Annotated in this window: 77 protein-coding genes, 1 tRNA gene and 1 other RNA gene; 46 read left to right on the plus strand and 33 right to left on the minus strand. The window is 40.4% G+C overall.

The features are described 5' to 3' along the window. Nucleotides 1-248 precede the first annotated feature (248 nt). The 3 genes from nhaA to VK159_RS01125 all read right to left on the minus strand — a co-directional run bounded on the left by nhaA (nt 249) and on the right by VK159_RS01125 (nt 3110). Entirely contained in the window at nt 249-1397 is a 1149-nt protein-coding gene (nhaA, locus tag VK159_RS01115; protein WP_324228296.1) for a Na+/H+ antiporter NhaA, read from the minus strand. 122 nt (nt 1398-1519) lie between these two features. Then, complete coding sequence (locus VK159_RS01120; protein WP_324228297.1) at nt 1520-2197, minus strand: lysoplasmalogenase; 678 nt, start codon at nt 2195-2197, stop codon at nt 1520-1522. 1 nt (nt 2198) lies between these two features. After that, nucleotides 2199-3110: a hypothetical protein gene (locus tag VK159_RS01125; RefSeq protein ID WP_324228298.1), complete on the minus strand. Its 912-nt coding sequence runs from the start codon at nt 3108-3110 to the stop codon at nt 2199-2201. Between the two features lie 178 nt (nt 3111-3288). On the opposite strand from VK159_RS01125, the gene VK159_RS01130 reads away from it, so the two are divergent. The 6 genes from VK159_RS01130 (at nt 3289) to VK159_RS01155 (ending at nt 10342) form a co-directional block, all read left to right on the plus strand. Continuing rightward, a complete protein-coding gene (locus VK159_RS01130) occupies nt 3289-3615 on the plus strand; it encodes a hypothetical protein (protein ID WP_324228299.1) in 327 nt (108 codons plus the stop codon). Between the two features lie 60 nt (nt 3616-3675). Then, nucleotides 3676-4194, plus strand: coding sequence for an FKBP-type peptidyl-prolyl cis-trans isomerase (locus VK159_RS01135; RefSeq protein ID WP_324228300.1), 519 nt, complete (start codon nt 3676-3678; stop codon nt 4192-4194). Between the two features lie 80 nt (nt 4195-4274). Further along, nucleotides 4275-5702 carry an L-serine ammonia-lyase gene (locus VK159_RS01140; protein ID WP_324228301.1) on the plus strand — a complete coding sequence of 476 codons (1428 nt, stop codon included), beginning with the start codon at nt 4275-4277 and terminating at the stop codon, nt 5700-5702. Between the two features lie 135 nt (nt 5703-5837). Then, nucleotides 5838-7535 (plus strand): peptidase domain-containing ABC transporter, encoded by a 1698-nt coding sequence (locus VK159_RS01145; protein ID WP_324228302.1) that lies wholly within the window; start codon nt 5838-5840, stop codon nt 7533-7535. 10 nt (nt 7536-7545) lie between these two features. Continuing rightward, nucleotides 7546-8910 (plus strand): HlyD family secretion protein, encoded by a 1365-nt coding sequence (locus VK159_RS01150; RefSeq protein ID WP_324228303.1) that lies wholly within the window; start codon nt 7546-7548, stop codon nt 8908-8910. Between the two features lie 22 nt (nt 8911-8932). After that, complete coding sequence (locus VK159_RS01155; RefSeq protein WP_324228304.1) at nt 8933-10342, plus strand: TolC family protein; 1410 nt, start codon at nt 8933-8935, stop codon at nt 10340-10342. Nucleotides 10343-10389: 47 nt separating this feature from the next. Here VK159_RS01155 and VK159_RS01160 read toward each other — a convergent pair whose 3' ends face one another. The 5 genes from VK159_RS01160 to VK159_RS01180 all read right to left on the minus strand — a co-directional run bounded on the left by VK159_RS01160 (nt 10390) and on the right by VK159_RS01180 (nt 16207). Further along, the gene (locus VK159_RS01160) at nt 10390-11175 is read right to left on the minus strand and encodes an aminoglycoside 6-adenylyltransferase (protein ID WP_324228305.1); all 786 of its coding nucleotides are present in this window, start codon (nt 11173-11175) and stop codon (nt 10390-10392) included. Between the two features lie 74 nt (nt 11176-11249). After that, a complete protein-coding gene (locus VK159_RS01165; protein ID WP_324228306.1) occupies nt 11250-12143 on the minus strand; it encodes a hypothetical protein in 894 nt (297 codons plus the stop codon). A 144-nt stretch (nt 12144-12287) separates the two neighbouring features. Further along, entirely contained in the window at nt 12288-13103 is an 816-nt protein-coding gene (locus VK159_RS01170) for an alpha/beta hydrolase family protein (RefSeq protein ID WP_324228307.1), read from the minus strand. Nucleotides 13104-13284: 181 nt separating this feature from the next. After that, the gene (locus VK159_RS01175) at nt 13285-15606 is read right to left on the minus strand and encodes a M1 family metallopeptidase (protein ID WP_324228308.1); all 2322 of its coding nucleotides are present in this window, start codon (nt 15604-15606) and stop codon (nt 13285-13287) included. 22 nt (nt 15607-15628) lie between these two features. Beyond that, nucleotides 15629-16207, minus strand: a complete 579-nt coding sequence (locus VK159_RS01180) for a HupE/UreJ family protein (protein ID WP_324228309.1) — start codon at nt 16205-16207, stop codon at nt 15629-15631. Nucleotides 16208-16259: 52 nt separating this feature from the next. On the opposite strand from VK159_RS01180, the gene VK159_RS01185 reads away from it, so the two are divergent. Further along, complete coding sequence (locus tag VK159_RS01185) at nt 16260-16880, plus strand: DUF6702 family protein (RefSeq protein WP_324228310.1); 621 nt, start codon at nt 16260-16262, stop codon at nt 16878-16880. 40 nt (nt 16881-16920) lie between these two features. Here VK159_RS01185 and VK159_RS01190 read toward each other — a convergent pair whose 3' ends face one another. Further along, nucleotides 16921-17235, minus strand: coding sequence for a hypothetical protein (locus tag VK159_RS01190; protein WP_324228311.1), 315 nt, complete (start codon nt 17233-17235; stop codon nt 16921-16923). Nucleotides 17236-17239: 4 nt separating this feature from the next. Beyond that, complete coding sequence (locus VK159_RS01195) at nt 17240-18208, minus strand: DUF2279 domain-containing protein (RefSeq protein ID WP_324228312.1); 969 nt, start codon at nt 18206-18208, stop codon at nt 17240-17242. 68 nt (nt 18209-18276) lie between these two features. On the opposite strand from VK159_RS01195, the gene VK159_RS01200 reads away from it, so the two are divergent. The 3 genes from VK159_RS01200 (at nt 18277) to VK159_RS01210 (ending at nt 24801) form a co-directional block, all read left to right on the plus strand. After that, complete coding sequence (locus tag VK159_RS01200; protein ID WP_324228313.1) at nt 18277-20004, plus strand: phospho-sugar mutase; 1728 nt, start codon at nt 18277-18279, stop codon at nt 20002-20004. A gap of 505 nt (nt 20005-20509) precedes the next feature. Next, nucleotides 20510-21175 (plus strand): protein-L-isoaspartate(D-aspartate) O-methyltransferase, encoded by a 666-nt coding sequence (locus VK159_RS01205; RefSeq protein ID WP_324228314.1) that lies wholly within the window; start codon nt 20510-20512, stop codon nt 21173-21175. Between the two features lie 221 nt (nt 21176-21396). After that, nucleotides 21397-24801: a VCBS repeat-containing protein gene (locus VK159_RS01210; RefSeq protein ID WP_324228315.1), complete on the plus strand. Its 3405-nt coding sequence runs from the start codon at nt 21397-21399 to the stop codon at nt 24799-24801. A 211-nt stretch (nt 24802-25012) separates the two neighbouring features. Here VK159_RS01210 and VK159_RS01215 read toward each other — a convergent pair whose 3' ends face one another. From VK159_RS01215 to VK159_RS01250, 8 genes are all read right to left on the minus strand, one after another. Further along, nucleotides 25013-27550 carry a cellulase N-terminal Ig-like domain-containing protein gene (locus VK159_RS01215; RefSeq protein ID WP_324228316.1) on the minus strand — a complete coding sequence of 846 codons (2538 nt, stop codon included), beginning with the start codon at nt 27548-27550 and terminating at the stop codon, nt 25013-25015. A gap of 213 nt (nt 27551-27763) precedes the next feature. Next, on the minus strand, nt 27764-28213 hold the full coding sequence (locus tag VK159_RS01220) for a nuclear transport factor 2 family protein (RefSeq protein WP_324228317.1): 450 nt from the start codon (nt 28211-28213) through the stop codon (nt 27764-27766). A 299-nt stretch (nt 28214-28512) separates the two neighbouring features. Further along, nucleotides 28513-28962 (minus strand): hypothetical protein, encoded by a 450-nt coding sequence (locus VK159_RS01225; RefSeq protein WP_324228318.1) that lies wholly within the window; start codon nt 28960-28962, stop codon nt 28513-28515. 129 nt (nt 28963-29091) lie between these two features. Next, nucleotides 29092-29784, minus strand: coding sequence for a RibD family protein (locus VK159_RS01230; protein WP_324228319.1), 693 nt, complete (start codon nt 29782-29784; stop codon nt 29092-29094). Nucleotides 29785-29852: 68 nt separating this feature from the next. Continuing rightward, entirely contained in the window at nt 29853-30707 is an 855-nt protein-coding gene (locus tag VK159_RS01235) for an endonuclease/exonuclease/phosphatase family protein (protein ID WP_324228320.1), read from the minus strand. A 9-nt stretch (nt 30708-30716) separates the two neighbouring features. Then, the gene (locus VK159_RS01240) at nt 30717-31394 is read right to left on the minus strand and encodes an NAD-dependent epimerase/dehydratase family protein (protein WP_324228321.1); all 678 of its coding nucleotides are present in this window, start codon (nt 31392-31394) and stop codon (nt 30717-30719) included. A 140-nt stretch (nt 31395-31534) separates the two neighbouring features. Then, nucleotides 31535-34159, minus strand: coding sequence for a TonB-dependent receptor domain-containing protein (locus VK159_RS01245; RefSeq protein WP_324228322.1), 2625 nt, complete (start codon nt 34157-34159; stop codon nt 31535-31537). 136 nt (nt 34160-34295) lie between these two features. Next, nucleotides 34296-34901 carry a DUF445 domain-containing protein gene (locus VK159_RS01250; RefSeq protein ID WP_324228323.1) on the minus strand — a complete coding sequence of 202 codons (606 nt, stop codon included), beginning with the start codon at nt 34899-34901 and terminating at the stop codon, nt 34296-34298. Nucleotides 34902-35000: 99 nt separating this feature from the next. On the opposite strand from VK159_RS01250, the gene VK159_RS01255 reads away from it, so the two are divergent. Beyond that, nucleotides 35001-35074: transfer RNA gene (locus VK159_RS01255), tRNA-His, on the plus strand. Between the two features lie 45 nt (nt 35075-35119). Beyond that, on the plus strand, nt 35120-35368 hold the full coding sequence (locus tag VK159_RS23630; RefSeq protein WP_414672810.1) for a GIY-YIG nuclease family protein: 249 nt from the start codon (nt 35120-35122) through the stop codon (nt 35366-35368). Nucleotides 35369-35541: 173 nt separating this feature from the next. Here the strand turns inward: VK159_RS23630 and VK159_RS01260 are convergent, their stop codons facing one another. The 3 genes from VK159_RS01260 to VK159_RS01270 all read right to left on the minus strand — a co-directional run bounded on the left by VK159_RS01260 (nt 35542) and on the right by VK159_RS01270 (nt 39693). Then, the gene (locus VK159_RS01260) at nt 35542-36543 is read right to left on the minus strand and encodes an AraC family transcriptional regulator (RefSeq protein ID WP_324228324.1); all 1002 of its coding nucleotides are present in this window, start codon (nt 36541-36543) and stop codon (nt 35542-35544) included. Nucleotides 36544-36621: 78 nt separating this feature from the next. Continuing rightward, nucleotides 36622-39219, minus strand: a complete 2598-nt coding sequence (gene mutS / locus VK159_RS01265; protein ID WP_324228325.1) for a DNA mismatch repair protein MutS — start codon at nt 39217-39219, stop codon at nt 36622-36624. A gap of 57 nt (nt 39220-39276) precedes the next feature. Then, nucleotides 39277-39693, minus strand: a complete 417-nt coding sequence (locus VK159_RS01270) for an OsmC family protein (RefSeq protein ID WP_324228326.1) — start codon at nt 39691-39693, stop codon at nt 39277-39279. Between the two features lie 151 nt (nt 39694-39844). Here VK159_RS01270 and rpmB point away from each other — a divergent pair, with 151 nt between their 5' ends. From rpmB to ftsY, 4 genes are all read left to right on the plus strand, one after another. Beyond that, entirely contained in the window at nt 39845-40081 is a 237-nt protein-coding gene (gene rpmB, locus VK159_RS01275) for a 50S ribosomal protein L28 (protein ID WP_182801771.1), read from the plus strand. A gap of 24 nt (nt 40082-40105) precedes the next feature. Further along, nucleotides 40106-40288: a 50S ribosomal protein L33 gene (rpmG, locus tag VK159_RS01280; RefSeq protein ID WP_182801770.1), complete on the plus strand. Its 183-nt coding sequence runs from the start codon at nt 40106-40108 to the stop codon at nt 40286-40288. Between the two features lie 60 nt (nt 40289-40348). Then, nucleotides 40349-40522: a DUF4295 domain-containing protein gene (locus tag VK159_RS01285; RefSeq protein WP_129132649.1), complete on the plus strand. Its 174-nt coding sequence runs from the start codon at nt 40349-40351 to the stop codon at nt 40520-40522. A gap of 114 nt (nt 40523-40636) precedes the next feature. Beyond that, nucleotides 40637-41602 (plus strand): signal recognition particle-docking protein FtsY, encoded by a 966-nt coding sequence (ftsY, locus tag VK159_RS01290; protein WP_324228327.1) that lies wholly within the window; start codon nt 40637-40639, stop codon nt 41600-41602. A gap of 70 nt (nt 41603-41672) precedes the next feature. Here ftsY and VK159_RS01295 read toward each other — a convergent pair whose 3' ends face one another. From VK159_RS01295 to rplU, 3 genes are all read right to left on the minus strand, one after another. Further along, complete coding sequence (locus VK159_RS01295) at nt 41673-41813, minus strand: hypothetical protein (RefSeq protein WP_182801768.1); 141 nt, start codon at nt 41811-41813, stop codon at nt 41673-41675. Nucleotides 41814-41890: 77 nt separating this feature from the next. Beyond that, on the minus strand, nt 41891-42157 hold the full coding sequence (gene rpmA, locus VK159_RS01300) for a 50S ribosomal protein L27 (RefSeq protein WP_324228328.1): 267 nt from the start codon (nt 42155-42157) through the stop codon (nt 41891-41893). 55 nt (nt 42158-42212) lie between these two features. Continuing rightward, nucleotides 42213-42515: a 50S ribosomal protein L21 gene (rplU, locus tag VK159_RS01305; RefSeq protein ID WP_182801766.1), complete on the minus strand. Its 303-nt coding sequence runs from the start codon at nt 42513-42515 to the stop codon at nt 42213-42215. A 139-nt stretch (nt 42516-42654) separates the two neighbouring features. On the opposite strand from rplU, the gene VK159_RS01310 reads away from it, so the two are divergent. The 3 genes from VK159_RS01310 to rseP all read left to right on the plus strand — a co-directional run bounded on the left by VK159_RS01310 (nt 42655) and on the right by rseP (nt 46853). After that, nucleotides 42655-44151, plus strand: a complete 1497-nt coding sequence (locus tag VK159_RS01310; protein ID WP_324228329.1) for a GH3 auxin-responsive promoter family protein — start codon at nt 42655-42657, stop codon at nt 44149-44151. 71 nt (nt 44152-44222) lie between these two features. Further along, nucleotides 44223-45389, plus strand: coding sequence for a 1-deoxy-D-xylulose-5-phosphate reductoisomerase (locus VK159_RS01315; RefSeq protein ID WP_324228330.1), 1167 nt, complete (start codon nt 44223-44225; stop codon nt 45387-45389). 93 nt (nt 45390-45482) lie between these two features. After that, nucleotides 45483-46853, plus strand: a complete 1371-nt coding sequence (rseP, locus tag VK159_RS01320) for an RIP metalloprotease RseP (protein WP_324228331.1) — start codon at nt 45483-45485, stop codon at nt 46851-46853. Nucleotides 46854-47015: 162 nt separating this feature from the next. Here the strand turns inward: rseP and VK159_RS01325 are convergent, their stop codons facing one another. Then, nucleotides 47016-48818 carry a MutS family DNA mismatch repair protein gene (locus VK159_RS01325; RefSeq protein WP_324228332.1) on the minus strand — a complete coding sequence of 601 codons (1803 nt, stop codon included), beginning with the start codon at nt 48816-48818 and terminating at the stop codon, nt 47016-47018. A gap of 120 nt (nt 48819-48938) precedes the next feature. On the opposite strand from VK159_RS01325, the gene ssrA reads away from it, so the two are divergent. Then, nucleotides 48939-49311, plus strand: a transfer-messenger RNA (tmRNA) gene (ssrA, locus tag VK159_RS01330). 62 nt (nt 49312-49373) lie between these two features. Here ssrA and VK159_RS01335 read toward each other — a convergent pair. Continuing rightward, the gene (locus VK159_RS01335) at nt 49374-50393 is read right to left on the minus strand and encodes a LacI family DNA-binding transcriptional regulator (protein WP_324228333.1); all 1020 of its coding nucleotides are present in this window, start codon (nt 50391-50393) and stop codon (nt 49374-49376) included. Nucleotides 50394-50688: 295 nt separating this feature from the next. Here VK159_RS01335 and VK159_RS01340 point away from each other — a divergent pair, with 295 nt between their 5' ends. The 9 genes from VK159_RS01340 to uxuA all read left to right on the plus strand — a co-directional run bounded on the left by VK159_RS01340 (nt 50689) and on the right by uxuA (nt 65763). Further along, nucleotides 50689-51564, plus strand: coding sequence for an inositol oxygenase family protein (locus VK159_RS01340; RefSeq protein ID WP_324228334.1), 876 nt, complete (start codon nt 50689-50691; stop codon nt 51562-51564). Between the two features lie 74 nt (nt 51565-51638). Next, nucleotides 51639-54680: a SusC/RagA family TonB-linked outer membrane protein gene (locus VK159_RS01345; RefSeq protein ID WP_324228335.1), complete on the plus strand. Its 3042-nt coding sequence runs from the start codon at nt 51639-51641 to the stop codon at nt 54678-54680. An 18-nt stretch (nt 54681-54698) separates the two neighbouring features. Beyond that, nucleotides 54699-56372, plus strand: coding sequence for a RagB/SusD family nutrient uptake outer membrane protein (locus tag VK159_RS01350; protein ID WP_324228336.1), 1674 nt, complete (start codon nt 54699-54701; stop codon nt 56370-56372). Nucleotides 56373-56460: 88 nt separating this feature from the next. Continuing rightward, nucleotides 56461-57453 carry a metallophosphoesterase gene (locus VK159_RS01355; protein ID WP_324228337.1) on the plus strand — a complete coding sequence of 331 codons (993 nt, stop codon included), beginning with the start codon at nt 56461-56463 and terminating at the stop codon, nt 57451-57453. 7 nt (nt 57454-57460) lie between these two features. Further along, a complete protein-coding gene (locus VK159_RS01360) occupies nt 57461-58666 on the plus strand; it encodes a DUF5009 domain-containing protein (RefSeq protein ID WP_324228338.1) in 1206 nt (401 codons plus the stop codon). Between the two features lie 36 nt (nt 58667-58702). Next, nucleotides 58703-60334 carry a sodium/sugar symporter gene (locus tag VK159_RS01365; RefSeq protein WP_324228339.1) on the plus strand — a complete coding sequence of 544 codons (1632 nt, stop codon included), beginning with the start codon at nt 58703-58705 and terminating at the stop codon, nt 60332-60334. Between the two features lie 37 nt (nt 60335-60371). Continuing rightward, on the plus strand, nt 60372-62135 hold the full coding sequence (locus VK159_RS01370; RefSeq protein WP_324228340.1) for a hypothetical protein: 1764 nt from the start codon (nt 60372-60374) through the stop codon (nt 62133-62135). Between the two features lie 23 nt (nt 62136-62158). Further along, nucleotides 62159-64462 carry a GH92 family glycosyl hydrolase gene (locus VK159_RS01375; protein WP_324228341.1) on the plus strand — a complete coding sequence of 768 codons (2304 nt, stop codon included), beginning with the start codon at nt 62159-62161 and terminating at the stop codon, nt 64460-64462. A gap of 122 nt (nt 64463-64584) precedes the next feature. Then, nucleotides 64585-65763: a mannonate dehydratase gene (uxuA, locus tag VK159_RS01380; RefSeq protein ID WP_324228342.1), complete on the plus strand. Its 1179-nt coding sequence runs from the start codon at nt 64585-64587 to the stop codon at nt 65761-65763. Nucleotides 65764-65854: 91 nt separating this feature from the next. Here uxuA and VK159_RS01385 read toward each other — a convergent pair whose 3' ends face one another. Together VK159_RS01385 and VK159_RS01390 are read right to left on the minus strand one after the other, a co-directional pair. Continuing rightward, the gene (locus VK159_RS01385) at nt 65855-66643 is read right to left on the minus strand and encodes a GDSL-type esterase/lipase family protein (protein ID WP_324228343.1); all 789 of its coding nucleotides are present in this window, start codon (nt 66641-66643) and stop codon (nt 65855-65857) included. A gap of 199 nt (nt 66644-66842) precedes the next feature. After that, the gene (locus VK159_RS01390; RefSeq protein WP_324228344.1) at nt 66843-70997 is read right to left on the minus strand and encodes a two-component regulator propeller domain-containing protein; all 4155 of its coding nucleotides are present in this window, start codon (nt 70995-70997) and stop codon (nt 66843-66845) included. Nucleotides 70998-71191: 194 nt separating this feature from the next. On the opposite strand from VK159_RS01390, the gene VK159_RS01395 reads away from it, so the two are divergent. The 5 genes from VK159_RS01395 to galA all read left to right on the plus strand — a co-directional run bounded on the left by VK159_RS01395 (nt 71192) and on the right by galA (nt 81609). Beyond that, the gene (locus tag VK159_RS01395; protein WP_324228345.1) at nt 71192-74185 is read left to right on the plus strand and encodes a TonB-dependent receptor; all 2994 of its coding nucleotides are present in this window, start codon (nt 71192-71194) and stop codon (nt 74183-74185) included. A gap of 34 nt (nt 74186-74219) precedes the next feature. Next, a complete protein-coding gene (locus VK159_RS01400; RefSeq protein WP_324228346.1) occupies nt 74220-75830 on the plus strand; it encodes a RagB/SusD family nutrient uptake outer membrane protein in 1611 nt (536 codons plus the stop codon). Nucleotides 75831-75856: 26 nt separating this feature from the next. Then, on the plus strand, nt 75857-76921 hold the full coding sequence (locus VK159_RS01405) for a SusE domain-containing protein (protein ID WP_324228347.1): 1065 nt from the start codon (nt 75857-75859) through the stop codon (nt 76919-76921). Between the two features lie 5 nt (nt 76922-76926). Beyond that, entirely contained in the window at nt 76927-77979 is a 1053-nt protein-coding gene (locus VK159_RS01410) for a glycoside hydrolase family 53 protein (protein WP_324228348.1), read from the plus strand. Between the two features lie 231 nt (nt 77980-78210). Further along, nucleotides 78211-81609 carry a beta-galactosidase GalA gene (gene galA, locus VK159_RS01415; protein ID WP_324228349.1) on the plus strand — a complete coding sequence of 1133 codons (3399 nt, stop codon included), beginning with the start codon at nt 78211-78213 and terminating at the stop codon, nt 81607-81609. Between the two features lie 38 nt (nt 81610-81647). On the opposite strand, the gene VK159_RS01420 is transcribed toward galA, so the two are convergent. Together VK159_RS01420 and VK159_RS01425 are read right to left on the minus strand one after the other, a co-directional pair. After that, nucleotides 81648-82994 carry a GH1 family beta-glucosidase gene (locus tag VK159_RS01420; protein ID WP_324228350.1) on the minus strand — a complete coding sequence of 449 codons (1347 nt, stop codon included), beginning with the start codon at nt 82992-82994 and terminating at the stop codon, nt 81648-81650. A gap of 80 nt (nt 82995-83074) precedes the next feature. Beyond that, nucleotides 83075-83524 (minus strand): YHS domain-containing (seleno)protein, encoded by a 450-nt coding sequence (locus VK159_RS01425; protein ID WP_324228351.1) that lies wholly within the window; start codon nt 83522-83524, stop codon nt 83075-83077. Nucleotides 83525-83691: 167 nt separating this feature from the next. On the opposite strand from VK159_RS01425, the gene VK159_RS01430 reads away from it, so the two are divergent. Together VK159_RS01430 and VK159_RS01435 are read left to right on the plus strand one after the other, a co-directional pair. Then, nucleotides 83692-84417, plus strand: a complete 726-nt coding sequence (locus VK159_RS01430; RefSeq protein WP_324228352.1) for a hypothetical protein — start codon at nt 83692-83694, stop codon at nt 84415-84417. Between the two features lie 10 nt (nt 84418-84427). Then, entirely contained in the window at nt 84428-84850 is a 423-nt protein-coding gene (locus VK159_RS01435; RefSeq protein ID WP_324228353.1) for a DM13 domain-containing protein, read from the plus strand. Nucleotides 84851-84856: 6 nt separating this feature from the next. Here the strand turns inward: VK159_RS01435 and VK159_RS01440 are convergent, their stop codons facing one another. Further along, nucleotides 84857-86197: a HAMP domain-containing sensor histidine kinase gene (locus VK159_RS01440; protein ID WP_324228354.1), complete on the minus strand. Its 1341-nt coding sequence runs from the start codon at nt 86195-86197 to the stop codon at nt 84857-84859. A 59-nt stretch (nt 86198-86256) separates the two neighbouring features. Next, nucleotides 86257-87648 (minus strand): sigma-54 dependent transcriptional regulator, encoded by a 1392-nt coding sequence (locus VK159_RS01445; RefSeq protein ID WP_324228355.1) that lies wholly within the window; start codon nt 87646-87648, stop codon nt 86257-86259. A 302-nt stretch (nt 87649-87950) separates the two neighbouring features. Between VK159_RS01445 and VK159_RS01450 the strand changes: the two genes are divergently transcribed. From VK159_RS01450 to VK159_RS01495, 10 genes are all read left to right on the plus strand, one after another. After that, on the plus strand, nt 87951-89204 hold the full coding sequence (locus VK159_RS01450; protein WP_324228356.1) for an efflux RND transporter periplasmic adaptor subunit: 1254 nt from the start codon (nt 87951-87953) through the stop codon (nt 89202-89204). A 2-nt stretch (nt 89205-89206) separates the two neighbouring features. Continuing rightward, nucleotides 89207-89377 (plus strand): hypothetical protein, encoded by a 171-nt coding sequence (locus tag VK159_RS01455; RefSeq protein WP_324228357.1) that lies wholly within the window; start codon nt 89207-89209, stop codon nt 89375-89377. Nucleotides 89378-89390: 13 nt separating this feature from the next. Next, nucleotides 89391-90068 carry an ABC transporter ATP-binding protein gene (locus VK159_RS01460; RefSeq protein ID WP_324228358.1) on the plus strand — a complete coding sequence of 226 codons (678 nt, stop codon included), beginning with the start codon at nt 89391-89393 and terminating at the stop codon, nt 90066-90068. Between the two features lie 71 nt (nt 90069-90139). Next, nucleotides 90140-92569: an ABC transporter permease gene (locus VK159_RS01465; protein ID WP_324228359.1), complete on the plus strand. Its 2430-nt coding sequence runs from the start codon at nt 90140-90142 to the stop codon at nt 92567-92569. Nucleotides 92570-92581: 12 nt separating this feature from the next. After that, a complete protein-coding gene (locus VK159_RS01470; RefSeq protein WP_324228360.1) occupies nt 92582-94966 on the plus strand; it encodes an ABC transporter permease in 2385 nt (794 codons plus the stop codon). Nucleotides 94967-94975: 9 nt separating this feature from the next. Beyond that, nucleotides 94976-97402, plus strand: coding sequence for an ABC transporter permease (locus tag VK159_RS01475; protein WP_324228361.1), 2427 nt, complete (start codon nt 94976-94978; stop codon nt 97400-97402). Nucleotides 97403-97413: 11 nt separating this feature from the next. After that, entirely contained in the window at nt 97414-99840 is a 2427-nt protein-coding gene (locus tag VK159_RS01480) for an ABC transporter permease (RefSeq protein WP_324228362.1), read from the plus strand. Between the two features lie 9 nt (nt 99841-99849). After that, nucleotides 99850-102204, plus strand: coding sequence for an ABC transporter permease (locus VK159_RS01485; protein ID WP_324228363.1), 2355 nt, complete (start codon nt 99850-99852; stop codon nt 102202-102204). 14 nt (nt 102205-102218) lie between these two features. Further along, on the plus strand, nt 102219-102896 hold the full coding sequence (locus VK159_RS01490; protein WP_324228364.1) for an ABC transporter ATP-binding protein: 678 nt from the start codon (nt 102219-102221) through the stop codon (nt 102894-102896). Nucleotides 102897-102906: 10 nt separating this feature from the next. Continuing rightward, nucleotides 102907-104310 (plus strand): TolC family protein, encoded by a 1404-nt coding sequence (locus VK159_RS01495; RefSeq protein ID WP_324228365.1) that lies wholly within the window; start codon nt 102907-102909, stop codon nt 104308-104310. A gap of 7 nt (nt 104311-104317) precedes the next feature. Here the strand turns inward: VK159_RS01495 and VK159_RS01500 are convergent. Next, nucleotides 104318-107044, minus strand: a 2727-nt coding sequence (locus VK159_RS01500; RefSeq protein ID WP_324228366.1) for an FAD-binding and (Fe-S)-binding domain-containing protein, incomplete at its 5' end; no start/stop codon positions are given.

A 107044-nucleotide genomic window follows, 5' to 3' on the forward strand; every position in this document is an offset into this window, starting at 1 on the left:
AGCAATAAGATAAAAAAAAGAATTTGGTTTCTGCAAGGGCGCTGAAGAAAATAATAGAAGGAGAATGAGTTAATTAAACAAGACTAAGAACTGAGATCAGTAACAGTCATCATCTTTCTTTATCGTGAAGTTCTTGTGATTGACGATGAATTCGCTCTCCGGAAGAGGTTGTGCAATACCTGCAAGTTCGTTGAGATGTTCTTCAGGGGCATCGACGCATATGAGCAACCTTCGCAAGAGAAATGATTTTATAATGATTCAATTTCTTTTTTGAGTGTTAATTTCAACGCAAAGAAGCCGAGTAAACCTGCAGTTAATGAAGACAGCAGTATCACAAGTTTTGAATTATTGATGATCGTTTCATTATCGAAGGCAAGCAGTGTGATGAAGATTGACATGGTGAATCCAATTCCCCCAAGTAGTCCAACTGCAAATATATTTTTCCAGGTAAGATCAGCAGGTAGTTTGCACAGTCCAAATGAAACAGCAGCAAACGTCAAAGCAAATATGCCAAGCGGCTTTCCAACAATTAATCCAAGCGCTATACCAATGCTGTAGTTTTCAGCAAGTGTTTGTGTAATATCTCCACTGATAATAATGGCTGTATTTGCCAAAGCAAAAATGGGCAGAATAATAAACGCAACAGGTTTATGTAAAATGTGCTGTAAAATATAGGAGGTTGATTTTTCGTCACCATTTCCAAACGGAATAGCAAACGCCAGCAGAACACCAGTAATGGTTGCATGCACACCTGAGTGTAACATGAAGTACCACATCGCAACTCCGCCAATTAAGTAGGGAATCAGATTTCGGATCTTTAGCCGATTCATTGCCAGCAACACTATAAATATTCCCAGTGAAATAAACAGGTTTGTCCACAGTAACGTTTTTGTATAAAAAACAGCGATCACTAAAATGGCACATAGGTCATCAATAACTGCGAGGGCCGTTAAGAATACTTTTAACGAGGTAGGTACTTTGTTCCCCAATAATGCGAGAATGCCTAAAGCAAAAGCAATATCCGTTGCCATTGGAATACCTGCGCCGGATTGTGAGGCTGTGCCAAAATTGAACAGCAGGTAAATACCGGCCGGTAATAGCAAACCTCCTAATGCAGCAAAGATCGGCAGCAGGGCATCTTTCACGTTTGAAAGTTCTCCTTTGTATAATTCTCTTTCTAATTCTAGCCCGATGAGGAGAAAGAAAACAGCCATCAAGCCGTCATTCACCCAATGTTCAACAGAAAGACCTGCAAATTTCAATTGCCAGAAATGATGATAACTTTCACCCAAAGCAGAGTTGGCAATCAATAATGAAACAACAGTACAGGCAATTAGTATCAGCCCGCCCGCCTTCTCACTTTCAAAGAAATCTTTAAATAATTTAGTTGGATTCATGCGTTATATGCCATTGAATGGTGAAGGTTAGTTCGTTGAAATACTGATGTGTTTGCAAACGAATCTACTTATTTTTCAATAAACAATAGCTCGAATGAATTGATTGCTGATTGATGTGCAGATCAGGAATTAATCTGCTCATTTGCCAATGCTCCTTTCACAATTAAATATTGAGCAACAGCATAGGTGAGCATCACACATAAACTTAAAGCGAGATGATTCATTGCAAATAAATTTACTGCCAGCAGTGAATCCGAAATTACAAACAGCAATGCACCAATGAAAAATAAAGTGAAAGCAGCATTACTCAGTTTATGTCTTGTATTAATTGCCAGCAGCAACATGATGCCAATCGTAATACCGTAGACAGTCACAGGTATTTTTAATGCATCAAGAAAAGGGTAGAGCAACCAGAGGAAAATAAGAATGTAAACCAATACTGGTATTCCGATTAGCGGTTGTAATTGTAATAATCCTTTTTTGCCTTTTCCTGTTTTACTAAAATAGACGATGTAAAAAACATGAGCCAACAGAAAGGATATCAAACCCGGAATAAACATCCCTTTCATTTGCAGCAATACATCGCCTGCCCATGAAAGAAATAATGCCACTGGTATAAGATAGAATAATGTTCCGCTTCGTTTAGACGATGCAGTATAGAAGCCAAGCATCAATAATGGCATCAGCAATGGCTTGGTAAACCATCGAAACTGCTGTTGATCAAAATAAATGAATAACAATTCAAGCACCAGCACCAATGCATAAACGCCAAAGATGAATTTTGCCTGTGCCTGCTTCATCTTAATTGCCGGGTTTCAGCACTTGCGCTTTAATGCCATAATAGCTGCGGAGAGAATCTTTCACTTTGCTGCTATCTGCAAGAGGTTTCTGCACGAGCAGTATAAGCTGGTAAGTGCTGCTGTCTTTTATGTTGAGTGTAAGTTCCCTGTTTCTTGTTTTATGAAAAGCAATGCGTGCATCGGCCTTGCTTCTTGTAGTTGCGGTTTCAAGAATAAGGCTTAACGAATTTGTATCAACTACCGGTACAGGCACAGCAGGAGCTGCAGAATCTTTCACAACGCTTGCAGTTGTATCTGCCTGTTGAGCAGTTGTGTCAACAGGCGTAACCTGTTCAATTAAATTTGTTTCCGGCTCAGGTGCTTTTTCTTTTTTGGGAATAGCTAAATAAACTGCCCATCCAACGAGTGCCAGTGCCACGATGATGCCAATAATAATGATCGGCTTTTTGGAGCTCTTCCGTTCTTCATGTGAAAAATCAATTTCTTTTTCGCCTTCAGCCAGTACAGTACGATCACGCACATGATCGGTATTGATCGAGTCGATCTTTTCCAATGCAGGACTTCCCTGCTCAAATGTAAACTGGTTATCCTTTGTTTTATTGATAGAACCAATGCCTTTAATAGGGAAAGGTTTGCCTATATTAATCAACTGCATGCCGTTGCTTACATATGATTCAAGATCGCTCATGGCAAGGGGTTTCATTTTACCTGTTTGCTGCATCAGGAACTGAAGTAAACCTTCATCTATAACGGCATTGCGATTGCTGGTAAATGAAATTGTATCGGCCGGCCATCCTTCTTCTTTTAAATCGTAGATATTCACTGAAGGATTAAGATCAAAACGGCCAAGCCCGGGGAGTGTAAGACTTTTCTCCTTATACAGATACTGTGATAATATTTCCTGGATTTTCACGGATAATTTTTTTCAAACATACTTAAAAACCAGCTTTTATCATAGAAATAGAATGGCCTTGCCCTGAATTGAGCCCTTTAATGCTGCAAAGCCGGTGAATTTACTGTTTCTGCAAATCTTCGTTAAAGAAGCCTTAGGGCTGAACGCTCTTGCTTACATTTGCCAAAAAAACAACAGAATGCTTTCTGCAGAGGAAAAAGAGTTTATGGATTGGTGGGAGCAGAACCGCAGCAAGGAAAAAAGACTGTTGAGTCAGCTCACTATTGGTTTACCATTAGGTCTTGCGTTTGGTTTCCCGATTTTGCTGAGCGTAATGTTCAGGGGTTGGTATAAAAATATGCCGTATATATCGGGCTCACAATTAACCATTATCCTCATTGCTGTTTTGCTGGTGATCGTGTTCTATGGTATTTTCAAGATGCGCTTTAAATGGGAGATGAATGAACAACGTTATCTCGAACTGAAGGAAAAAACAGAGACTGAGGCAACGTTAGAAGAAAAATGATTGTCAAAATAAAGCAGGTCTTTATCAATTGAAATTTGAATTAAAACAAAATAACGTAACATGAAGTATGTAGTTGGATTATTGATGGCAGTAGCCATGTTAAGTGCATGTAAGAAAAAAACCACCGATGATGGATGTTCTGCTTCCCCGGGAACAACCGTTGTCTCGGCAGCAGAAGAGGCAATGGTGACAAAATACCTCGACTCAATGGCGATAACAACTGCAGTTGAATTGGAAGGAAGTGGTATGTATTATATTATTGATAACCCGGGTAATACGGAAAGAGCAAAGCAGTGCAGTAATATAACTGTGGAATACAAGGGGTACTACCGGAATGGCCAGGTATTTGATCAAACCAATGGTACTGCCACGAATTTTGGAGGCTATCCATTATCAACATTGTATGAAGGGTGGAGACGTGCAATACCTTTGATTGGCGAAGGAGGGGAGATGCGATTATTTATACCCCCAACAATGGCTGCAGGTGCCGCAGGGCAATATAATCCCAATACCGGGCTTTATACTATTCCGCCAAATGCTGTTATGATTTTTGAAGTTCAATTAGAAGCGATTAATTAATTATTTAATACCAAGGAATAAGCTTCTGTATAACATACAGGAGCTTTTTTGTTTACGTACTTTTGTAAAAACCCAATTACTTGTCATACGAACCTATTTCCGTTTTTGATATGTTTAAGATCGGCGTTGGTCCATCCAGCAGTCATACGCTGGGGCCATGGCGTGCCGCTCAACGTTTTGTGCAATCACTTCAAACAATACAACCATTGGAAGAGGTGGCGGTTGTGCGGGTGTTGCTTTATGGTTCGTTGGCAAAAACAGGGAAAGGACATGGAACCGATGTAGCTATTCAATTAGGTTTGTGTGGTGAAGATCCTGTTACGTTTGATGTAAATGCGATAGATGCCCGCATCAAGGATATTGCTGACATGAATGAACTGCTGTTAGGCGGTAAGCATGAAGTAGCTTTTGATCCAAGAGAAGACATAGAATTCCTGATGACCGAAAGTCTTCCTTTTCATCCAAATGCCGTTACGTTTCTTGCATCTTTTGTTGATGGAACTTCTGTTGCCGAAACGTATTACTCTATAGGCGGCGGTTTTGTAGTAAAGGAGAATGAGCAAACTACCGGCCATGTACAGGTGCAGTTGCCTTTTCCGGTTGATACAGCCGAAGATCTTTTGCACTGGTGTATGAAAACAGGCATGAGCATCAGCGAAGTGGTGATGGAGAATGAAAATGCATGGCGTAATGAAGACGCAACCAAACAAGGGGTGCTCAACATCTGGCGGGTAATGCATGAGTGTATGTTCAAAGGTTGCCATACAGAAGGTTATTTACCCGGAGGTTTAAACGTTAAGCGTCGGGGTGCAGGATTGAATAAAAAATTACTACAGCAGAAGCAATACAATAATTTTCAGGAATGGGTAGAAGCGATCCGCAGCGGCGGCAACGATTTTAAATACACACTCGATTGGGTGAGTTGTTTTGCGTTAGCCGTGAATGAAGAAAATGCATCCTTCGGCAGGGTAGTAACTGCCCCAACTAATGGAGCAGCCGGTGTTATTCCTGCTGTGCTCATGTATTATGTTTGTTTCTGCAATGGCTTTGATGAAGAAAAGATCACCCGGTTTTTATTAACTGCTTCTGAAGTGGGGAGCATCTTCAAAAAAGGTTCTACCATTTCGGCAGCCATGGGCGGCTGCCAGGCGGAGATCGGGGTGTCCAGTGCAATGGCGGCGGCGGCACTCACCGAATGTATGGGCGGTACGCAACGACAGGTATTAATGGCGGCTGAAATTGCCATGGAACATCACCTTGGTTTAACCTGCGATCCTATTGCCGGGCTTGTGCAGGTGCCATGTATTGAACGTAATACAATGGGCGCAATCAAAGCCATCACTGCTTCTCAACTCGCTTTGCAAAGCACACCCGATTATGCCAAGGTTTCATTAGATGGCGTGGTAAAAACCATGTGGGATACGGCAAAAGATATGAACTACAAATACAAAGAAACCGCTGAAGGTGGTTTAGCCGTTAATATCCCCCTCTCTCTCAGTGAGTGTTGATCACCGTTAGTTGTTAAAAAAAACAAAATGAGCAAACAATTTTGGAGAAATACTGTTCTTTTGCAAACGAATTAAAAATCTGTTCAAAGGAGTAGGTTTTAATCGGTAACTTTCTTTAACATAACGGTCAAATTAATGGCAAACAACCAGGCAGCGAAAGACCTGAAACGTCCGCTGCAACGCTTGCTACAGGTATTAAACCTGGAGCGAAAGGAGATAGGTGCAATTTATTTTTATGCAATCCTTGCGGGTGTATTGCAACTGGCTATGCCTTTGGGTATACAGGCCATTATCAATTTTGTGCTTGCCGGCCGTTTATCTACTTCAATTATTGTACTGATTGTGTTGGTGGTGATCAGTGTTTTTTTTACTGGTTTGCTGCAGGTAAATCAAATGAAGATCATTGAGAAAATTCAACAACGGATCTTTACCCGTTATTCTTTTGAATTTGCATGGCGTATTCCACGTCTTGATCTTAAAAAAATTGATCAATACTATCTTCCCGAATTTGTCAACCGCTTTTTTGATACCATCAATCTTGAAAAGAGTCTCAGCCGTTTATTACTCGATATTCCTGCAGCATTGATACAGGTATTATTTGGCTTGATCCTGTTGTCGCTTTATGCCAATGTATTTATCATCTTTAGTTTGCTTGTTTTGCTCATCTTAGTTTTAATTATCCGGATCACGTATGCCAAAGGTCTTTCTACAAGTCTCGACGAAAGTGAATACAAATATGAAGTGGCCGGATGGCTTGAAGAAATTGCACGTGTGTTAAAGTCGTTTCAATTTTCACGTGGCTCTTCATTGCCGGTTGATAAAACCGATCTGCTCGTTACAAAATATCTCCATGCACGTACCAGTCATTTTCGGGTGTTGATGCTCCAATACTGGTCGTTGGTTGGGTTTAAAATTCTGATCACCGCAGGTATGTTAATTGTTGGTGCCTTTCTTCTTGTGAGTAATGAAATTAACGTGGGGCAGTTTGCTGCAGCTGAGATTGTGATACTCTTGGTATTGGCGTCAGTAGAAAAGCTCATCCGCAGTTTAGATAAGATCTATGATATTTTAACTGCTGTAGAAAAATTAGGAAAAGTAATTGATAAACCACTTGAGCCGGAAGGTACGTTGGGTCTTGATGCTGCTTTGCCTGGTGTCTCCATTCAAGTGAATAATGTAAGCTTCAGCTATAACGATCAGCGTCCAATACTCAATAATCTGTCGTTAAAAATAGCAGCAGGTGAAAAGGTATGTATCAGAGGTGGTGAGGGTTCAGGCAAATCAACCTTTTTAAAATTACTAACGGGTGCTTATTCTGACTTTGACGGGAATATTCTAATGAATGATGTACCGCTTGGAAATTACAAACCGGTGTTATTGCGTTCCGAAACGGGTATTCTGTTTAACAGGCTGGAAATTTTTCAGGGAACCTTGTATGAGAATATTACGTTGGGCGATACAAACATCACAACCTCACAAATCAATGCATTGGCGGCAAGACTTGGTATAAGCGAATTTATTGCATCGCTCAAAAAGGGATTTGATACGGAAATTGATGCAGTGGGAAATCGCTTATCCAGTGCCGTTATTCGTAAAGTTTTATTATTACGGGCACTGGTATCGAGTCCGAAATTATTATTGCTGGAAGAACCCTGGCTTGGCCTTGATCCGGAATGCCGTCGGCGAATTGAACAATATCTGCTGCAGGAGATACCGGCAACCACAGTAGTGGTGATCACAAATGATGATTCTTTTGCAAACAGGTGCAACCGTGTTTTTTATATGCACGATGGAAAAGTTGTAAGAGAAGAACAACCCATTTCAAAACAGTAAGCAACAGCCCATGTCGTATCAGATTCTTACACCCGATATACAGGAAAAAGCAGGTAAGCAGTTGAATTCGTTCAACGAAATTTACCGGCAGCATAAGAGCAGCCGTATTCGTAAATACTTCTATTTTATTATCGGAATTGTGATTGTGATTTTGTTTTTACCATGGACACAAAACATCCGAAGCAACGGAACTGTTACCACACTTCGCCAGGAGCAACGCCCTCAGCAAGTGAACAATATTATTGGTGGCCGTATTGTAAAATGGTGGGTAAAAGAAGGTGATTTTGTAAAGAAGGGTGATACCATTGTGCAGTTAGCAGAGATCAAAGATGATTACCTCGATCCGAATCTCTTGCAACGTACCGAACAGCAATTGAGTGCCGAACAAATGACCATTGATTACTATGAAGGAAAAGTAAGTACAACCGGTCAGCAAATTGAAGCACTGGAAAACGAACGGGAATTAAAGTTGAGTTCAATCGATAACAAACTCATACAAACAAAAAGGAAAGTGCAGAGTGACAGCATGAAAGTGAGTGCGGCAATGAATGAAATGAATGTAGCTGATCGACAACTGGAAGGTGCCGTAAAAATGTATGAACAAGGTGTTATTCCCTTAACTGAATTTGAACGCCGGAAAGTGATGCATCAGAATGTGAATGCAAAAATGATCGGTGCACAAAACGATTTCAACAACAGCAAACAGGATCTATTGATTCTGCAATTGGAACGTAGTGCAGCTATTCAGGAGTATGCAGAGAAAATTGCAAAAGCATCAGGTGATCGTTTTCAATCGCAGTCGCAAATTGCAACGGGCCAGGGCAAAGTAGCAAAGCTGCAAAATCAATATGATAATTACAGGATAAGAAACGGGCAATATTTTGTGTTGGCGCCACAAGACGGGCAGGTGATCAAAGCCATGAAAGCAGGTATCAATGAGATGCTGAAAGAAGGCGATATGATCGTTGAAATTGTACCAAAGCAATATCAACTGGCTGTGGAAGTGTGGGTAAAACCAATGGATCTGCAGTTGCTCACCATTGGACAAAAAACTCGTTTTATGTTCGATGGATTTCCGGCAATTATTTTTAGTGGTTGGCCACAGGCATCGTATGGAACATTTGGTGGTGAAATTGTAGCGATCGAATCAAACCTCAGCAGCAATGGTATGTTTCGTGTATTGGTAGCTGAAGATAAAAATGATCGTCCCTGGCCAAGGAACATGAAACTCGGCACAGGTGCCGTAAACTTTACATTGCTGAAAGATGTATCGGTTTGGTATGAATTGTGGCGGCAGATCAATGGTTTCCCTCCGGATTATTATCGTCCGCAAACAACAGTCAACGGCAAAGAGGAAAAAGAAAAAAGCAAGTGATAACAAACGGCCAACATACGTGATGAAGAAAGGAATTTTGAGTTTATTGATTTTGTGTTTGTCAGCATGTAAGGCATTGCATGCCCAGGATACATTGCGTGTGCTGGCAGAAGATGAATTTATTGCGATCGTAAAACAACATCACCCTGTTGCTAAACAGGCCGGGTTATTAGTTGATGCTGCAAGAGCACAACTGCTTTCCATTCGTGGAAATTTTGATCCCGTTGTATTTTTGAACAACGATCAAAAAACATTTGATGGCAAGAACTATTATAATTATACAAATGCAGAGTTGGGAGTTCCTACATGGTTTGGTGTAGAGTTGTATGCAGGTCTTGAAAATAATTTTGGTGATTTTATTAACCCTGAAGTATCGGCAAGCCGTACCAGTTATGCAGGCATCAGTTTGCCGTTGTTAAAAGATCTGGTATTGGATAAACGTCGTGCAGCATTGCAACAGGGCAAACTTTTCACACAACAATCGGAATTTGAACGGCGTACTGTTATTAATGATCTGTTGTTTGATGCATACAAAGCTTACTGGAGCTGGGCAAGAGATTATCAATTGCTGATGGTACTTGATACAACGATTTTTTTAAACGAAGCAAGATATGAGTTGGTGCGTATATCTTTTCAGCAGGGCGATCGTGCAGCAGTTGATACCACCGAAGCACTGGCACAGTTGCAGAACTTTCAACAGCAGCGTGAAGAAGCGTGGTTGAAGTTCAGAAAGTCAACATTGGAACTGTCAACATTTTTATGGCTGCAGGGAAACAAGCCGGTGTATTTAAGCGAACGTGTGGTACCTGATACTGTATGGACCGCCCAATCATTCACAAACTTTAAAGTTGATCAACTCAGTAACTGGCTCACGCAAACAGTAACCAACCATCCGAAGCTGCAACAGATCGATTTTAAATTACAATCACTGGAAGTGGAACGAAGATTGAAGTTTCAGAACCTGTTGCCCAAGCTTGATCTGAAGTATAATTTTCTGCAGAAAGGTTATAATGTAGCAAATTCTTTTAATGCTAATTTTTTTGAAAACAATTACAAGTTTGGCTTGAATGCTATTATTCCGATTCCTAACCGCAGCGGCATTGGTGATTACCGTGCTGCGAGAATTAAGATCAAGTCAACTGAACTTGATCGCAGCTTTACTGAACTGAATCTTGAGAACAAAGTACGTTTTCATTATAATGAAGTGCTGAACCTGCAAAAGCAGATCAGCATTTACGAAAACGCCTATCGTAATTATATGCGACTGTTTGAAGCTGAACAACTGAAATTTTCATTAGGTGAAACAACCTTATTCTTACTCAACTCACGTGAAACAAAAGTGCTGGAAGCCAAACAGAAATTACTTGAACTGAAAGTGAAGTTTTACCAATCATTTGCTGCGTTGAACTGGGCGACCGGTGGTTTGCAATAACATACTCTGTCTGAAACACTCGTCAGGCGGAATACTTCTTTCAATAATCATTGTATTGCTTTCCTAATCTCTTCAAAATATTTCATCACTGCTTCTTCTGTTTGCTGTTGAAGAATTGTATCAGCTGTAAATAATTTATTACGTAATGAACGGTAGAGTAGTACCGACTGATCTAATGCAGCAAGTAATGACTCTTTATTAGTCACTGCCAATGTTTGTTGCAGTTGATTGAAATCTTCAGCAGCAATCGTTGTTTCTACTTTGCGTACACCTCTTGGTAAGTTGTTATTCTTGATATGCAGTAATGGCCCAAATACAACCATGCGTAAGAATGCAAGAAAATCATGCGCTTCCATATACTCACCACGACCGATCTTCAGCAAGGCATAATGCACCCATGTCCAGAAACGGTCTTCGATCCATTGATGATCGGGGTGGGGGAATTGATAAGAAGTTGAATCAATGATCTGCTGTAAACTCCCGTTGCGGTCAAACAGTAAAACAGGATTTTCTACTCTTGTTTTTAATTCATCAGCTGTAATGAATTTAATATCTACATGCAGCAGGGGATTGTTGTACAAACAAATGAGCAAACGTGGTTCACCCACATGCTCACCGGTAAATGCATTCAACAGGTTGCCGAACTTGTTCGCATAAGCCATCATCTTTGCTTTATCGCCGCCCAGTTTTTCATTGCAGATGAGTATAAGATCAAGATCAGAGAATTCATCGAGCTCCTGTGTAAGCCAGGAACCGGCAACTGCTAATCCCTCAATGGAAAGATCATCTTCTGCAATGATGGCTGCATGTGCAGCAAAAGCTTGTTGAAGCATAGGTGATGATTGAGGTATGAAGATAAATTAAAAGGTGTAAGCAAAAAATGTAACACCTGCGTCTGATTGATATTTTATGGTTTAAGAATGCCTCTTTTTTGAAGCTTTGACTTTATGTCTGAGTACAGGCTAGCATTCAAGGGGCTGTGTAATAAGTTTTTCTTAAAATCAAAAAAATAGGCTTCTTCAAATTTATATACGTCTTTATTTTCATTGTCAGATGAGAAACTACCTTGAAAGAAAATTATTGAATTTTCAATTTGTAGAAATTCTTTTTTTATGTCAATATGGGATGTTGAAATAACATCTTGCACAAGAAATTTTCGGTCGTAAAAAATATAGCCGGTATCAATAATATTATAAATAAGGATATTATTTTCCTCTTTGTATGAAAGAATGTAAAATCTAATTTTTATATTATATCTGGTATTGTTACTTGATACTAATTTTATTGCAAGAGCATTTTGGTTATCAAGCGTAGTTAAATACATCGGAGATACTTGCCCTTTCTCTGCAGGAGCTATAAGTATTTGTGGTTTATTTTGAGATTTGATATTGATTTTATTTGTGACACGGTTTAAGGAATCAACTAATTCTAAGTTGTACTTTGCCAAGGCATCATTGGATGCATTGATGCTTTTTGTATAACTGCTATCAAGCCGTTGAATAAAGAATAAAGTCCTAATCGAATCGTTTATCTGATGAAGCGAGTCTCTTTCAGCCAGTTTTTTCCTTAAATCATTTTGATAAACTTCTGCTTGCTTTTCCTTCTCTTTTTCTGAATCTTGCCCAATCAGAAAAATAGCAATTGATAATCCGAATGATAATATTGTAAAAATTATCAAAGTTTTTTCAAGAGTCGAATATTTTACATCTTCCCAAGCAGATTTTGTTCGCTTATCTATTATTGGTATTATCACAGAGAAAATCTGAAATAATAATAGTAATACACTTAGAAATGTAAACATAATTTAACAGAGAATTTTATTTCATAAAGGTGTTTTATCTGTTTCGTCTTAATGTAAAGAATTTTCTAATTGTCATATCATTAAAAATTTTACATTATTTTCGTTATTGTTTCATGGCAGGACTCGAAAATCTTATTTGATATCTCACTTCCTCCCAAACCCCTTCTTAAAAAACAACAAATGATAATCCACCGCACTGCCCCAATAAGCACCGTTATGTCCACCGGGGCGTTCGGTATAATCATGATCTATTTTTAAGTTCATGAGTTTTTGATGCAGGTTGCGGTTCACTTCTAAAAAGAAATCACCCAAGCCACAATCAATGATGAGATTCAGTTCACCTTTCTTCAATGTTTCAATTTGATTAATGACAGTGTAAGTATCCCAGTTTTCTTTGTTGGTAGTAATATCACCCAGCACCTGTTTGATCTGCCAGTTGTTGGGGAACGGACGGATATCCACTCCACCAGCCATTGAACCCGCTTGTGAATACACTTCTTTGTTCCGCACCGAAAGGTAAAGTGCACCATGTCCACCCATGCTCAAACCGGTAATGGCTCTTCCTTTTTTATCAGCAATGGTTTTGTAATGTGTATCGATATAATTCACCAGCTCTTTGCTCACAAATGTTTCATACTTCATCTTGGGGTCAATGGGACTATCGTAGTACCAACTGAAAAAACCACCATCGGCACATACGATCATCATCTGCAATTCATCTGCCCGTTGTGTAAGCTGAGGCGCATCTTTCAACCATCCACGGTAATTGCCACTATATCCATGTAACAGGTACACTACCGGAAAACGTTCCTTACTTTTCTTATAATTCTTTGGTGTGATCACCACGCATTTAATTTCTTTCTGCATGCTGTTGCTGAAAACAGTAACGGTATCAACTTTGGCAGCTAAGAGATGAAAGGAGAGAAAAAAGAAAAAGAGGAGAGTGCTTGATCGTTTCATGTGTTGAAGATAAATATTTCTGCTGTTCAAAAAAGCTGTCATCCCGACGAAGGAGGGAACTGCCAGGCTATTGAATTTCTATTAAACAGATCCCTCCTTCGTCGGGATGACAATAAAAAGGGCACAGAGAAAATTCTCCGTGCCCTTTGAGTTACCTCATTGTTCTCTGTGGTAAAAATATTTAATTCTTCTTCTGCGCTCTCTGCATTGAATTGCCACCTGCACTTGCGCCACGCACAGGACCACCGCCCAGGCGGAACAAGTTAAACTTCGATGGCATTTCTTTCACTGGCCATAAGTTATTGCTTTCATCAATATCAGCAGTTTCACGCATTGGATCAATACGGATCGCTGTTACTTCTTTATCCTTGATGAATACTTTAGTAAACTTCTGTTCATTCAGTTTCCAAACACTAACAGGTACACGATCCACTTCTTTGCTGCCATCTTTAAATGTCCACTCAACAATCACCGGCATTACCATGCCACCCTTGTTGGTGAAACTTAATTCATAAAAATTTTTATTCGCCCATTTGCTTTTGTTCTCTGTGTCAATTGTTATAGCAGCTTCACGTTGCTGTTGAGAAAATTTCGCATCGGCACCGGGATTGAAATAATAATAATCACGCAGACTTGTATCGGCATCTGTTGCATACGTAATGCTCTTGTCGTCTTTGTTGCGGAGTTTGTGCACCGCATCAAATTCTTTTTGCTGGAACGCAGCAGTGTTTGATGCATCATTCATTTTGAACCATCGCACACTGTCGAGTGAAATATCAACAGGCTCAGTTCCATAATACCAACCTCTCCAGAACCAATCAAGATCAACAGCACTTGCATCTTCCATCGTACGGAAAAGATCAGCAGGTGTTGGATGCTTGAATGCCCAGCGGCGTGCATATTCACGGAAAGAGTAATCGAATAATTCACGACCCATTACGGTCTCACGTAAAATATTTAAACCGGTTGCTGCTTTTGCATAGGCGTTGGCACCAACCTGTGTAACGTTATCACCCATGGTCATAATCGGTTCCAGTTGATCTTTCGGCAATTTCATATAATCAGTGATCAAATGCGCAGGACCACGACGTGAAGGATAGTTGTTATCAAACTCACCTTCAGTTAAGAATTGGGTGAAGGTATTCAACCCTTCATCCATCCACCAGTATTGGCGTTCATCGCTGTTAACGATCATCGGGAAAAAGTTATGACCCACTTCATGAATTACCACACCAATCATTCCATACTTGGTTGCTTCGCTGTAAGTACCATCTTTTTCTGTACGGCCATAGTTGAAGGCGATCATTGGATACTCCATACCTTGTGAAGCTTCCACCGAAATGGCAACAGGATAAGGATAAGGGATGGTATGCTTTGAATAGATCTTCAATGTATGTGCTGTTACCTTGGTTGAATACTTACGGTACAGTGCATACGCTTCTTTCGGATAATAACTCATACTCATGATCTTCTTGCCTTCCACATAAGTTGGCATGGCATCCCATACAAATTTGCGGCTGGCACCCCATGCAAAATCACGTACGTTCTCTGCAGAGTAGATCCATGTTTTTTTATCGGTTGATTTATCTTTTTCGTTTGCTGTTGCTTCAGCAAGTGTAACAACCTCCACCACGTCTTTGGCTGATTGGGCTTGCTGCCAACGTTGAAATTGTGCTGCAGTTAAAAGTTGTTTGTAGTTCTGACATTCACCGGTTGCTGCTACAACAAAATCTCCGGGTACAGTCATTTTTACTTTAAAGTTGCCGAAGGTGAGTGCAAACTCTGAACCACCACTGAACTGTGTATTCTGCCAACCCTGGAAATCGCTGTACACTGCCAAACGTGGATAGAACTGGCTCATGGTAAACACTGCATTTCCATCTTCAGGAAACAATTCATAACCACCACGGCTGCCCCACACCAAACGATCGGGTATTTTATAATTCCAATCGATCTTGAAAATAAATTTTTGTCCGGGCTTTAATGCAACCGGCAGATCAATACGCATCATTGTTTGGTTGATGGTATACTTCAATGCATTTCCTGAAGCATCAGTAAGCTTTGTAATTTTTATACCAAGACCCGATTCCTGTGCTGTGCGCCATTTTTCAATGTTCACGAGTTGTGTGTTGCTCATGTTCGCTTCCATACGGTTACGGCCATTGCGCAGGTAATCATGATCAGGATTGTGAATGTTTTCATCTAACTGCATCCACAGGTAAGTCAACTGATCAGGAGAGTTGTTGAAATACGTAATTGTTTCGGTGCCGGTTAAACGAAGATTTGCTTCATCCAATTCAACACTGATGTCGTAATCGGCTTTTTGCTGCCAATACTTTGGACCGGGCGCACCGCTTGCTGTACGGTATTCATTGGGGCTTTGTAATAAGTATCCCAACTGTTCAAAACGGTTACCATGATTACTGCCGGGATTGCTCTGGGGCGGTTGTGCAACACTCACTACAGCGAGTAACAAACAACCAAGTAAAAAACGAATGTGCATAGTTCAGATTTTTTTTTGCTTTTTAAAACGGTAAGCGCTCAAGCGCCATAATAAATGAAATGCCAAAAATGCCGCCGCTGATAAACACTGTCCATTCTCTTTGCTTTATGTTCAGCAGGCGCACAAAGATGAAGGAAACCATCAACACAGCAAGTACAATCAATAACTGACCAAGTTCCAGGCCAATATTGAAAGCCAGTAATTGGGTGATGATGTTTTCGCTTTTACCCATCATACTCCTCAGGTAATTACTGAATCCAAGACCATGGATCAATCCAAACACCAATGCAGCAACGTAACGGAACCGTACATGTTTTGGTTGAGTGTTATTGCGGAATAAATTTTCCAGAGCTGTGATGATGATGGTAATTGGTATCAGGAATTCGATCCATGTACTGGGGATCAGAATTTTATTGAATACACTTAATGCTAATGTAACACTATGGCCAATGGTGAATGCGGTGATCAGGATCAACACCTGTTTCCAGTCTTTCAGAAAGTAAGGGAGACACAGCGCCATCACGAACAGGATATGATCGTAACCTTTCCAATCGGTGATGTGATAAAAACCTTCCCTTAAATAAAACCCAAAATCCCCCATTTTTTGTGTCAGCGGTGGTTGAACTCGGAAAATAAACCAGAAGTTTGTAATCTTGAAAACTAATACGAAGATGGTGGCAGAATTATATGAGCGGCTCGTTAAAGACAAGCCGGTAGTGGATAGTGGTGAGCAGGTAGTGGGAAAAGAGTCCTTAGTGGTTAGTCGTCTGTCGTCTGCGGCCTATCGCCTGGTTTTACTTGCCGCTATCGGATTATGGCTAACGGCTTTCTCCCTTCATCCTTACTACATGAGCGTAACGGAATTTGAATACAAACCTGCGGAGAAAGAAGTGCAGGTTGCATGTAAAATTTTTACTGATGACCTGGAAGAAACATTGAAAAAAGAATACAAGCGAAAAGTTGACATCCTCAATACATCTGCTAAAAAAGAAAATGAACAGTTGCTCAACAGCTACCTGCAACAGCATTTGCGTTTGCAGTTAGATGGCAAACCGGTTGCTTTGAAAATGATCGGGTTTGAACAGGAAGGTGAAGCGGTGTGGATCTATCTTGTTACAAATAATACTGCTGCATTTAAATCGGCTGTTGTGTTTAATGATCTGTTGTACAGTTACAGGGAAGATCAGTTAAACATCATCCACTTCAAAAATAAAGGAGAGCGCAAGAGCCACCGTTTTACATTTCCCAATAAAGAAGTTGCGTTAAGCTGGTAAGTTGTTTTGCTGATGAGTTTTTTTCTTTGCGTGAAATAAATCAAAACGCATCTAAATAAATTTTCGCTGCCAAAAAAAGAATGGAAAACAAGCACGCCCAAATGCCGTAATAGTAAAGTGTTGCTTTCTTTTGAAAGCGTACATGTATTTTATGATCGATACTTCTTGGATTAAGTTTCATTTGCGTAATTGGTTTCAACTGTAACATCTTCTGAACCCATGCACGCATAACTGAGTTATTGTTTCGTTGAATGTGTTTCAGGTTAAGATTGTCATAACCTGCCATCAGCAACGCACGCATCACATACAGAACAAATAACAACGCAAAAGACCCATATAATAAAAGCATCAGCATGCAATCAGAATTGTAGTGGTTTCAATTTTAGTTTGCCATTGGTTTTCCACTCAATGGCTGGTGCAGGTGTTTTAAAATATTGCAGCAGGAATAGAGGTGCATTCAAAGCTTGTACCGAACGTATCCTGTGCAGATCGGCATCGGGTGCCAGGTAAAACTGACGGGTACGTTTAAACGAAGGTATCTCTTTACCGTTAATCTCAGCAGGGTTTTTCAATGCACCGATCATGCCATCGGCACCAATGCCGGCAGCCACATTAAACCACACAGGGAAATTACTTTCTGTTTTCATAAAGGATCGAAGGTTGACCGATAGCCAATAGGTTTGTCCGTTATAATCTTTCATTAAACGTTCGGCCCACTTTTTCCCTAATAATTTCGGATTGTATTGTGCATACGGCGAAAAGCTTGCCGAAAATTTCAATCCCATGCGTTGCTGTCCCCAGCCATACTGTTGCGCAGCAAACAATCCCGCACCTGAAATATTGGCCAGCATATCACCACCGGAGAAACCCCAGTCACGGGAAAAAGCATCCATCATTTCCACAATACTTAAAAAGGCAAGGGATGTTAATGCCCCGCCAACTATTGCCTGTTTTGGTTTTACACCACTCCAGCGTAACAAATCGTGCTGCATCACAGAAACGTTATACGCAGTGGTGGCATGACCCAGCTTATCCATCTGCAGCCATTCTTTGTTATCGTTCAGCAAATGGAATTTACTCTTTGGAAATTTTTTGTACCACAGAAAATACAAACCAACAGATGTTAATACAAACACGGCCGATTCAGTCCACACTACTTTCCGTAAACGATCGGGGCGAAACTGATCACTTGGCGGCAGAAAATACTGCTGTGCACCTGCCTGCTGCACAGTGATGGATGCAATAAAAATCAATAAAACAATCTTGCTGATATAATGCTTACACGCCATAGGCTGCTGCAAAATACGGAAGCTGCAGAAAATATCCATTCTTTCTGAAATTGCTCTTGAAACAAAAGCAAGAGAATCATACATTTGATTTCCTAAAAATTAACTGTATGCAAGCAACGATTCAGGCCAATGTACAAAAGTGGCTCACCGGCAATTTTGAACAATCGGTAAAAGATGAGATAACAGCACTTCAACAAAATAACCCCGATGAACTGGCAGATTCGTTTTACCGTAACCTGGAATTTGGTACAGGTGGCTTGCGTGGCATTATGGGTATTGGCACCAACCGCATGAATAAATACACAGTTGGAATGGCTACGCAGGGCTATGCCAACTATCTCAATAAAAGTTTTGGCGAAGGCAATGTAAAATGTGTGGTTGGTCATGACAGTCGCAATAACAGTCGCCTGTTTGCAGAGATCGTTGCCAATGTAATGGGCGCTAACGGAATTAAAGTGTATTTGTTTGAAGCATTACGCCCAACACCTGAGTTGAGTTTTGCGATTCGTCATCTCGGTTGCCAGGGAGGTGTTGTTTGCACGGCATCGCACAATCCCAAAGAATACAACGGGTACAAGGCCTATTGGAACGATGGCGGACAGTTAGTGCCACCACATGATAAGAACGTTATTATTGAAGTGGATAAAGTTGCAGGTGTTGATGATGTAAAGTGGAGTGGTGGTGAAAGCAACATTACATTGATCGGAAAAGAAATGGATGAAGCATACATGCAAATGATACAAAGTTTGAGCGTGTATCCTGAAGTATGTAAAGCGCAACATGATCTGAAAATTGTGTACACATCCATTCACGGCACAGGTATTACACTCGTGCCACAGGTGTTAGAACGTTTTGGCTTTACCAATGTAACCATTGTGGATGAGCAGAAAGAACCCGACGGAAATTTTCCAACAGTAGTTTATCCAAACCCCGAAGAAGCAGAAGCCATGAATATTGGTTTGAACAAAGCCAAGGCAATGGATGCTGATATTTTATTGGGAACCGATCCTGACAGCGACCGTGTTGGTATTGCTATTAAAGATCATAAAGGCAATTGGGTGCTGATGAACGGAAACCAAACCGCTGTGCTTGCTTTCAATTACATGATCGAAGCACGTAAAGCAAAAGGCATCAATCAACCAAATGATATGGTGGTGAAAACCATTGTAACAACAGAAATGATCGATGCCATTGCAAAGGCAAGCGATATCAAGTGTTACAATGTGCTTACAGGTTTTAAATGGATCGCTGAACTCATTAAAGAAAAAGAAGCAACAGAAAATTATATTGTTGGTGGCGAAGAAAGTTATGGCTTGATGATCGGCAGTCAACTGCGTGATAAAGATGCCATCAGTGCGGTTGCATTGTTGTGCGAAATGGCAGCGTATGAAAAGAACAAAGGCCGCAGTCTTTACCAGAAGATGATTGACTTGTATGTGCAATATGGTTTTTATAAAGAAAGCCTGATCTCCATCACCAAGAAGGGCATGAACGGACAGGCGGAAATTGCAGAGATGATGGAAGGCTATCGTACCAACACACCAACGTCTATCAATGGTTCTGCAGTGGTACAGTTGCTCGATTACCAATTACAGAAAGGAAAGAATATTCAAACAGGTGAGGAATGGACGATCAACTTGCCGAAGTCGAATGTGTTGCAGTTTATTTTAGCTGATGGCAGTAAAATTTCTGCACGACCAAGCGGAACAGAACCAAAGATCAAATTCTACTTTAGTGTAAATACCAAACTTGATAAAGCAGAAAATTTTGATGCAGTACATGAGCAGTTGAATGAAAGGATCGATGGAATTATTAAGGATATGAAGTTGAAGTAAAGAGAAGTACGATGTTGGATGTACGGTGAACGAAGTTCAACTTCACCTGTCATCCCGACGAAGGAGGGATCTGCTCAACTCATGTACAACAGCTCAACAGATCCCTCCTTCGTCGGGATGACAAAAAAAGATAAGGCTGCATCAATGCTGTAATCAAATGAAGACAATAAACGACATCGAAGTAAAAATCCGGAAGCTTAAAAAACGAAAGATTATATACATTATTATAGCCTGTTTTTTGATACTTCTCAACCTGCTTACAGATTTATTGAGTTTTATTGAAGGAAAATTTTCCTCCGACGACATTGGATACAACATCGGTTATATGATCGGCTCTCACTTTTTTTTCATTTTCGGACTGTTTCTTTTCTATCGTGTATTTAGAATAAATCGAAGGATCAATGAACTGAAGCAACATGCGTTAAATACTGTGGTGGATTCTATCGGCAGTGATGTTATAAATGATTAATTCTTCATTATTCAATCCGTATCTTGCACCTGCTTTATGAGACGATTTGAAGATAGTTACAGACACAAAGGATTACGCAAGAAGTTAGTTGATCTGTTGCGTAGTAAAGGCATCACAGATGAACGGGTGCTGGAAGCCATCAATAACATTCCCCGCCATTATTTTTTAGATACAGCTTTCGATGAAATTGCCTACGAAGACAGGGCCTTTCCCATTGGTGAAGGACAAACCATTTCGCAACCATACACCGTTGCTTACCAGACACAGTTACTTGAAATAAAACCCTACGATAAAGTACTGGAGATCGGCACAGGCAGTGCTTACCAGGCTTGTGTACTTGCCGAAATGAATGCACAGGTGTACACGATCGAGCGCCAAAAAAAATTATTCGACTTTAATAAAGCCTCTTTTCCTTTTTTGAAAAAATACCTCAACATTAAATTCTTTTATGGTGACGGGTTTGAGGGCTTACCCACTTATGCGCCCTTTGATAAAGTGATCATTACAGCGGCTGCACCGTTTGTTCCTCCTAAGTTGATTGAACAAATGAAACCGGGTGCAAAAATGGTGATACCGGTTGATGAAGGCGATACGCAACGCATGAAACGTTTAACCAAACATGAAGATGGTTCTTACACCGAAGAGGTTTTCGATTCATTTTCATTTGTACCAATGCTGGGTGGCAAGCAGAATGGAAAGTAAGTTGGTTTATTCTAGTTCGCAGCAATTCATCCAAACAAAAAAACAGCAACTGCATTACTTCTACTTTAAGCGAAACTAACGGTTGCTAAACGTTGCAACAAAACGATGAGATAATGAAATCGTCATCGCCCTATTAAATCTGCCAAAGCGGGGAAAAATAAAGTTTGTAATATTAGCATCAGAATAGGATGTAACCCAGTAAAGTAAACTTCATAAAATTTATGACAAAATCGGGACAGGCACTGACTGCAGAGAGACCAACTCCAGCTGCAATCGTTAATTTTTCAATGCGTCGAATGTTTAGCAGACGTTCAGCAGCAGGCATCGTCGTACTTTTTTTTACAGTTGTAAACCTTTTCTCCTGTACATCTGCCGATAAGACGGACAGCACATCAACATTTCAGGTGTTGGAAAGTAAAACAACAGGCCTCGACTTCAGTAACGATCTCACCTACGATAACGATTTTAATCTTCTGCGATACATTTATTTTTATAATGGCAGTGGTGTGGCAAGCGGAGATTTTAATAACGATGGAAAAATTGATCTCTATTTCGGTGCTAATCAAAAACAAAGCCGGCTTTACCTGAATGAAGGTGAAATGCATTTTAGAAACGTAACGAAGGAAGCAGGCATATCGGACGATAAAGGCTGGACGACCGGCGTATCGGTGGCCGATGTAAATGCAGACGGGCTATTGGATATTTATGTTTGCCGGGTAGGTTACTACGAATCATTGCGCAGCAAGAACCAACTGTTGATTTGTACGGGTATCGATAAAAACGGAGTTCCTCACTATAAAGATGAAGCCTTGCAATACGGACTCGAATTTTCAGGGCTTTCCACACAGGCTGCTTTTTTTGATTACGACCTCGACGGTGATCTTGACATGTTTCTGCTCAACCATTCTGCAAACGGGTACACATCATTACGGACAAGAAAAGATTATTTGAAAATAGAGAACCCCCTGGTTGGTGCCCGGTTGTTCAGGAACGAAGGCACTCGTTTTTCTGATGCAACAAAGGAGAGTGGAATTAATAATTCCATACTCGGTTATGGTTTAGGAATAGCTGTTGCTGATATAAACATGGACGGCTACCCCGATGTGTATATCGGGAATGATTTTTATGAGAATGATTATCTGTACATCAACCAAAAAAACGGAACCTTCAAAGAAGAGAGTGAAAACCAGTTAATGCATACAAGCCATTATTCAATGGGTGTGGATGTAGCCGATGTTAATAATGATGCCTTTCCCGAAGTTATTTCGCTGGATATGTTGCCGTCTGATCCCGCTGTTCTTAAAATGTCGAGCGGCGAAGACGATTACGATTTGTTTAATTCAAAACTGAGAGAAGGGTACTCATTTCAATACAGCAGAAACAATCTTCAGCTAAACAGGCGAAGCAGTCTTTTTAGTGAAACAGGGCTTTACAGCGGCATTGCAGCTTCCGACTGGTCATGGGCTCCTTTATGGCTGGACTTTGACAATGATGGATTGAAAGATCTTTTTATTTCCAATGGTATCCCTAAAAAAATGAATGATATTGATTACATCAATTATTTATCCAATACCGAAGTGCAGATGACGAATCAGGAACGGGAAGCGTTCAATAATGATGTAGCACTCATTAAAAAGCTTCCTGAAGTGGCGACGCCGAACAAATTTTATAAAAACAAAGGCAATCTGGTATTTGAAGATGGGGCCGCAGGAATCGCAAACGATCAGTCAACATTTTCGAACGGTGCCGTATATGCCGATTTTGATAATGATGGTGATCTGGATATTGTAGTAACCAACATCAATGCAAAAGCACTGATTTATCAGAATACACATAGCAAACAGGGCGAACGAACATCATTGACAATTAATTTGGTTGGTGATGTAAAAAACAAACGGGCAATTGGTGCCAAAGTAATTGCGTTTGCAAACGGCGAAATACGAACCTATGAAAAGTTTCCTGTGAAAGGGTTTCTTTCAAGCATGGATGGTCCTTTGTTAATTGGGCTTACAAAGGCAACCATTGATTCGATGCTGTTGATTTGGCCGGATAATTCTTTTCAGAAAATCACTATTCCTTCAAACGGTGCAAGCCTTACTGTTACCTATCAAAAAGGATTGCCCTTGTTCGATTACAGCAGTTTGCAAAAGCTGCATGTAAACAAATCGTTTCCCATTGCTGATATCACTCAAACTACCGGCATCAATTATGTACACCGGGAAAACATGTTTGTTGACTTTAATACGGAACGTTTAATTCCACACATGGTTTCAACCGAGGGTCCTGCACTTGCAGTTGCTGATGTTAACCACGATCGTCTGGATGATGTGTTCATTGGCTCAGCAAAAGACAGTAAAAGTGTTTTATACATTCAACAACCTTCGGGAAAGTTTGTAAAGACGAATCAACCCGCACTTGATAAAGACAGCGCATACGAATCAGTTTCTGCAACCTGGTCCGATATAAATAATGATGGACATCCGGATTTGATTGTTGTGAATGGGGTTGATCAATACTATGATGAAGCAGATTTCGGCACGCCACGTATTTACTTCAATGATGGTAAAGGACTGCTTACAAAAGCAGTTGAATCGTTCAGCAATCTCAATGTGTCAGCATCAACAGTTGAAGCTGCAGATTTTAATAAGGATGGTTTTCCTGATTTGTTTGTGGGTGCAAGATCTGTATCCGGTAACTATGGTAAAATTCCTCAATCTTATTTATTGCAAAATAATGGCAAGGGTAAATTTACAGATGTAACAAAGGCTGTTGCAAAAGAATTAAGTGACATCGGATTTGTAACGCACAGCAGCTGGTTCGATATCGATAAAGATGGGGATCAAGATCTTATTATTTCGCTGGAGTGGGGTGGCATTTATGCGTTTATAAACACGAATGGAAGCTTTCAAAAGCAGGTATTAACCGATAAAAAAGGGTGGTGGAATTTTGTGTTGCCGTATGATTTTGACGGCGACGGTGATATTGATTTAGTGGCCGGAAATTTAGGTGAGAATAGTCGCCTGAAAGCATCGCAACAGGAACCGGTAAAATTGTATTACAATGATTTTGACGGAAACGGAAACAACGAACAGATAATGACTTACTATGTAGCCAATAAGGAAATACTGTTTGCAGGTAAGGGTGATCTTGATCGGCAATTGCCGTTTCTTAAAAAGAAGTTTTTGTATGCGAAAGACTTTGCAAAAGCTTCTGTTACTGATTTGTTTGGGCAAGAGAAGCTTGCTCAATCCACTGTTCTTAGTGCAGATTATTTTTCCAATTCAATATTGATCAATGAGGGCAACTTGAAATTTTCCGTTCAGCGTTTGCCCTGGCAGGCACAGCTTTCGTCGTTGAAAGATGCGGTTGTGTATAATGCAAACAACGATAGCCTTCCGGATATTCTGCTCATTGGAAATTATTACGACAACAACACCGAGCTGGGACGAAACGATGCAGATTTTGGTACCGTTCTCATCAACAACGGGAACAACAATTTTATGTTCGAAACACTCAACGGGGTAGCGATCAAAGGCCAGGCGAGGCGTATAAAAAAGATCAGCACGAATAAAAAAGCAGCGTATATCATTGCAAGAAATTACTACAGTATTTTGGTGATACAATAACGATAAGCCGTGCATTGTTAACATCCATTGTCAATTCCCTAACTAGCGTGTGGCTTTGCAGATGGAATGTTCATTCAATCGTTTTCTACTTTTATATTCTTCAAAAAAATAGCTCAGGTAATGATCATCCAATCAATAGATGTATTACCTGAGCTATCAGTTGAACAGTTTTAAATCAGTAGTTGATTGAAAACTGTTCAATGCAATCTGTTTATTTTACCAAATTCTTAAAGGCCGATCCAAAAATTAAATAACCGGTATTGCCTGCAATGGTTCCTTCATTTTGTCCCCAGAAGAATGGCCAGTCGTCATAGTTTTCAAAGTGATCAGGTTTTCTGAATAAAACACCGGGAGCCACATTGCCCGGAATAAAAGAGAAATCGGCCCTGTTGTTTCCATAAAATGTTGCTTTCGGTCGGGTGGCGCCCACTGTTGCAACAAATGAATAATTATGATACGGATGGCAGCCAAATAACCAGTTGGTAACCTTGTATGCATGACTTGCATCTACAACGTCAGGAAAATATTTATTCGCAAAACAAATGGTAGTTCCAAAACTTGTAATACCTCCATTGCCTGCCCAGTTGCCGAGTCCGATTGGTACACCGTACGGATTATCTTTTTCAAGCCCTTTGATGTAATCATTATACTTCACTACATATGGCCTGAGCTTTTCTTTGTAAGCAGCATCCATATGTGGAATGGCATTTAATGCCGTAAGAAGAATGAAATTAACGTTGCGGTCAAGTGCAGGCCATAAAAGTTGCTGAAATTTATCTGCATATTGTTGCTCCCCGGTTGCGATATACAGTTGAAGATTCGTTGAAATGTTTCCTGCTGTTCCAAATGAACGGCGAGTACTGTCCTGTGGTTGTTTGGCAAGTAATTCTGTTGCCTCTTTCAGCAATCTTTTTGATTGTTGTAATGCTCTTGCTGAAAGAGGATCGTTGTAACCTTTCAATGCACGGCTTACTGCTGCAAACATCGTTGCTGCACTGAGATCGAGACCGGGGTTGCGGCTCGTAAATGCCCACAGATCATCTTTCACGCCACTTGATCGTCCGTCGGGCGCTACTTCATAAGGGCCAAGCTTTGGATTGTACGGCAGGCCATCTGTTAACGATGCTGCATCACCAAGATGATGATAGTTGTCAAGCACTGCATTGGAGAGTGTTTGTGACATATGACCGATTATCTCTGCCTGTGCCACAAGGTTCAATGTTCCGTGTTCAATAAACTGCAATACATCCGGTGTTCCGTCGGGCCGGTGCAGATCAACGTAACGTTGTTTTTGATCAACAAATGTTTGATCCCGCAATGGTTTAAAATATTCCCATGTTTGAACAAAGTTTTGCACCACACTGATGTTTGATCCGGTTTCAATATCAAAATCTCCCGCATCAAAAAAACCACCAATGTTTAATCCGGGAATCAACTCAAGTGCTTTGTACTTCGTGTCGGTTGTTGGGCCTTGTGCATGTAAGTCGAAATGATCGGTGTTTGGCGGAGCCTGCAGATAACCTTCTTTGAAAGGCTCACCATGCCACACCCTGTAACCTTCATTTACAAACATGTGATTCATGTGGATGGGAATCCAGATATCACTGGTGGCATCGGTTATTTTATCGTAAACATTATTTTGTATTAAAAAGTTATTCGTCTTAATGGTTCCGTATTGTATAAAATAAATACCGGGCGTCTTCACTTGTGTAAAGTCGAATTTTACATAATGGTATTTAAAATAATCACCCCACGGTACGATGTTGCCGCTGAATACTTCTTTGGCAGTACCGTCGTTGCCTACTTTATACAATGCCGCTTTTGTAAGCGGTTTATCTTTTTTATCCAATTCAATAACAGCCGTTTTTTGTTGCGAAGGCGTGTAGCCAACTTGTGAGAAACCGATGTTTGGTTCTCTCACCCAACCCTTGATGGCATTTGGTTCAACTGTCCACGTTAGCACCTTGCCTGTTTTTCCTGCGGGCAGCATACTGCGAATTACAAACCAGCCATTCTGTGCCAGCACACGGCCATCAAAAAGCATCAGGTCGGCATCTTGCGAAATGATTTTTAATAAACGTGATGGTTCATCGGGTGCAAAAATTAACGTGCGACCTGTTTCCAGCGGAAGCGGTTCAATAAATTTTCCCGTTCCTCTGTCATCGGAAGTATTGTATCCTTTGTATTGCTTTGGTTTTTCACTGTTGGGTCTTGTGGTGCTGTTACCTACCACATACCTTGGAAAACGGTTAAAACGTTCATCCATCAAATAAGCCTTATTCCAGTATTGCGAGGGTAAAAATTCAAGATTAAATCCCGCTTTCCCTTCCAGTTCTTTGGGAATAGGTTTATCAAGATAAACAGCTATTTCAACGCCCTTACCTTTTGCGGTTACAACCACACGTGAATCAAAATTGTAATCTGCATAGCGTAAGGTGGCTTCAATGGTTTTGCTGGCGGGGTTTACTTTTCGGTTTGAGATGTTGGGAACAAGGTCCCATTGCTCCGGTGTGTGCGAAAGACGCACAGCGCCACCCTGCGCTGTTCTCACACCATGGTGAATCAATTCGATGCCGGCGTTCTTTTCATCGTTGAATCCACCGGTGAAAAGGTTGTTGTACACCAGCACGTTTACGCCCTGTGTTTCGAAATACTCCAGCTTGTTAAGTTTCAATTCCTGGCCCGATGCGTAATGGAATGCGATTACCAGTGGCACTGCAACCAATAAACATTGTAGTTTCTTTTTCATGTTCATGTAAAATAAATAGTCGTTTGCGATTGTCTTGTTGCTAAGTAAGGAAGGTAAATCAAAAAGTTTTAAACAGTGGGGCTAAAATGCAAAACGAAATGCTGAGTCATCTGTTCTTTGACATGTATAAAATGATTGGTTGGCAGTAAGCAAGTTTCAGAACGATTCCTGCTTTGTGTCATTCGTTGCTGAAACCATGGCAGCAACGGTTAATTAGTTGATTGAAATGATGGTGGCCTGCCTTGCAGTTAATTTCCAACTGCCGTTTTCTTTTGTCCAGATATTGGTGAATCGTCTTTTTACCGTTTTGCCTGCATGTTGAGTATCCGCTTGCGGCACAAGTGTTTCTAATCCCATTACAACCGCAATGCTGTTCACAAAGGCAATGTTGTCAATTCTTCGTTCAAAACTGGCGTAGTTAATTTTTCCGGCCCTTACTCTGTTCATGATCTGTTGAAAACCGACGATCGCATTTTCAGGATTTTGCACAACGATATTCTTCGACATTAATTCAGCCAATAGCGTTGTATCACTTTTCAGGATCGCTTCACGTTCTTTGTCTTCGAGTTTTCTGATCAAGTCATCATCCTGTTGTTGTGCGAAAGAGTTTACAAAAAAGAGAAACAGAAAGGCGGTTAACAGTAACAATATTGTACACTTCATAGTAGTTGTTTTATTGGTGATCAGAAAAGGGTAGGGACAACAGGAAGCAATTCATGGTTACACAAGCCATAATATTATACCGGCACGCTTCACTTCATCATCAGTTGTATCAAAGACCGGCAGAAGGAAAAGTAAAAATATGTTGGTTAATGAAACGTACCAACTTACGAAGCTTGTATTTTTTGATCAGCGCAGATGGGCTTTAAGCAGTACGGGAGTTTATTGCACTTCTGTCCCAACTACTAGCTGAAGCAAAATTGAAATTCTTTTGTTGAAAATCTATTCGTCGGCCCGCATTGCTAAAATCTTGTGTTAGCAGCTGTCGTTTCTTTTTTGAGCATCGTTCTATTTCTTATAAGAAAGACAATTAGTCGAACAGATGCGTAGAGAAACGGAGAGGCAAACAGTAAACTTAGTATGTCAGCTTCACCTGGAACAAATCCGAAGGTCAAAACGAGTAAGGCAAAGTATAAGAAGGACAAGCCCAGCCAAGTAAGGTAGAATTTCAATGGCCTACTTATGAATAAAGCAATCAACATGATAGACTGTCCAACCAATGATATTAAAGCACAAGCAGGCAACCTTGTTGAATATCCTCCAAAAAGTGAAAAGCTAGTTTCTCCACTGAGTGTTTCGGTCAGGAACTTTGGCTCAACGAGCACTAAAGGAGCAGCGCCATGTCCAATCCCTACTATGATAAGAAGATTGCAGATCAGTGTAACTAATATAAACTTATTGATTGTTGCCATTCTATAGCTGCTAACACTCTAATTTATGATGTAACATAATACCATGCAAAAGGAGATTATCATACATTTTGTGTTGTTATTAATGTAATTCTTTTTACAGTGTTTTATCGTTAATCTGAAACATAAACCTTACTGCTTGCTACGTTTAGTAACGTAACGCAACCATAAAAAGTCGTTGTAAATCCGCTTCACTGATTTTAAGGTAAAGCGTGTTGCTTTTCGTTTGCCGTACCCCTCTTCTGCTTCAAATACAGTAGGTGCACCAATAGTACCATCAGCCAATGGTGCCAATACCAAACTAAATTCATCAATTAAACCTGCTTTCAGGAACGATCCGTTTACATGTCCGCCACCATCAATACGTACACGCTTAATACCAAAGTGTTTGTTTAGTTTTTTCAGCACCAATGCAAGATCGAGTTCTTTCTTGCCGCCAAAAATGTACGACACATTTTTACTGCGCAGGTGTGCCAGGTAACTGCTGCTTACCTCTTCGCTCAACACTTCAATTACCTGTTCGGTAGAAACCATATTGGTATCCCAAAAACATTTACCCGACGGATCAATGACAATTGCATATTGCCTGGCAACTTTTGCTGCAACAAAATCTTCTTTTGCAATTTTTTCTTTCGGCTTTTCGAGCTTGTGTTTCTTTTTGCTGCAAAATTCCTGCATGGTTTTACGCCCCACGAGCCATGCATCGGCTTTTATTTTCGATGCCGGTTCTTCAAAGTATTTGTGGTGATCTTTCAATCCCCAGATATTTTGTTTAATGCGTCCGTCAACCGAACCCAGCATGTGGCAAATAACGTATGGCTTCATGTGTATCTGTATTAATTTATATGTAAATCAGTTTCGGTTGCCTTCATTGATAGACTAACCAAAAACATTTATTTAAACAGTAATTCAGCTATCACTGAAAAATGATCACTTGCAAAACGACCGCCCCATGTTTGCGAAATAGTTGCATGCGTTAATACCTTCCAGTTCCCTTTCAAAAAAATGTAATCAATCGGTTGATCATTGCGTTCTTTGGTTTGAAAACCGGTAAAAGTACCTGTTGGTCCATAGTGAGGTGTTTGTGAAAGTTCTTTGCTGTCGGTTAAATGCAGCGGATTGTTTTTATCAACGATCACCTGTATTGGTTCATCGCTTGGTTCTGCATTAAAATCACCCGTAATAACAGCAGGAGTGGAGCCGGCAATTTCTTTTACTTTCTGTAATACCAGTTTTGCACTTTCTCTACGTGCAATTTTCCCCATATGATCGAAGTGCGTATTAAAAGCAAAGAAGATCTTCTTTGAACGTTTGTCTTTAAACTTTGCCCATGTTACAATGCGTGTAATGGCTGCATCCCAACCTTTGCTGCCTGTAACGCTGGTCGTTTCACTTAACCAGAACATACTTGCTGAAAGTAATTGCAGTTTTGTTGTGTCATAAAAAATAGCAGAGTATTCGCCTTTTGTTTTTCCATCGTCTCTGCCGCCACCTGTGTATTTGAATTGTGGTAAACGTTGTTGCAGATCCATCATCTGATCATGCAACGCTTCCTGCACACCCAATAATTCAATCTTATGAAATAATATTTGCGAAGCAACTTTGTCTTTACGGTAGGGCCATGCATTTAAACTGTCAGATGGAGTGTTGAGACGGATATTGAACGTCATCACACGCAGGGGAGTTTGTGCATTCAGCAGTTGTACAGTAATGAGAATTGTAAAAATGAAAGAGATGAATTTCTTCATACGGCAATATTAAGATGCAGCAAGTTCCTTAATATCTTTCACTTCCAGTATCTGTTTTTTGTAACCTTTAGTTGCGGCTTTTATCATTGCCTGACCTATCTCCACCAAACTCACCACGGCATTTTTACTGATGCTTTTTACAATCGGAAAGAGCCACATAAAATAGTTATACATTTTAATGGTATTCTTTAAGCCTTTGCCCGGCTCAATAATTCCCGGTCTGAAATTATACACCTGTGCAAATGGAAGTTTCATCAGGTCATTTTCAGTTTTGCCTTTTACTCTTGCCCACATGAGGCGGCCTTTTTCACTGCTGTCGGTACCCGCACCTGAAACATAACAAAAGGTCATGTTGTTGTTTTGTTTTGCCAATGTTTCAGCAACATGCATGGTGAGTGCATAGGTAAGATGGTAAAACTCTTCTTCTTTTTTTCCAACAGATGATACACCTGCACAAAAATAACAGGCATCGAATCCTTTCAATTGATCGGCAACAGGAGAAAGATCATGAAAATTGCTGTGCAGTATTTCTTTCAGCTTTGGATGTGTAACGCCACAAGTTTTACGGCCAAGCACAACTACTTCTTTTACAACATTACTGTTGAGACATTCGTGTAATACACCTTCGCCTACCATTCCGCTGGCTCCTGTCACAATTACACGCATGGGTGTTGTGGCTGTTTGCATATTGAGTGATATTATATCTGTATTCTGAAAAGAAAAACGTTTGCAAAGTGAATTTACTTTAGTTCATTTGAAATTGATGATACAAAAAAATCCCCCTCCGTTTGAATGGAGAGGGATCTGCGTATATCATGGGTAATTTCTTATTGCATCTGCATGTCTTCACCACCACCTTCGCTGCGTGTATTCTTACGTTTGAAAAGTGAAGCATCAAATTTACCAAAGCGGTAGTTGAAGTTAAGACGAACGAACGTAGGATCTCTTCTTCTCCAGCTGTATTGCTCAAGTACCTGCGACTGCGCAAACACATTGTTTCTGCGTGTGCTGAATACGTCGCTCCAGTTCAATGCCAGCGAAGCTGTATTTTTTTTGATCTTGAATTCTTTACGCACACCAAAATCAACATAATAGTTATCATCAATATAGCCTTGTGTAGTGGCAATGTTTCCACCGCCCATCATCCAGCCACCACCACCGCCACGGCCACCACCACCACGTCCGCCACCGCCGCTTGAAACGGGCAGGATAGAACGTGAGTTATAATCGCCACTCAACTGCATGGTCCATCCATTTCCTAAACGGAACGAGTTGTTGAGTTTTATGGTGTAGCTGGTACGCTCGTTTTTAAGATCGGGAGAAATATCGGAGCCATCGATCTTAGAATAATAAACGTTGACATTGTAATTAATTTCCCACCACTTTGCTACTGTGTTACGGAACACGAGTTCAACACCGGCTGCATAACTCCTGTTTGCGTTGATCCACGTGTTGATGTTTGCACTGTCCTGGCTATCACCAAGCTTGTCCCGCACCACGTAACGTGAAATAAGATTATTGGTTTGCTTGCCAAACAAAGTAGCAAGTACGGTATTGTTTTTATCGCCGTATGTTTTTTGATAGGTTAATTCAAGTGAATTAGTGAATTCAGGTTTCAGGTTAGGATTACCTGTTTGGTAGTTAAAGATATCGCTGTAATCGGTGTTTGGTAATAATTGGAAAAAGTTAGGACGGTTGATACGGCGGCTGTAATTGATTTGCATATCCTGTTTTTCAGCGAATGATTTTGACAGGAAAATACTGGGGAACAAGGCAAGAGGGAACTGATTTTGAAAACGTTCTGTTTTACCAGCCTGCTCGCCATCGTAGCTCGAACTTTCTACACGTAAACCAACCTGGTAATTAAGGTTTGCCTTCTTAATTTTTTGTGAGAAGCTGGCGTAAGCGGCATGCACGTAATCAACATACGAAAATTCATTACTGATGAGAGGTTGAGATACGCCATTGATAAAGTTGCGTTGAAAACTTTCAAATAAACGGGTTTGTGAGCGTAAGCCTGCTTCAACTTTAATGTTTTCGTTGATGGGATCGGTATAATCGAGCTGGCCCACAATGAAAGCATTGTTACCTCCTGCATTTACACCTTGTATTTGTCTGGCGTTTGCTAATTGTGTACGGTTTTCATCGAGCCATTTGGTGTAAATGATGTCCTGATTATTTTCACTACGGCTTTTATTATAGTTAATATCTGCTGTTAACTCCCTGCCCGCACGGGGAAAATTATATTTATAACTGATGGTTGCACCGTTATTACGGAAAATGCTTTTTCCATCGGTATTCCTGTCTTCGAATATTGTTTTTGGTGTACTGTAAGCAGTATCGTAACGAATCAGATTTTGATCAGTAATATCAAAGTTACCACCGCCAAAATTACCTTGTAAAGTAAGTGTGTTGCGGTTATCAATCAGGAAGTCGATACCTGCACGTCCAAAACGGAAGAACCCATCGCTTATGTTACGGTTGTCAGTAAACGCTGTGTTAGGAGTTGGATCACCAAAATTATTACGGTCTGTTTCGCCAAAGCTGATACCACGACGTTGATTTAAACCAATATTAGCAAAGAAGTTTAGTTTTCCCTGGCGAATGTTGATATCGCCACCACCATTCAGTCGGGCACGCATATCAATACCTGCACGTACACTTCCGCTATACCCAACACGACGATTCTTCTTTAATACAATATTGATGATGGCCGATTGACCTCCACTTGCATCATACTTTGCTGATGGGTTTGTAATGAGTTCAATACTTTGAATGGCATCTGCAGGAATCTGATCAAGTGTTAATACAGTAGGACGACCATCCACAAAAATTTGTGGGGCACTGTTACGCATGGTGATGTTACCATCAATATCAACATTTACTGTTGGCACATTACGCATTACATCCACACCGGTACCACCTTGTGATACAATATTCTTTTCAACATTAAATATTTTACGGTCGATGCCTAATTGTAATGTTGGCTTATCAGCAGTTACTACTACTTCACTCAACTGTTGCACATCAGTTTCTAATTTAATATTGCCAAGATCTTTATCTAACATGGCCATCATATCCTCTTGTCCGCCGCCGGGTTTTAAACCAAAACTGATGGTTTGCTCAATGGTTTTAAAACCAATGGCTGTTACCAGTAATTTGTAATTACCCATCGGGCTCAATCCTTCAAGACTGAAATCGCCATTGGCTTTTGTTAACTGTCCGTTTACCAGGACTTCTTTCCTTGTTTTTGTAGCTGTATCCATCCTGTTTTGATAGAGCTGAACCGAAGCTGCGTCGATCGGTTTATTTGTTTTGGTGTCTACAATCTTGCCATAAAAACGACCAATATTCATTTGACCGTTGCCGCCACCGGGACGACCACCGCCCGGAACCTGGGCAGTTAATTGTAAACTGAGGAATAAACAGACAAAACCGATGAAGAATCTCATGTTACTTTTTTTAAAATTGAGGCGCAAATTTCCGCGTAATTGATTAATTATGAATTTCATTTAGTATGAATGACTAATTAACCGTTTTAGACGGCAAATGTTCTGCCGTCCCCAATTTGTTTGTGATGAGTGGAAACTATTGCGTAAGAAGGGTGAGTGCAACCTGTAATATACCAATGAGGAAACCAAGAACTCCACCAATGATCTCTACAAACCTGAACTCTTTTGCCATTACCTGGTAAAGGATTTCTTCCAGCTTATCGCCTGAGAACGCTTTTACTTTTTCGGTTACAATATGTTCAAGATCAAGCTGCTGCTTAAGTGTGTTGGTATAATCTTTCATCACTTTCGGAAACAGGATCTCCAGTTCTTCCATAAAAGTGCCTTTCAGTTTTTCAATGGTTTTATCACCAATGAACATGCTGATCATGGGCATACTTTCACTGAGTTTTACCCGCAGAAAATGATCGATATGGGTTTCAACCATTGGTAATACCTTTTTCAGGTTTTCAGGATTACTGATCTTTTCTTCAATATCGGAGAAGGAGAGCAGTTCCCTGCTTACTAATTTTCCCAGCTTTTCAGCAAATTGTTCCTGGCGTTTTGGGAAAATGCCTTGAATACGAATACCAAGCACGTTCACAGGATTGCGTGGATGAAAAAGCATCTTGATTGCTACAAGGTTGGTGACCCATCCAATAAAAGCCGAAATAACAGGAATCAGTAAAAGCCAATAATTCATAAATTTGTAAGTGGCTGCAAAGAACGTTTATTTTTTGATTTCTACAGAAGTGATTTGCTTGGAAAACTGATTTCCATTACTTTTGCTGTCCCAAATACGGAGGTTGTAGCTCAGTTGGTTAGAGCATCAGATTGTGGTTCTGAGGGTCGAGGGTTCGAAACCCTTCAATCTCCCGGTAATCCCTGCACATGTTGTGCGGGGATTTTTTATTTTAGTTGATGCCTTTCTTTGTATACATACTTTATTCAATGACATATGATCGGTTTTATGTTGGTCAAACTCAGGATATTAATGAACGTTTAAAGAGACATAATAATGGGTATGAAGACGCAACGAGCCCATATATTCCCTGGGAGTTGAGATGTTGTATTGAAAAAGAAAACAGGTCAGAAGCAATGATTCTTGAAAGGAAGCTTAAAAATATGAATCGGGAAAAGCTGTGGTTATTTATATCAAAGTATGGATAATGTATTCTTGTGGTTCTGAGGATCGAGGGTCCCGACGTTTCAGTCGGGATGCTGACCGAAGCGTCAGCATTCGAAACCCTTCAATCTCCCGTTAATCCCTGCACATGTCGTGCGGGGATTTTTTATGATTGAACTTTTATAAATGAGAATCTGTAAAAAAAACAAACCCCGCATTACTGCAGGGTTTTGGCTGATTTTTCAAATAACGTTCCGGGTGTAAAACCGTATTCTTTTTTAAACGCTTTGGTAAAGTTTGATACATCGCTGAAGCCAATGGTATAACCTGCTTCTTTAGGTGAAACACCTTGCGTAATTAATTCTCTTGCTTTTTCTAATCGTTGTTTGTTGTAGAATTCATACAAACGATATCCGTAAACCTGCTTAAAGCGTTGCTTTAGTTTCGTGCTGCTCATTTGTGCAATACGTGCAAGTTTAATAATGGAAGGAAATTTTTCTGTTTCTTCATTTACCAGCAGCGCTTCAATATTGCGAAGGCGTGTAATATCTTCATCAGGAATGATCTTTTTGTTTTTGATCACCAGCGATTCATTCAGGTAAGTGCTGAAAAAATATTCAAGCAAAAGAATGATCCTGCTTTTCAATGCAAGTCTGTCGGGTTCACTGCCGAGTTGTGTATCAAAAATGCGATTTAATTTTTCCTGTATTTCCTGGTTAATGGGAAGCTTCTCAATCAATTCAAGTCCCTGGCTGGTTAACAATTCAACCTGGAGTTTTGTATTGGCATCGAAATGATCGGCTATCCATTGGGGTGAAAGATAAATACCCAACCGTTTCAACTTTGAACCGGCACGATAGTTCACTTCCAGTTCTGTATTTGTAGACGAAACAAAAATGTTACTGCGTTTTTTGTTGAGACTGTCAGTAAGCGAATCTTTCTTATGACGAAGGCGTATATAATCGCTGATTTGTGTTTGGTTGAAGAAAATCAGTAACCCCATTTGATTGTTGCTGACACGGTGCAGCGTGCAATCGTCGTTCAGTTCAACATTCATCATCACATAGGAGAATGTGCGGTCAATACTGTCAGCAAAGCAATAGCCGCTACCAATTGTGTCACTTAAGGTAAGCAGATTGTTTTTTGCTTTGATGCCGGTTTCCTGGCTCAGCTCCTGTATCCAGGTTTTAAAATTTTTCTGTTTAAAACGAATATACATCCGCTGCTAAACTACAATAAACATGTGTGATGTTATGTAGAACGGAATATGATAATTAGCACCGTCATTGATTAGTCATCAATTCAGCCGTTGTTTTATTTCCTGCAGTTTCAGTAATGCTTCAACTGGTGTGAGTCGATTGATATCAATACCATCGAGCATGGTTCTAATTTCGTCAAAGGTTTGTGAGTGTATATCAAAAATGTTTAACTGCATTTTTTGCACAGGCAATTGTTTCAGTTGATCTTTAATGTCGCCACTGCTGCGTTGCTCTTCGAGTTGTTTAAGAATTTCATTTGCACGGTTGATCAACGTAACTGGCATGCCAGCCATTTTCGCTACGTGAATACCAAAGCTATGTGTGCTTCCGCCCGGTGCCAGCTTACGTAAAAAAATGACTTTGTTGCCAACTTCCTTGTTGGTGATATGATAGTTTTTGATGCGTGGAAATTTTTCTTCCAACTCATTCAACTCATGGTAGTGTGTTGCAAACAATGTTTTTGGTTGATGCGAAGACTGATGCAGGAATTCTGCAATACTCCAGGCAATAGAAATACCATCATAAGTTGATGTGCCACGACCAATTTCATCGAGCAGGATCAAACTGCGTGATGAAAGATTGTTGATGATGCTGGCCGTTTCATTCATTTCAACCATGAATGTACTTTCGCCTCCGCTTAAATTATCACTGGCACCAACACGGGTGAAAATTTTATCGGTCAAAGGAATGGTTGCGGCTGATGCCGGTACAAAACTTCCCATATGCGCCATCAACACAATCAATCCTGTTTGACGAAGCAAAGCACTCTTACCACTCATGTTCGGACCGGTGAGAATGATGATCTGCTGTTGTTCTTTGTCGAGCACAATATCGTTGGCAATATAACTTTCGCCAACCGGGAGATGACGTTCAATTACAGGATGACGAGCATCTTTCAATGAAAGTGTTGCATCATTCTGCATCTGTGGTCGAACATATTTAAACTGCAATGCATTTTCTGCAAAACAACAGAGGCAATCAAGAATGGCCATTACCTGTCCATTGGTTTGGATAGGGCCGATATATTCCTGCAGCTCGATCAATATTTTTTCAAACAATTCAGATTCGATCTTTAATATTTTCTCCTCTGCACCCGTGATCTTCTCTTCGTATTCTTTTAATTCAGGTGTAATATAACGTTCGGCATTGGCCAGTGTTTGTTTTCTTGTCCACTCAGCCGGTACTTTGTTTTTATGCGTGTTTGTTACTTCTAAATAGTAGCCAAACACATTGTTGAAAGCGATCTTTAAAGAAGGGATACCTGTTGCTTCACTTTCACGTTGCTGTATCTCTATCAGATATTCTTTACCGTGATGAGCAATGCGCCGGAGTTCATCCAGCTCACTGTTAATGCCATCTCTTATAACATCGCCCTTGCTGATCATCACAGGAGGATTATCAACAACTTCTTTCAGAATTTTTTCAGCAATGTAATGGCAGGGATTGATGGTATCACTTAAGCGTTTTAAATAGTTATTAGAAGAGGTTGCACATTGTTCTTTTATCTTCTCAGCAAAACCTAATCCTTTCGCCAAATGAAGAATTTCTCTTGGGTTGATCTTCTTTAGTGGCAGTTTTGCTACCAATCGCTCCACATCACCACTTTGTTTGATAAGCGATTGCAGTTGTTTGCGAAGTTCTGTTTCAAGGATCAATGATTGCACAGCATCTAACCGTTCGTTGATGCGTTCCATATCTTTCAACGGCAGTACCATCCAGCGGCGCATCAATCTTGCACCCATTGGTGAAACAGTATTGTCGAGCACTTTCAGTAAGGAATTACCTCCATCGGCATTACTGCCAAGTATTTCAAGATTGCGGATGGTGAAACGATCCATCCATAAATAATCAGCTTCATCCAAACGTTGAACGGAAGTGATATGATTCAGGTTGGGATGTTCTGTATCTCTCAAATAATGAAGAACAGCACCGGCAGCAATAGTTCCGAGCTTTTGTTCTTCAATACCAAATCCTTTTAATGAATGTGTTTGAAAATGTTTCAGTAATAATTCAGTGGCGTATGCTTCGCTGAAGATCCATTCTTCTAAATGGTAAGTATAGAATTTCGGTCCGAAATTCTCTTTGAATTGTTTTTGTTTGTTGCGTTGAAAAACAACTTCGGCCGGCTTTAAACTCTGCAACAACTTATCAGCATATTCCTTGTTGCCTTCAGCAATAAAAAATTCGCCCGTGCTGATGTCTGTAAAAGCAAGACCATATCGTTCATTCTCTTCATGAATGGCTGCAAGAAAGTTATTGCTGTCGTGCTCCAATAATTTATCGTTGGTAGCTGTGCCGGGGGAGAGGAGTTCAGTTACACCCCGCTTCACAATCCCTTTGGCTTGTTTTGGATCTTCCAGTTGATCGCAAATGGCAACACGATGACCGGCCTTCACTAATTTGTGTAGATAAGTATCTAATGCATGGTGAGGAAAACCGGCCAGTTCATTACTATCAACAGAGCCATTGTTTCTTTTTGTAAGTGTAATGCCAAGTACACGTGAAGTAACAATTGCATCTTCACCAAAGGTTTCATAAAAATCACCTACCCGGAATAATAGAATTGCATCAGGATATCTTGCCTTGATCGCCTTGTGTTGTTGCATCAATGGAGTATCTGCGCCTGCCTTTGCCATGGCGGCAAAAATAAGGAAGCAGATTGTTCAGCAACAGATTAATTGTTCAGACTTTTATCAGAGAAAAAGGATCTCATAATCCATATCAGCAAACTGGCTGAACATGGCGCTTACGCCGCAGTATTTCTCTTTTGAAAGCATTACAGCTTTTTTCACTTTTTCCTGGTCTTCTTCTTTTACCTTAATAATATAGGTGATCTTAACGTCAGTGTAGGTTTTGGGGGATTCGTCGCTCAGGTCGGCTTCAATATCCATGCTGAAATCGCTGAATTCAACCCTCATTTTATTGAGAATGCCCACTACATCAATACCGGTACAGCCGGCAAGTGAAGAGAGCATGAGCTTTTTGGGGCGTGGGCCCATGTTTGTGCCACCGTCGTTTTCAGGGGTATCTATTATAATGGTATGATTATCGACCTGGCTGTTAAACCGCATTCCGCCTTCAAAACGGGTAATTACTCTATGATCTGCCATGAATTTCTGATTTTAAGCCTGCAAACCTATGCAAATATGCCCGAGTTTTGCACAAGTTGGCCTGCGAGCCAAATCCTTGAAAGAAAAAACAGTTTTTATTTCAATTTTTTAGCTGAATTATCCTACCTTTGCCGTCCAAAAAATTTGTATCATGGCTAGAGTTTGTCAGCTTACAGGAAAGGTGCCGGTTGGTGGAAACAAGGTGTCGCACTCAAATATTAAGACAAAGCGTCGTTTTTTGCCTAACCTGCAAACAAAGCGTTTCTTCCTGGCTGAAGAAGATAAGTGGGTAACACTTAAAGTTTCTACTGAAGCTATCCGTACAATCAACAAAAGAGGATTGTACAATGTAGTGAAGGAATTAAGAGCAAGAGGAGAACATATTTAATAAGCATATTTAAATTGAGCTAAAATGGCAAAGAAAGGTAATCGTGTTCAGGTGATCCTCGAATGTACAGAGCACAAGACTTCAGGTCAGGCTGGTACAAGTCGTTATATCACCACCAAGAATAAAAAGAACACACCGGAGCGTCTGGAGTTGAAAAAATTCAACCCAATTCTGAAAAAAGTAACGACGCACAAAGAAATCAAATAATGTGCTTGGTGCACATTTGAATTACTCAAACTGACCCACCGGGTTAAAAATTAAGAAGTCATGGCAAAAGCAGCTTCAAAGAACGCAAAGATTAAAGACGCCAAAGCAGCGGCAGAATCTAAAAACTGGACAAAAGTAATCAGGGCCGTACGCAGTCCTAAATCTGGTGCATATACCTTTAAGGAGCAAATTGTGCACAAGGATAAGGTGAAAGATTACCTGGCTCAAAAATAACTTATACCTGATCAGTATATTACAAAGCTGTTCCAAGTTCTTAAACATGGAGCGGCTTTGTTGTTTTTATACTCTTCGTGGTTCATTGTAATATTGTAATGTAAAACACAAACGATGGGATTTTTTGGTAAGCTATTCGGAAAGAAAGAAAAAGAAAGCCTGGACCAGGGACTTGAAAAGACCAAGGAAGGATTTCTCGGCAAAATTGCAAGGGCAGTTGCAGGTAAGAGTACTGTTGATGCAGAAGTGCTCGATAACCTGGAAGAAGCATTGGTTAGTGCCGATGTGGGTATTGAAACAACTGTAGAGATCATTGAACGTATTGAAGCACGTGTTGCAAAAGATAAATACATCAATACGTCAGAGCTTAACTCCATTCTTCAACAGGAGATTGAAAACATATTGGTTGATGCACCTGCTGATACTACTTACTCCAACTTTGATCTGCCTGCGGGTAAAAGACCATTTGTATTGATGGTAGTTGGAGTGAATGGTGTTGGTAAAACAACAACCATTGGTAAACTTGCGCATCATTTTACACAAGCTGGTAAAAAGGTAATGCTTGGTGCAGCCGATACGTTTCGTGCAGCAGCAGTTGATCAGTTAACGATCTGGAGCGAACGTGCAGGGGTTCCGATTGTAAAACGGGAGATGGGTAGTGATCCTGCATCAGTTGCTTTTGATGCAGTAAGCAGTGCGGTTGCAAAAGATATTGATGTCTTGATCATTGATACAGCAGGTCGTTTGCATACCAAAACTCACCTGATGGAAGAATTGAGTAAGATCAAACGGGTGATACAGAAAGTAATTCCTGATGCGCCGCATGATGTATTGCTGGTGCTTGATGGATCAACCGGGCAGAACGCAATAGAGCAAGCGAAGCATTTTACTGCAGCAACTGATGTAACTGGCCTTGTGATTACCAAACTTGATGGTACGGCCAAGGGTGGAGTAGTATTGGCAATTGCACATCAGTTTAAGATTCCTGTTAAGTTTATTGGTGTGGGAGAGAAAGTGGAAGATCTGTTGGTGTTCGACAAACACGAGTTTGCAGATAGTCTTTTTAATCTAAACAAGTAAAACGTACAAACATCCTTAAATATAAAAACCTCCTGTAAACAGGAGGTTTCTTTTTGGATTCGTTAGAATCTTATTTTTTCTTAGCAGCTTTCTTCTTAGGAGCAGCTTTCTTTTTAGGAGCAGCTTTTTTAGCAGCTTTCTTTTTAGGAGCGGCTTTTTTCGCAGCTTTTTTAGGAGCAGCTTTTTTAGCGGCTTTCTTTTTTGTTGCCATTTTTTTTAGAATTTAATAGTTAGTAAAAAAACTTAACAGGGTAAAAATAAAAAAATTTTTTATTTAAAAAAATTTTTTTAAGCACCTGCCTCAACCGGGGCAACAGAAACGAAAGTCTTATTGTTCTTACCTTTTTTAAATTCTACAACACCATCAGCTATTGCAAAGATGGTAAAGTCCTTACCAACACCAACGTTTTTACCTGGGTGATACACGGTTCCACGCTGACGAATAATGATGTTACCAGCAGCTGCAGGTTGACCACCATAGATCTTTACACCAAGGCGTTTGCTTTGTGAATCACGACCATTCTTTACACTACCTTCACCCTTTTTATGTGCCATTTTATAAGAATTTGAAAATTTTATAATTTGAAAATCTGAAGTTCAACTTCAGATTTTACGCAATACCAGTTACTTTGATGTGTGTATACAACGTACGGTGACCTTTCTTTTTACGGAAACCTTTACGACGTTTCATTTTAAAAGCGATCACTGTTTTGCCTTTTCTCTCAGCAACGATCTCTGCTTTCACTTTCACTTTTGCATCAGCACCAACACTGATCTTTCCATCTGTATCAACATATAATACATCAGAAAACTCAACTTGGTCGCCAGCGTTACCTTCAATATGAGGAACGTACAGGCTCTGACCTTCTGACACTTTAAATTGCTGACCGGCTATTTTAACTACTGCAAACATAACTTTCCAATATTAGGGCTGCAAAGGTAGGGATAAAATTGCTTTGAAAACAAGTTTCAACCTAAAAAATTTGCCCCGATTTTAACGGGATGCTTTGAGCTGGTAAAGCTACATTTGTGTGCTCAAACTGGGTTTCGGAATGAAAATTAAATCAGTGCTTGCTAAGCCATTTGCAGGCTATATCTATAAATCGATCCAAAAAAATAAGCTCACGGCACTTGCCGATCAGGACCAGATCCTGAAACAACTCCTCAAAACCGGCAAAGACACCGAGTATGGAAAGGAGCTGGGCTTGGCGAAAGTAAATGGCTACGATGAATATAAGCAGGCGGTTCCCATCAGGGATTATGAGCAGATCCGGCCATGGATCGACAAGATTATTGAAGGCAAGCATAATGTTTTATGGAAGGGAATGCCCATGTACTTCGCTAAAACCTCGGGCACAACAAGCGGGGTGAAATACATTCCCATCACCAAAGAATCAGTTGGAAATCATTTCGGTACAGCAAGAAACGCAGCTCTTTGTTATGCGGCAGAAACCGGGAACACCCGTTTTTTTGATGGAAAACTTATTTTTTTATCCGGCTCGCCTGAACTGGAACGGGTAGGAAATATTCCAACCGGCCGATTGAGTGGCATTTCAAATCATCTCATTCCTAAATATCTCCGAACCAACCAGCTGCCTTCTTACGAAACCAATTGTATTGAAGATTGGGAAACCAAGTTGGGCAAGATCGTGGATGAAACCGTCAACCAGAACATGACGCTCATAAGCGGTATTCCGCCGTGGATGCAGATGTATTTTGATGAATTGATCCGCAGAACTGGTAAAAAGGTAGGGGATATCTTCCCTAATTTCGATGTGATGATCCAGGGCGGGGTGAATTTCGAACCTTATAAAGCCAGGTTGTTTGAAAGTATCGGACGTAAAGTAGATACAATTGAGGTATTTCCAGCCAGCGAGGGTTTTTTCGCTTTCCAGGATTCGCAGGAAGCTGAAGGTTTATTATTAAATACCAACGATGGTATTTTTTATGAGTTCGTACCTGCTTCCGAAATTCACAACGATAATCCAACCCGTTTGTCGCTTCGTGATGTAAAAGTGGGCGAAAACTATGCTCTTATCATCAACAGCAATGCAGGGCTTTGGTCTTATAATCTTGGTGATACCGTGAAATTTGTTTCCACCAATCCTTACAGGCTTGTCGTTACCGGCCGCACTAAACATTATATCTCTGCTTTTGGCGAACATGTGATTGGTGAAGAAGTTGAGCAAAGCTTAATGAAAGCAGCAACAGAAGAAAACATTCATATTACCGAGTTTACCGTAGCACCCATGATCCAGCAGGGAGAGGGAAAGAGTTACCATGAATGGTTTATTGAGTTTGAACATCAACCACAAAATCTTGAACAGTTTGCCGCCCGGCTCAACAACAATCTCCGTGATAAGAATATTTATTATGATGATCTGATTGTTGGAAATATTTTACAACCTTTAAAGATCACGCCCGTTAAAAAGAATGGTTTTATCGATTACATGAAAAGTATCGGTAAATTGGGCGGACAAAATAAAGTGCCACGTCTCAGCAACGATCGTAAGATCGCCGATGAGTTAATGAAGTGGGTAGATTACTAAAACATACGAAGCCGGATAATTATGTAACTTTTTTTCCAATAGGTTTGCAGCTACCATTCCACTCCCAGATTATGCAGGAACAACAAAAGAAACGCATCGCAATATTTGGTTCAACCGGTTCCATTGGAACGCAGGCGCTTGATGTAATTGAAGCAAATCCCGAACTATTTGAAGTAGAAATTCTCACCGCACATACCAATGATGAACTCCTGGTAAAACAGGCTCTGCAGTTTAATCCCAATGCTGTGGTGATTGTTGATGAAAAGAAATATGAGAAAGTAAAACAGGCATTGGCTTCAACTGATGTAAAAGTTTTTACAGGTGAGCAATCATTGGAAGAAGCTGCAGCTTTTGATACCTATGATATGATGCTTGCTGCCATTGTTGGTTTTGCAGGATTAAAACCTACGCTGAAAGCAATCGAAAATAAAAAAGCAATTGCATTAGCCAATAAAGAAACATTGGTGGTGGCAGGTGATATTGTGATGCAGAAGGCAGTTGAAAACCGTGTGCCCATCATTCCGGTTGATAGTGAGCACTCAGCTATCTTTCAATGCCTGGTAGGTGAGCATCGCAATAAAATTGATAAAGTTATTCTCACTGCAAGTGGCGGTCCTTTCCGTGGACGTAAACCGAACTTCCTGCTCAATGTAAAACGTGATCATGCATTGCAACATCCCAACTGGAGCATGGGGGCCAAGATCACCATCGATTCAGCAACCTTAATGAACAAAGGTTTGGAAATGATCGAAGCGAAATGGTTGTTCAATCTTGCACCCGAGCAGATACAGGTTGTTATTCATCCGCAAAGTATAATTCATAGCATGGTGCAGTTTGAAGACGGAAGCATTAAAGCACAAATGGGATTGCCCGATATGAAGTTGCCTATTCAGTATGCCATGTCGTTTCCACAGCGTCTTGCTAATAATTTTCCACGTTACGATTTTAAAAAGATCAATACACTTTCGTTTGAAGAACCTGATCTTAAAACATTCCGTAACCTGGCGTTGGCCATCGATGCATTGCAAAAAGGCGGCAATCTTCCCTGCATCATGAATGCCGCCAATGAAATTGCGGTATGGGCCTTTTTGAAAAACAGAGTTGGGTTTTTAGATATGACGGACATCATTGAAAAAACAATGAATCATGTTCCGTTCATTGCAAAGCCAACACTTGATGAATATTTTGAAAGTGATGCCGAAGCCCGTAACTATACAGCTTCGCTTATTCAACTCTAACATTCACAAAAAAATCTCAGTAACCTTCCGTTTTTCAGCGATATTTGCTGATTCCATATCAAAAAGTGAAAAACAAGGACTAATTTATTAACTATGTTGTTAGCAATTAACTGGGCCGAATTCGGAATTAAAGCAGCACAATTATTATTGTCTCTTTCTATTCTTATTGTGTTCCATGAATTCGGTCATTACATTACTGCCCGTTGGTTCAAGTGTCGTGTTGAAAAATTCTATCTCTTCTTCGATCCCTGGTTCTCGTTGTTCAAAAAGAAAATTGGCGAAACCGAATACGGCATCGGCTGGTTGCCATTAGGCGGCTATGTAAAAATTTCAGGAATGATCGATGAGAGCATGGATAAAGAAGCCATGAAACTTCCTGCACAGGATTGGGAATTCAGAAGTAAACCGGCCTGGCAACGTTTGATCATTATGATTGGCGGTGTAACGGTGAATGTGTTACTTGCTTTTATCATTTATGCCATGATCTTATTTGTGTGGGGTGAAGACAGAATACCAATGAACAGTATGAGAGATGGTATCTGGACACAGGATAAATTAATGACTGAAATTGGTTTACGCAATGGTGATAAAATTCTGCAGGTAAATGGTCAGCCAATTGACTATCTCGAAAATCTAAATCTGAAAGTACTTACAGGGTCAGGCGGAACAATTTTAGTTGAGCGGAATGGCAAGCCACAAGAAGTAAATATTCCTGTTCGCCTTGTAGGCAAACTGGTTGAAAGTAAAAGAAGAAGAGGATTATTAGCATACCGCATACCATCTGTTGTTGGTGCATACGATCCAAAAGATACTGCCTTCGGTAAACAGGCAGGTTTGCAGGAGTTTGATAAAATTGTTGCAATAGATGGGAAGCCTGTTTCATATTATGATGAAATGCCGGCGTTGTTCCAGGAAAAGAAAAATGCAACAGCACAATTGACTGTTGTAAGAAAGAACGATACGTTACAGCTTACAACAAAAGTTGATAAAGAAGGACGGGCAGGTATTCCTTATTTATCGCATCAGCAATATGCTGATATGGGTGTGATCAAAATTGAACATCACAGTTATGGTTTCTTTGAATCGTTCCCTGCAGGTGTAAGTAAAACATTCCGCAAGCTTGGTGATTATATTGATCAGTTTAAACTTATTCTTAATCCTGATACGGAAGCATACAAAGGCATTGGTGGATTTAAATCAATGGGGTCGATCTTTCCTGCTGTTTGGGATTGGGAAAGTTTCTGGAGCATTACTGCTTTGTTCAGCATCATTCTTGCATTTATGAACCTGTTGCCAATTCCTGCATTGGATGGCGGACATGTTTTGTTTACGTTGATTGAAATGATCACCGGACGTAAACCAAATGAAAAGTTTTTAGAATATGCACAGATCGTAGGTATGGTAATCCTGTTTGGATTACTGATCTATGCAAACGGTAATGATTTGTTTGGCTGGAATAGATAAAGTTGAATTGATAATTATTTAACTGATAATTAAAAATGAGAAAGGACGATTGATTCTTTCTCATTTTTGTTTTATAAGTAATTCAGTTTAACATTCACAAAACCGGGAATACAATTTAACCAGATGGTTTGTACATCATCCATCATAAATCAGACATTCTCCTTATAACTCTATACCAATTTTCTTCATTAAAATGGAGGCATTCATGCTTTGGCAGATGCCTCTTTTTAATTTATAGTCGAAGTATAATTCATCAGCATTTACCTGCACATCGAAATGATAATTATGAATACCGGCAGGAAATTCATGTGCAAGATTTGCCAGCTCCAGATCATGCGTTGCTAAGATGCCCGTAGCTTTGTGATGCAGTAATTGTTTGATCAATGCTTTTGATCCCGTGTGCCTGTCGTTTGAATTAGTGCCACGCAATATTTCATCAAGCAAAATAAATACAGCATCATTGGTGTTCACCGCATCAATGATCTGCTTCAGTTTTTTGAGCTCAGCATAAAAGGTGGAAGTGCTTTCTTCAAGATTATCTTTAATTCGCATGCTGCTCATTACTTTCAACGGTGTAACAGTTAATTGCTTTGCACAAACAGGGGCACCCATTGCTGCTAATACCATATTTACTCCCACACTACGGAGAAAAGTACTCTTGCCAGCCATGTTTGAACCTGTGATGAGATTGATCTGTTCTTTGCCGATCGTAGAAAAATCATTTAACACGTTCTTGGTTTCATCGATTAACGGATGACCTAATTGCTCAGCAATAAAAGTTGGTTCATCTGTTTTTAATTGCGGGAAACTCCAGTGCGGATGATTGAAGCCAAGTGTGGCAATACTGTTGAGTGCTTCCAGTTCAGCCAATGAATGAAACCAATGATTGATCTGTTGATTATTTTTTTGCTTCCACTTCTCAAGTTGAAGTACTTGTTGCAGATCCCATAGCAGAAAAATATTCAAAGGAATAAATACAACAGGATTTAGCCGATAATCAAAACGGTTGAAAATATTCTTCAGTTGCATTATTTGTTGTGAAGCTTTGTTTGAACCTGAATGAAATTGATGTTTCAGTTCAACCAGTAATGGATCTTTAAATTCTGCCTGTTCAATACAGGCAATGCTGTTTGAAAGTACTTCCATTTGCCCGGTGATCTTATTCAACTTACGATAAAGCGGAACAATCATGCGTGTAATGGCAAAAGCAATAATGGTGAATACAAGCAGCGATTGAAGAAAACGCTGATAAGTAATTATATCATACAGAAAAGCGATTAATGTACCTGTTGCAGCAACTGGTAAAATATAACGAACAATCTGCCATATTTTTTTATCGATGAACTGGTTGCCTTCTTTCAACCATTCTTCCATTTTTTTTTCGGTTGCAACGGTAATGGTGGAGGATGAGCCATGTGCCTGCAGCTCCTGTCTCCAGTTGGTTTGTTGCAGTAGTTCCTGCGCAGCTTTTTGTCGTGACAGTATTATTGCAGGAGTTGCAGGAGCAAGCAACCAACCGGCAAGCAGTTGATTGCCTTGTTGTGAATGTGTTCTGTTGATATATTGATAAAGCGAAGCCCGGCCGAAGATGTCAAGATCACCTGCATATGGATGTGCATCTTTATAAAATTCACTGCCATCTTTTTGATGTGTGTATTTATGTTGCAGGTAAAGTAATTCCTGTTCGTTAATGGCAATTAAACGCTCATGATGGCTGATGGCTTCTTTGTTTGCAAGGTCTTTTCGAACAGCGAATAAAAAGATAGCCAGGCCAATGAAGAAAATAACTGCAGAAACAAAAATACCATAGGAAGAAACCAGCCAGATGAGCAATACGACCATTGCCAAAATGCCAAATCTTGCCCAGCCGAGGAGTTGTTTACGTTTCAGTAAAGTATTGAGTTTGATGTTGAGATCGCTGATCCGCTGCCTGTAGGATAATTCCGGTTTAATCGTTTCTGCCATGCTGTAAAACTAAGAAAGAATGCAGTATAGTTTTCTTTGACGTTTGTCAACAGAAATAAATGTATTTTTGCTGTCCGATTATACGTTGTACTTCCAACTTCGTACTTCGTATTTCAAATTGGGGCTGCCTGGTTTTGACAGCATAGATCTTTGAAGGTGTAAGCATGCAGTGCGTTGGATAATTAGCACTTTAATCTGAATATTCAAAAACTCAAATGGCAATACACAGTATGCCATGGCCGCTTAATCAGTGATTAAGTAGTCATTAGGGCCGCCGAACAGGTTGATCTGTTACCAGGTTCCGCCGCCGACTCAAACACAAAACAGGTTGCTGTAACAGAAGGCTGTGACTGTTGCAAAAGACTATTCAGCTAAGTATTGCGTTGGTAAGTTCATGTCCTGCGCAGTGCCGACAAACAATCATGAAATAAGCATGTAGAAAGCTTTCGGCGAATATGTTTGGACAGCGGTTCGAATCCGCTCAGCTCCACGAAAAAAGGCAACCATATCGGTTGCCTTTTTTATTTACATCATAAAGTTTTAAAAGAATAAACATTAAATCATTGTTGAATCACGTTCAATGAGCTTTGATGATAACATCAATGTAGTATCAGCAGTAATCGTATGTTTTTTCTTTTCGATCAAAGTGAACAGCACTTCGGCTGCACTCTTACCAATTTCAAAAGCCGGTTGAGTAATAGTGGTAAGTGATGGATTTAAGATCGGTGCTGTTTCGAGTGTAGAAAATGCCACTACTTTTAAATCTTTTGGAATATTGATGTGGCCTGAAAGACTCACCATATAGATCTGCATCGCCAGCCGCTCAACTGAGGCAACAATACCATCAATCTCTTTGTGTTTCTGCAGTAATTCTTTCACCTGGTCAAAGATCATTTCCTGTGTACCGGTACAATCGATCACATATTGAAAGTCGTCAGTTTGTAAGCCCGCCTCTGCAAGTGCAGCAGCAAAACCTGCTGCCCGTTTACTGCAAATAGATAGTGAAAGTGAGGTAGAAAGAAAAACAGGATGCTTACATCCTTTTTCAAGTAAAAGTTTTGCTGAGAGATAACCGCTTTCATAATCGTTGGTAATTACTTTCGGTGCTTCCAGACTTTCAAACTCCCTGTCGAAAAAAACAACCGGGATATTTTCGTTCTGTAATTTTTGAATATGTTCAGCATCTGTTGTTTCGCTGGAGATAGAGATCAACACGCCATCAACACGGCCGCTATAACAATGGTTCACGACTGCTTTTTCTATTTCAAAGCTTTCATGCGAAAGATAAATGAGCACATGATAATTCTTTTGAACCGCCACTGCCTGTATGCCATTGATCGCTAAAGAGAAAAAGTTATCAGCCACTTCCGGTAAAATAACTGCAATGGTTTTACTTTTTTGCTTACGTAAGCTGCTGGCGTATGGATTGGGAACATAATTCAATTGCTCGGCCATTGCCAATACTTTTTTCTTGGTCTCTGTACTTATTTCATGGCTGTCTTTTAAAGCCTTTGAAACAGTTGCAATTGAAAGGCCAAGTTCTTTTGCCAGGGTCTTAATTGTAAGCTTACTCATACGTTCGAAACAGTTCTGTGGTTGGGTCTAACTCTCAGAATTCAAGGTAAAGATAAGTTGAATACCGAAAACGGTTTCGTAAATAAAGTGATTCAAACTAACAGCATTATCCAATAAAAAATTGTCATTTTAACCTTTAACAATCACTAACGACTTGCAAGCATATGAATCAAGAAAGCAACTTCTGCTCTTTCCTGTATTCTCTATCGCCACTTATTTTTCCGGCGGTGAGACCATCTCAACTACATCTTGTCTTTCACCGCATACCAACATTAATCACTTTTAAATACGCTTTATGAGTAAAAACAATTTTGAGGCAGTGCCGCTCAATAACCTTGATGAATGGGAAGATGATTTGCTCAGACGTTATCCCGATCCCGAAGCAATTGCAACTGCAAAGGCAACCGATGCTTACCGTAATTATGAAGAGCCAGCCAGAGATACAGTAAAAGAGTTTTACCGACTCAATCACACGTATCAGACTTATGCATTTGTACAGGAAAAGCGGAAAGAATTCCTTCAGTTCAATAAAAAGGAAATGACGGTTTGGGATGCGTTTGATTTCCTCAATCAGTTGGTTGATGATTCTGATCCTGATACAGATCTTGATCAGTTACAGCATTTGCTGCAAACATCAGAAGCTATCCGTCGTGATGGTCATCCGGATTGGATGGTATTGGTTGGTTTGATGCACGACATGGGTAAGGTGCTTTGCCTGTTTGGCGAACCACAATGGGCTGTAGTGGGCGATACGTTCCCTGTAGGTTGTGCTTATTCCGATAAAGTAGTGTATCCCGAATACTTTGCTGCAAACCCCGATTTTAATAATACTGTATATCAAACAAAATACGGTGTGTATGAACCAAACTGCGGGTTGCGTAAAGTAGATATGAGTTGGGGGCACGATGAATATGTATACCATATGCTGAAAGATCATATTCCTGAAGAAGGATTGTACATGCTCCGCTATCATTCATTTTATGCATGGCACCGGGAAGGTGCGTATGATCATTTATTGGATGATCATGATCGCAATATGCTCAAATGGGTAAAGCTCTTTAACCCTTATGATCTTTATTCAAAAAGTCCGGAGCCGCCCGATTGGAAAAAGCTGCGACCATATTATGAAGAGCTGGTTGCAAAGTATCTGCCGGCAACACTTAAATTTTAAATGCCTTTGTGAAAATATGTTTGGAGTCCAATATCCTTTAACCGTTTCAAACTATAACTCTAAAACAAACTGCTATGATGCAAATTTTTAAACAACGATTGCTCTACCGTTATGCATTGCCTGGCATAATGGTTCTATTTCTAGCACTTGTTACTACAAGTGTAAGTGCCCAGCAAACACAGGTTAGCGGAACAGTAAAAGATGATAAAGGTGAACCTGTAGCATCTGCCACTGTATCTGTAAAAGGAAAAAATGTTTCTACAACTACAGGAGCTAACGGTTCATTTACGATTGCGGCTAAAGCAAACGATGTGCTGGAGATCAGTGCCGTTTCTTTTACTACACAGGAAGTAAAAGTTACATCTGCTTCATCGTACGACATTGTATTGTCGTCTTCTTCTGTTGCTTTAACAGATGTGGTAGTGGTGGGTTATGGCCGTAGTTCAAAACGAACATTGTCAAGTGCCATCACTTCTATAAAGCCGGAAGATCTTAATCGTGGTGCAATTGGAGATGTGGGCCAGCTGTTACAAGGTAAAGTACCCGGCTTGAATATTACAGCCAGTGGTGACCCTAACCGTCCGGCTGCGGTTATTCTTCGTGGTGCATCAACGGTGAACAGTCCGCAAGGTCCGTTTTATGTAATTGATGGAATACCTGGCGCAGACATTAATGCTGTAGCACCGGATGATATCGCTTCAATGGACATTTTAAAAGATGCATCTGCAACAGCTATCTATGGTAACAGAGCTTCCAATGGTGTTATTATGGTTACCACCAAGAAAGGTAAAAAAGGAAGGTTGCAAACTACTTATAACGGTTATGTAGGTTTTGAAACGGTAAGCAGCAGTCTCGATTTAATGGATGCGAATCAGTTAAGGGCGTATGCACAAAAGAATAATTACACTCCAAATACTAATGATGATAAAGGAGCAAATACTGATTGGATGAAAGCGGTACAAAAAGAATCAGCTTTATCACACAACCATAATATTTCTTTCAGTGGTGGTACAGATAAGAGTACCTACAGTGCCAGTCTTAACTACCTGAAAAAAGATGGTATCATGTTGCAAAGTGGTTTGGAAAGAGTTGTGGGCAGAATCAGTGCGGAGCAGCATGCGTTGAACGACAAATTGACTTTTGGTCTGAATATTATGAGCAGCAACAGCAAAGCATCGAATGTTCCTTTACAGAACATGGTATTCCAGCAAGCTGTAAAATTCAACCCGATGTCGCCGGTATATAATGCCAATGGTACATTCTTCGAAAACTTCAATAACCCCGGTTATTTTAACCCGGTATCTATTATTAAAAATGCACAGGACGATACAAAGTATGGTTCCCTGCAGGGCAACTTTACAATTGAAGCAAAGCTGCCGTTTAACTTAACATACAACGCAAATCTTGCTTACCAGCGTGGTACCTGGCTGCATGGCGAATATTATAATCGCTATTATTCTCAAAACTACAGCACAGGTAATTTTTATACCAATGGTGATCCCGGTGGTGGCCGCAGCCTGCGTAACTTTTATTCTAATGGTCTTGCTTACAGAGGTTATTACCAAAGCAGTTCTAAAACACTGGAATCGTATTTAACCTGGGCTAAAAAGTTTGGTGCACATAACATCAAAGCGGTATTGGGTTACAGCTGGCAAAAGAATACGAACAACGAAGGCTTACAGGCAAGCCAAACCAACTTTGTTAACGACTACACAGGGTATAATAATTTTGGTTTAGGTAACTACCAAACAATCACTGGATTTGGAGTTGATTTTGGCGGAGCTGTTTATGAGGAAACAAATTTCATTTCCGACTTCTTCCGTGTGAACTACGATTTCAACGAAAAGATTTTGGTACAGGCTTCTGTTAGAAGAGATGGCAGCTCTGTATTTGGTAAAAATAAAGAATGGGGTTATTTCCCTGCTGCAAGTGTGGCCTGGCGTTTATCAGAAGAAGATTTCATCAAGAATGTTTCTTTCATCAATGATTTAAAATTAAGGGTGAGTTATGGTGAAACAGGAAATGCTTTTGGAATAGGTGCCTATACTGCACAACGCTTGTATAACAAATTCGGCACTTATTATAATGGAGGAACTTTCGAGTCTGCTTTCAGGACTATACAGGGAGCAAACCCCGATTTACAATGGGAAGTTACTGCAACCAAAAACATAGGTTTGGATTATGGATTTTTGAAAGGGAAAATCAGTGGTTCTATCGATCTGTATGAAAAAAATACGACCGATATGATTTTTGGTTACAATGTTGCTCAATCAATTGACCCCAGTGGATTCTTATATATAAACGTTGGTGAAATCAGGAACCGTGGTATTGAGTTTAGTGTAAATGTAAATGCCGTAAGTCAAAAGAATTTCAGTTGGAATACAGGTTTAAACCTGGCAACTAACAAAAACGTTATCCTTGATTTAAAAGGACCTGAGCAATTTGGTATAAATGCCGATTCAACCAAATATACTCAATTGGATGGACCCGGTACAACCGGAAGCCGTCTTCAGATTTTAGCTGTGGGTGGCCCATTAGGTCAGTTCTATTCATTCCAATATGCAGGTAAAGATGCTTCCGGTAATTCTTTGTTTTTCAAGAGAGATAAAACAACTACAACTAATCCAACTCAGATCTCCGATTATTTTCCATTAGGCAGCCCGCATGCAAAGCTGATGTTTGGTTGGAACAACAATCTCCGTTACAAGAATTTCGATCTTAACTTCTTTGTAAGAGGTGTGCTTGGAAATAAAATATTTAATGCTACCCGTGCTGATCTTTCTTATGTTGTAACTGCCGGACAAACAAACATCAGCCCATATGCAGCCGATGATAAAAAAACCGATACACGTAACAACAACTTTTCATCACGTTATGTAGAAGATGGTTCTTACCTGCGTTTCGACAATGCAACTTTAGGTTATCGTTTCAAAATCAAAAACGAATACATCAGTAATCTGCGCTTGTATGCAACCGTAAACAACCTGTTTGTTGTAACAAAGTATAAAGGCATTGATCCTGAAATCAACCAGGGTGGTGCATCATTAGGCGTAGACTATAATAGTTTCTATCCTAAAACACGCACTATTCTCTTTGGTGTATCTGTTGGCTTTTAATGATTAAAAAAACTTTTTATGAATAAGACTTTGAAACAATTAATAATAGTGATAGCAGCTGGCTTTGCCATAAGCTCCTGCCACAAAATTGAGGTGAAACCTAATTCACTTTATACAGAAGCGGTGTTCCCTAAAACTGATGCAGAATTTCAGTCCGTAATGGGCACCATTTATACCAGTTTGCGTGGGCATTATTCGCTCGGTTACTGGTTTGCACAAGAACTCAGTTCAGATGAATCGATACTACCTGTATATGGCGGTAACTGGTTCGATGGACAGGGATATATTCAACTGCACCGCCACGACTGGAACAAAGATCATGGGTGGATAACAACTGTGTGGAATGATGCAAATACCATTGTGGGTCTTTGTAACCAAACGATGTATATTTTCAGAAATGCACCTGAAGGTGATTCGAAAAGTACTGCACTGGCAGAACTGAGAACTTTAAGAGCCTTTGCTTATTGGGAACTGCTGGACATGTTTGGTAATGTGCCTTTGGACACCATTTATCCAAGTCCCGGTGTGCAGGCAAAAGCTACACGTGCACAAGTGTTCAGTTTTGTAGAATCTGAATTAAAAGCGGCAATTCCATATTTGAAAACAGCTACCGGCAGCAGCACATATGGCAAGGCAACAAAGTGGATGGCCAATGCGTTGCTGGCAAAACTGTATTTGAATGCAGAAGTGTATGCGGGTAGTGCCAAATACAATGAATGTATTGCTGCTTGTGATGCAATTATCAGCTCCGGAAGCTTTGCAGTTGAGGGCAGAAGTACATATCTCAACCAGTTTGCTCCAACAAACGGTCCTTCTTTCAAAGAATTTATTTTCGCCATTCCTTACGATCCATCAACAAGCAATGGTTATTTGTTTCATGGACGTTACGATCTGAACCGTAACCTCGGTATTAAGTATCGCTATTCAGGAAGTACACCGGGCAGCTATTCATTTAATCAAATCATCATGAATCAAACTTCAGGAAATGGTTTGATCAATGCAAGACCCAGCGGCCCCCGTGCAACACTATCCAGTTTTTACAATAGTTATTTTAGAGCTGATGCGAATGACATCAGAAATAATCAATGGCTTGTAGGTAGTCAATACTGGCCCGATGGCAGCCCCATCATGGTAAAAACTACCAAAAAAGGTTATGATCAGTTTTTTACAGGCACTGATGGCGATTATACCTATCACCTGTATATTGATTCAGTGATTTCTGCACGTTTGAATCCTACTTCCATCGATTTAGGTAACGATGAAATTGCATGGAACATGGGTATTCGTAATATCAAGTTTTATCCCGATGCGAATTCTTCGAGCCGTAACCAAAGTAACGATGCTCCGATATTCCGTTATTCAGATATTTTGTTGATGAAAGCAGAAGCAATTTTACGAGGCGGTACGGCAACAAACGGGCACACAGCGCTTTCGCTGGTAAACATGGTACGAAACAATCGCAGCACTTCACCGGCATGGACGGCGGTAACACTGGATGATTTGTATGCTGAGCGGGCTCGTGAATTTACATGGGAATGCTGGCGCAGAAATGATATGATCCGTTTTGGTAAGTATGAAACAGCTTATGGTTTCAAAACAAACGCAGATACGTATCGCCGGATCTTCCCGATTCCAAATGCTGCAATGGCTACAAATCCAAAGCTTACGCAAAACCCGGGTTATCCTAATTAATATTTCTCAGCAGGTAGTTTTATAATCAATAGTTAATCACCCCGGGGTTGTCAAGCCCCGGGATTTTTCTATCACTTATAATTATAACATGCAATCACCATTTCGAAAAACCATAGTGCTTCTTGTTTTTGTTTTGGGCTATCAATATCAACAGGCGCAAGTATTGGTGAAAGATTCGTCTGCTTTACCAAAGGCAGGCACAAAGCTGATAAAGAAAGAGAAGGCGCTGCATTTTATTGCCATGGGCGATTGGGGACGTAATGGTGCAGATCATCAACGGGAAGTAGCCAGGCAAATGGGTATTACAGCGAACGAAATTGGTTCAATGTTTACCATCGCAACAGGCGATAATTTTTATCCCAGTGGTGTTATCAGCGAATGGGATCCATTATGGAAATATTCCTTTGAAGATATTTACACTGATTTCCGTTTACAATGGGATTGGTACCCTGTTCTCGGTAATCATGACTATAAAAGCAATCCCGATGCGCAGGTAAAATATTCAACCATCAGCAGAAGATGGAAAATGCCTGCACGTTATTATTCAAAAATATTTTCGATCAATGGCGATACAACACAACAGGTATTGCTTGTTTTCATTGATACCAACCCATTGATTCGTGAGTTTTATAAAAATGCTGAATATGGTCCGCATGTAAAAGGGCAGGACACAACGAAGCAAAAACGCTGGATGGAAAAGCTCCTCAGCAACAAATCGCCCAACATTAAATGGAAAATTGTTGTAGGACATCATCCAATGTACACAGGAGGCAGCCGTACAGAAGGCTACGATACCAAAGCCATCCGCAATACATTAAAACCGATGTTCGATAAGTATAAAGTGGATGTGTACCTCGCAGGGCATGAACATAGTTTGCAACACATGCAGTCTGCAGGAAACATGCATCATATTATTTCAGGTGCAGCATCAGAAAAAACGCCTGCACGTTTAATTGAAAACAGTTTGCTGTCTGCTTCTGAGTATGGCTTCTTTGTATTTTCAGTTACCGGAAATGAATTGTTATTCCAAGCCGTAAACGATACCGGGAAAATCATTTATACTTACACGATCAAAAAATAATTATTCCTTGAATCTGTCCGCAATACATAACCAACCAACTACAACCGGCAACAGGCTTTTATCGCTTGATGCTTTGCGTGGTTTTGATATGTTCTGGATCGTCAGTGGCGAAGGAATTATTCATGGCTTCGCCAACGCAGTAAAACAAACACATTCATTGCAGCAGGATGGAATAAGCTGGCAGATGCAGGTGACAGACGAACTTGGGTTCTTTGAAAAGCTGGCAGTGTATGCAAGTAATCAACTGCATCACACAGTTTGGAATGGGTTTACATTTTACGATCTTATTTTTCCGCTGTTCATTTTTATTGCAGGCATCAGTATGCCGTTTTCTTACAGCAAACAATTGAGTGCCGGTGCTGATGCAAAAAAGAAGATCTACCGTTCACTCGTTAAACGAACAATCCTGTTATTGTTGCTTGGTATGATCGTAAATGGTTTGCTTCATTGGAAGAGTTATGAAGAAACACGTTTTGCAAGTGTGTTAGGGAGAATTGCACTCAGTTGTTTTTTTGCTGCATTGATTTATCTCAACAGTTCATTCAGGTGGAGAATAGCCTGGTTTCTACTCATTTTGCTTGGCTATTGGTTGGTGATGATGGTTATTCCGGTTCCCGGTTTTGGTGCAGGCTCATTAACAGCAGAAGGAAATGTTGCTGCATGGATTGATCAGTTATTATTGCCCGGCAAAATGCATCGTGCCACATATGATCCAGAAGGATTACTTTCTACCATTCCTGCAATTGCAACAGCATTGCTGGGCATTTTTACCGGAGAATTTTTACGTTCGAAAAAAGAAACTGCGCAAACGAAAACAGTGTACATATTGATTGGCGGAGTAATACTTGTACTTATCGGTTGGCTTTGGGGGTTTGTATTTCCCATTAACAAAAACATGTGGACGAGTTCTTTTGTGCTTTATACCGGTGGATGGAGTCTGCTGCTGTTTGCACTGTTTTATTTTATAATTGATGTGTTGGGTTTCAAAAAATGGAGCATGCCTTTTGTGTGGCTGGGTTGTAATTCAATCCTCATTTACATGGCTGCACATGGCGTGGTAAATTTCATGTCGACTTCTGAATTTTTATTTGGCGGAACGGTTCAACTGGTGGATGCTAAATGGCAGGAAGCTTTTTTATGGATCGGTGTTGCTCTTATACAATTTGCAGGATTATATCTCCTGTATAAACGAAAATGGTTTTTAAAACTATAACAAACTTTCAAAGCGAAAGCGTTAACGAAATTGCTCATGCATACATTACAATTTGCCGATTACATTATTTTCTTTATCTACTTCATTGCTATATCGGCATACGGCTATTATATTTTTCATAAGAAGAAATCGAAAACAGCCAGCTCAAAAGATTTCTTTTTGGCCGAAGGTTCGTTAACCTGGTGGGCCATTGGTGCTTCACTCATTGCATCTAATATTTCTGCTGAACATTTTATTGGTATGAGTGGTTCGGGTTTTGCATTAGGTCTTGCCATCTCTACCTACGAATGGATGGCAGCAGCTACACTCATCATTGTTGCTGTTTTTTTGATTCCGCTTTATCTTAAGAATAAAATTTATACCATGCCGCAGTTTTTGGCAAAGCGGTATAACGACCAGGTAAGCACCATCATGGCGGTATTCTGGTTGCTGGTGTATGTGTTTGTAAATCTTACGTCCATTATTTATCTCGGTGCATTAGCGATCTCCTCTATTTCACCCATCAGTTTTGAATGGAGTATTGTTGGCTTGAGTGTGTTCTCCATCATTGTTACATTAGGTGGAATGAAAGTGATCGGCTACACCGATGTGATACAGGTATTGGTGTTATTGATCGGTGGATTGGTAACGACTTATCTTGCATTATCCTTACTGGCCGATAAGTTTGGTTTTGATGGAAATATTCTTGAAGCGTTAGGTGTGTTGCGCAAGGAAGCGCCGGAACATTTTCATATGATCTTCGATAAATCAAGTCCGCATTACAAAGAGTTGCCCGGCATGTCGGTGCTGATCGGTGGGATGCTCATTAATAATTTAGCTTATTGGGGATGCAATCAATACATCGTTCAACGTGCATTGGGCGCCGATTTAAAAACTGCACGTCACGGAATTTTATTTGCCGCATTTTTAAAACTGTTGATTCCTGTAATTGCAGTTTTGCCCGGTATTACTATGTATGTGTTGCATCAGAACGGAATGTTTCAACAGGAGATGGCCGATGCCGCAGGTAATATCAAACCTGATCATGCCTATCCAACATTAATGAATTTATTACCTGCGGGTTTAAAAGGTGTGGCCTTTGCTGCATTAACAGCAGCCATTGTTGCATCGCTTGCAGGAAAAGCAAACAGCATCTCCACTATTTTTTCACTTGATATTTATAAAAAGTATTTCAACAAAGAAGCATCTGAACGAAAGTTGGTGTTGACAGGTCGTTGGGCAGTGATCATTTCGATGGTTGTTGCAGCTATAGTAACACCTGCATTAAAATCACTCGACCAGGCTTATCAATTCATACAGGAATATGTGGGATTCTTTTCACCGGGTGTATTGGCAATTTTCTTGTTGGGGATGTTCTGGAAACGTACAACAGCTGCTGCTGCATTGGCAGGGGCAGTGTTAACCATTCCTGTGTCAACGGTATTAAAATTTTTACCGGTGTGGACGAATGGCCGTTTTCCTGATTATCCTTTTCTTGATCGTATGACGATCACTTTCTTTGTGATCGTTGCAATGATGGTGAGCATGAGCTTGCTGAAACCAAATAAACCCGGTGATACGCACACAATTGAAGTTGACACTTCCATGTTCAAAGTTTCAACCGGCTTTATCATTGGCTCCGTTATTATTTGTGGAATACTGGCAGCATTATATACCGTATTTTGGTAATGGTTGATTGATTATTCATTTTCAAATTTGAATGAACATGAACAGAAATGATTTTTTGAAAATAGGGACAATGGCGGCATTGAGTCCTTTGTTTGTAAAAGCAACAGCGAATGATTTTGCTGCAACTATTGATACAGAGATGATGAACCGTTTGCTTGCAGCAAATGATAAAACTGCATCGCAGTTAATGGAAACGGTTAAGCCGGGCAGCCTGCGTTTCAGCCGTATGATTGCTTATGATATTGCAGTGCTTACGGCGGCTTATTGTGCAAAAGGTTCAGCTTATTACCACAATACAGAAGTGGTAAACAAGATCGATATACTGGTTAAATTTTTAGCAAGTGCACAAGCGGAAGATGGAACAGTGAATGTTGGAAATTTAGAGTCGCCGCCGGATACAGCCTTCCTCATTGAAATACTGGGACCTGCTGCAACGATTATGCGAAAAGATAACAGCAGCGAATTGCAGGAGGTACAGCAACAGTTAAAACAAATTCTATTAAAAGCAGGTGAAGGACTTGCAACAGGTGGTATTCATACACCAAATCACCGATGGGTTATTTCTGCAGCACTGGCACAGATCAATCATTTAGATCCTAATAAAAAATACAGTAACCGCATTAACGATTGGTTAGGCGAAGGCGTGTACATTGATGCGGATGGTCATTATCCCGAACGCAGTGGTATTTATTCGGGTGTAGAAAATGCTGCGTTTATTACCATTGCAAGATTGGCGAATAAGTCTTCGCTGTATGCGCCGGTTCGTAAAAATCTTTCCATGTACCAGTACTACATCGAACCGAACGGAGATCTGGTACGCAATGATTCGAGAAGACAGGATCAGTACGAAGCTGCTGCAAAGCCAAGTACACTGTTCTACCTGCAATACCGTTACATGGCTGTTCATGAAAAAAACAAACTGTTTGCTGCCATTTGCAAAAATATTGAAGCAACAAAGGATTTTGAAAAAGATGTGCTCACCCGTTCGTTATTTTATTTCCTGGAAGATGAAACATTGCAGCAGCAATTACCAGCTGCTGAAGGAGTTCCCGATCGTTACGAGAAATTATTTTCTACCTCACACCTGTTGCGGATAAAAGAAAAGAACACAACGGTTACATTATTTGGTGGTACAGATCAGCCCTTGCTCATTGCATCGGGCCGTTCCAACTCTCCTGATTTTTTCTCGTACAGAAAAGGCGATGCCATTTTGAAGTATATGCGTTTGTCTTCGAACTTTTTCAGCATGGGTTATTTCTACAGCGATGGTTTGCGAAAAGAAGGCAATAGTTATGTGCTGAGGAAGAAACTGGAAATTCCTTACTATCAGCCGCTACCTAAAGAAAAACGCAAAGCAAATGGCGATTATAAATTATCGCCGAGTATTGATGATCGTTTCTGGAACAAGATGGATTTCAGTAACCGTCCGGTGAGTAATGTAAAAACACTGGAAACCATTATCCGGTTAACCGAAACAAGAGGTGCCGTAGAACTGGAATTTGAATTAAAAGGAATGAAAGACGTACCTGTTACGATTGAATTGTGTTTTAAAGAAGGCGGACAGTTATCCGGTGTTACTGCTGCCGATACAAACGATAACAGTTTTCTGGAGCAGGGTACAGGTGAATATCGCTCCGGCAATGATGTGATTACGTTTGGCCCGGGTGCTGTAACACATAAACAGGTAATGAATCTGGAAGGAGAACGTTACAGTACACATTTCGGAACCTTGCGTACAAAAGGGGAGCATGTGTACATTACAGGCACCACACCATTTAAACACAAACTGATGTTTAGTTAAGTAATCATTTTCAGAACAAAGAGATGGATAGAGATCGGGTATATACTAAGGCAGCACGTTGCTGTATCATTGTTGCGTTATTACTTCTGCAGCATTGTGTACATGCGCAAAATCTAATGCAGTATGTACAGCCATTGGCAGGAACTGCATCTGCAACAACCATCAGCGCTGTTAAACATAGTGAAGCAGGTGGTACAGAAGCAAATGCGAATACAATACCTGCCGTTACACTGCCATTTGCAATGACACAGTGGACGGCACAAACCAGACAAACAGAAAACAAATGTGTGCCGCCTTATTTTTATAAAGATTCGTTGCTCACCGGTTTTCGTGGTTCTCATTGGTTGAGTGGTTCCTGCACACAGGATTATGGAAGCTTTACAGTAATGCCGGTTACAGGCACGTTAAAAACAGTGGCGAAAGAATATGCTGTACGTTTTTCGCATAAAGATGAAATTACTTCGCCTGCTTATTACAAACTGAAGGCAGGTGCAGTAATAACAGAACTTACTTCTACGCTTCGATGCGGTATGATGCAATTTACCATGCAGCAGGATGATAGCTTGTACATACTTGTTACGCCCAACAGTGATTATGCAAAAGGCTTTGTAAAAGTAGATGCAGCAAAAGGAGAAATATGGGGGTATAATCCTACGCATCGTATTTACCAGGGTTGGGGCGAACCAACAGGTTTCAGCGGTTGGTTTTATATAAGGATTGAAAAGCGATTTACAAAACGGGGAATATTTACAGGAGCAACAGTTTTTGAAAACGATAGTGTGTTGCAAAAGAAAGATGCAGGTGCATTCGCTGGTTTTCGATTAAAGAAAGGCGAGCAGTTGTTGTTGCGTATCGGTACATCGTTCAGCAGTCTTGCAGCAGCAAAGAAAAATTTAACAGCAGAAGTTGGTGTAAAAAGTTTTGATGTTGTTCGTGCTGCTTCAGCAAAGCATTGGGAGAAAGCATTGTCTCAGGTACAGGTGCAGACGAACAATGAAAAAGACAAACGCATCTTTTACACAGCCATGTACCATTCCATGCAACATCCTCGTTTGTTCAGCGATGTGGATGGCACTTATCCTTCATTTGCAGGAAATACCCAGCTAAAGAAAATGAATGGTAATTACTACGATGATTTTTCGATGTGGGATATCTATCGTGCACAATTACCCTTGATGGAAATTTTACATCCAAACATGACGAATGATTTTGTCCGTTCGTTGATCTTGAAAGGTGAGCAGGGAGGTTGGTTGCCGATTTTTCCTTGCTGGAACAGTTATACGGCAGCCATGATCGGCGATCATGTAACAGCATTTATTGCATCGGCCTATAATAAAGGCATTCGTAATTATGATGTTCATGCAGCCTATGCATTGATGCGGAAGAATGCATTTGAAACACCGGCAAGTTTTGCAGCATATAAGAATGGAATGGGACGAAGAGCCTTGACTAGTTATCTTAAGTATGGCTATATACCAATGGAAGACAGTGTGCAGGAAGCTTTTCATAAAAAAGAACAGGTGAGCCGCACGCTGGAATATGCATTTGATGATTATGCATTGTCGGGTGTAGCAAAGGAATTGAATAAAACAGAAGATCATAAACAGCTGCAACAACGTTCACTCAATTATAGAAATGTATTTGATCCCGCTGTTGGTATGATGCGTGGAAGAAATACCGACGGTTCATGGTTTGCATCGTTCAATGCAGATAAACGTGAATCCTATATCACCGAAGGCACGCCAAGACAATATACATTTTATGTTCCGCAGGATATTCCCGGTTTGGCAAAGCTGATGGGCGGCACAAAGAATTTTGAAAATGCATTAGATAGTTTGTTCAGCAAGAATGAATACTGGCATGGCAATGAACCGGGGCACCAGATCCCTTTTCTATACAACTATACTTCGTCACCTTGGAAAACACAAAAGTATGTGCGAGCTATTTTGGCCGAAGAATACAGCGATGGTGCAGGAGGATTAAGTGGTAACGATGATGCAGGACAAATGAGTGCATGGTATGTATTTGCTGCCATGGGTTTTTATCCGGTTGATCCGGTTTCAAACAACTACCAATTAAGTTCTCCGTTGTTTGATAAAGTAACCATGAAGTTGCAAGGCAATAAAGTATTTGAACTTCTTACACATAAAACATCTGCAACGGCTATTTATATTCGGCAGGTGAAATGGAACGGACAACCATACAATAAAAATTTCATCACTTACTCCATGATCATGCAAGGTGGTAAATTAGAACTGTGGTTAACCGATCAGCCAACACAATGGGGTTCTTCTTCCTTAAATCGCTCAACTGGTTTAAAGAACTAAAAATTCTTCAAATGCAATCAGAAAAATAAATGTTGCAATACTGGAACGCAGTAATTTCGTTGGCATCTCTGCTTTTCCAGCAAAAGTGAAAGCAGTCAACCAATAACGAACGATCATTTATTATGAATCAGAAATCAGCAGGCTTAATTGAAACAATGCGTTGGTACGGCCCAAACGATCCGGTATCACTTTCAGATATTGCACAATCAGGTTGCAGTGGTGTTGTAACAGCACTGCATCATATTCCCAATGGTGAAGTGTGGACAGTAGAAGAAATTAAAAAACGTATTGCAGAAGTGGAAGCTGCCGGTTTAACATGGGATGTGGTTGAAAGTGTTCCGGTGCATGAAGCTATCCGTCGTCAATCAACAGGCTTTGAACAGTATATTGAAAATTATAAACTGTCTATACGTAATCTTGGTGCATGCGGTATCAAGGTAGTAACGTATAATTTCATGCCTGTTCTTGATTGGACACGAACTGATCTTTATTACACGATGCCTGACGGCAGTAAAGCTTTACGTTTTGAACGTGCTGCATACATTGCTTTTGATGTATTTATTCTCGAACGAAAAGGAGCAGCAGATGAATACACTGCAACTGAATTGGAGAAAGCGAAAGCAAGATTGCAAACAATGACGGAAGATGAAAAGCAGTCGCTTATCCGCACCATCATTGCAGGTTTGCCAGGCAGTGAAGAAAGTTTTACTGTTGCTGATTTTGCAAATGCATTATCTGCTTATGATACAATTGATGCAACAAAACTCAAACAACATTTAATTTATTTTCTGCAACAGGTAACTCCGGTTGCAGAAGAAGCGGGTGTGCAATTGGTGATCCATCCCGATGATCCGCCACATCCGATTTTTGGCTTACCAAGAGTGGTAAGTACAGAAGCAGATATCAATGATCTCATTGCTGCTGTTCCATCACCTGCAAATGGCTTGTGCTTCTGCACCGGTAGTTTTGGTGTGCGTGCAGACAATGATCTGCCCGGTATGGTGAAACGTTTGGGCAGCCGTATTCATTTCTTACACTTACGCAGTACGCAACGAAATGCGGATGGTGATTTTTATGAAGCCAATCATCTCGAAGGAAATGTAGATATGTATGCGGTGATGAAAGAAGTGGTGTTGCTCATGAAAAAAGAAAACAGGCGCATAGTTGTTCGTCCTGACCATGGTCATCAAATGCTTGATGATCTCAGCAAAAAAACTAATCCCGGTTATAGTGCTATCGGTCGCTTGAGGGGATTGGCTGAATTGCGTGGGTTAGAATTAGGTATTGCCCGTGCTGTCTGATTCAATGAGAAAGAATGCTGTTCACGCAATTCTTTGAGGAACGATCGTGTCCATTAACGATCGTTCCTCTCCAATAACTCCCGTTACTTTTTTACTGCCTTACAAATGGATCAATCACGTCTACCCACACTTTGTAACCACGATCGTTGAGGTGGAGGCCATCGGTTGTTAAATCCTGCCGCATAAGTCCTTGGCTGTTTGTAAATGCTGCATGAAGATCAATGGTAGTATAAATGCCAGCTTCTCCGTTGCGTTTGATCATGGTATTGATGAGCTGGGTATTCATTTGTATTTCGGCAGTAGCGGGTAGAATTGTTTGTACATAAATTCGTGTTGAAGGCGATCCGGCTTTTATTTTTTTCGTAATCTTCAGAATATTATTTGCTATATAGTCTGCAGATGTAATTCCTCCTCCACCTTGTAAATTATAAATGTCATTAACGCCAATGAGAAGAAACACCGCCTTCGGTTTGTAATAAATAATCTCCTGGAGCCGCATTAATACACCATCTGTTACATCGCCGGCGATGCCTCTGTTACGGATACCGTTCAGACCGAATTTCACACCCCAGTCTCCGCCCTGTTCAGTTAAGCTATTACCTATAAACACAATTTCGCCAGACTTCAATGGGTTATTCCTGAAAGAATTAATTCTAACAATATAGTTATTCCTCGACCATTCATTATTGTGATGCTGTATTACTGTAGTTGCCGACGGATATAGTGTATCCAATCCTTCTCTTGTAGGTCCGCTGCTTGTTTTTTGGCAACCGTAAGTTAAGAAGGCCAACAACAGCCATAAATTGAAATGATTTAATGCTGGCTGTTTGCGTGCATACTTCAAATGCAAAACGACTTCGGATGTAAGATACCTGAACATGATGTAAGAAATTTTATAAGTTAAGTAACCGTTTGTGAGCTTAAATGTAAAGCGACGGCTCTCGAACCACTTATCTCTGCATTCATAGTTTTGTTCTTATTCATCATTTTTAGAAAAGAAGCAGCTTGAAACAGTAAAAACGTGAATTTCTGACCGCTTTCTTTGCAGCAGCCAGTATATACTTTTGAATGTTAGATTTCTAAGATTTAGCGTTAGCCTCTATTTCTTTCAAATATTGCGTTGGTGATTTGCCAAATTCCTGCTTAAAGGCTTTTGAGAAATAAGATTGCGTTTGAATGCCCACGCTGTACATGATATCTGTAATTGAATGTTCGCCCTGCGTCATCAATAGAGCTGCTTTTCGCAAACGGATTGTTCGGATGAAATCTCCAATAGGTTGGCCCGTTATACTTTTGATTTTATTATAAAGTTTCGTCCGGCTCATACCAATTTCGGTGCATACAAAATCAATATCCATTTCAGGATTCGGCAGATTCTTTTCAATAATAGCAAGCAGCTCCTCCAGAAATTGTTTGTCCTTCGAGGAATGTGCCAGCTCTTTTACTTCAGCATATTGATCTTTGCGATAGTGTTCCTTTAGTTTCTCCTTTTGTGCAAAAATGTTCCGCATGGTCAATTGCAGCAGATCAATACTTAGCGGTTTTGAAAAATAATAATCAGCACCGGTCTCCGTTCCTTCAATGCGTGATTCCAATCCATCTTTTGCGGTTAATAAAATGAACGGGATATGCGCCGTTTCAACAGTTGTTTTGGCGAGCCGGCAATAGTCAATACCATCCATCACCGGCATCATAATATCGCTGATGATAAGATCGGGGAAATGCTCCAGTGTTTTTTCCATCGCCTCTTTTCCATCGGCTGCTTCAATGATCTTGTATTGTTGTTCTAGTGATTCTTTCAGGAACGAGCGTAACTCTGCATGATCATCTGCAACGAGTACCAGATATTCTTTCGATGTATTACTTTCTTTATCGGTTGGAGATACTGTGCTTGCTTCAACTGCTGTTGGTAAGATTGGTTGTGTAGCTAAGCTTTCCAGTCGCACAGGCGATTCCGTATTCTTCATCCACTGTTCTTTCTTTCCGTAGGCTTTTTTATTTACAGGAATAGCAATGATGATTTCAGTACCCTTGTTATATTCACTGTAAACAGAAATATTTCCCTTGTGCAGTTGTGTAAGTGTTTTAATGAGTGCTAAGCCAATGCCCGATCCAAGATGTGTGTCCGATACACGATAGTAACGTTCAAACAAATGCGGTATTGATTCTTTTGAAATACCGGTGCCGTTATCTGCAATAAGGAAGTAAATAAATGGTTCAGTTGAATGGTTATGTTTGATCAGTAACTCATTTTCAAACTTCGGTTGAAACTTCTCTAACGAATCCAGCACCTGCAATTCGATCTTTCCATAGTCCTGCGTGTACTTGAACGAATTACTCAGCAGGTTGATGATGATCTTTTCCAATACTTGCCTGTCGAACCATACAGCATTGAAATCTGTTGTGCCGGAAACGGTGAAGGATATATTTTTCTGTATGGCGAGTTCGCTGAACTCTTCTGCAATTTCATCAATGAACAGCGGAATATTCCCAGGCATTACCTGTAATTTCAATACACCCGATTCTGCTTTTCTGAAATCCATCAGTTCGTTGATCAGTTGCAGTAAACGATTGGCGTTGCGTTGAATCACCCGGTACATGTGGTTATTCGTAGAGCTGGCATCTTCCTTTAATAATTTTTCAACGGGGCCGGTAATCAGCGATAACGGTGTCCGGAATTCATGGGAGATATTGGTAAAGAACTGTAATTGCATCTGGTGGATTTCTTCTTTCTTTTCTTCTTCGTACCGTTGCAACTGAATTTTTCTGCGAATACGATAGATGTAAATGCCAGCAGCAACTAGGGCTGCTATCACCAGTAACCTGAACCACCAGGTTGCCCAAAAGGGTGGGGTAATGATCACCTGGATACTATAGCCTTTTTCATTCCACACACCATCGTTGTTGGATGCTTTTACAGTAAATGTATAAGTACCCGGACTTACATTGGTATACGATGCCCGCTGTTCAATACCTGCAATTATCCAATCGTTATCCCAATTCTCCAGTTTATATACAAAGCGATTGTTTTCGGAAGCCACATAATTTAATGCAGCAAAGCCCAAAGAGAAAGTGGCTTGCTTGTAACTGAGTTTCAGTTTATCGGTAAAGCTGATATCCTGATCAAGTAATTCGTTATTACCACCGATGACAGGTTTGTTGTGTACTTGTAAATCGGTAACAAACACCGGCGGCACAAATGTATTTACAGAAATATCATTCGGATAAAAACTGTTGAAGCCATTTACGCCACCAAAATAAATTTGCCCATCTCTTGTTTTCATGTAGGCATTGGCTTCAAATTCCATATCCTGCAAGCCATCACCTGTATTGTACGTTCGTACTGTTTTTGTTTTCGGATCAAGTTGTTTTAATCCATTGGAAGTAGAGATCCACAAGCGCCCGTTTTCATCTTCCACAATTCCTTTAATGAATACAGAAGCTAACCCGTCTGCTTCAGTAAAAACAGAAAAGCGGTTTGCATTTTTGTCATACAAATACAAGCCTGCTTGTCCTGCCCACAAATTGCCTTTACTATCGGTAAACAGTACACGTAGATCTGGTTTCTTATCATCCTGGTGAAAATAATGTTCAAACTCTCCGGTTACAGCATTCAGTTTATTCAATCCACCATCATCTGTACCAATCCATATATTGCCTTCTGCATCTTGTATAATTGAAATGATATTGTTACCAATTATAGAGGTAGCACCGGTTTTACTTTTTTGAACAGGTGAGAATTTTTGGCTTTTTTTGTCGAACAGATGCAGCCCGCCAAAATATGTACCAATAAACAGGTTACCGTTTTTATCTTCAAATATGCATTGGATAAAGTCGGAAGTAAGAATGCCTGATCTTTTATCAGCACTATTAAACCGGGTGAAATTATTTGCAGTTCTGTTATACAACCCCAATCCGCCACCCCATGTAGCGATCCATAAATTACCATCTCTATCTTCCGTTATGTCCAGCACTTCGTTTGAACCAAGCGTGGATGGATTAAATGGATCATGTTTGAAATGTGTAAAACTGTTTTGCTTACGATTAAATAAATTCAAACCACCTCCATCGGTGCCTATCCAGATGTTTCCAAGCCTGTCTTCACAAAATGCTTTTACATCGTTATAACTTAAACTGTTTTTGTAAGGCTTTTGTCGGTATAGATTAAATTTTTCCGAACCCGGTGTATATAAATTAATGCCACCCCTGTGTGTACCAATCCATAAATTGCCTTGTTTGTCCTGATAAAATGCAGAAACAGTTCGCTGGCTTAAGCTGTTAGGGTTATCGGGTTCATATTGATAATTATAAAAAGTTCCGGTTGCGGCATCAAACTTATCAAGTCCGCCATTTACACAACCAATCCACGTTTCCCCATTTTTACTTACAGAAACCGATCGCAGCATATTGCTTCTGATGGATGATGGATCGGCAGCCTTATGGAGATAATGTTGAACAATGCCCTGCGTTGGATGCATAATGATTAATCCATGATACTCCGTGCCTAACAGTAACCTTCCCTGCAAATCTTCGGCAATAGAACGTATGCCTTGTTTACCTGTTTGAACCGGTTGCGGGTCGATTGCTAAAAATGCGTCACTCCTTTTATTATATATATAAAGACCACTTTCCGTACCGGCCCACAGATTGCCCCGGCTATCTTCAAAAAAAGTATAAATGTTTAATTCTGTTACCAGACCGTTTGCAGTTTTCTGGCAGGCAATCCGCTTGAAGCTTTTTGTTTCCGGTTGATACTTGTTTGCTCCGCCGCCAGTTGTGCCAATCCAGATGCCGCCCTTGGTATCTCCATAAATTACCGAAATGTGATTGTGGCTGATGCTTGTTGCATCGTTCCGCTTTTGCTTTAACCGCAAAAAACGGTTCAGCTTCGGATCAAATATGTTGAGGCCATTGATCGTACCCACCCAGAGGCGATGTTGCTTGTCTTCGTAAAGGCTGGTAATATAATTATCACTGATGCTGCTGCTATCGGTGCTGCTGTTTCGGTAAACGATCATCTGCGAACCGTCGTACCGGTTCAATCCATCTCTTGTTCCAAACCAGAGAAATCCACGGTTGTCCTGCAGAATTGTTTCAATCGTACTGTTTGATAGTCCGTTTTCACTTTTAATATGGCGAAAGTTGATGGCAGGTGTTTGTGCAACACTATAAATAGATAGAAAGCAGGTAGAGATCAAACAACTGATGCGCAAAAAAATGGACGGTAAACACATGGCGAAAGAAGAATGCAGTTGAAAAGTAATCGTTTCCGGTCAAGTTAGCACAAAAGATTGTTTCAAAAACACAGGCTATAAAAGAAAGACGAATAGAAACAAATTTCGGATTGCTGGGATAAAAGCCTGCGCAGCAGGTGGGTTAGATTTGGTTTCTTAAGCAAGCCATAGATTTTTTAAAACAAAACTGCTGTATGATGAAATTGAAAAAACGATTGGGCCGGTATGGCCTCGTAATTCTCCTGCTCTTAGTAAATCAACTCATTTTTGCACAGGCACGCACCGTTACCGGTAAAGTAACAGACGGAACAGGGAATCCGTTAGCCGGCGTTACCGTTGCGGTAAAAGGCAAACAAAATGCTACAACCACTGCAACCGATGGTGGTTTTAGCCTCAGTAATATTAATACCGGCGATGTGGTTGTTTTCAGTTCGGTTGGTTATAATACGATTGAACAAACAGTTGGCGCCGGCTCCAGCTTATCGATCGCACTTGTTACAGCTGCGGGTAACCTTAACGAAGTTGTGGTTGTTGGTTACGGTAGTACCAGAAAAAGAGATCTTACCGGATCGGTCGCTACTGTTTCATCAAAGGATTTTCAAAAAGGACAAATCTCCACACCCGAACAAATGATCGCCGGTAAATTACCCGGCGTCTCCGTGATATCGAATGGTGGTCAACCCGGTTCGGGAAGTACCATCCGCATCAGAGGTGGTTCGTCTATCCGTGCCAGTAATGATCCGTTGATCGTGATTGATGGTGTGCCGCTTGCTGCTGGTGGTATTTCCGGTGCAGGTAATCCGTTGAGTTTTATCAATCCTAATGATATTGAATCCTTCACGGTGTTGAAAGATGCATCGGCTGCCGCCATTTATGGCACAAGAGCATCGAATGGTGTTATCTTAATTACAACGAAGAAAGGAACTGGCGGAAAATTGCGTATGAATTTCAGTACATCAGTTTCTGCGTCAACTGTTGCAAATAAAGTAGATGTGTTAAGTGCCGATGAATTTCGTGAAATCGTGAATGCAAAAGGAACACTTGCACAAAGGGCTATGCTGGGTACCGCCAATACGGATTGGCAGGATGAGATCTATCAAACAGTACTGGCAACAGATAATAATCTTACCATCAGCGGCGGACTTAAAAAATTACCGTACCGGGTTTCATTTGGTTACACCAATCAGAACGGCGTGTTGCGTACAGATAATTTACAACGTACATCAATAGTACTTGCATTGAATCCTTCTTTCTTCAACAACCATTTAAAAGTTGATCTTAATATAAAAGGAAGTGCACAGCAAACTCGTTTTGCAAACACAGGTGCTATAGGTGGTGCTATCAGCTTCGATCCAACACAGCCTGTTTATTCTGAGGAGTATGATAACCGCTTTGGCGGTTACTATGAATGGCGCTCTGCTGCTACGGCTACCGGTTTGGTAAATCTTGTTGGGCGTAATCCTCTTGGTTTGCTCAATCAAACAGTAAACAGAAGTAATCCATACAGAAGTATCGGTAACCTGCAACTCGATTATAAGTTTCATTTTCTTCCTGAACTGAGAGCAAACCTGAATATGGGTTATGATGTATCGGAAGGAAGAGGTACAACGTTCGTGTCGGACAGTGCTGCTTCTGCTTATGCACCAGGTGGTGTTGGTGGAGAAAATAATAAGTACAGACAACAACGCACAAATACTGTTTTTGATTTTTATCTTAACTACAATAAGCTTTTCAGCAAGATCAAAAGCAGAGTAGATGTAACTGCTGGTTATTCGTACAATAATTTTCTTGCAACCAATTATTTCTATGCCAGCTACAATGCACAAGGTGTAAAATATCCGAACTCCGATCCTGCATTTGCATTTGATAAACCGGAGAATACATTGGTTTCTTTCTTTGGTCGATTGAATTATACCTACAATGATAAGTATCTCTTAACTGCAACTCTGCGTCGTGATGGTTCAAGCCGTTTTGCAGGCGATAACAAATGGGGTATGTTCCCATCGGTTGCATTTGCATGGAAAGTGATGGATGAGAAATTTCTTACAACAAGCAAAGTGTTTTCTGATTTAAAGCTGCGGATCGGTTATGGTGTAACAGGTCAACAGGACGGGATCAATAACTATGATTTCCTTTCGTTTTACGGCCTCAGTTCACCCAATGCTACTTACCAGTTTGGTAACGAGTATTACCAGATGTATCGCCCCGGTGCTTACAACCCAAATATTAAATGGGAAGAAACAACAACAGCCAACATTGGTTTGGACTATGGTTTCTACAACAACCGTATTACCGGTAGCATTGATGTCTACCATAAAAAAACAACCGATCTGTTGAACAGTATTCCACAACCGGCCGGGACAAATTTTTCTGCGTTCTTTATTGCCAACGTAGGCAGTATGGAAAACAAAGGTGTGGAGTTTAACATCAATACAGAACCTGTAAAATCAAGTACATGGAATTGGGATGCAGGATTTAATGTTACGTTCAATAAAAACGAGATCACTAACTTAACTGTAGTTCCGAAAGATGCTACCTACCGTGGCATACAGGCGGGCGGTATTGCAGGTGGTATTGGTGGTGGTTTTTCACAAATACAACAAGTTGGTTACAGTCGAAACACCTTTAATCTTTATCAGCAGGTATATGACAAGGATGGTAAACCGCTGGAAAATGTATTTGTTGATGTGAATGAAGATGGCATCATTAACCAGGATGATCTTACAAAAACAAAAAGTGCAGTACCCGATCTGTTCATGGGCTTTAGCACCAATGTCAGTTACAAACGTTTTTCAGCGGGCTTCGTATTAAGAAGCAGCATTGGTAACTATGTTTACAATAACGTGTACAGTAATGCAGGTAACCAGTTGCAGATACTCGGCAACTATGTATTGTACAATGCATCTGCTAATTATCTCGAAACAAAGTTTAATGGTAACAGTAATAACCTGTTGAGCGATTATTACATTCAGAATGCTTCTTTCCTGCGTATGGATAATCTTACGTTTGGTTACGATGCAGGATCAATTCTGCGTAAGAAAGCTACACTTCGTTTGAATGCATCTGTACAGAATGTATTTGTATTAACAAAGTACAAAGGTCTTGATCCTGAAGTAAGCTCCGGTGTTGATAATAACCTCTATCCACGCCCACGCATTTTCACATTGGGTCTTAATCTTAATTTTTAATCTCATCGAAAAGTAACAACTGAAAATAAATTGTATGCAACAACATCTTCTTAAAACAGCAGTGCTGCTCATTACAACAGTGAGTGTGTTCACTGGCTGTATTAAAAAACTTGATCTTGTTCCGGTAAATGATATTACGGCTGATGCAGTGTATGCCACTGCACTCGGTTACAAACAGGCCTTGGCGAAAGCTTATGGTTCATTTGCACTCACCGGTAACTCGGGTGGCGGGGGTTCACCCGATGTGTCGCCACAAATCATTGCGGATGAAGGTAACTCTGATTTTCTTCGTCTTTACTGGAACCTGCAGGAGTTAACAACCGACGAAGCTGCATGGACATGGCAGAATGATGCCGGTGTACGAGGTTTGAAAGAAATGAGCTGGGCATCGAGTAATCCCATTATTGCAGGATTGTATTACCGCTCGTTTTTTCAAATCACAGTTTGTAACGATTTTATCCGTCAATCAAACGACAGTAAAATAAGTGAACGTGGATTTAAAGGAAATGATGCTGCAGAAATAAAAAAATACAGAGCAGAAGCCCGCTTTCTCCGTGCTTATCAATACTGGGTGTTGATGGATTTGTTTGCAAGTCCTCCGTTTGTTGATGAGAATGCACCGATTGCAACAGGTTTGCCAAAACAAATCAGTCGTGCAGAATTATTCACCTACATCGAATCTGAATTAAAAGCAATTGAACCGGAACTGGCCGCTGCAAAAACAAATGAATATGGCCGTGCCGATAAAGCTGCTGCATGGGCATTGCTTGCACGTTTGTACTTGAATGCAAAAGTGTACACAGGAACAGAAAAAAATACAGAAGCCATTGCTAATTGCCAGAAGATCATACAGGCCGGTTACACATTGCATCCAACTTATCGCAACTTAACTATTGCCGATAATCATTTGAATACAGATGAAAATATTTTCACCATCAACTACGATGCCCGCTATACACAAAACTGGGGCGGTACAACTTACTTAGCACATGGCCCTGCTGCAGTACCGGGAAGCATTTCGGGCACAAGCGGTAACTGGGGTGGCTTACGACATACACAACAGTTTGTTGATCTGTTTCCTGATGCATCCGGTAATACCGATACACGTGCACAGTTTTATACAACAGGACAGAATAAAACCATGGCCGATCTCTATGTTGGTACGGATGGTTATTCATCTTTCAAATACAGAAATAAAACAAGAACCGGTGCACCTGCACCGAATGCAGATCCAAATGGTAACTGGACAGATATTGATTTTCCATTATTCCGTTTGGGTGAAATTTATTTGATCTATGCAGAAGCTGTGTTAAGAGGTGGAACAGGTGGCAGCAGTGCGCAGGCATTAACCTACATCAATCAACTGCGTACACGTGCATACAACGGAAGCAACGCAGGTAACATCACTGCAAGTGGTCTTACACTTGATTTTATTTTGAATGAACGTGGCCGTGAATTGTATTACGAAGCACACAGAAGAACTGATCTGATCCGCTTTGATAAATTCACAACTGCTTCTTATCTGTGGGCATGGAAAGGTGGAGTGGCAGCAGGTCGTGCAGCCGATCCTAAATACAATATCTTCCCAATACCAGCTACTGATCTGTCATCGAATCCTAATTTGAAACAGAATACCGGTTATTAAGATTACGTCAAACTAAAACGAAAAAGATGAAACAAATTATAAATAATGTAACAGCAATACTCATCTTCAGTTTGATATTGCTTGCATGTAAAAAAGAAATTAATCAAACAGTGAAAGGAGATGGCATTGCACCGGTGGTTACGTTGTCAAAATCTGCGCTGGTTCTTTCCGCTGCTACTGCAACAGATACGGTACTGAGCATTAGCTGGACAAAAGCTGACTTTGATTTTAAAGCTGCTATGAACTATACTGTTGAGTTGGTGAATGCAGAAAATACATTCAGCAGCGCCGTATCAATAAGTACGGGAGCAAACAACCGGTTAAGTTTCCTCGGTAGTCAATTGAACGAAATGGCCATAGGCCTTGGTCTTGCACAAGGAAGCGCAGGTGCAATTAATATCCGTATCAAAACGTTCCTGAGCGATTCGGTATTTATCTATTCGCTCGTTTCGAAACTTACCATTACCACTTATCAGGTAGAGTTTCCTGCATTGTTGGTGCGGGGCGGTAATAGTTGGGTTACACCTTCAACCAGAACAAAAGGATATGTACTTACATCGCCGAACTATGATAGCAAGTACGAAGGCTATGTGTACTTTCCGAATGCCGATGGTTGGGGAGGAGACGGCTTAAAGCTTCAGGTGCAGAGTACAGGAGTGCAATATGGTTGGGGTGGAAGCCAAACCACAATGACAGCAGGTTCGGCCGGTAATCTTTGGTTTACGCCCTCTCCAAATTATATGAAAGTAAATGCGGATATCAACACCGGAACAGTAAACTTTGAACCTGTACAATTCTTTCTTTCAGGAAATCATAACGGCTGGAGTACATCCGCAACACCAATGACATATAATGCCAGCACTCACCAATGGGTAGCAACGAGTGTGACTTTTAATGCAGGCGATGTTTTTGTTTTTACCAGTAATGGTAATTACAACATTAGCTATAAAGTAAATAACGATGGTAAACTCATTTATGCCGGTCCACCAACATGGGCAGGAAATAATATACCAGTACCGGGAGCAGGTACCTATACTGTTATACTGGATATGAGTGGCGGTAACGGAAGTTATACCTTTAAAATTCAATAACACATATGCGTAAAATAACTGTCATCACTGTACTGTACATCTTTGCTATTGTTGCAACAGGTGGTTGTCAGAAAAAGAAAACGGTAGAACCAACTCCCACACCCGATCCTCCCGTTGTACAAACAGATTTTGCAAAAGGAGCGGATCTGGGTTGGCTTACTGAAATGGAAGCAGCAGGTAAAAAGTTTTATAATGCAGCAGGTGTGGAAACAGAAGGTATTGCTTTGATGAAATCACTCGGTATGAATACCATCCGTTTGCGTGTGTGGGTAAATCCAAGTCCATCCTGGAACAATGCAGCGGATGTTGTAGCAAAAGCAGTGCGTGCAAAAAATCTTGGCATGCGTTTGATGATCGATTTTCATTACAGCGATTCTTGGGCCGATCCCGGTAAACAAACAAAACCTGCAGCCTGGTCAACAATGAATTTTACCGAACTGAAAAATGCATTGGCATTGCATACGACTGATGTGTTGACGCAATTAAAAAATGCAGGTGTTACGCCGGAGTGGGTGCAGGTTGGTAACGAAACAAATAACGGCATGTTGTGGCCCGAAGGGAGAGCATCAACAAGTATGAGCAATTATGCACAATTGGTAACTGCAGGTTACGATGCTGTGAAAGCAGTTTTTGCCTCTGCAAAAGTGATCGTGCATGTATCTAATGGTTGGGATAATAGTTTGTTCCGCTGGAACATTGGCGGGCTCATCAGCAACGGTGCAAAGTTTGATGTGATCGGTATGTCGTTATATCCTTCTTATGTTGCAGCAGGCTGGGCAAGTGCCAATCAACAATGCCTTAACAATATGAATGATATGGTTGCACTTTACAATAAAGAAGTGATGGTGGTGGAAGTAGGCATGCCTTGGGATAGTGCGCCCGATTGTAAATTATTCATCACTGATCTGATTGCTAAAGTAAAATCAGTAACCAATAAGAAAGGGTTGGGTGTGTTGTACTGGGAGCCGCAATCGTATGGCGGATGGAAAGGGTATACACTCGGAGCTTTTGATAACAGCGGTAAACCAACGGTTGCCATGGATGCATTTAAAAATTAAGGTTCCCTAAAAACAGATATTATGTGCCGTTACCGGCATTAGAAGACTGATGTAGTTCAATCGCATCAGTAGTTTTTAAAAAATTTCCTTCGTTTCTACGGAGGAAATTTTTAGCTATATCCGATTAACAGCAATACTTTTACAAGGTTTAGAAAAGATAGTATTATGAAAACGGCTTATTTACCGAAGATCAATTTCTGATCTTTTTAAGTAAGCAGGAAAGAATAACGAATGAAACAAAAACAGATTACATTTTTTGCGGCAATGATTATGTGCATTTGCAGCTTTGCACAACGCAAACAAATAAACATCGATAACAACTGGAAATTTGCCTTCGGTCACGCAGCCAATCCTGAAAAAGATTTCAACTACAGCATCAAAACAATTTTCTCAAAATCGGGTGGAGCATTTGGCACAGCCATCGACGCACGGTTTAACGATAGTAGCTGGCGCACACTCAACCTGCCACATGATTGGGCGGTTGAATTACCATTTGCTTACGTTGATAATTTTGATGTTGAGAGCCATGGTTACAAACCTGTAGGCGGATTGTTTCCTGCAACAAGCATCGGTTGGTATCGTAAACATTTTACTGTAGCAAAATCAGATTCAGGTCGTCGTTTTCAATTACAATTTGATGGTATTTTTCGTGATGCACAGGTTTGGATCAATGGATTTTATCTCGGCAATAACAAGAGCGGTTATGTGGGTGTGAATTATGACGTAACTGATTTTCTAAATTACGATCGAAACAATGTTATTGTTGTACGTGTTGATGCAACACAATACGAAGGCTGGTTTTACGAAGGTGCAGGTATATATCGTCATGTATGGCTAAACAGTTATCCCAACACACATATTGCAACTGATGGTGTGTTTGCGTATGCAAACATCACAGGCAATAAAGCAACGCTGAATGTAGAAACAACTGTTGCGAATGAATATACTGCAGGTGGAAATTATTCGATCAATACTTATTTGACCGATAGAAGTGGTGTAAGGATCGGTACAGGGAAAGAAATATCACTTGCTATTAACACTAACGAAGAGAAAACGTTAAAGCAGACCATTAGTGTAGCGAATCCAACCTTATGGTCGTTGGAGAATCCTTATCTCTATCGTGTAGTAGTGGAGTTGAAACAAAATGGAGTGGTGGTGGATAGCAAGAAACTTCGTTTTGGTTTCCGCACAATTGAAATTAAACCCAACGGCGTTTTCTTAAATGGAAAGCATGTAAAGATATTTGGTACAAACAATCACCAGGATCATGCAGGTGTAGGAAGTGCATTGCCTGATTATTTGCAATACTATCGCATTAGTTTGTTGAAAGAATTTGGATCAAATGCATATCGTACGAGTCATAATGCACCGACACCAGAGTTGCTGGATGCATGTGATAGTTTGGGTATGCTGGTAATGGATGAACAACGCTTGCTGAATAGTGGTGCTGAGTACATGGATCAGTTTGAACGCTTGGTGAAGCGTGACCGCACCCGTACTTCTGTTTTTATGTGGAGCATTGGTAACGAAGAAGGATGGATTCATACCAACTCATTCGGTAAGCGTATTGCAGAAACCTTTATTGCCAAACAAAAGCAACTCGATCCAACACGCACCTGTACTTATGCAGCTGATTTGGCAAATGTGTACAAAGGTGTGAACGAAGTAATACCTGTCCGCAGTTTCAATTATCGTCAGTTTGCTGTGGCCGATTATCATAAAGATCATCCGGATCAACCGATCATTGGTACTGAGATGGGCAGTACGGTTACTACACGTGGTGCATTGGAAAAAGATTCTATCCGTGCGTATGTACCAGACCAGGATATTACAGCTCCATGGTGGGCAAGCCGTGCAGAAGAGTGGTGGAAGCTGGCTGCAACAAACGATTTTTGGTTAGGTGGTTTTATCTGGACAGGTTTTGATTATCGCGGTGAACCAACACCGTACAAATGGCCGAACATCAATTCACATTTTGGTGTGATGGATGTATGTGGCTTCCCGAAAAATATTTACTACTACTATCAAAGCTGGTGGACCGATAAAGATGTGTTGCATATTTCTCCGCACTGGAATCATCGTAACGAGTGGGGACAACCGAAAAAACAAATTGATGTGTGGGTTAACAGTAATGCAGATAATGTTGAATTGTTTTTGAATGGAAAAAGTTTAGGTAAGAAAGACATGCCACGTAATGGTCACCTGCAATGGAAAGTAGAATTTGAGCCGGGCAAACTGGAAGCTGTTGCATTTAAGAACGGCAGACGTTTAACAAGCAAAGTTGAAACAACAGGTGTACCTGTTGAAGTGGTATTGACGCCTTACAAAACAACCATGCTGGCCGATGGTAAAGATGCAACAGTGATGAATGTTTCTGTTGTTGATCGAGAAGGTCGTGAAGTACCCGATGCAAACAATATGATCTATTTTAAAGTAGAAGGTGATGCAAAAATTATTGGCGTTGGCAATGGCGACCCCAGCAGTCATGAAGCAGATAAATGTGCAGATGGTTTGTGGCAACGCAGTTTGTTCAATGGTAAATGCCAGGTGATTATTCAGTCGGGAACAAAGCCCGGCATATTTAAAGTTGAAGCAAGTGCAAGAAATTTATTTACAGGCTCTACCGATGTTATTACAGTTGATCCGGTAAAAGCAGCAACGATTACCATTGATGAAAAGTATAAACTGAAAGGGGAAGCAGCAAAGCCAAGAGTGGTGGATCAAATGATGGGTGCTGATATTTCGTTCTTACCCGAACTGGAAGCAAAGGGAATGAAATTCTCTGACAAAGGTGTAACCAAAGATGCAATAGAGATCATCAAAGAGCATGGCATTAACTATGTGCGCTTACGCATCTTTCATGATCCTGCACAGGACAGTGGTTATTCACCAAAGAAAGGTTTCTGCAATCTCGACTACACCAAGCAAATGGCGAAACGTGTAAAAGCGGCCGGTTTAAAACTGTTGCTCGATTTTCATTACAGCGATTACTGGGCCGATCCCGGTAAGCAATACAAACCTGCTGCATGGAAAGGTCTTTCGTTTGAAGAGTTGAAGAAAGCTTTGTATGATTATACAAAGATGGTGATGGAGGAACTGAAAGCACAGGGCACGACGCCTGATATGGTACAGGTGGGCAATGAGATCAATCATGGAATCGTTTGGCCCGATGGTAATGTGGCAAATATCGATCAGCTGGCGCAACTGCTTTGTGCAGGAACAGCTGCAGTAAAAGCGGTTGAACCAACAACGCAAATGATGTTGCATGTTGCACTCGGCGGACAAAACAACGAATCGGTTTTTTTTATTGATAACATGCTTGCACGTGGTGTTCATTTTGATGTTATCGGTCAATCGTATTACCCAAAATGGCATGGTACTCTGGCTGATCTGGAAAATAATCTAAATGATCTTGTTCGTCGTTATAACAAAGATGTGATTGTGGTGGAGTATTCTGCGTTGAAAGAAGAAGTGAATAAAATTGCATTCAGTTTACCAAATGGGAAAGGGAAGGGCACTTGTATTTGGGAGCCACTAAGCTCGTGGGAGCAATTTTTTGACAAGGATGGTAAATCGAATAAGTACTTACTTCTGTATGATGAGATGAGTAAGAAGTATTTAAAAAAATAAATACATTGTCTGTTCATCAGAAGGTGAATAGACAACTGTTACTTACTCAACAAATAATCTCTCCACCAATAACCACTGTCTTTTATGGTACGAAGTTGTGTATTAAAATCTACATGTATCAAACCGAACCTTGCGTTGAATCCTTCACCCCATTCAAAATTATCCATGAGTGTCCATGCTAAATAGCCTTGTATCTTAACGCCTTCCTGTTTGGCTTTATACACGGCAGCGAGGTATTGTTTGAAATATTCGATTCGTTCTGTATCATGAACAGAACCATTCTTCAGTGTGTCTTTAAAACATGCTCCGTTCTCCGTAACAATAATTGATTTTACGCTGCCATAGTTCCAGTAACGTTTCAATAAACGATAAAATGATTCAGGATTAATTTCCCAGCCCAATGATGTATGTGGTGCTTTTCTTGTTTTGGCAGGCACTTCACTTGCCTGTATGTATGGAATAAGTGAATTGTGTTTTACAGTTACAGAGAAATAATTCTGCAGCCCGATAAAATCAAAATCGAACTGCATCCGTTCAGTATATCGCCACGCTTTTGTTTTAAGATGCAGCTTATCGATCAATGGAAAATCTTCGTTTGGATAATTTCGTCCAAGCGTTGGTTCAATAAATAAACGGTTGAGTAAAATATCCAAACGTTTAGCTGCTTCTATATCTTCTCTTTTAGTTGTGAACGGCACAACTTCGCTGCACGAAAAGCTTGTTCCGATGACAGCATCCCGAACACGTTTACGCAAAATCCTTCCACCTTCTGCCTGGGCAAGTACTGCATTATGAATCGCAGGAAAAAAATGTTCCAAGCCTGTTTTGCCTGGTGCATGTTTGCCAAGCATATATCCAAGTGAAGTAAAACCCATTGGTTCGTTAAGGACGATCCAGTGTTTTACTTTGTCTCCGAATTCTTCTGCACAGAATGTTGCATAACGTGTAAACCATTTCTGCATGTGCACGCTTGTCCAGCCGCCTTCTTTTTGTAATGCTTGTGGAAGATCCCAATGATAAAGTGTTGCGAATGGCGTTAATCCTAATTGCAAACATTCATCGATCATACGATGATAGAAAGCAACACCTTCTTTATTTACTTTGCCTGTCCCTTCAGGAAAAATGCGGCTCCAGGAAAATGAAAAGCGGAATACATTAAAGCCAAGTGCTTTTACAAGCAGGAGATCATCTTTATAACGATGATAAAAATCGCAATTCTCTGTTGGTTTGGCGCTGCCTTTTATTTTTCCTTGTCTTCGTGCAAACACATCCCAGACAGAAGGGCCACGTCCGTCAACATTCCATGCACCTTCATTTTGTGCAGCCGCAATAGCCACACCCCATAGAAAGTCTTTTCCAAACGAAGAGGAGGAGGGTAAGTGCAAAAATTGATTTTTACAAAGCTGTGGTTTGAACGTGAACTGAATGTTAACAAATGAAGTTTACCAAAACCTCTGCAAGTTTTCTACTTCCGTTCATTGTTCTTTATTGATTCCCATGCTGCATCTGCTTTTTTAATATAGTTCTCAATATCTTTCTTCCACAGTTCACTTACTTCCTTATTATAGTTGAGATAGAGTTTACCGTTCACAATACTCCATGCATCAGGATCTGATTTTACTTTGTAACCACGTGAGCAACCAAACGCACAATGTCCTCCATATTGTGGAGCATATTTTTCGGGATTGGCTTTAAACAACGAGGCATGTTCACTTGTGGAAAAAAGCCATTTGGCCTCTTTCCAGGTAACAGTATGTTCATCATTCCCTTTTACCGGTTTACTCTGGGTAAAGTAAGCAACCACATCATAGCCATTCACAGCAATATTGTTTTTTGTGAATATCTGTTTTTGCTGTGCATTCATCTGTGCAGTCGAAAAGATCGTAAGTAGTGTAAGCAGAACTAGTTTTTTCATCTTTAAGAATTTGAACAAAGCTAAAAGATGAGGAGTGTGCAAAAGGTCGTGCAGCTTACAACAAATCCGTTAAACAATTTTAACGCTGATTTCTGTAGCAATGTCAGTATCAGGACAAATCGGGTTTGTACTTGCTTTTAGTTTTGTGTTACGTTAATACGGTTATTATGAAATGGACATCCGTCATCTTAGTTGCATTTATCAGTACTTCTGTTTCTGCCCAGGAAATAAAAGAATTGCCACGCACCAATCGCTTTGCAGATTTTACTGCAACCATCGGAGCATCGCAACAAACACTCGCTGCTTCCTATGTATATAATTGGCGTATGGGAAAGAAAAGAAAATTTGAATTGGGACTTGGCGTACGCAACACCGCATATTTTGGTGTGAAAAAAGATTTCTGGACAGCACCTGCTGATGTGGCACGTGGATCAAGTGTGCCATTCATTGTTGTGGTATCAGAACAAAGAACTGAGAACTGGGATACACTCACTGTACAACGTCCGTTCACCAACTCGTTGAACCTGTCGGCAAATTTTGGTTATCATATCAGCAGAAAATTATATGCAGGTTTCAATATAGATCTCATCGGTTTTACTGTTGGAAGAACAGGAAGTGCTATTTTCACAAGTAACGGGACAACAAGAACTGAACCCGAAGCAAAGCCGGCTCCTTTTAATCTTTTACTCACCGGTGATCTTGATCTTGGTTCGCTTAATTCAGAATTCTTCCTCTACTATCATTTAAACAAGCGCTGGAGTGTGAAAGGCGTTTATCAATTCATGTTTGTTGAATACAAAACAACCAATGTAAAACAAACAGTTCCAGAAGATGTTGATCGTTTCCGCAACAAAGCGAACAACGGCGGCATTGGTGTTGCATATCATTTTTAAAACGATCAATATGAAATACATTTTTGTTCTTGGAATTACTGCCTTACTTTTTGTAAGTTGTAAAAAAGAAGCGTCTACAACACCGGGTACAGATCCCGTTGATTCGGTGAATCAAACTGTACTGTATATGGGAAGTTTTGTAAATGGTCCTTGGGGTGCTGTCAGCGGACAGGCAAGAGTACTTCGTGCATCAAACGGTACTTTAAGCTTAGCGCTTGTGAATGTAAATATTTCGAATGGCCCGGATCTGTATGTATATCTTTCAAAAGAAATACAACCAATCAACTTTATCAGTTTGGGTAAACTCCGTTCAACAAGTGGCAACCAGGTATATGCAATTCCGGGAACACCTGATTTTGCACAATACAAATATGCGTTGATCCATTGCCAGCAGTATAACCATTTGTTTGGCAGTGCAACATTAGTGCAGTAGCAGCAATCAGAAGACGAGTATAAATGAACTTCCTTCGCCTTCTTTACTTTGCACACGAATATTGCCTTTGTGCAACAGCATGATCTGTTTGCAAAGACTGAGGCCAATACCACTTCCGTTTTTTCTTGTACTGAAGAATGGGATAAAGATTTTATCCAGAATTTCAGCAGACATACCGCTGCCGTTATCAGATACCTTGATCACTGTTTTACCTGCTGTGGTTGTGCTTGCAGTGAGAATGATCTGCGGATCGGGTTTATCTTTTACTGCTTCAATGGCATTCACCAATAAATTGATCAATACCTGCTCCAATAAATTAATATCTGCAACTATTGTAACTGCAGGATCTTTCAGGATAATATCCAGTTCGATCTGCTTCTGTTCCAGTGTTGGCTGCATTAACAAGTTGAGGTTTTCAAAGAGATCACGTACCAAGATTTTTTTGCTGTTGAGTGTGGTGATCTTATTCAGATTACGATAGGTTTCTGCAAACTTCAGGAGCCCTTCGCTTCGGCGTTGAATGGTTTCAATGCCAAGTGCAAGGTCATCAACCGAACCTTCTTTGTTCTGCAAATGCTCCACACTCTGATGTAGCCTGTTCTTTAATGTTTCTGCCAAGGATGAAATCGGTGCAACAGAATTCATGATCTCATGTGTCATTACACTTAACAGCTTGCGCCATGCTTCTGCTTCATTTTCATCCAATGCTTCGTTTACGTTTTGGAAAGCGATGAGTTTGAATGTTTGATCATCCGTTTGAAAAGCTGTGGCCGACAGCAACACTTTAAAACTTGTTTTATCATTTGTGGCTGTGGCAAGTTTACTTTCGCCGGTCTTTATATTGATCGCTTCCTTATATAATCCCTCGTCTCTTTTCTCCAATGAGTGAATGGTTTTTAAATAGGGGATACCCATCATCCGTTTAAATGATTCATTCATCCAGACAATTTCACCTGTATCGGTTTTGTAGGAAAGAATACCGGTATCAACAAGCTCCAGTATTTTCTGTAAGTAAACATATTGCGTTTCTTTCTCCCGGCTGATCACTTTAAACGTGGAGTTGATCTCATTAAATCCTTCACGCAATGGTTGTAATTCAGCAGGAGCATGTTTTACATTAAAGTGCCTCGAGAAATCTCTGTAGTGAATTGATTCAGCAAATTCTTTTACTTCGTTCTGTGCTTTGTTGAGTAATTGATAAAGATCATAAAACTGGTAACCAAGTATGGGTAAAAGAAATCCGGCATACAAGAAGTATTCTTTCACCAACAACCATGCAGCAACAAATAGTATTGCAAACAGCAATATCAATTTTATGAATAGTCTGAATTCGTAGCGTTTAAACATATTCTTGTTCTGTGTTTGATTTCGTCAGACGAGGGCGTCAGACGGGGCGTTTTACGGACTCAAATATCATACTTCGTCAATCTCCTGTACAACGCTGTTCTTGTTAAACCCAGTTCTTTTGCTGCTTTTGTAATATTACCATTATGTTTTTCAATAACACGGAGAATCGTATTCTTCTCCATGCTGCTCAACTTAAGATCCTGTTCATCTTCTTCAGCCTGCATGCGTGCAGTTTCGATTGGCGAAAAAATAAGATCACTTGCAGAAAGTGTATCACCTTCTGTCATGATCACTGCACGTTCAATACTGTATTGCAGTTCACGCACATTGCCGGGAAAAGGATGCTCTACCAATTTGTCAATTGCTTTTTTATCTAACTGGATATTTGGCTTGATGTATTTCTCCGCATACACCGTTACATAATGCTGTGCCAGTAATGGAATATCTTCTTTGCGTTTACGCAGTGGCGGTAATGTAATTTCAACGGTATTTATACGATACACAAGATCTTTACGAAAACGATTTTCATTGGCCAGTTCAGCTAAAGGAAGATTGGTTGCACAGATCAAACGAATGTCAACAGGAATCGGTTCATTACTTCCCAGCTTAATGATCTGCCTGTTTTGCAATGCCGATAACAATTTCGCCTGTTGTTGCAAACTGATATTACCGATCTCATCTAAAAACAAGGTACCGCCGTTGGCAGCTTCAAACCGGCCAATGCGTTCTTCCCTTGCATCTGTAAATGCACCTTTCTTATGACCGAACAATTCGCTTTCAAATAATGTTTCTGTTAATGCACCGGCGTCAACTTTTATAAAAGGTTTGTTTGCACGTAACGATTGCTGATGAATAGCATGTGCCACAAGATCTTTACCCGTGCCGTTTTCTCCAAGTATCAGAACGTTTGCATCGGTAGGTGCAATTTTTTCGATCTTCACAAAAATATCTTTCATGGCAGCGCTTTCACCCACCACCGTTTTACCGGCAGCGGCAGACGAAACAAGATTTCCTGAAGATTTATCTGCACCTTTTTTATTTAATGCTTCACGAATAGTGGTGATAAGTTTTTCGTTGTGCCAGGGTTTTATCACAAAATCAGCAGCACCTTCTTTTAATGATCGTACTGCAAGATCAATATCTCCATAAGCAGTGATCATGATCACCGCAGGCTGTTGCGTTTGCTCTTTGATTTTTTTCAACCAATAAATTCCTTCGTTGCCGGTATGAATGGTGCTGTTGAAATTCATATCAAGCATTATGAGATCAAAGCTTTGTTTGGCCAACAGGTGACGGATGTTTTCCGGATTCTTTTCGGTCACTACTTCCTTTGCTTCAGTTTTCAACAGCAATCGCACAGCTGTGAGAACATCCGTATCATCATCAATGATCAGTATGCGGGAATTTTTTAAATTCATTCTTTTATGTTCGATCGTACTGTTTGTATTCATGGCAGTACGTTCACCACCACAAGTTTACCATATTCGTAAAGTATTGACAACTAATTCTCAACAAAAATCCCAACCAAAGGAAACTGTATCAAAACCGTACACCTGTTGTATCGAAACCGTACACTTTTAATTTAAAGGAGAAAGTACTGGCATGATAACCAATGTATTAGCCCGTTGGCACGGTGTTATAGGTTATCTGCATGTTCTCAATTGATTTCTTTGGTTTCAAAAGTTACCCTGTTGTAACATCGGGGTAACTTTCAACGTCAAGAGAACAGATTTTAAAAAGGAAATTATTTTACATGGACAGAGTTATTGAAAAGAAGAAATGGAACACGAAACGCATTCTGACGATTGCAGGAATTGCAGCTATTGTTGGGTTGATTGCTGCCAGCGTTTATTTCACATCGGGCAAATCGAAGTTAAATGTAGATACTGAACGCATTACCATTGGCGAAATTAAAACAGCAGCCTTTCATGAGTTTATTACATTAAACGGAGTGGTGTTACCTGAAAGCACTATTTATCTTGATGCAATGGAAGGCGGAAGGGTAGAAGAAAAATTTGTAGAGGATGGAGCCATGATGACGAAAGGCCAGCCTATTCTTCGTTTATCGAACACCGATCTTGAATTACAACTTGCCAACCAGGAAACCCAGGTGTTTAATGTGTTAACCCAAATGCAGATCAGTAAAAATAATGCTGAGCAAAACTCCATTAACCGTCAGAACCAGGATGCAGAAGTTGATAATGCATTGAAAGAAGCTGAACGTGTATATATTCTCAATAAGAAATTGCATGAACAAAAAGTAATTGGCCTGCAGGAATTTCAAAGCAGTAAAAATTTATACGATTACCAGTTACGCCGGAAAAAATTAACGGAGCAGATCATGAAAACTGATGCAACAAGTATGAAGCAGCAGGTTGATCAAATGGGTGAAAGCTACCAACAGATGAAACGCACACTTGCATTGATGCGTAAAAAAGTAGGTGACCTGATCGTTCGTGCACCTGTTGATGGACAATTAACATCGCTTGATGCAGAAATTGGTGAGAACAAAAATAAAGGGCAACGTCTTGGACAGATTGATGTGATGAGTGGCTACAAGCTCCGGGTAGATATTGATGAACATTATATCAGCCGGGTGTTTGCAGGGCTGCTTGGTAATTGTGATGTGGCAGGTAAAACATATCAGCTGAAAATTAAAAAAGTATATACACAGGTTACTAATGGCCGTTTTCAGGTTGATATGGAATTTGCAGAGAAAGTACCCGAAGGTATCCGTCGTGGACAAACACTGCAAGTACGTTTGGGTTTGAGTGAAGAAACACAGGCCATTCTTTTACCGAAAGGAGGTTTCTACCAGCAGACAGGCGGTAACTGGATATTTAAGTTGAATGAAAACGGAACAGTTGCTTACAAAGTAGATATTCAACTGGGTCGGCAGAATCCTGACTACTATGAAGTGTTGAGTGGATTGAAACCCGGCGACAAAGTAGTGACCAGCAGCTATGAAAACTATGGCAATATGCAGGAATTAATCTTAAAGAAATAACAATGAAAAAGCAATTCATTTTGTTGATGGCGTTTGTTCTGATCTGTTTGCTGGGTGCAACATCTGTTGTTGTGAGCAACAATCGTACATGCGATCTTGAAGAACAAGAAGTAAAGCAACTGCCATCAAACGATTTTCTGTTGCACGGCCCTTTAAACTATTTTCAATTGTAAAAAAATCACATCAATGATAAAGATCACCAATCTCGAAAAGTTTTATCGTACAGAAGAAGTAGAAACTGTTGCATTGAACAAATTGTCAATGGAAGTGAAGGAAGGAGAGTTTGTAGCGGTAATGGGCCCCAGCGGTTGCGGCAAATCAACCTTGTTGAATATTCTTGGTTTGCTCGATGATCCTGATGGCGGCAGTTTCATGTTCAATGGAATAGAAGTGGCAGGTTTCAACGAACGCAAACGTGCCGATCTGCGTAAACGTAATATCGGTTTTGTGTTCCAGAGCTTTAACCTCATTGATGAGTTAACTGTGTACGAGAACGTTGAGTTGCCGTTGATCTATTGCAATATAAAAGCTGATGAGCGCAAGAAAAAAGTAGAAGAGGTGCTTGACAAAATGCAGATCATGCATCGTCGTAATCACTATCCGCAGCAGTTAAGCGGTGGTCAGCAGCAGCGTGTGGCGGTTGCACGTGCAGTGGTGAATAATCCCAAGCTTATTCTTGCCGATGAGCCGACCGGTAATCTTGATTCATCAAACGGTAATGAAGTAATGCAGTTGCTTACGGATTTGAATGAACAGGGCACAACCATCATCATGGTAACACATAGTGAGCACGATGCAAAATACAGTCATCGTATTGTCCGCATGCTCGATGGGCACACGGTTACGGAAAATATTTTGGTTTGATTAAATCATTCCCCAATTAGCCATTAACCATAATCATTTAGCTTCTTTGCCAACCATTAAACCTTGTTATCATGTTCAGTAATTATTTAAAGATTGCCTGGCGAAATCTGTTGAAGAATAAAACATTCTCACTTATCAATATTATTGGACTTGCATCGGGGCTTGCAAGTTTTATACTCATTACACTTTACATCACCGATGAATTGCGTTACGATCGTTATCATGAAAAAGCCGATCGCATCTACCGCATCAATTCTGATATCCGTTTTGGTGGTACTGCTTTAAATATGGCGGTGAGTGCCGATCCCATGGGTGCTACACTCAAAAAAGATTATCCGCAGGTAGAGCAGTTTGCCAGAATATATGCCAGCGAAGGCTCCAAGCTGTTTAAGAAAGACAATGTATTTATTAACGAGAGCAGAGTGGCGTATGCTGATTCAACATTGTTTGATGTGTTTACATTTCCTGCTATTGCGGGTAATCCTAAAACAGCGTTGAATGAACCGAATACAGTTGTGGTTACTGAAAGTACTGCAAAAAAATATTTCGGTTCGGTTGAAGCAGCCATGGGTAAAACAATGGAATGTAATGATGAACGAAACAGGCTGTATAAAGTAACGGCAGTCATCAAAGACATTCCAAAGAATTCGCATTTCATTTTGGATATGTTTTTATCAATGGATAATGTGGAATATGGTTTTGGTAATTTTCTGAGCCATAATTTTCACACCTATATTGTTTTAAAGCCAGGCACAGATTATAAAGCATTTGAGAAAAACTTTGTGCAGGTAATTGATAAATATATGTTACCGCAGGCGAAACAATTCATGCAGATTGAAAGCATGAAGGATTTTGAAAAAACCGGGAACAGGCTTGCATATTCGCTGATACCGTTAACGGATATTCACTTGCATTCTGAAAGAGGTGTTGAGTTGGGTGTAAATGGAAGTATACAGTACGTTTATATTTTTGGCGCAGTTGCGTTGTTTATATTGCTGATTGCGTGTATCAATTTTATGAACCTTTCCACTGCACGTTCAGCCTCAAGAGCAAAAGAGGTAGGTATCCGGAAAGTATTGGGTACAGAAAAGAAATCATTGATCCGCCAATTTTTGGCAGAATCAACACTAACAAGTTTTATTGCATTGCTGCTGGCGGTTGCTTTCACTTGGCTTGCCTTAAACTGGTTCAATGATCTTGCAGCAAAAGAATTTCAAATTACTGATCTGTTGCAGCCAGGTTTCCTGTTATTCTTATTAGCGATGCCCATAGTTGTTGGTCTTGTTGCGGGAAGTTATCCGGCTTTTTTTCTTTCCTCTTTCAAACCCATTGCTGTTTTAAAAGGAAAAATGAATACCGGATTTTCGAAGAGTAACCTGCGCAGCACATTGGTGGTATTCCAGTTCTTTACAACCATCTTATTGATTACAGGCACGATTGTTATTTACAAGCAACTGAATTATATCCAATCAACAAAAATAGGCTTCAATAAAGAACAGGTAATGGTGGTTGATATTCCATCAATGAGCAGATCTACAGCTGAGTCATTCAAAACAGAAGTGGCAAAACTAAGCAGTGTGAAGTCTGCTTCCTTTGCAGGTTTTTTACCTGTAAGCAATTCAGCACGTAATGATAATACATGGTCAACAGAATCTGTAATGACGGAGAAGAACGGATTTAATATGCAGAACTGGCGAATTGATTACGACTATATTCCAACGCTTGGAATGGAGATAATTAAGGGTCGCAATTTTTCTCCGCAATATGGTGGGGACTCGACAGCTTTAATTATCAATGAAGCTACTGCAGCTTTAATTGGCGGCGGTGATCCTGTTGGAAGAAAACTCTATTCATCCGACGGACAGAATCCTATTGTTTATACAGTGATAGGTGTAGTGAGAAACTTCAACTATGAGTCGCTGCGAAAAAATGTTTCACCGCTGGCCTTTAGGCTTGGTAATAACAGGTGGGCAGCGGCCTTTCGTGTTGAAACAAAGGATATGAAAAATTTACTGTCACAGGTTGAATCAAAATTCAAAGCAATGGCTCCGGGTATGCCATTCTCTTACAATTTCCTTGATGAATCGTTCGACAGAATGTATCTGGATGAACAACGCATCGGCAAAATTGCATTCTCTTTTTCATTCCTGGCAATTCTTATTGCATGTCTTGGATTGTTTGGCCTTGCTACCTATATGGCTGAGCAACGTACAAAAGAGATCGGTATCCGTAAAGTATTGGGTGCATCTGTTTCAGGCATTGTGCAAATGCTGAGCAAAGATTTTGTGAAGCTTGTATTAATAGCATGCATATTCGCCATACCTCTTGCATGGTGGGCTATGAGCAAGTGGCTGCAAAACTTTGCGTATCGTGTAAGTATTGGCTGGTGGGTGTTTGCCGCTGCTGCTGTTATTGCATTGATCATTGCTGTGTTAACCGTGAGTTCGCAAGCGGTGAAAGCTGCATTATCAAATCCGGTAAAAAGTTTGCGTACCGAATAAACCTAACATCACATGATCAGGAATTATTTTAAAACTGCTTTGCGTAATCTGCTAAAAAACAGGGTGTACTCATTTATTAATATCGCTGGCTTAAGTATGGGGCTTGCCTGCGCCATGCTGATCTTGTTGTACACAAAAGATGAGATCAGTTACGATCGCTTTCTTCCTAATGTTAACAATATCTATCGCATTGTAAGCACACAGGTGGGTGCCGATGGAAGTATTATGATGCAAAGTGGTAATACCGGCAGTTTGCATGGGCCGGCGTTTGCATCTGCTGTACCTGAAATTGCAGCCTTTGTTCGTTTTCAGGGCGATTATTTTAATATCAAAAAAGGTGCAGAGGTAGTAGGGCAGGAGGCACACAAAGTTGACAGTAACTTTTTTTCGGTGATGCAGTTTCCGTTGTTATATGGCGATGCAAAAACGGCCTTGCAGGGTCCGGATGATGTGGTGATCTCAGAAACAATTGCACGAAAGTATTTTGGATCGGCTGATGTGGTAGGTAAAACCCTGCAACTGCAACGCAATGGTGAGTTTAAACCACATACGATTACGGCTGTGGCAAAAGACTGTCCGCAAAATTCATCCATCAAGTTCCAGTTGCTTACAAAAATGCAAATGGAACCCGGTGAATTGAGTGATCGTATGAATTGGTTCAATTTTTTTCTCAACACATTTGTAGTATTGGCTCCCGGTGCCGATGTGCAGCAAACAGAGAAAAAAATGATGCAGTTCTATGCAACCGATGCAAAAGACATGATAAAAGTAGTAGCAGAAAAATACAGCTTTACAGCAAAGTCGGAGTACAAACTGCAGCCTTTTACTGATATGCATCTGAGCAAAGAATACAATGCATCGAACGGTTTAACAGGTGCAAGCAATCCAATGTACTCGTATATTCTTTCGGCCATTGCTTTGGTTGTGTTACTTATTGCTTGTATCAACTTTGTAAACCTGACTGTCGCACGTTCGTTAAAACGTGCCAGAGAAATCGGTGTTCGCAAAGTAGTGGGTGGCGATCGCAGACAATTGATCTGGCAGTTTTTGGGTGAGTCGTACATTATTTGTTTTGCTGCATTTGTGCTGGCCATTGGTATTGCACAACTGCTGATGCCGTTTTTTAATCAGCTTTCAAATAAATCATTAGCGCTGTCGTATTTATTTGATACGAAGTTATTGCTCGGTTATATCCTGTTGTTTATCCTTACCGGTTTCATGGCAGGTTTTTATCCTGCGTTGGTATTGTCTGGTTTTAATCCTGTAGAAACTTTGTACAACAGATTTCGGCTTGCAGGGAAAAATTATTTACAACGATCATTGGTGGTACTCCAGTTCTCACTTGCAACATTGCTCATTATTGCCACCACTGTTATGTACCAGCAGTTTGATTTTCTGGTATCAAAAGATCTTGGGTACGATGATAAGAATGTACTCACCGTTCCGGATATTTCTCACAACAAGTTTGCTGCGTTTCGTCAGGAGTTATTAAAAAATCCAGGGATTGAGCAAGTAGCTTTCCGTAACAACGGATTTAACCAAACAGTCGCACGGGTAAACGGCTCGCAGGAAATTGATTTTACTGTTGACTGGATCGATCCTGCATATCTTCCGTTATATAAAATTCCCGTGATACAGGGACGAAATTTCTCTTCTTCGTTTTCATCTGATACAACTTCAACTGCTATCGTAAATGAAGCATTTGTAAAAGCCGCCGGCTGGAAAAATCCAATTGGGCAAACAATTGACTTCTGGTACAGTGAACACAAGTACACTGTAGTTGGTGTAGTAAAAGACTATCACTACGCTTCATTGAATGAGATCATCAAACCACAGATTTTTCGGGGCGAAGTGGGATCGCTGAATTTAGCAGTGGTGCGCATCAAAGACGGATCTGCTGCTTCTGTACTGCCATACATTGAAAAAGTGTATAAAAATATTGAACCATTGCGTCCATACAGTTATGAGTTTAAAGATATCAGTAACCAACGTCAGTACGATAGTGAAGCAAGATGGAAAAAAATGCTGTTGTTCGGTGCGCTCCTTACCATTCTTATTTCATGCATCGGACTTTTCGGATTATCGGTGCTGGCTGCTGAAAAGCGATTAAAAGAAATAGGTGTGCGTAAGGTGTTAGGTGCTTCTGTTTCCGGCATTGCAACAACGCTTTCGAAAGATTTCCTGAAACTGGTTTTCTTTTCCCTCTGCGTATCAATGCCGCTTTCATGGCTGGCGGTAAGCAAGTGGTTACAAAATTATCCTTACCGTACTGATTTAAGTTGGTGGTTGTTTGCCGTTACTGCTGTAGGAATTGTATTTGTAGCACTGCTTACAGTATCGTATCAGGCAATTAAGGCGGCCGTTGCAAACCCGGTAAAAAGTTTACGCACAGAATAAACGAATTATATGCTCAAAAACTATTTCAAAATTGCTTTCAGAAATTTATGGCGTAACAAGCTGTATAGTTTCATCAATATTTCCGGTTTGGCAATGGGTATTGCAGCATTCCTGTTGATATTGCAATATGTAAGTTTTGAGAAGAGCGTAAATGGTTTTCATAAAAACCTGTCATCGATCTATCGGTTGTTGAATGAAGATCAAAAAGGACAAACATGGCCACAGGTAGAGCCGGGTTGGGCACAACGGGTAAAAGAAAGTTTTCCCGAAATCGAAGACTATTGCAGATTTGAAGAAGGTGCGGGACAAGGAATTGTTCGTCGTGATATAGAGAAAGCGGAACCATTCAGAGAAACAGAGATTGGTTATGCAGAAGGTAATTTCTTTGAGTTCTTTAGTTTTAAAATAATTGAAGGAAAGGCATCAGCATTTAAAAAATCAAATGTTGTGTTTCTTTCACAAGCCGCCGTAAAAAAATATTTTGCGAAAGATGATCCAATGGGTCAATCATTGACTTTGTACAACCAGTTTGGTAAAGCAACCTATGTTGTAGAAGGGGTGTATGAAATACCTGAGAATTCAGACATCCGGTTTGATATGGTTTTTTCGCTGGCAACATTGAAAAATCCTGCTAACCTCAACGGAAATGATTGGGCCGAACTTGATAACCTCAATTCACAATACATCAATACCTATTTCCGGTTAAGTGATGGTGCTGATCATAAACGACTGGAACAAAAATTAACAACACTCAGGACCCAACTGAAAAAAGATAAAGATGGATTGCAGTTTCGGTTGCAATCATTTGCCAATGTGCATTTGCCCGCATCGTTCAGCGATTATTATCAAACAAGCGGTAATCTGAAATATGTTTACATTCTCGGTATTATTGCGTTGTTGATTCTTGCAATTGCATGGTTTAATTATATCAATCTTTCTACAGCCAATTCATTGAAACGGGCGGGTGAAGTTGGAGTACGAAAAGTAGTAGGTGCATCCCGTCAATCGCTGGTGATGCAATTTCTTGGTGAATCGTTATTGGTAAACCTGATTGGATTTGGATTGGGCTTGTTGATCGTGCAACTTATTCAACCGTTGTTCAATGATATTGTTGGCAAAGAGCTGTCGTTGTCGTCCTTGTTATATACAAAAACATGGATGATCGGATTACTGTTGCTGATAACAGGCTCATTGCTTTCCGGTGCATATACGGCTTTTAGTTTGTCCGGTTTCAATCCTATTGAAACATTGAAAGGGAAACTGATCAAAACAACAAAAGGCGTTGTATTACGAAAATCACTGGTGGTTTTTCAGTTTGCTATTTCAATTGGCTTACTGCTTGTTACTGCATTTATTTACCAGCAGTTGAATTATATGCAGAATAAGAACCTTGGCGTAAATACAGAACAATTGCTGGTGATCCGTGGTCCGCAGGTGGGGCGTGACAGTACGTATAAAGACCGAAGGAATGCATTCGTTAATATGATCGCTCAACAGAGTTTTGTAAAAGATTATGCGTTGAGTGGCAGCGTGCCGGGTAATGGATTCAATTTTGCGACATCGGGTTTCACTCAGCCGGGTTCACGAAAAGGAGATGAGTTTAAATCGTTTTCATTTACATTGATCGATGATCGCTATCTCAATACTTATCAGATCGGCCTGGCGGGAGGCCGCACATTTACACAAGCAGAAACAATGGTGGAGTGGAATGATAATGATAAAGTGCTGATGAATGAAAAAGCGATTGAAGAGCTTGGTTTTAAATCAGTGGAAGATGCATTGAATACAAAAGTACAATGGGATGAGCGTAAGCTGCAGATTGTGGGAGTGGTAAAGAATTATCATCATACCGGTTTACAACGGGCCATTGAACCGATCATTTTTTATCCGCAAAGCAACAGTGCTTACTTTACTGTTCGGCTGAGTTCAGATAAAATACAGGAGAACGTAGCTAAACTTGAGAAGCTGTTTAAGTCCTATTTCATCAATAATCCGTTTGAATATTTTTTCGCTGATGATAATTTTAATAAACAGTACATCTCCGAACAACAGTACAGTCGCCTGTTTACAACAGCATCGGTATGGGCCATCATCATTGCCTGTTTGGGATTATTTGGATTGGCTACTTATACTGTTGAATCAAGAACAAAAGAAATTGGTGTACGCAAAGTGTTAGGCGCAAGTGTACTCACCATTGCACAATTATTATCAAAAGATTTTTTACGGCTGGTGCTTCTTGCCTTTGTAATTGCCACACCTGTTGCATGGTTTGCAATGAATAAATGGTTACAGGATTTTGCCTATCGCATTAGTCTATCGTGGTGGGTATTTGTATTGGCTGGTATTGCTGCACTCGGCATTGCAGTTATTACGATTAGTTTCCAGGCAATCAAAGCGGCCGTAGCTAACCCGGTAAAAAGTTTACGAACAGAATAAAAACTTACATCATGTTCAAAAATTATTTGAGCTTGTCATTTCGTCGACTGTTCAGGAATAAATTTCACACATCAATTAATCTGATTGGGTTGGTGATTGGTTTTACCATTGGTCTTGTTGTTTTGCTGGCGGTTTATGGTCAATTTACATTTGATAAAAATCATGTGAACCGTGATAAGATCTACCAGGTCTATCAGGTTTTTCATAAGGCGAAGGGCGATGAAATTGGCAACACATTTGGTTTCCCTGCAGCAGAGCGATTTAAAGCGGAAGCACCTGCCATAGATAAATCTACCCGTTTTTTATATGGCAGTAATGCCGTACTGTATAAAGAAAAAGAAGTTGACATCACCACAATGCTGGTAGATGAGGATTTTCTACACATGTTTACTTTTCCCGTAGTGAAAGGAAATGCAGCGAACCCGCTTTCAAATCTTTCCAATATCATCATTACAGAAAAAACAGCTGAGATCGCTTTTGGAAATGAAGATCCGATTGGAAAAACGATCAGGTTGCCTTTTGGTGATGAGTTAAAAGAAATGATTGTATCGGCTGTGATAAAAGATATTCCAAAAAACTCATCGTTTCGGTTTGGTGCGTTGGCCCGCACTGAAGTTCGGCCTGATTATACCGTAGACAAAACAAACTGGAACAACCAGCATCATCCTGTATTTGTTCAGTTGAAGGAAACAGGCACCGTGCAGCAAGCTGAGCAGCAATTACGCACAATCAATCAAAAATATCTCACAGAGTGGTCGGCAAGTTTAAAACGTGAAGGAGCAATTCCTGATAAGAAAGGAGATTTATTCACCACACATTTGCTGTCGTTGAAAGATGTACATTTTTCACCACGGATTAACAATATTGGAAACTCGGTGAACAAAGCTGAACTCGTTGCCATGCTGGCAATCAGTTTGTTGATCATTTTAATTGCGTGTTTCAATTTTGTAAATATCAACCTGGCGAATGCATTTACAAGGAGCAAAGAAATTGGTGTACGCAAATGTCTGGGTGCAGCAAAAGACAGCTTGTTTCTGCAATTGTGGAGCGAAAGTTTTATTATATGCAGTATTGCATTTGTATTTTCATTGGTTCTTACAAATATCATTGTCGGCATCATACAACGTCAGTCGCCATCGAATATGCCGTTGGATGAATTGTTATGGAACCCGGGGTATTTATTGATGACGTTTGGCCTGTTGTTGCTGGTGTCGTTCATTGCCGGTGGATATCCTTCGTGGTTGATGGCAAAGCTGAAAGTGGTGGAAACACTTAAAGGAAAAATATCGCTCAAGCGGAAAAGTATTGCACGCAGTTCGTTAATCGTCATGCAGTTTGTGATAGCATGTATTATGATCAGCAGTACACTAATTATCTATAGCCAGTTTAAGTTTTTGCAAAACGCCGATCTGGGTGTTAACAAAGAATATGTGATCGTAATTCCATTTCATAAACCGGAAAAAGGGTTGAGTAATATTGAGAAGCTGCGTTCACGCCTTTCGTCAAACCCCGCTATTATTTCTTTAACAGGAAGCAGTGTAAATATTGGATTGGGCAAAGACGGCATCACCACAAAAATGACCAACCGTTTTGGGTATAAAGACAGAGAGATCAATACCAACCTGGCTTATATTGATTATGATTACCTGAAAACGTTTGACATCAAGCCGATTGAAGGAAAGGATATTGATCTTTCTTATGCGGCCGATAGCTTGCCGCATGTATTGCTCACAGAAAGTGTAGCGAAACAATTCAACGAAAAGCAAATTGCAGGACAAAAAATAGTTATTGACAGTAGTTCCCCTGCGTGGAATATTGTGGGCGTGATTCCGGATTTCCATATGTATTCAATGCGGGAAGCAAAAGAGCCGGTTGCTCTTGTAATGAACAAGAATGAACGGGTGCGTTACTGTTTCATTAAAACCAATGCGCAGAACAAAGTAGCGGTAATGGAAGCGGTAAAAAATGAAATGGCCATCCTTGAACCGGGGCGTGAATTCAAAGGGTCGTTCATGGACGATAATATCAACAACTGGTACAAGCAGGAAAAAATGATGTCGATCATGTTGAGTATTGCTGCAGTTATTGCAATTGTATTATCCTGTATGGGTTTGCTGGCAATGGTATTGCTGATTATTCAGCAACGTGTAAAAGAAATCGGGGTGCGGAAGGTGTTGGGAGCAGGTGTGCCGCATATATCGTATCTCATTTCAAAAGAATTTTTAGTGCTGGTGTTGATCGCCGTATTGATCGCTACACCTATTTCATGGCTGGCGATGAACAAATGGCTGCAATCATTTGCGTACCGTATTGACATCAGTATCTGGATGTTTATACTCGTTGCAGCGATCGCTTTATTATTTGCGTTCATCACCATTTGCTATAACACCATGAAAGCTGCTGTGGCTAACCCTGTAAAAAGTTTACGCACCGAATAAATTTAACCGATGATTCAGAATTTTTTAAAAGTAGCATGGCGCAATTTGTGGAAGAATAAATTGTTCTCCTTTATCAATATAGTGGGGCTGGGGCTTGCTATTCCATTTGCATTGCTGAGTTTAATGCAGGTGCAGAGTGCGTATGAGTTTGATAATTTTCATCCTTATCCTGATCGTACATTCAGGATCATTACAGATGTAACAGATAACGTTGGCACAAAAACAAAATATGCACTGTCGCCGCTTGCTGCAGCAGAACAATTGAAACAAGGCTATCCCTATATCGAGCAGTCAACTTTTGTGGTGCGTGATTTTGGCTGGCAGCTAAACAACCGTTTGAAGACGATCGATGTAAACAGCATTTATGTTGAACCTGTTTTCTTCGACATGTTTGGATTTCAGTTGGAGAAAGGAACAAAACCTGTTGAGCCAAACACATTGGTGTTAACGAAAGAAAAAGCTGAAGTGTTTTTCGGAACTGTTGATCCTGTTGGTAAAACACTCAGCCATCCCGATTATGGAGAGTTTACGATAACGGGTGTGTTGAAACCTTATAAACGTAATACGCATTTGCGAAGCGACATTATGGTTTCAATGGCTACGTACAATAGATTTTCAAAAGATACAGTGCTTACATCATTGAGCGGCTTTACCTATGTATTACTGAAGCCGGCAGTACAAGACAAAAACCTTGATGCTGCATTAACGGCAATTGCTTCTAAATTAAATAAACAGACCGCATCGCTTTCACAGAAACAAACGTTTCAATTCAGAAAACAACACATTACGAAGCTCGCACCCGACTTTGATGATCTGCGTGGGAATGCTTATGTAGAGTCGTTACTTGATCTGGGCGTGAATTTTGGTTTTGCGTTAGCACTGCTATTGTTGGCAGGGTTTAACTATGTGAATCTTACGTTGGCCCGTTCGCTGAGTCGTTCAAAAGAAGTAGGTGTGCGCAAAGTTGCAGGTGCATTGCGTTATCAATTGGTGTGGCAGTTTATCTGCGAAGCAATTCTTGTTGCGTTGCTTGCATTGGTAGTTGGTTTTATCATGCTCAAACTTATGGAGCAGTTCAGTTATGTAAACTGGTTTGCATGGGAGGTAGATAATAAAATTGTTATCTGGGCAGTGTTCATTATGTTTGCCGTTTTTATCGGCATGCTTGCCGGCTTTATTCCCGCAAGAATACTTTCACGTTTTCAACCGGCGAAAGTGTTGAAGGGAACGATCAGTCCATCTTCATTTGGTAAGATGGGGTTGAGAAACAGTCTGGTTGTTATTCAGTTTGTAGCAAGTTCTCTTTTTATTTTTCTTACGGCTACTTTGTACAGCCAGTTTAAATACATGGCGACAGATAACGAAAATTTTAACAGGGAGAATATTTATAATATTTCGTTCAGTGGAGATCACCGCTTGTTGGAAAATGATATTGCCGCAAACAGATCAGTGGAGCGGGTAGGAATGGTTTCAACACCATTTGGCGGGAGCTCGGCACAATGTGCCATCAAAAAAAATAATCAGGAACAAAATATTGAAGCAAGCTATTATGCAGCAAATGCTGATTTTGTTGCAAACATGAATTTGCAGATCATTGCCGGTGAAAATCTTCCTTCATCAGTCAGCGATTCAATATCTGATTTTATATTGGTTAATGAACAAGCATTGGCATGGCTTGGCTTAGGTACACCGCAGGATGCGATCGGTAAAGTGATTCACTTAAATAATAGCCGCCAGGTTACGATTCATGGTGTGGTAAAAGATTTCTGCTATTACGTGTACCAGTTTCAAACAAAGCCTCTGGTATTGCAGTACAATCCATCGCAGTTTCATGTGTTGAGCATTAAAACCAAAACAGCTGTGGAAGATGCATTATTTAAAAGTGAGATCAACAGCATCTGGAAAAAATATCATCCACATGAAGAGTTGGCGTTCTCCAACTATCAAAAAGATCTGTACGATCGTTATTTCCCCGGAAGAGATATGCGGTTCATGGGCATGTTTTGCGTGGTGGTGTTAGTGATCGCTGTGATGGGTTTGTTAGGTATTGTTACCTATCATACTGAAAGGCGTGTAAAGGAGATCGGTATACGGAAGGTGATGGGTGCATCGGTTCCGGCGATCATCAAAGAATTATCAAGAAGTTTTGTAAAACTCATTGTTATTTCTGCCGGTATTGCATTACCCGTTAGTTATATGGCAGGTTATGTGTTCATCAATTTATTTGCATACAATGACGGGATCAACCTGTTGCTGTTGTGCCTGCTGTTTTGTACCATTTTCACCATCGCTTTGTTTACGATCATGTATAAATCTATGCAGGCAGCAGCAGCTAATCCGGTTAAAAATTTAAGAACAGAATAAACCAAGAAGAAGAAATGTTAGTACAACTCAAAAATTTGTTTAAATGGGTTACAGTGGGCGGTAACCGTACGTTTTTGTTAAAGGACATTAACCTTGAAGTAGAGGAAGGAGAATTCATTTCTATCATGGGGCCATCAGGTTCAGGTAAATCAACATTACTGAATGTAGTTGGTATGCTCGATGGCTTTGATGAAGGCGAATATAACTTTCTGCATGAAAGTGTGCACAAGCTTAAAGAGAAACAGCGTGCACAGTTGTATAAGCAGTATATCGGTTTTGTTTTTCAACAATATCACCTGATAGATGAGTTGACAGTATATGAAAATATTGAAACACCCCTGTTGTACCAGGATGTAAAAGGCAGTGAGCGGAAAGCCATGGTGGCCGATATGCTTGATCGCTTCAACATTGTGGGTAAGAAAGATCTGTATCCAACACAATTATCAGGTGGACAGCAACAGCTCGTTGGTGTTGCTCGAGCATTAATTGCAAAGCCCAAATTGATCCTTGCGGATGAGCCAACAGGTAATCTTAACTCTAAACAAGGCGAAGAGATTATGGAATTATTTAAAGAGCTGAATAAGGAAGGGGTAACCATTATACAAGTTACACATAGTGAAAAGAATGCAGCCTATGCCGGTCGAACGATTCATTTGCTCGACGGTCGTGTTGAACAACAGGTGAAAAATTAATAAGAAAGTTATGCGGATATTTAGTTTTGTTCTGTGCTTTATTGTTTGTGGATTTCTTGCAACAGCACAGCAGTATAGTTTAAAGCAATGTATTGATACAGCATTGAACAGAAATATTCTGGTTCAACAAACAGGATTGCAGATGCAATCGGCTGAAGTGGATAAGAACCAGGCAAAGATGAATCTGTTGCCCAATGTAAACAGTCGCTGGAACTACGGAAATAACTTTGGTCGTAATGTTGATCCAATTACGAATACCTATACTACCAATCAACTTTCCTCTTCTAATGCAGGGTTAGATGCAGGCGTGATCTTGTTCAACGGTATGCGTTTGCAGAATTTAATTCAGCAAACTAATTTTTCGTATAAGGCAGCGGAGTTGGATTATAAACAGGCAAAAGATAATCTTGTGCTGAATGTGATATTGGCTTATATGCAGGTGCTGGTAAGCGAAGATGTATTGAATGTTTCCCGTGCACAATTGCTGGTTACTAAAAAACAGATCGAACGAATGGAGATCATGGTGAAAGAAGGATCAGCAGGGAATTTTCAGTTGACTGATATGAAAGGGCAAATGGCAAATGAGCAGATCAACATCGTGAACTTGGAAAACAGTTTGCAGCAAGCGAAGCTTACGCTATGTCAGTTAATGAATATTCCTTATTCGTCTTCATTACAATTAGAAAGAGACATTCAGTTGAATGAAACGTTGTATGCACAAAGTTCAACGGAGGTGATTGCTGCGGCTATGGAATATATGTCGCTGGTGAAAGCAAATGAGTTTCGTGTAAAAAGTGCCGAGAAAAATATACAGATCGCAAAGAGTGGTTATTATCCAACCATCAGTTTGGGTGCAAGCGCAGGAAGCAGTTATTCAAATTTATTTACAAGGTTAACCCCTACAACGATTTCTGAAGTGGAGACAGGTAATTATATCAAAAGCGGCAGTGTACGCACGCCTGTGTACAGGGAGATACAGAACTTTTCTACTTCTTCCGTTGGTTATTTTAAGCAGATGGAAAACAACCTTGGTTTTTTTGCAGGAGTGAATATGCAGATCCCCATTTTTAATAATCTGCAAACGAAGAACCGTGTAAGACAGGCAAAGTTGCAACTAAAGAACACACAACTCAATGCAGAGAATACCAATTACCAATTAACACAAAATATTGAACAGGCTTGGCTCAACATGCAGGCTTCGTATAATCGCTATGCAATGTTAAAAGAACAACTACTTAATTTTGAAGAATCATTTCGTGCTACTGAAGTTCGTTTTGAAAGTGGTGTGATCAATGCTGCAGAATTTCTCATCGCAAAAAATAATCTCGACCGCACGAAGATCAATCTTGTGCAAACGCAATACGAGTATAGCTTCAGAACAAGGCTGCTCGATTTCTATCAAGGGAGACAATAATCTGGAACTAATTCAAAGCATCCCACAACACTTCCACCGGATGCAACGCTTTCTTACCTGTACCATCTTTCACCTGGTGACGACAACTTGTACCCGGTGCTGCAATGATGGTATCATCAGAAGCTGAACGCACAGCGGGGAAGAGCACCATTTCGCCGATCTTCATCGAGAGTTCATAGTGTTCTTCTTCGTAACCGAACGAACCTGCCATGCCGCAACAACCGGAAGGAATGGTTTCCACTTTATAGTTTTCTGGGAACGATAATACTTTCACTGTCGCTGCAGTACCCACCAATGCTTTTTGCTGACAATGACCATGCAGTTTTATTTTCTTTTCAGCAGAAGTGAATTGCTCTTTGCTGATATGACCGTTGTCAATTTCACGTGCAATAAACTCATCGATCATCAATGTATTTGCTGCAAGTTGTTTGGCTTTTTCAAAATTTTCATCCGTTGCCAGATCAACATATTCATCACGGAAGGTGAGTATAGCTGAAGGTTCAATACCGATCAATGGCGTATCTGCTGTTACAACTGGCTGCAACAATTCAATATTCTTATTCGCAATTTCTTTTCCTTTCCGTATCAACCCCTTCGATAACCAGGAACGTCCGCTTTCGATATGTTCAGGAATGATGACTTCGTAACCAAGCTTGTTCAGTAACTGAACGGCTTTGATACCAATCTGTGTATCATTGTAATTTGTAAACTCATCGCAGAAAAGATAAACCTTTTTGGAATTTGTTTTTTGGATTTTAGAATTTGGATTTTCCTTCTTCCACCATTTCTCCAATGTTGTTTTATACATCGTTGGCATTGAACGCTTCGTTGCAAAGCCCGATGCTTTTTTCACCAATGAGCTGATCGCACTGTTCGTCATAACAAAATTGTATAACGATGGTGCAATAGCACCCAGCTTCGATGAATTGGTAAAGTTGGCAATCAGCTTTGAACGGAAGGGTACACCATTGGCATCGTAGTAATGCTGCATAAACTCTGCTTTGAGTTTTGCAACATCCACATTACTTGGGCATTCAGACTTACAACCCTTGCAACTCAAACACAGATCCATCACTTCATAAATTTCTTTATGATCGAAACGGTTTGCTTTTGTTGAGTTGGTTAAAAACTCACGCAGAATATTTGCTCTTGCCCTTGTCGTTTCTTTTTCATTACGTGTAGCCATGAACGATGGACACATGGTTCCACCCGATAAATGAGTTTTGCGGCAATCACCACTGCCGTTACATTGTTCCGCATGTTGCAGGATATCCTGGTTGTGAAAACGGAAAACAGTTTTGAATGCAGGTGTTTGCTGACCGGGTACATACCGCAGCATGGTATCCATCGGCGGTGTATCAACAATTTTGTTGGGGTTGAAAATATGTTCTGGGTCCCAGGTTTTCTTTACCTCTTTCAATAGTTGGTAATTCTTTTCACCCACCATTTGCTTGATGAACTCTCCACGCAAGCGACCATCACCATGTTCACCACTCAAGGAGCCTTTGTATTTTTTCACCAGCGTAGCAATCTCTTCTGCAATTACACGGAAGAGACGGTTGCCTTCTTCTGTTTTTAAATTGATGATGGGACGTAAATGAATTTCACCCGAACCTGCGTGTGCATAATGCACCGAGTACAAATTGTGTTGTTTCAGGATCACATTAAAGTCACGAATGAAATCCGGTAAGTCATTTACATCAACAGCCGTGTCTTCAATCACGGGTACTGCTTTTTCATCACCGGGTAAATTACTCAGCAAACCCAACCCCGCTTTACGTAAGGTCCATATCTTCTTGCTGTCTTCGCCAAACAACAAAGGAAAGTGATAGCCGAGATTTGCTGCACGCATTTCTGCTTCTACCTGTATGGCTGTGGCAGTAATTTCTTCTCTTGTTTCACGTGCAAATTCAATTACGAGAATTGCACCGGGATCACCTTGCACAAAAAAGCGATTCTTCATCTGCTCTTTATTTTCTTTTGTGCATTCAAGAATATAATGATCGATCAACTCACTTGCACCGGGATTGTATTTTAAACCGATCAGGTTTGCACGTAATGCTTCATCAACCGAATTAAAATGTACACACAACAAACCGATCTCTTTCGGCGGCATCGGTACAACATTTAATTTAATCTCGGTTATCAATGCCAATGTGCCTTCTGAACCTGCAATGAGTTTACAAAAATTAAACTCTTCTTCACCTGCAGTGAATGGTGCAGTTTCCAATAACAGATCAATGGCATATCCAGTGTTACGGCGTTCAACTGTTTTCTTCGGAAATTCTTTTCGTATCTCTATCTGGTTGTCGTAATTACTCAACATGCTGCGGAGCGAACGATAGATGTTTGCTTCTAAACCTTCGCCATCACACTTTGCATGAAACTCATCAATGTTCAATGCTTTGAATGTTGTCTCTGTTCCATCGCTCAGCAAACAATCCACTTCCAGCAAATGCTCTCTTGTACTACGGTATAAAACAGAGTTACTGCCGCAGGAATTATTGCCCACCATACCACCGATCATGGCACGGTTGGCCGTTGATGTTTCCGGACCAAAGAACAAACCATGTGGTTTCAGGAACATATTCAACTCATCACGGATCACACCCGGCTGCACACGCACCCATTTTTCTTCTTTGTTCAGTTCAAGAATTTTGGTGAAGTATTTCGACACATCAACGATAATACCGCTGCCTACTACCTGTCCTGCAAGTGATGTACCTGCTGTACG

Origin of the sequence: Lacibacter sp., assembly GCF_035299325.1 — a bacterium.
In the GTDB taxonomy this organism is placed as follows: domain Bacteria; phylum Bacteroidota; class Bacteroidia; order Chitinophagales; family Chitinophagaceae; genus Lacibacter.

Bases quoted from the DNA above. Each gene is read 5' to 3' on its own strand.
- nhaA (WP_324228296.1), bottom strand. From the start codon at position 1,397: ATGAATCCAACTAAATTATTTAAAGATTTCTTTGAAAGTGAGAAGGCG.
- VK159_RS01120 (WP_324228297.1), bottom strand. From the start codon at position 2,197: ATGAAGCAGGCACAGGCAAAATTCATCTTTGGCGTTTATGCATTGGTG.
- VK159_RS01130 (WP_324228299.1), top strand. From the start codon at position 3,289: ATGCTTTCTGCAGAGGAAAAAGAGTTTATGGATTGGTGGGAGCAGAAC.
- VK159_RS01135 (WP_324228300.1), top strand. From the start codon at position 3,676: ATGAAGTATGTAGTTGGATTATTGATGGCAGTAGCCATGTTAAGTGCA.
- VK159_RS01145 (WP_324228302.1), top strand. From the start codon at position 5,838: ATGGCAAACAACCAGGCAGCGAAAGACCTGAAACGTCCGCTGCAACGC.
- VK159_RS01150 (WP_324228303.1), top strand. From the start codon at position 7,546: ATGTCGTATCAGATTCTTACACCCGATATACAGGAAAAAGCAGGTAAG.
- VK159_RS01155 (WP_324228304.1), top strand. From the start codon at position 8,933: ATGAAGAAAGGAATTTTGAGTTTATTGATTTTGTGTTTGTCAGCATGT.
- VK159_RS01160 (WP_324228305.1), bottom strand. From the start codon at position 11,175: ATGCTTCAACAAGCTTTTGCTGCACATGCAGCCATCATTGCAGAAGAT.
- VK159_RS01165 (WP_324228306.1), bottom strand. From the start codon at position 12,143: ATGTTTACATTTCTAAGTGTATTACTATTATTATTTCAGATTTTCTCT.
- VK159_RS01170 (WP_324228307.1), bottom strand. From the start codon at position 13,103: ATGAAACGATCAAGCACTCTCCTCTTTTTCTTTTTTCTCTCCTTTCAT.
- VK159_RS01175 (WP_324228308.1), bottom strand. From the start codon at position 15,606: ATGCACATTCGTTTTTTACTTGGTTGTTTGTTACTCGCTGTAGTGAGT.
- VK159_RS01180 (WP_324228309.1), bottom strand. From the start codon at position 16,207: ATGGGGGATTTTGGGTTTTATTTAAGGGAAGGTTTTTATCACATCACC.
- VK159_RS01190 (WP_324228311.1), bottom strand. From the start codon at position 17,235: ATGCTGATGCTTTTATTATATGGGTCTTTTGCGTTGTTATTTGTTCTG.
- VK159_RS01195 (WP_324228312.1), bottom strand. From the start codon at position 18,208: ATGGATATTTTCTGCAGCTTCCGTATTTTGCAGCAGCCTATGGCGTGT.
- VK159_RS01200 (WP_324228313.1), top strand. From the start codon at position 18,277: ATGCAAGCAACGATTCAGGCCAATGTACAAAAGTGGCTCACCGGCAAT.
- VK159_RS01205 (WP_324228314.1), top strand. From the start codon at position 20,510: ATGAGACGATTTGAAGATAGTTACAGACACAAAGGATTACGCAAGAAG.
- VK159_RS01210 (WP_324228315.1), top strand. From the start codon at position 21,397: ATGACAAAATCGGGACAGGCACTGACTGCAGAGAGACCAACTCCAGCT.
- VK159_RS01215 (WP_324228316.1), bottom strand. From the start codon at position 27,550: ATGAAAAAGAAACTACAATGTTTATTGGTTGCAGTGCCACTGGTAATC.
- VK159_RS01220 (WP_324228317.1), bottom strand. From the start codon at position 28,213: ATGAAGTGTACAATATTGTTACTGTTAACCGCCTTTCTGTTTCTCTTT.
- VK159_RS01225 (WP_324228318.1), bottom strand. From the start codon at position 28,962: ATGGCAACAATCAATAAGTTTATATTAGTTACACTGATCTGCAATCTT.
- VK159_RS01230 (WP_324228319.1), bottom strand. From the start codon at position 29,784: ATGAAGCCATACGTTATTTGCCACATGCTGGGTTCGGTTGACGGACGC.
- VK159_RS01235 (WP_324228320.1), bottom strand. From the start codon at position 30,707: ATGAAGAAATTCATCTCTTTCATTTTTACAATTCTCATTACTGTACAA.
- VK159_RS01240 (WP_324228321.1), bottom strand. From the start codon at position 31,394: ATGCAAACAGCCACAACACCCATGCGTGTAATTGTGACAGGAGCCAGC.
- VK159_RS01245 (WP_324228322.1), bottom strand. From the start codon at position 34,159: ATGAGATTCTTCATCGGTTTTGTCTGTTTATTCCTCAGTTTACAATTA.
- VK159_RS01250 (WP_324228323.1), bottom strand. From the start codon at position 34,901: ATGAATTATTGGCTTTTACTGATTCCTGTTATTTCGGCTTTTATTGGA.
- VK159_RS23630 (WP_414672810.1), top strand. From the start codon at position 35,120: ATGCCTTTCTTTGTATACATACTTTATTCAATGACATATGATCGGTTT.
- VK159_RS01260 (WP_324228324.1), bottom strand. From the start codon at position 36,543: ATGTATATTCGTTTTAAACAGAAAAATTTTAAAACCTGGATACAGGAG.
- mutS (WP_324228325.1), bottom strand. From the start codon at position 39,219: ATGGCAAAGGCAGGCGCAGATACTCCATTGATGCAACAACACAAGGCG.
- VK159_RS01270 (WP_324228326.1), bottom strand. From the start codon at position 39,693: ATGGCAGATCATAGAGTAATTACCCGTTTTGAAGGCGGAATGCGGTTT.
- rpmB (WP_182801771.1), top strand. From the start codon at position 39,845: ATGGCTAGAGTTTGTCAGCTTACAGGAAAGGTGCCGGTTGGTGGAAAC.
- rpmG (WP_182801770.1), top strand. From the start codon at position 40,106: ATGGCAAAGAAAGGTAATCGTGTTCAGGTGATCCTCGAATGTACAGAG.
- VK159_RS01285 (WP_129132649.1), top strand. From the start codon at position 40,349: ATGGCAAAAGCAGCTTCAAAGAACGCAAAGATTAAAGACGCCAAAGCA.
- ftsY (WP_324228327.1), top strand. From the start codon at position 40,637: ATGGGATTTTTTGGTAAGCTATTCGGAAAGAAAGAAAAAGAAAGCCTG.
- VK159_RS01295 (WP_182801768.1), bottom strand. From the start codon at position 41,813: ATGGCAACAAAAAAGAAAGCCGCTAAAAAAGCTGCTCCTAAAAAAGCT.
- rpmA (WP_324228328.1), bottom strand. From the start codon at position 42,157: ATGGCACATAAAAAGGGTGAAGGTAGTGTAAAGAATGGTCGTGATTCA.
- rplU (WP_182801766.1), bottom strand. From the start codon at position 42,515: ATGTTTGCAGTAGTTAAAATAGCCGGTCAGCAATTTAAAGTGTCAGAA.
- VK159_RS01310 (WP_324228329.1), top strand. From the start codon at position 42,655: ATGAAAATTAAATCAGTGCTTGCTAAGCCATTTGCAGGCTATATCTAT.
- VK159_RS01315 (WP_324228330.1), top strand. From the start codon at position 44,223: ATGCAGGAACAACAAAAGAAACGCATCGCAATATTTGGTTCAACCGGT.
- rseP (WP_324228331.1), top strand. From the start codon at position 45,483: ATGTTGTTAGCAATTAACTGGGCCGAATTCGGAATTAAAGCAGCACAA.
- VK159_RS01325 (WP_324228332.1), bottom strand. From the start codon at position 48,818: ATGGCAGAAACGATTAAACCGGAATTATCCTACAGGCAGCGGATCAGC.
- VK159_RS01335 (WP_324228333.1), bottom strand. From the start codon at position 50,393: ATGAGTAAGCTTACAATTAAGACCCTGGCAAAAGAACTTGGCCTTTCA.
- VK159_RS01340 (WP_324228334.1), top strand. From the start codon at position 50,689: ATGAGTAAAAACAATTTTGAGGCAGTGCCGCTCAATAACCTTGATGAA.
- VK159_RS01345 (WP_324228335.1), top strand. From the start codon at position 51,639: ATGATGCAAATTTTTAAACAACGATTGCTCTACCGTTATGCATTGCCT.
- VK159_RS01350 (WP_324228336.1), top strand. From the start codon at position 54,699: ATGAATAAGACTTTGAAACAATTAATAATAGTGATAGCAGCTGGCTTT.
- VK159_RS01355 (WP_324228337.1), top strand. From the start codon at position 56,461: ATGCAATCACCATTTCGAAAAACCATAGTGCTTCTTGTTTTTGTTTTG.
- VK159_RS01365 (WP_324228339.1), top strand. From the start codon at position 58,703: ATGCATACATTACAATTTGCCGATTACATTATTTTCTTTATCTACTTC.
- VK159_RS01370 (WP_324228340.1), top strand. From the start codon at position 60,372: ATGAACAGAAATGATTTTTTGAAAATAGGGACAATGGCGGCATTGAGT.
- VK159_RS01375 (WP_324228341.1), top strand. From the start codon at position 62,159: ATGGATAGAGATCGGGTATATACTAAGGCAGCACGTTGCTGTATCATT.
- uxuA (WP_324228342.1), top strand. From the start codon at position 64,585: ATGAATCAGAAATCAGCAGGCTTAATTGAAACAATGCGTTGGTACGGC.
- VK159_RS01385 (WP_324228343.1), bottom strand. From the start codon at position 66,643: ATGTTCAGGTATCTTACATCCGAAGTCGTTTTGCATTTGAAGTATGCA.
- VK159_RS01390 (WP_324228344.1), bottom strand. From the start codon at position 70,997: ATGTGTTTACCGTCCATTTTTTTGCGCATCAGTTGTTTGATCTCTACC.
- VK159_RS01395 (WP_324228345.1), top strand. From the start codon at position 71,192: ATGATGAAATTGAAAAAACGATTGGGCCGGTATGGCCTCGTAATTCTC.
- VK159_RS01400 (WP_324228346.1), top strand. From the start codon at position 74,220: ATGCAACAACATCTTCTTAAAACAGCAGTGCTGCTCATTACAACAGTG.
- VK159_RS01405 (WP_324228347.1), top strand. From the start codon at position 75,857: ATGAAACAAATTATAAATAATGTAACAGCAATACTCATCTTCAGTTTG.
- VK159_RS01410 (WP_324228348.1), top strand. From the start codon at position 76,927: ATGCGTAAAATAACTGTCATCACTGTACTGTACATCTTTGCTATTGTT.
- galA (WP_324228349.1), top strand. From the start codon at position 78,211: ATGAAACAAAAACAGATTACATTTTTTGCGGCAATGATTATGTGCATT.
- VK159_RS01425 (WP_324228351.1), bottom strand. From the start codon at position 83,524: ATGAAAAAACTAGTTCTGCTTACACTACTTACGATCTTTTCGACTGCA.
- VK159_RS01430 (WP_324228352.1), top strand. From the start codon at position 83,692: ATGAAATGGACATCCGTCATCTTAGTTGCATTTATCAGTACTTCTGTT.
- VK159_RS01435 (WP_324228353.1), top strand. From the start codon at position 84,428: ATGAAATACATTTTTGTTCTTGGAATTACTGCCTTACTTTTTGTAAGT.
- VK159_RS01440 (WP_324228354.1), bottom strand. From the start codon at position 86,197: ATGTTTAAACGCTACGAATTCAGACTATTCATAAAATTGATATTGCTG.
- VK159_RS01445 (WP_324228355.1), bottom strand. From the start codon at position 87,648: ATGAATACAAACAGTACGATCGAACATAAAAGAATGAATTTAAAAAAT.
- VK159_RS01450 (WP_324228356.1), top strand. From the start codon at position 87,951: ATGGACAGAGTTATTGAAAAGAAGAAATGGAACACGAAACGCATTCTG.
- VK159_RS01455 (WP_324228357.1), top strand. From the start codon at position 89,207: ATGAAAAAGCAATTCATTTTGTTGATGGCGTTTGTTCTGATCTGTTTG.
- VK159_RS01460 (WP_324228358.1), top strand. From the start codon at position 89,391: ATGATAAAGATCACCAATCTCGAAAAGTTTTATCGTACAGAAGAAGTA.
- VK159_RS01465 (WP_324228359.1), top strand. From the start codon at position 90,140: ATGTTCAGTAATTATTTAAAGATTGCCTGGCGAAATCTGTTGAAGAAT.
- VK159_RS01470 (WP_324228360.1), top strand. From the start codon at position 92,582: ATGATCAGGAATTATTTTAAAACTGCTTTGCGTAATCTGCTAAAAAAC.
- VK159_RS01475 (WP_324228361.1), top strand. From the start codon at position 94,976: ATGCTCAAAAACTATTTCAAAATTGCTTTCAGAAATTTATGGCGTAAC.
- VK159_RS01480 (WP_324228362.1), top strand. From the start codon at position 97,414: ATGTTCAAAAATTATTTGAGCTTGTCATTTCGTCGACTGTTCAGGAAT.
- VK159_RS01485 (WP_324228363.1), top strand. From the start codon at position 99,850: ATGATTCAGAATTTTTTAAAAGTAGCATGGCGCAATTTGTGGAAGAAT.
- VK159_RS01490 (WP_324228364.1), top strand. From the start codon at position 102,219: ATGTTAGTACAACTCAAAAATTTGTTTAAATGGGTTACAGTGGGCGGT.
- VK159_RS01495 (WP_324228365.1), top strand. From the start codon at position 102,907: ATGCGGATATTTAGTTTTGTTCTGTGCTTTATTGTTTGTGGATTTCTT.